The sequence below is a fragment of the Pseudoxanthomonas sacheonensis genome, assembly GCF_010093305.1.
Classification (GTDB): Bacteria; Pseudomonadota; Gammaproteobacteria; order Xanthomonadales; family Xanthomonadaceae; genus Pseudoxanthomonas_A; species Pseudoxanthomonas_A sacheonensis.
On sequence record NZ_PDWS01000008.1, the window covers coordinates 1 to 115,343 of the forward strand.

The window sequence follows — 115,343 nt, forward strand, 5'->3', positions numbered from 1 at the left end:
TGTTCCGATTGACCGGCGTTTCGGCGGGCGCCGTGGCTGCGGCCTGCGGATCTTCGGGCGGGGCGGCGGCCGCGGCGCCGGTGGCGTGGTTGTGGTTCCTGCGCCCGTACCAGAAGGACCGCATCCTGACCTTCCTCAATCCGGAGAACGACCCGCTGGGCACCGGCTGGAACATCATCCAGTCCAAGATCGCCATCGGCGGCGGCGGCATGACCGGCAAGGGCTGGGGCGAGGGCACCCAGTCGCACCTCAACTTCCTGCCCGAGCACACCACCGACTTCATCTTCGCGGTGCTGTCGGAGGAATTCGGCTGGCTCGGCGTGGCGCTGGTACTGGCGTTGTATCTGTTCGTGATCGGCCGCTGCCTATGGATCGCCATCGATGCGCGCGACACCTATTCGCGCCTGGTCGCCGGCACCATCGGGCTGTCGTTCTTCGTCTACGTGATCGTGAACGGCGGCATGATCTCCGGTCTGCTGCCGGTGGTGGGCGTGCCGATGCCGTTGCTGAGTTACGGAGGCACTTCCGCGGTATCGCTGTTGGCGGGATTGGGATTGGTGATGTCGGTGCGCGCGCATCGGCCGGTGCATGGATATTGATGTGAACAGGGAAGAAGCGCATTCGCTCTTGCTTTGCCCCCTTTGACAAAGGGGCTACGGGGGATTTGCTTTTGATCTTGCTTTCGTTGAGCAGAGCGAATGAGCGAGATCAAGAGCAAATCCCCCTCAATCCCCCTTTTGACCAGCCATTCGGCTGTTGAAAATCGCTTCAAAGGGGGAGGCCAAGCCGCTTTTTGCTGAAGGTAAGTTTGCTCCCGCACGATTCACTCTTCACTGCTTTACGCATGCTACCCTCGGCGCCGATGACCCGAACCGCTCTTTTCTGCTTGTTCACCCTTGGCCTGGTCGCATGCGCGACGCCAGTGAAGTCTCCGACTCCGGCGCAGCAAACGGCCGCCGAGCCGGCGACGCCGAAGTCCGCGAAAGGCCCCGCGGAGACTTCCGTCGAAGCCCTGCCGCCCGGTGCGCCGATCGACCTGGCGCCGGTTCCCTTCGAAGTCGCGCGCGCCAACTTCGTGCGCGACACCGCCGCCCGCTACGCCATCGCGCCGGCCACCATCGAAGCGGTGCTGTCGCGGGCCCAGTTCCTGGACAGCGTGGTCGCGTTGATGTCGCGTCCGGCCGAACGGACCAAGACTTGGGCCGAATACCGCCCCAACTTCATCACCGAATCGCGCATCGAAGGCGGGCGCGCCTTCCTGGCCACGCACCGCGACGAACTGCAGCGCGTGCAAGCGCGCACCGGGGTGCCGGCCGAGATCATCGTTTCCATCATCGGCGTGGAAACCAGCTACGGCGGGTTCACCGGCAAGACGCGGGTGATCGATGCGCTGTACACGCTGGCGTTCCGTTATCCGCGCAGCGGCAACCCCGAACGTGCGGCCTACGAATACAAGCGCGAGCAATTCTTCCGCGACGAACTGGCGCAATTGTTCGCGTTGGGTCGCGAGGAGAACCTGGATATCGCCAACCTGACCGGCAGCTACGCCGGCGCCATGGGCCTGGGCCAGTTCATGCCGTCCAGCTACCGCGAATTCGCGGTGGACGGCAACGGCGACGGACGCCGCGACCTGTTCAACAGCTACGACGACGTGTTTTCCTCCATCGCCAACTATTTCCTGAAGAAGGGCGGCGAACGCGGCGGCTGGGTGCGCGATGGGGCGATCGCGGCGCGCGCGGAACTGCAACCCGGCTTCGCCGAGTTCAATCCCGAAACCTGGACGCCCGACTACACGCTGGCCGACCTGGCCCAGCGCGGCTACCGCCCGCTGGATCCGGTCGCGCCCGATGCCACCGCTACTCTGGTCTCGCTGGAAGGCAGCGCCGGCAAGCAGTACTGGCTGGGTTTCCAGAACTACTACGCCATCACCCGCTACAACAACTCCAAGATGTACGCGATGGCCGTTTACCAGTTGTCGCAAGCCATCGCCGGCAAAGAGATCCCACCGGCATGAAGTGGCTGGCGCTGCCTTTATTGGCGCTAACGCTCGCTGCCTGCAGCAGCGCACCGAAGAAGTCTCCGCCTCCTCCCGCATCGGCCGAAACCGGCGGGCACGCGCAGCGTCCGGCGCCGACGCAAGCCGTCGCAGCCGGATGTTCGCAGAAGTATTCGCCGGCGCAGGAAGACCTGAGCAAGCGCGGCGACTACAAGGCAGGCGGGCTGTACGCGCCGCATGTTCCCGATACGACCCCCGACCACGTTCCCGACGTGGACTGCATCGCCGAGCCGCTGGTCACCAGCGAGCCGCGTTCGGCCGTCGGCAACCGCTCGCCCTACAGCGTGCTGGGCAAGAAGTACGAAGTGATGCAGCGCGTCGATGGCTACGTCGAACGGGGCACGGCCTCGTACTACGGCAACAAGTTCCATGGCCGCCGCACTTCCAATCAGGAGGTGTACGACATGTACGCCTTCACCGCCGCGCACAAGACCTTGCCGCTGCCCAGCTTCGCGCGCGTCACCAATCTGGACAACGGCAAGTCGGTGGTGGTGCGCGTCAACGACCGCGGCCCCTTCCATGAAGGCCGCATCATCGATCTCAGCTATGCCGCCGCGGTCAAGCTGGGCATCACCCAGCGCGGCACCGGGCGGGTGGAAGTGCGTGCGCTGACCGGCAACGACGACGGCGACACGACGCTCGCCGCCGCGCCGACAGTGAAGACCACCGTCGCCACCGGCATTCCGACCCGCATCGCCACCGGCAAGCCAACGCCGATGGATCAGCTGGTGGATCGTCTGCCCAAGCAGGCAACGACTGGCCAGACGCAGGCCACCGGTTCCGCGCCGGCTGCTTCGGACCCTGGCGACCCATGGCGCTACCACGTCAGCGCCGAGCCCAAGCAGAAAGCCAGCTCCGAGGCCTTCGACGCCTGGATGAGCTCGCGCGGCGTGCGCGTGGCCACGGGCAAGCCGGCCCCGGTGCGGAAGTCCGCCGATAGCCCGCGCAGTGTCGCGACGGCCGCGCCCGCGCCGCGCGCTGTCGCACCGGCTCCGGCGTCGGCACCGTCTTCCAATCCATCGCCGGTGTCCGGCAACGACGTGCAATTGCAGGTCGCAAGCTTCGCCAGCCGCGAAAATGCCGACCGCGCCCTGGCGCGGCTCAGCGCTGCCGGCATCGCCCGTGCCAGCCTCAGCGATGTGGCCAGCAACGGCCGCACGCTGTGGCGTTTGCGCGTGCAGGCTTCCGATTCGGACTCGGCGACGGAACTGGCCGGGCGTATCGCAGGTCTGGGATTCGGCCAGCCGCAGGTGGTCCGCGAGTAAACCCCGCGCCCGCCCCTTACAATTCGCCTCTTTTTTTCGTTTTTCCCCTTTCGAACGGGCCCTGGCCTTCCTGGAGTTAGCAGCAAATGAAGTTCCGTTTCGCAATCGCCGCGCTGGCCACCGTTTCGGTCGGCCTGGCTTTCGCCCAGACCCCCGCGCCGCAGCCGGCTACTCCGGCGCCGGCCGCCGCCGCGCCTGCGCCCGCTGCAGTGGCCATTCCGCCTGCGCCCAAGCCCGTGGGCACCGCCTGGGTGTTGATGGACTACACCACCGGCCAGGTGCTGGCGGGCGAGAACTACAACGAGCGCGTGGAGCCGGCCAGCATCACCAAGGTGATGACCTCCTACACGCTGGCCGCCGAACAGAAGAACGGCAAGATCAAACCCGACGACCCGGTGATGCTGAGCGAGCGCGCCTGGCGCGAAGGCGGCGCGGGCACCGACGGCAGCTACAGCGGTTTCGCCGTGAACCAGACCGCCAAACTCGTCGACATGGAAAAAGGCATGGCGGTGCAGTCCGGTAACGATGCCGCCATCGCACTGGCCGAACACGCCGCCGGCAGCGAGGAAGCCTTCGCTGCGCTGATGAACAATTACGCCGCCAAGATCGGTATGAAGGGCTCGCACTTCGTCAACGCGCACGGCCTGTCGGCGCCGGAGCACTACTCCACCGCCTATGATCTGGCGTTGCTGGGCCAGGCGCTGATCCGCGACTACCCGGACACCTACGCCTTCAACAAGATCAAGGAATTCACCGTAGGCACCATCACCCAGCCCAACCGCAACCTGCTGTTGTGGCGCGATCCGGCGGTGGACGGCATCAAGACCGGCCACCATTCCGGCGCCGGCTATTGCCTGATGAGCTCGGCCAAGCGCGGCGACCAGCGTCTGATCGCGGTGGTGATGGGTTCCACTTCGGAGAAACAGCGCGCCGACGACAGCATGGCGCTGTTGAACTGGGGTTTCCGCTTCTTCGAAACCCACCGCCTGTACGAAGCCGGCAAGCAGGTCGCGCAGCAGAAAGTATGGAAGGGCACCACCAAGGAAGTGCAGCTGGGCGTGGCCACGCCGCTGCTGGTGGGCGTGCCGCGCGGCCGCTATGCCGACCTGAAGCCGACCATGGACGTGCCCAAGGTATTGGTAGCACCGATCAAGAAGGGCCAGGCCATCGGTACGGTCAAGGTCAGCCTGGACGGCAAGCTGGTGGCCCAGTCCCCGCTGGTCGCGCTCAACGAAGTGGAAGAGGGCGGCTTCTTCCGCCGCCTGTGGGACAGCTTCTGGATGTGGTGGGAGTCGGAGTGATCCGATCCGGTTGACTGGTCCGGTCGACCGGACCGCCATGACCCACGAAAAGCCGGCGCAAGCCGGCTTTTTCGTTTCCGCCGCTGGCCGCCGGCCATCGGATTCGCCGTTTTCATGATGGATCCGACGCGGACTTCCGAATCTCGACAGCGGGAGTCGGCAACGTTTGATTTACCATGCCGGCTCGGGGTTTCGGAGAGGGGGATCCGCTCCAGGCCGCGAGTCAGCAAAGGAGAATGCCACGCGGCATTCATGCACGTTTATCTCAATAGGGAAAGTTCGATGAGCATCAGCATTATTTCGAAACACGCGGCCTTGGCCGCAGGCGTGTTCGGCTTGGCCGTGGCGGTCGCCTCGGCGCCGGCATCGGCCCAGCGCAAGAGCGCGCAGGAACAGCGCAAGGAACAGGTGGCCCAGATTCCGACCTGCGCCAAGCCGCTCGGCACCATTTCGGTGATCGAGCCCGAAGACGCCACCAACTGGTGGACGGGCCAGCAATTGCCGGCGCCTTCCAAGCTGATCAAGGTATTCGTCAACAAGTCGCGCTGCTTCACCCTGGTCGACCGCGGCGCCGGCCTGGACGCGGCCATGGGCGAACGCGCGCTGGCTTCCAGCGGCGAACTGCGCGGCCGCTCCAACATCGGCAAGGGCCAGATCAAGGCGGCCGACTACGTGCTGGTGCCCGATCTGATCGCCAACAACAACGACGCCGGCGGCAATGCCTTGGGCGGCCTGTTGGGCGGCCTGGTCGGCGGCAATGCCGGCGCCCTCATCGGCGGCCTCAACTTCAAGAAGAAGACCGCCGACGTGGTGCTCACCGTCACCGACGTGCGCTCCTCCGAGCAGGTGGCCATGGCCGAGGGCAACGCCAAGAAGACCGATATCGGCTGGGGCGCCAGCGGCGGCCTGTTCTCCGGCAGCGGTTTCGGCGCGGCCGGCGTTTCCGGCTACGCCAACACCGAGCTGGGCCAGGTCATCACCCTGGCCTATCTGCAGGCCTACACCGACATCATCGGCCAGCTGGGCGGCCTGCCGGGCAATGCCTCGGCCGCCAACGCCACCCAGGCGCTCTCGGTGACCAAGTCGGCGCGCCTGCTGGCCAATTCCAAGGGCACCGGCAAGGCCGTGCGCACCCTGGACCCGGGCATGATGCTGTACCCCACCGGCAACAAGGACGGCCTGATGTGGGAAGTGGAAGACGAGCTGGGCAACAAGGGCTGGGTCAATTCCACCATGACCGAGCTGGCGCGCTGATCCAGCTCAGTCAGCTCCAAGTTCCACCGAAGGGCCGCATGCGAATGCGGCCCTTTTCCTTGATATCCGTTGAGAATGGTCGTGGGAGCGGCGTCCCGCCGCGAGCTCTTGCTTCTGATTTGAAGCTGGATATGGCAACCGGTTAAAAGCTCGTGGCGGGACGCCGCTCCCACGCGACTTCCGCAAGGCTTGGGTTTCGGGGGCAACAGCCCAATAATCCCCGCATGAGCATCAAATCAGACAACCCCGACCACGGCTTCCAGTTCCCCGGCACCTTCGAGCTCAGCGCCATGGGCTCGGCCGACAGCGGGCTGGAAACCGAGCTGCCGCGCCTGCTGACCGTCGCCGGCATCGAAGTGCTGGAGGAAAGCATCAGCTGGAAGCATTCCTCCAACGGCAAGTACGTCTCGGTGCGCATCGGCTTCCGCGCCGAGGACCGCGCCCAGTACGATGCCGCCCACCACGCCCTGCGCACGCACCCGGAAGTGAAGTGGACGATCTGACCGTACTGCCGGGCCGCGTGCGCGAACTGGGCCGGCAGGCCTACGAGCCGGTGTGGCGGGCGATGCAACGCTTCACCGACCTGCGCGGCGAGCAGACCGAAGACGAAATCTGGATGGTCGAGCACGACCCCGTGTTCACCCTGGGCCAGGCCGGAAAACCCGAGCATGTGCTGGCAGCCGGCGATATTCCGGTAATCCACGTCGATCGCGGCGGCCAGGTGACCTACCACGGCCCCGGGCAGATCGTGGCTTACCCGTTGTTCGACCTGAAACGCATGAAGGTCGGCGTGCGCGAGTACGTCAACCGCATCGAACAGGCCGTCATCGATACGGCGGCCGAATGGAACATCCACGCCGAGCGCAAGGAAGGCGCGCCCGGCGTCTACGTCGCCGGCGCCAAGGTCGCCGCGCTGGGCATCCGCGTGCGCCGCGGTTGCACCTTCCATGGCCTGGCCTTCAACATCGGCATGGATCTGGAGCCGTTCCACCGCATCAATCCCTGCGGCTACCAGGGCCTGGAAGTCACCACGCTGTCCGACCTGGGCGGGCCGTCCGGCATGGACGCGGTGAAACCGGTGCTGTTGGAAAAGCTGGCCGAACAGTTCGGACTTCGACTGCGGACAGAAGCGCAATTGCCGGACCTGTCGCTGGCCGCGTAGCCGCCTGTTCATGTCTCCGGGTTGAGAAAAATCAAGCCGCGTGGATGCGCGCGCCGCTTGGGTTTCACTGCCAAATAACCGCGTCTTCTGTATCCAGTCGCTTATCCCCAGCGAAAGGTGAGCGTCATGTCCATCGTCAATGCACTGGCTGGAATCGCAGTCAAGGACATCGATACCGCCGTGGTCTGGTACGAGCAGATACTGGGGCCGGCCTCGCGCCCGATGGACGAAATGGCCGAATGGCAGCTTCCCAACGGCGGATGCGTGCAGGTGTTCGAGGACGGCAGCCGTGCGGGGCTGTCGTCGGTGACGCTGGTGGTGGAGGACCTGGACCGCGAAATCGCCGGCCTGGAATCCAAGGGCATACGCATCGGCGAGAAATCCAGATCCGATCTGGTGGACGTGGCGATCGTGCAGGACCAGGACGGCAACCAGGTCGTGTTCGCGCATGCCAAGAGCGACGTGCTGGTCAGCTAGCGAAAAATCTCCCTACGCGGTTTTCTTCATCGCTTGCAGTCGTCCTGCCCTGCGCCCGATCGACAAGGCCGGAGCCCGCAGGGCAGGGCGAGGGCTTCATTGGCTCGAGCCAATGTATTTTTCTCCGGCGCTTACGATTGCTTCGACTGGGGATTCGGCCGGTCGTCAGGGTTGCATCCGGTTGACGGCTGGGCCGGATCCGCGCACGGCTGGTCGAGACGAAACTGACTCCTCCCGACGAGTGTCCGCGCGCTCAAAGCACCGGTTCGCTGTGCCGGGAATGTGCCCGCACCTTCTTGAAGGATGGCCGGCATTCCAACGGGTTGGCCAGGACCGGCCATCGCCTGGTGCTTCAGCGTTGACCTGGATCAATACGGTTTGCCTCTATTGATCTAGTTTTGGACGCAGCCATGATTCGTGGACAACGCGATGCGAGCGCCCCAGCACTTTCTCGACACCCAGGATTTCACATCGGACCAGCTGCTGCACCTCCTCGATCTGATCGAGCTTCTGAAACGCGCTGATCGGGCGGGAGCGTGTCCAAAACTCCTGGCAGGCGCTTCGCTCGGCATGATTTTCGAAGAACCTTCGACCCGGACGAGGATTTCGTTCGAGGTGGCGATGACGAAGCTGGGCGGACACGCGCTCTATCTGCGTCCCGGCGAGATCCACATGGGCCAGCGCGAAAGCATCAGAGACACCGCGCGGGTTATCAGCCGCATGGTCGATGCCATAGAGGCGCGCACGCTGAAGCACCAGACCGTCCTTGATTTGGCCGCGGACTCGAAAGTCCCGGTCATCAACGGATTGACCGATTACAACCATCCCACCCAGGCATTGTGCGACGTCTTTACCATGAGGGAGCACAGCCAGTCCGGTACTCCGCTTTCCGATCTTCGCGTCGCCTTCATCGGCGACGCCACCAACGTCTGCTCCTCGCTGATGATGATCTGCACCCGCCTGGGCATGCACTTCGTCCATGCCGCTCCTGATCGCTATCAGGCACCGGCGTCCTGGCAGAAAGCCGCCGGCGCCAACGCCGACGCGTCGGGAGGATCGTTGACGGTCACCGACGATGTCCACTGGGCCGTTCGCGACGCGGATTTCGTCTACACCGATCTTTGGTGGTGGATAGGACAGGAAGAGGAAATTCCCGACCGCCGGCGCGCTTTCATGCCCGCGTACCAGATCAACCGGGAACTGTTGGACAGGGCGCCGGCGCGCGCGAAGTTCATGCACTGTTTGCCTGCCTCGCGAGGGGTCGAGGTCACGGACGAGGTCATCGATGGCCCGCGTTCCATCGTTTACCAGCAGTCGGAGAACCGGCTGCATACCGAAAAAGGACTGCTCGTCCACCTCCTCTATCCGCGCCTCAGACGGGCGTCCGCCGCACTGACCGCCTATCACGGCGGCCTGATAGAAGATTTCCTCAACCGCTGAATGCCGGAGACCGTCATGGCCAGTTCCGCACCCGCCGTCGCCGTTCCATCTTCTGCCCGCTTCCGCAGGGTTTTGCGTGGTCTGGACATGACGCTGTTCACCGTCTGCGCGATCCTCATCGTCGATCAACTGGCCGCTTCGGCTGCGATAGGCGTGCAATCGATCTTCTGGTGGGTGCTGACGCTGCTGCTGTTCTTCATTCCCTATGGCCTGATCACCGCCGAACTCGGCAGTACTTATCCGGAAGAAGGCGGCATCTATGCCTGGGTCCGTCGCGCGTTCGGGCCAAGCTGGGCCAGCCGGACGGCATGGCTATGGTGGGTGAACGTCGCCTTCTGGATGCCGTCGGTCTACATCTTGTTCGCGGGAATCCTGGCCGAATTGTTGGCCCCGGACATGGGCTTGACGGCCAAGATCGCCATTACGCTGGCGCTCACCTGGCTCACCGTTGGGATCAACATCTTGACCCTTAACGTGGGCAAATGGGTACCGAACATAGGTGCGGCGTTCAAGGTGATCATCATGCTGGCGATCGGGATAGGCGGAATCGTCTATGCCGCGCGCCATGGAGTGGCCAATCGATTCGACCTGGAATCGTTGCGCCCCAGCTGGGGAGCCAGCCTGGCCTTCCTGCCGGTGATCGTCTACAACTATCTCGGGTTCGAGCTGATGTCCGGCGCTGCCGAGGAAATGAAGGACCCGGGACGGGATGTGCCGCGGGCCATCATTCGCTCAGGCGCAATCATCGCCTTCTTCTACATCTTCGCCACCGTCGGCATCCTGTTGGCGCTGCCGATCCAGGACATAGGCTTGATCACCGGGCTTCCGGATACTTTCCATCGCCTGTTCGGCGCTGGGGAAACGGGAGACGCCGCGGTCTATCTCCTCGGCGGCATGGCGCTCTACACCCTGATCGCCAACATGGTCACTTGGACCCTGGGCGCCAATCGCTCCGCGGCCGAAGCCTCCAGCCGCGGCGACCTTCCCGCAATTTTCGGAAAATTGCATGCGAAGTACCGCACGCCCGCCAGTTCGGCGATTCTTGGCGGCCTGCTAGGCAGCGCCATGCTGCTGGTCTACGCGGCGATGGCGAGCAGCGCCGAGGACCTGTTCTGGACCACCTTCGCATTTTCGTCCGTGGTCTTCCTGCTTCCTTATTTCCTCTTGTTCCTGGCGTTCCTGAAACTAAGGCACAGCGATACCGCAACGCCACGGCCCTACCGGGTGCCGGGCGGTTATGGCGTGGCCGTACTGCTGGCGACTATATGCATGGTCTTCATCCTGCAAGCCATCGTGTTCTTCGTCTATAAGCCAGGGGACTACGATCCGGACTATGTGCGGGCGGTGATCGGCGGCGTGGTGGCGACCTTGATCGTTGGAGAACTCCTGCTCCGCCGCGCCGATGCCGCGCGCAAAGGCCAGCCCCATGCCTAGATTGCTCGCCACTACTCCGCGCCAGGATGGGTTTCGCATGCCGGCCGAATGGGAGCCCCACCTGGGTTGCTGGATGCTATGGCCGGAACGGTCGGACAATTGGCGCAACGGCGCAGTGCCGGCCAAGCACGCTTTCGCGGCGGTCGCTGCAGCGATCGCGCGGGGCGAACCGGTCAGCGTCTGCGCTTCGCCTTCGCAGTACGTGGCCGCCCGTGAATTGCTGGATCCGGAAATCCGCGTCATCGAGATGACCAGCAACGATAGCTGGATCCGGGACTGCGGACCCACGTTCGTAGTCGATGGACAAGGGCGTGTGCGCGGCATCGACTGGAAATTCAACGCCTGGGGCGGCCTGTCCGGCGGCTTGTATTTTCCTTGGGACCAGGACGACCTGGTCGGGGAGAAAGTCCTGGAGCTGGAGAACGACGATCGCTACGCGCCCGATTTCGTACTGGAAGGCGGGTCTATCGACGTGGATGGCCAGGGTACGGTCCTCACCACCGAACAATGCCTGCTCAATCCCAACCGCAATCCTGGCATGGACCGCGCGCAGGTCGAACAGTACCTGCGGGATTATCTTGGCGCCAGCACCGTGCTATGGCTGGAGCAAGGCGTTTATCGCGACGAGACCAGTGGGCACATCGACAATTTCTGCCGTTTCGTCGCCCCGGGGGAGGTGATGCTGACATGGACCGACGACCCTTCCGATCCGCAGCACGCCATTTCATGCGCAGCGCTCGAACGTTTGCGCGGGATGCGCGACGCGCGCGGGCGCGCGCTCACGGTGCACAAGCTGCACCAGCCGGCACCCGTGCTGATCAGCGCGGAGGAAGCGGCGGGTGTCGAGAAAGTGCATGGAACGTTGCCGCGCAGCGCGGGCGACCGGCTGGCCGCTTCGTACGTGAACTGCTATATCGCCAACGACGTAGTGGTGATGCCGTGCTTCGATGATGCGCAGGATGAATGTGCACGGCGAACGCTGGCGCGGCTGTTCCCGACGCGTCGCATCGTGATGGTGTCCGGCCGCGAAATCCTTCTGGGTGGCGGCAACATCCATTGCATCACCCAGCAGCAACCCTTGGGTAACCGCCGGCCGCCTATAGCGCGGGCGGCGTAGTCCGTGCGCCTGGTGATAGCGCTCGGCGGCAATGCGCTGCTCAAGCGTGGGGAGCCGCTGACAGCGGAAAACCAGAAGCGCAACATGCAGGCCGCCGCGCAGTCGTTGGCCCATGCCTGCGATGGGAACGAAGTCGCGCTGGTGCACGGTAACGGCCCGCAGGTCGGCCTGCTGGCCCTCGAAGCCGAGGCCTACCGGGGCGTTCCTCCCTATCCCCTCGACCTGCTGGGCGCCGAATCGCAGGGCATGATCGGCTACGTGATCGCGCAAGCGTTGCGCAATGAGCGCCCGCAGCGCGAGATCGCCGCTCTGCTTACCCGGATTCGGGTGGATCCCGGAGATTCCGCCTTCGAACATCCCACAAAGCCCATCGGACCGGTTTACGGCGCGCTCGAGGCCGAATCCTTGCGCGCGGCGCACGGTTGGTCTTTCGCTGCCGATGGCGACGGCATGCGCAGAGTGGTGGCTTCGCCGCGTCCTGTCGAAATTATCGAACTGCCGGTAATCGGACGCCTGATGGATGCAGGCGTGGTCACGGTCTGCGCCGGCGGTGGCGGCATTCCGGTTCGAGCGTTGCCGGGCGGCGCACACGATGGAATCGAAGCGGTCATCGACAAGGACTTGGCCGCGGCGCTGCTGGCACAGCGGCTCAGGGCAGAGCGCCTGGTGATCCTGACGGACGTGGATGCGGTCTATCTGGGTTGGCGGACGGCCAGACAACAGCCATTGCGCAGGATCCGCGCCGCAGATCTGCAGCTGCACTGTTTTGCAGAGGGTTCCATGGCGCCTAAAGTGGAAGCCGCCTGCCAGTTCGCCCTCGATACCGGTCGACCGGCGGTGATCGGCGCTTTGTCGCAAGCGTTTGCGGTTGTGGCGGGCGAAGCGGGGACGGAGGTGCTGCCATGACCGGCCAGCGCCGACAGTACGGGCAGTGCACGGGAGTCTGAAAATCGCCCGCGAACCCGATGCTGGACGAGCTGCAGTTCAGCGTCAGGATCAACGCGTCCGGATGGAGCGGAGGCACGCGATCACGGCGGATTGTCCCGGTAATGACGCGCAGCCAGTACCGCGATCGCGCAGGAAGCGATCCGCGATTGACTCGAATCGGCCCGGCTGACCAGCACGATCGGCACCTTGGCGCCGAGCGCGATGCCGGCGCTGCCCGCACCGCCAAGGTATTCGAGTTGCTTGGCCAGCAGGTTGCCGCTTTCCAGGTCCGGCACCACCAGCACATCGGCCTGGCCGGCGACCGGCGAATCGATGCCCTTGATCCTGGCCGCCGCAACGGAAACCGCGTTGTCGAACGCCAGCGGTCCGTCCAGCACGCCGCCGGTAATCTGGCCGCGGTCGGCCATCTTGCACAGCGCGGCGGCATCCAGCGTCGCCGGCATCCGTGGATTGACCGTCTCCACCGCCGCCAGGATCGCCACCCGCGGCACAGCCACGCCGATCATGTGCGCCAGGTCGATCGCGTTGCGGACGATATCGGCCTTCGCGTCCAGGTCCGGCGCGATGTTGATCGCGGCGTCGGTAATGATGAACGGGCGCGGATACGACGGCGTCTGCATCAGGAAACAATGGCTCACCCGGCGCTTGGTGCGCAGGCCGCTATCGGAAGCGACGACCGCCGCCATCAGTTCATCGGTATGCAGGCTTCCTTTCATCAGAGCCTCCACTCCGCCTGCTGCGGCGATCGCGACGGCACGGGCGGCCGCGGCGTGGCTGTGCGCGACATCCTCGATCGCGACGGCGGTCAGGTCGAGATGCGCCGCGGCTGCCACCGCTTCCAGTCTGGCTCGCGGCGCCACCAGCAGAGGCTCGATCAGTCCGGCGTCGTGTGCGTCCAGCGCGCCTTTCAGGCTGATCTCGTCGCAGGGATGCACGACGGCGACCTTGATCGCGCCCAGCGGGCGCACGTGATCCAGCAGCAGAGCCACACCGCCATGGCCGGGGCTGAGCCGCACGTCCGGCAGCACGCTGCGCGGGCGCTCGATACCTTCGACTGGCGCGATTACCTTCGCCTCGCCCTCGATGGCCGTTGCACCATCCTGGTTGATGCAGGCGCAGGCCAGGGTCAGGCGCTTGCTGGCTTCGTCGCGTTCGGTCACGGTCACGCTGATCGTCAGTGTGTCGCCGATCCGCACCGGCGCCAGGAACCTGAGCGTCTGCTCGAGATACAGCGTGCCGGGACCGGGCAGCCGCGTGCCCAGCACCGCTGAAATCAGTGCGCCGCCCCACATGCCGTGGGCGATCACGCCATGGAACCGGGTCGAAGCGGCGAACGCCGGGTCAAGATGCTGCGGATTGACATCGCCGGACAGCACTGCGAACAGTTGGATGTCCTCGGCGGTCAGCGTGCGCTCGATCGCCGCGGTGTCGCCGAGGCGGATCTCATCGAAGGTGCGGTTGCGGATGAGGCGCAGGCTGTCGCCGCCGCGGGGCATGGCTGCATTGGCCGGGTTTCGCATGGGTTTCTCCATCACTGGCAATCCTCGATCTTGCAGAACGATGCGCGGCCGCCTGATGCGGACCATCCCCCTCGGCGCTCTTGCGACGGCCGTACCGCGCGCAACCGCGACTGCTTCGCGGCTTCGCCCGGTTCGAGCGAAGGCATCGCATCGTTCAACAAGACACTCTTGCGGTTTCGGTTCGGCATGGTCATTCGTGGACTCGCTTCATGCCATCTGTCCGATGGTTCTGCGGAAGCGGGTCAGTGCGACGACGAAGAAGACGGCGCCGATAGCGGCGATGGCCAGGAATTGCGGCCATACCACTTCCATGCCGGCGCCACGATAGAGAATGGCCTGCGAGGCGGAAACGAAATGGGTGGTAGGTGCGGCCAGCATCAGATTCTGGACCAGCTCAGGCATGCTCTCGCGCGGGGTCGATCCGCCCGAAAGCATCTGCAGCGGCAGCATCGTCAGTATCAACAGCAGCGCGAACTGCGGCATCGAGCGCGCCAGCGTGGCCATGAAGATGCCCATGGACGTGGTGGCGAACAGGTGCAGCGCGGCACAGGCCAGAAACAGCGCGACCGAGCCGTCTATCACGACCTCCAACGCGCCCTGGACGATGAAGGCCAGCGACAAGGCTGCGGCCAGCAACACCACCAGACCCATCGACCAGGCCTTGGCCAGCATGATCTCGACCGGGGCGACCGGCATCACCAGCAAGTGCTCGATGGTGCCGTGCTCGCGTTCGCGGATCAGCGCCGCACCGGCCAACAGGATCGACAGCATGGTGACATTGTCGATGATCTCCACCAATGCGCCGAACCAACTGGGGTCCAGCGTGGGATTGAAGCGCGCGCGCAGAACCAGATCCACTTGCGCGCTGTCGGTGCCGCGATAGTGCCGCACGAACTCGTCGACCTCGCCCAGCACGATCTGCTGGACGTAGCCGCTGCCGGTGAACGCCTGGCTCATGCGGGTGGCGTCGACGTTGAGCTGGGCCGTCGGTGTGCGGCCGGCCAGCACGTCGCGCTGGAAATTCGGGGGGATATCCAGCACGAAGGTGAAATCGCCGGCATCCAACCCGGCGTCGACTTCGGCCAGCGAGACCATCGCCGGCGCGACGAAGTGCGGCGGATAGAAGCCGGATGCGATGCGCGCCGACAATGGCGAGCCGTCCTCGTCTACGATCGCGATCGGCGCCTTGTTCAGCGTCTCCGGTACCGCCGTGGCCGCGCTGTAGACCGAGGCGGTGAACAGGAACACCACCAGCGCCCCCAGCATCGGTTCGCGCCACAGCCCCCACAGTTCCTTGATGCCGAGGCGGTAGATGTTGGCGGCGCGACGCAGCATGCTCAGTCGCCCTGCTTCTTCAGCAGCGCTATCGCCAGCGCCAGTATCGCCGGTGCGGTCAACAGCAGCGGCCAGAACGAGGAGGCCAGATCGCCGAACTCCAACGCCTTGTTGAATACCCCGCGGCTGATGGTCATGAAGTGCGTGGCCGGATACACCCGGCCGATCAGCGCACCGACGCCCTCGAGCGAGGACACCGGATCGATCATGCCGGAGTACTGGACCACCGGAATCAGGGTGCCGATCATGGTCACGAAGATCGCTGCGACCTGGCTGCGGGTGAAGCTCGACGCCAGCAGGCCCAAACCGGTGGCGCAGACCGTATACGCCAGCGCGGCCGCCGCCAGCGTGGCGAAGCTGCCGGTGATCGGCACGCCGAACACCGTCACCGCCAACAGCGTCATCAGCAGGAAATTGAGCATCGCCAGCGCGATGTAGGGCATCTGTTTGCCGAGCAGGAATTCGCTGCGGGTGACCGGGGTGGCGTAGAGATTGACGATAGAGCCCAGCTCTTTTTCGCGCACCACCGATAGTGCGGCCAGCATCGCTGGAATCATCATCAGCAGCATCGGGATCACCGCCGGCACCATCGACGGCAGGCTTCTGACATCAGGGTTGTAGCGGAAGCGGGTCTCGACCGCGGCGGCGCCGACGGCCGCCTCCTGCCCGAGCCGGTGCCGGGCGACATCGATCAGCCAGGCCCGATGCATGCCCTGTACGTAACCCTGCACGGTTTCGGCGCGGCTCGGCATCGCGCCGTCGATCCAGGCACCGACCTGTACTTCGTTGCCGCGTTGCAAATCGCGCGCGAAGCCGGGCGGGATCTCCAGCGCCAGCGCCAGTTCGCCCTTGCGCATGCGCCGGTCCAGCTCTGCATAGTCGGCCAGCGGCGGACGTTCGATGAAATAGCGCGAGCCGGACAGGTTCAACGCATAGTTGCGGCTGAGCATGGTCTGGTCGCGATCGAGCACGGCGAAGTTCAGGTCCTCCACGTCCATGCTGATGCCGTAGGCCATGATGAACATCAGGATCAGGCTGCCGGCCAGCGCCAACGTCGCACGCACAGGGTCGCGACGCAGTTCCAGGGTTTCGCGCAGCGCATAGCTGCCGGCGCGGCGCGGATCGAAGCGCCGCCGCACCGCGCCGGCGGCGGTTTCTGCCCAGATGTTCGTGGCCGATTCTTCGCCGCGCGCGCCGGAATCCTCCAGATAGCCGATGAAGGCCTGTTCGAGGGTTGCCGCGCCGCGCCGGCGAGTCAGTTCGGCCGGGGTGCCGCTGGCCAGCACGCAGCCGGCATGCATCAGCGAGATGCGGTCGCAGCGCTCGGCCTCGTTCATGAAATGGGTGGAGACGAAGATGGTCACCCGATCGTTGCGCGCCAGTTCGATCATCAACCGCCAGAAGCCGTCGCGCGCGACCGGGTCCACGCCGGAGGTCGGCTCGTCCAGGATCAGCAGCTCCGGTTTGTGCACCATCGCCACCGCCAGCGACAATCGCTGGCGCATGCCCAGCGGCAGACTGTCCGGCAGCGCATCCAATACCGACTCCAGGCCGAAGCGCTGCGTCATCTCGCCAACCCGCGCGGGAATGGCCGCTTCCGGCACCTGGAACAAGCGCGCGTGCAGCACCAGGTTCTGATGCACGGTCAATTCGGTGTAGAGCGAGAACGCCTGCGACATGTAGCCGACACGGCGGCGCGTGGCGATGTCCCTCGGGTCGATCTGCTGGCCGAACAGCCATGCCTGGCCGGCGCTGGCCGGCAGCAGGCCGGTCAGCATCTTCATGGTGGTGGTCTTGCCGCAACCGTTGGAACCGAGGAAGCCGAAGATCTCGCCGCGCCGGATCCGCAGGTCCACGTCTTGCACGGCGACGAAATCGCCGAAGCGCATGGTCAGGCCCTTGGCTTCGATCGCCACGCTCTCGTCGCCATCCTGCAACGGTGGAATGGCGATCGCGTGGTGGCCGCGGCGCTTTTCCTCCGGCAACAGCGCGACGAACGCAGCCTCCAGCGATTGGCAGCCGGTCTGCGCCAGCAACTGCGCCGGAGAACCGCTGGCGAGTACCCGGCCCGCGTCCATCGCCACCAGCCAGTCGAAACGCTGCGCCTCATCCATGTAGGCGGTGGCGACGATCACCGACGTGGCCGGACGTGCGCGGCGGATGCGTGCGATAAGCTCCCAGAATTGCGCGCGAGCGAGCGGGTCGACACCGGTGGTCGGCTCATCCAGGATCAGCAGATCCGGGTCGTGGATCAGCGCGCAACACAAGCCCAGCTTCTGCTTCATGCCCCCGGACAACTTGCCGACCGGACGCTGCAGGAACGGATACAGGCCGGTGCTGCGGGTCAGCTCGTCGATGCGGCGGCGGCGTTCGCTGGCGGCATGGCCGAACAGGCGGCCGAAAAACTGCAGGTTCTCTTCCACCGACAGAGTCGGATACAGGTTTCTGCCCAAACCCTGCGGCATGTAGGCGATGCGCGGGCAGACCCGGTCACGGTGACGGCGGCTGGCCATGTCGCCGCCGAGTACGTGTACGTGGCCCTCGCGGATCCGACGCGCGCCTGCGACCAGCGCCAGCAAGCTGGATTTGCCCACCCCGTCGGGGCCGATCAACCCGGCCATGCACCCTCCGGGAATCTCCAGGTTGATTCCGCACAGCGCTGCCGTCTTGCCGTAACGCAGACCGACGCCCGCAAGACGCGCGACGGGTGCGGGCGTGGCGCCGCTCATTCCGGCAGTCTCACCGCCAGTTCCGCCGGCCATTGCGCGTCTTCGTCGAGTTTCAACCAGGCGACGCCAGGCACACCGGTCTTGACGTAGGCAATGTGTTTCTTCAGCAGCTCGCGGCCGATCTTCGCCTTGACCCGGAACATCAGCTTCTGCCGCTCGCTGGCCGTCTCCACCGTCTTCGGTGTGAATTGCGCGGTGCTGGCGACGAACGATACGGTCGCCGGGATCACGTAGTCGGGCGCCGCATCCAGCAGGATCCGCACTTCGCTGCCCAACGCCACCTTGCCGGCGACGGTTTCCGGTAGGAAGAAGGTCATGTAGACATCGGACAGATCCACCAGATTCAGCACCTTGCCGCCACTGCCGAGCACCTCGTCTGGCTGGGCGATGCGGTATTGCACGCGGCCATCGCGCGGCGAGCGCAGGGTGGCGTCGTCGATCTCGGCGTCGATACGCGCGATCGCGGCGGTGGCGGCGTCGGTTGCCGATTCGGCGCCTATCACCTGCGAGCCGGCGGTTTCTATCGCCGCGCTCGCAGCCGCGGTCTGCGCGCGCGCCGTCGCCAGCGCGGCGATGGCGCTGGCCTGCTCGGTCAGCGCATCGTCCATCGCCTGCTGCGACACCAACTTCTGCGCAGCCAGCAAGCGAGTGCGCTGCAGGCGCTGGCGGGCAGCGTCGAGTGCGGCCTGGTATTGCGCTACCGTCGCCACCGCCGCTTCGTGCTGGCTTTGCTGCTGCGCGACCTGGAAGCGCGCGGTAGCGACCGCAGTACGCGCCTGGGCCCGCTGCGCCACCGCTTCGTCGCGTTGCGCCTGCAGGGTCTGCGTGTCCATGCGCGCCAATATCTGGCCGGCGACCACGAATTCGCCCTCGTCGACCATCACCTCGCGCAGACGTCCGCCGGTCTTGGCAGCGACATCGATCTCGGTCGCCTCGATCCGGCCGTTTCCGCTGACGAAACCGGGCCCGGGTCCCTGCGGCTGCATTGCGCGCCAAGCCATCACGGCAGCTGCGGCGACCACGGCAACAGCGATGATGCGCAGGATCCAAGTGCGGTATTTTCTATTCATCGTGACCGTTGGATTCAGCCGGAAAGGGAGAAGCGGACGTCGGCCCGGCGACCTGACCGTAGATTCGCCGACGGATCATGCTTCGCCTCGTCCGACCAGTGCGGCGGCAACGATTGGTGCATCGGGTTGAACGGACATGGTTGTCGCTCCTGGGCTGCGAAGCGGCGGCCGGTGGCGGACGGCCCGGTGCGGGTATGTACGCGCCCGGGCCTCAGACATGCGTACGGATACCGGCCAGGCCGTTCGGCCCGGGTCTGCCGGTCGGGCCAGATCCATGCGTTTGCCGGACGGTCTTGCCGGGTGCGCGGCGAGTTCGTTGAACGCCGGCAGCGAAGGCTCCAGAGGAGCGGCGAACTTGGCCGTGCCTGCAAGGCGTGGATATGGGGATCCAGCGAAGCCGCAGCAGCGATCGGAGCCATATCCACGGAGTTCCTTCGGAAGATGTCGTCATCGTCGAAAAGTATCTTCGAGCGATTGCCGGCATGACATGATCTGGATCAATATTGATCGCGAAAGGCGAACGGGACCCATCATGGGCGTCGTGATATCCACGAACCGTGGTGACGGTCTGGTGTTCGGCCTTGTCGCATCGTTGAACGGAATCCGTTGGCGAGTCGAACAGGAACGCGCCGCATCGCGTCTTTGTCGGGGAAAAGGTGCCAGGAATACGCAGATGTCATTCGGAACTTCGATCGTCTGGTTGTTGATGGGGCTGGCGGCGGTAGCGGGTGGAGGCTGCGCGAGCGGGAATAAGACGATAGCCGTCGGGGCGCCGCAAATCGCCGGACGGGGAAGCGTTCCGCACATGCTGTCGCAGCAGCGTGCGCGCACCAGGACGGTCGCGCCCGGCAAGGAGGGAAAGCCCGCCGGCCTGGCGTTCGAGTACGAATATATGGCGCCGGAATCGCCCGACCTGCAGCGGATCTACGCACGTGTGCGCGAGGCCGATTTGCTGCACCACTTGCCGGAGGTCCAGGCGATCGACGGGATGTTCCGGCTGCCTCGTCGGTTGCGCTACGTCACAGCGGAGTGCGGAGAGTTCGGTGCCTTCTACGTGCCTGAGGCCGCCGAAATCGTGCTTTGCTACGAGACCTTGCGCACATTGTACGAGCGCGGCCAGGAGCAGCAGCAGGCGGACCGTCTCGAGCAGGATTATCCTCTGCGCTACACCCGCGCCAATGTACGTTTCATCGTGCTGCACGAGACCGGCCACGCGCTGGTCGACCTGCTCGATCTGCCAGTCACGGGCCGACAGGAGGATGCGGTCGATCAACTCGCGGCGATGCTGATGCTCCATTTCGCCAGCCTCGACGAGAAGCCTGCACAGGTCATAGAAAACCTTCGCATGGCGGCCAACTGGATGCTCGCACGCAGCACCGGCGCGTACGACCTGGATGCCTACGCCGACGAACACGCGCTCGGCGAGCAGCGCTACTTCAATCTGCAATGCTTGATCTACGGCACCGACCCCACCGAGTACGACGGTATCGTCGGGGCCGGCGACCTGACTCCGGCGCGCGCCAAGGCCTGCCCGCGGGAAACGCAGACCGCCGGCCGCGCCTGGCTGCGCCTGCTCCTGCCGCATCTGTCACCGAAGTACGAGACGACAGAGGCCGAAGCGATACGTTACTTCGAACGGCAGAAGTGAATGTTCCCCCGGCTCCCAGATGCCGGAGTCGGACAGACGCTCGAGTTCGATGATGACGGGCCGTCGATCATGCTGTCGGGACTTGCCGATCGGACCCGAGCGTTTGAGCGCGGCGCGCGCCAGATCCACGGGTCTTCATATCGACGCCGTGCATGGCTGCGGCATGCGCGAGCTTGGGATGGCCGAAATCCGCGCCGGGGGCGGCCGGCGCGGATGAAGTCCTTGAGCGAGCTTGCCCGACTGTACCTTCAGGGCACTGAAGGTAAACTGCCGGGAACGCCATGGTGCTTTGCCCACGTCGTGCAGCTCGACCAGGTGAGCGAACAGGGTGGGACACAGGCCACGGGCGCACGTGCGCCTCCCCGGTTCGACCCTGCATTTCGGTCACGATGGTCCATTTGCGGGCGTCTTCATGGCTTAGAAAGGTCTTGCTGGCATAGGATTGCCTGCGCCTGGTCCATACGCGCCAGAAGTCGCGGCAGGGCGAAATCAGGCGAGTTGGATGCATACGCACGGGCACATGGTCTGCTCATGCTTTTTACAGGTTAAATAATTGAATTATAAAGAAAATGTTTTGTCGGTAGCTCCAATGATGGACTGGACCGACAGCCATTGCCGCGTATTCCACCGGTTGCTGGCGCCGCGCGCGCGTCTGTACACGGAGATGGTGCATGCCAATGCGGTGCTGCAGGGCGATCGCGCGCGCTTGCTGGCGCGCGATCCGGTCGAGAATCCGGTGGCCCTGCAACTGGGCGGCAGCGACCCCGCATTGCTGGCGGGCGCCGCGCGGGTAGGGCAGGAGCACGGATTCGATGAGATCAACCTCAACGTAGGTTGTCCTTCCGACCGCGTGCAGGCCGGCCGTTTCGGCGCCTGCCTGATGAAGGAGCCGGCGCTGGTGGCGGACAGCGTCGCGGCGATGATCGCTGCGGTGGATATTCCGGTCACCGTGAAGTGCCGCCTGGGCGTGGATGAGGAAAACGACTACGACCGTTTCGCGGCCTTCATCGACACCGTCGCCGCCGCCGGCTGCCGCGTCTTCTTCGTGCATGCGCGCAACGCCTGGCTGAAAGGCCTTTCGCCCAAGGAAAACCGCGAAGTGCCGCCGCTGCGCTACGACTGGGCCTACCGGATCAAGCGCGAACGCCCGCAACTGACCATCGCGGTCAATGGCGGCATCGCCACCCTCGAGGATTCGCTGGCGCACCTGCAGCATACCGACGGCGTGATGCTGGGCCGCGCGGCTTATCACGACCCTTATCTGCTGCATCGGTTGGATGCGGCGTTGTCCGGCGGGGAAATCCTGCCGCGCGCGCAACTGCTGCGCGCATTGCGGCCTTATGTGGAGAGCCAACTGGCCCAGGGTATGGCGCTGAAGCACATCGCACGGCATGTGCTGGGCCTGTTCCATGGACAGCCGGGCGGCCGCGCCTTCCGCCAAGTGCTGAGCGAGGGAGCGCACCGCCCCGGCGCGGACTGGACGCTGGTGGAGCAGGCGATCGCGGCGACCCGATCGCCGCTGCGATCGGCGGCCTGATGGTTCCGCGCAGTTTCCTCCGCTAACAAGGACTTCAATTTGGCAGGCGGTACGTACTATGATCGGCGCACAAGCCAGGAGGCCGGGTCATGACGGAATACAGCCATACGATGCTCGTCAGGGGGCGCTATCTGATCGTGGCCCTCAGCGATGAAGCGCAGTTCGATCCGGCGGAGGTGACTGGCTACGCCGTGCTCTCGCCAACGGGCGAGAGACTGCGGCACGACCCCAGCCTGGAAGGCGCGCGTAATTGGGCGGACAGGCTGATCGAAGAAGAAAACGCGCAACGCGGCGATCCGCCCGCGCCGGCAAGAGCGGTCAAGACGGCAAAGCCTCGGCGCTGAAGCGACGAGCCTCAAGGAAGAATGGATACGGCAAGGAGTTGCAGGTGAACCCGAAAAAGCTCGTCTTCGCATCGATCGTTTTGCTGGCAATGTTGCTGGCGGGGCTGTACCTGTCCGGCTACCTGGCGCTGCTGCTGCTCAAGCTCGATACGGGCCTGTTGAAGTGGAACACCTACCTCGAATACTGGAACGCGTTGGACCTGCCCCAGGTGCGGCGTTACGTCGGCAAGATCAAGGTGGCCGGCTATCTGGGTTTCGGTATTCCCCTGCTGGTGTGGCTGGCGCTGCTGGTGCTGATGTTCCGTCCGTCCAAGCAATCGATGCACGGCGATGCGCGCTTCGCCGGTGCGGGCGATCTGGCCAAGCATGGCCTGTTCAAGCAGTCCGACAACGGCATCGTGGTCGGCAAGTTCAACGGCAAGCTGGTGCGCCTGAGCGGGCAGCAGTTCGTGATCCTGGCCGCGCCCACGCGCTCGGGCAAGGGCGTGGGCATCGTCATCCCCAACCTGCTGGATTACCAGGAATCGATGGTGGTGCTGGACATCAAGCAGGAGAACTTCGACCTGACCAGCGGCTGGCGCGCCAGCCAGGGCCAGGAAATCTATCTGTTCAATCCCTTCGCCGAAGATCGCCGCACGCACCGCTGGAACCCGCTGAGCTACGTGTCGCAGGATCCGGCCTTCCGCATTTCCGATCTGCAGAGCATCGCGGCCATGCTGTATCCCGATGGCGCGGACGACCAGAAATTCTGGGTCAGCCAGGCGCGCAATGCGTTCACCGCCTTCGCCCTGTACCTGTTCGAGAATTTCGACGAGCAGCACCGGCAGGGATATCCCAAGGAATTCCTGTCCTTCCCGACCCTGGGCGGCATCTACCGGTTGTCCTCCGGCGATGGCAGCGAGTTGAAGGCCTACCTGCAGAACCTCTCCAAGCAGCCGTTCCTCAGCAACCACGCCAGGACCGCCTTCGCCAACCTGCTGTCGCAGGCGGAGGAGACCTTCGCTTCCATCCTGGGCACCTTCAAGGAACCGCTCAACGCCTTCATCAACCCGGTGCTGGACGCGGCCACCAGCGCCAACGATTTCCTGCTCACCGACGTGCGCAAGAAGAAGATGACCATCTACATCGGCATCCAGCCCAACAAGCTGGCCGAGAGCCGGCTCATCGTGAACCTGTTCTTCAACCAGATCATCAACCTCAACACCAAGGAGCTGCCGCAGAGCAATCCGGCGCTCAAGCACCAGTGCCTGCTGCTGATGGACGAGTTCACGGCCATCGGCAAGGTGGAGATCATCTCTTCGGCGGTGTCCTACATGGCCGGCTACAACATCCGCCTGCTGCCCATCATCCAGAGCATGTCGCAGCTCGACGCCACCTATGGCAAGGACGTCTCGCGCACCATCATCACCAACCACGCGCTGCAGATCATCTACGCCCCGCGCGAGCAGCAGGACGCCAACGACTATTCCGACATGCTGGGCTACACCACGGTGCGCAAGCGCAACCGTTCGCAGTCGCACGGCGCGCAAGGCAGCGTGTCGTTCAGCGAATCGGAAGAGAAGCGCGCGCTGATGCTGCCGCAGGAACTCAAGGCGATGGGGTTCGACAAGGAAGTGTTCCTGTACGAAGGCATCCCGCATCCGGTGAAGTGCGACAAGATCAAGTACTACCAGGACAGGTACTTCACCCAGCGCCTGATGCCCAAGGTGGCGGTTCCCACGCTCACGCTTTGAAGGATCGCGCGTGGGACGCGCATGTCCTGGCCCGCAACAGGTTTGCGTTTGCATCAAGGTAATGCTTCCGATATGCAAACTCCCATGAAAACCAGCGCCGTGATCCGCCCGGCCCGCCCGGCCGATGCCGCAGCCTTGTCGGCGTTGATGCGCCGGACCTTCCTGGCTGCCAACGGCCATTGCAGCAGCCCGGAGAACGTGGCGCGTTTCCTGGACAGCGCGTACACGCCGGAATTGCAGGCGAGCGAGATTCGCGACCCCGACACGCTCACCGTGATCGTGGAGCAGGACGGGCAATGGGCCGGCTTCGCGCAACTGCGCTGGGGTTCGACGCCGCCGCCGGAAGTGAGCTTGCTGCCCACGGTGGAGCTGGGCCGCATCTATCTGGATCCGGCTTTCCATGGCCGCGGCCTGGCTGCGCAGCTGGTCGCCAATCTGCTGGCCGCCGCCAGTCTGCGCGGTTCGCGCTCGGTCTGGCTCAACGTGTGGCAGGAAGCGGCGCAGGCGATCCGTTTCTACCAGAAGCACGGTTTCCAGATCGTCGGGAGTTCACTTTTCAGAGTCGGCGACGACGTCAAGGACGACTGGGTGATGATGCAGGCGCTGCCCACCGGGTAGAAGACGATTGTTGGCGCGGCGCCATGATGGCATCGCGCAGCTGCCTGGCTTTCGCGTTGCCGGAAAACGCGAGCCCATCGCCGTTTCTGCTGATACCGAGTTGCGCATAGGCGTCGGCCAGAGAAGGGAATCCGCGCATGGCCGCGTAGCGGCGATACAGGGCCGAGAAAGTGTCGTCGCCCGCAAGATTATCCAGCGCCGCGGCGAAATCCTGCGGCATCACCGAATCCGTGCCGCGCAGGCAGCACTCGGCATAACGGTCGAGGATCGTATCGAGAGTGGTGCCGGAGTCGCGGCGCAGCGCCAGATCCACTTCCAGCCAGTACGCAGCGCCGGCCCAGTACACGCGCATGGTGCCGCCGCGCCCGCGGCCCATCGCATCCAGCCGCGCGCCGGTGGAAGCGGCTTGGCCACGGCGGAATCCGGCATCCAGGCGCCGCCACGCCTCTTCCTCGCCCAGCATGCCGGCGCGGGCGCGCGCGACGTTCTGGTAGTAGCTGGCCAACCCTTCCGCCAGCCAGCGTCCGTTGTCGCCCAGGTAGGGATGGAACAGGTGCGACAGTTCGTGCACCGCCGTCCAGTCCGCACGCAGTTGCTCGTAGCTGGCGTCGCGCCGCACATAAAGCAGCACGCCGGCTTCGCCGCGACGGCGCGTCTGCCCCCAGGGCACCGGGCTGTCGTCGTCGCTGTCGGTCTGCTGTATGCGCACGTAAGCGTTGCGCAATGGAAAACGGCCCGATCGGGTCTTGGCGGCATCGGCGGCCTCTTCTATCCAGCGCTGCAACATCCGCAAGCGCGCAGGATCGCCCACATCGACTATTTCCACTCTGAGGCGCGTGTCGCCCGCCTGCAGCACGCGCGTATGCGTGGCCGCCAGGCACGCGGCCGGCAGCAGCAACAGAGACAGGAGCCAGATACGCATGCGGCATTGGACGCGCAGGGGCCGGCAAGGTTCCGTGAAATCCCGATGGCGCGGGATGCACTCTCCCGCAATTCCGGGCTAATCCACCGCCGCGACGGTGCGTAGACTCGCCGTTCTCACTTCTTCAGGCGAAAGCACCATGAGCGATACCCTTTCCATGTACCAGGCCACCGTACCGGTCGGCCAGCGCGCGCTGCGCAATCTGCGCCAGTTGCTGGCCAAGGGCGAGGCCCATGCGCAAGCGCAGGGCTATGACGCCGGCGTGCTGCTGCAGACGCGGCTGTACCCGAACATGTTTCCGCTGTTGCGCCAGGTGCAGATCGCCACCGACGGCGCCAAGAACGCCGCCGCGCGGTTGGCGGGCGTGGAAGCCTTGCGTTTCGAAGACGACGAAACCACGTTCGCCCAGCTTTACGATCGCCTGGATCGCGCCATCGAATACCTGGGTACCTTCACCCCGGAGCAGTTCGTGGGGAGCGAGGCCCGCCCGATCTCGGTGCCGCGCCGCGACAAGGAGCCGCTCAGCTTCGATGGCCGCACTTATCTGCTGAGTTTCGTCACTCCCAATCTGTATTTCCATGTCGCCACCGCGTACGCGATCCTGCGCCACGCCGGCGTGCCGCTGGGCAAGGCGGCCTATCTCGGCGGCAGCTGAGGATTCCTAGAACGCCGCTGTCGCCCACAGCGGCGCCGGATCGGTCCAGTTCTTGCGCGCGTCCAGGAACCCGAGTTCCAACAGTACGGCCGCGCCGACGACTTCGGCGCCCTGTTGCCGGGTCAAGGCCAGCGCCGCTTTCAACGTGCCCCCGGTGGCCAATACGTCGTCGACTACTATCACGCGCGCGCCGGGCGGCAACGCATCGGCGTGGATCTGCAGGCGGTCGCTGCCGTATTCCAGCGCGTAGTCCAGCGACAGCGTGCGCGCCGGCAGTTTGCCGGGTTTGCGCACCGGTACGAAGCCGGTGCCCAGCTCGCGGGCCAACGCAGCGCCGAGAATGAAGCCACGCGATTCGATGCCGACGACGGCATCCAGGTTTATTCCACGCCATGGCGCAGCCATTTCCTCGATCGCGGCGGCGAAGGCGTCGGCATCGGCCAGCACCGGAGTGATGTCCTTGAACAGGATGCCGGGATTGGGAAAGTCGGGGACATCGCGGAGCAGCGTTTGCCAGGAAGACATCGAAGGTTCCGTTTGGGGCGACGGAGAATGCTAAACCGTCGCCGTGCCGCGTGCCTGTCTGCGTTGCTGCCGTTGCCGCCCGTCCGCGCCGCCGGTCAGGCGAACGGCCCCAGATAATCCAGCTTTCCGATCTGCACGCCCTGATGGCGCAGGATGCCGTGCGCGGTGGCGAGGTAGAAATAGAAGTTGGGCAGCACGAAAGTCAGCAGGTATTCCTCGCCGGTGAGCGTGGCCTGCATCTTGCCGAATTTCAGGACGACCTCGCGCGCCGCGCTGTCTTCCAGTTGGGCGGGCTCCACGCTGGCGAAGAAATCGAGCGTGTCGCCGATGCGCTGCCGCAACTCGGCGAAGGTGGTTTCGGTATCGGGAAAGCTGGGCGCGGGTATGCCGGCCAGGCGCACGATCGCATTCTTGGAAGTATCGCTGGCGCGCTGCACCTGGCCGGCCAGCGGCAACATGTCGGGCGACAGCCGCGCCTGCACCAGTATCTCCGGTTCCAGGCCGTTGGCCTGCGCATGCGCGTCAGCTTTGTCCAAATAAGCGGAGAGCACGCCGAAGCCGCGCACGAAGGCGGGGATGGACAGGCGATACATGGAAAGGGACATGGCATTCTCCGGGCCGGAAAACAGGAATACGCGACCTGCAGGCCGCGCGCTTTCCCGCCAAGATACTAGGGCCCGTGCCGACAGCGTTAGCAAGCCTTGCGACGAAGGCGTCCGCGCCGCCGATCAGGCATGCGCCACGTTGCGGACCTTGCGCGCTTCCATGGCGCGCAGCGGCGGTAGTGCAGCCGCTACTTTGCGTGTTCCCAGGCAAGGCTCCCCGGACTGTATCCGTTGCCACACCGCTTTGACGATTCTTTCCACCGAGCGCCATTCGATACGCTGCGGTAGTGGAAATTGCCGCAGGTAGCGTTCCTTCAGGGCGGGGAACAGCAATTTCAATTCGTCGCGGTGGTGGTACAGATAACAGTCGTAGGCGAACTTGATCGCCGGCACATAGACTTCGTACGCAAGCCCTTGGCGATGGAACGGCATCCTGCGGTAGCAGCGCCGCCAGTATTCGAGCTCTACTTCGATGTCCAGGGCTACCTGCTGCGGAGCCGCGTGCGTATCGAGGAACGGACCCATGGTCTCTCCTTCACATGCGCACTCGTGTCCTTCGCTTTTCAAGGATTTCGCGTGGCATCGTGATGTTCACGATCCCCCCTGTACTCAATCAAAACGGGAATAGCACATACACCGGCCAAGTTCCGCTGCCAGCCGACGAACGGGCGGACATGCCGCTGCAACAACTGCGCGCGAACATGCCGACGCAAGCCGCGACGCCTGCGCTTGCATGTTCGTTGCGGGAGAAAAGACATGCAGAGAGTACTGTTCACCATCACCGCCAGCTACAACGGCTGGCAGGTGCGCGATGAGCTCAGAAACCGTGACTGGTTCGAGCAATTGGAAGATGCGGTGGCTTCCGCCAACACCCTCGCCCATACCCGGTACGTGCTGACCGGTCATTCGACCGGCGTATTGGTCGAGGTGGGGCAGGGCGATACCGTCATGCGCGTGCGGCACGGCTGAATTCTGGGTGCGTTACGTAAAGGTGAAGGAATTTTCACTTGGCGATGAAGCTTGCGCGGGTAGGGTTGGACGCCCCGGTGCCCCGACACAGGAGCATGAGATGAACAGCGAATATTTCTTCGCGCAGGATCAGGCCGGCAGCCTGCAGCGGGTCCATGTGGTCCGTCATTCCGGCACGCCCCACGAGGGCGGAGCCAACGCGAAACGGAGCGCCGCTTACGCGCTGGACGACGGCAGGCCGCTGCGGCGTATCGACAACGACACTTTCCAGATTCTGGATACCGGCGCGCTGGTCACCCTGGTGCGCGACTGAGGCGCAGGTGCGCGCCACGGACAGGCAGGCGACACCTGCACGTGTCCCCTGCGAAGCCGGCATTCATCGTTTCATTCGTGTCCTCCTGCCCGCCGGTGACCTTCGGGCAGCGGCATGCGAAGCTATGCGCATCGCCTCGGAACGAAGGAATGCGTATGCAATTTGGAATGGTGGGCCTGGGCCGCATGGGCGCCAACATGGCCGAACGGCTGGTGCGGGGCGGACATGCTGCGGTGGGGTTCGACCCCAGCCCCGAGGCGCGCGCGCTGGCCGCCGGCAAAGGCATTTCACCAGCGGCATCGCTGGCCGAACTGGTGGGCCGACTTGCTGCGCCGCGTGTGCTCTGGCTGATGGTGCCGGCCGGAAAGATCGTAGACGACACCCTGGCGGAGCTGTTGCCATTGCTTTCGCGCGATGACGTGGTGGTCGATGGCGGCAATTCTTTCTACAAAGACACCATGCGCCGCGGCGAGATGCTGGCGGCGCAGGGCGTGCATTACGTCGATTGCGGCACCAGCGGCGGGGTGTGGGGGCTGGCCGAGGGCTACAGCCTGATGATCGGCGGAGAAACCGCCGCGGTGGAACGGTTGCGGCCCATCTTCGCCGCCCTGGCGCCGGCACCCGACCGCGGCTGGGGCAGGGTGGGGCCCGGCGGCTCCGGGCACTTCACCAAGATGGTCCACAACGGCATCGAATACGGGCTGATGCAGGCTTACGCCGAGGGCTTCGCGATCATGCAGCACAAGGCCGATTTCGCGCTGGACCTGCACCAGATCGCCGAGATCTGGCGCGAGGGCAGCGTGGTGCGCTCCTGGCTGCTCGACCTGACCGCCGATGCCCTGGGCAAGAACCCGCAGCTGGCCGGCATAGCGCCCTACGTGGAAGATTCTGGCGAGGGCCGCTGGACCGCGGCCGAAGCCATCGATCTCAACGTCTCCGCACCCGTCATCACCCTGTCGCTGCTGGAGCGCTTGCGCTCGCGCGACAGCGATTCCTTCGCCGACAAGCTGCTGGCGGCCATGCGCAACGAATTCGGCGGCCACAAGATCAAGGCGGGGTAAAGGGCCCCGCCCGGGGGCGTCGCCAGCCCGTCAGCGGCCGCCTGCGGGCCTCGCAACGGCCCTGATTGGCGGGTTTCATCGCCGCATCCCGGGTTTCGTCGCAGTGGACAATACAGGCGCGCGGTGCAGGATTACTCTCCACCGCACTCCAGAACGTCGGGACCTTCCGTGAAAACCAGCTTCTTCTTCGTCTTCCGCATCGCCGCCGCTTGGACGTTCGCGTACATCCTGTTGCTGATGGTCTGGAACGGCGTCTTCAACGGCAATTCGCCGGACGGTCTGTTCTTTCTCCTGTTCGTCGTGACGCTGGGGTTCGTGATCGCCGGAGCGGTCTCCCACATCCGCCGCATCCGTCTGATCGCAGGCCGCATCGATCCGGGCACGTTGGCCAATCGCCATTCCCGTCAGGTGGAGATTCCGCTCGAGGCCGGCGAGGCTTTCGACCTGGTCGATGCCGCCGTCCGCGAACTGCCGCGTTCGGAAGAGATCGAGAGCGCACGCGACAGTCTGCAGGTGCGCTCCAAAGTCACGCGTCTCAATCCCTACAGCACCAAGAGCCCGGGCCGCTTCAATCCGCTGTACTGGATCCACATCAAACGCAACCAGATCCTGGCCACGGTGACGCCACGCGACGGCACCAGCAGCGTAAGCCTGGTGTGCGAACCGGAAAGCGGCGCGTGGAGCGACTGGTTCAAAGTGGACGACGGCACCAACCTTGAGAACGCAGAGGCCATCACCCGCGCCATTACCCGCCGCGTGGCCGAGCACCGCCGCAACGAACAGGCCGCCGCGCAGCAGACCGTCACCGAGAAGGAACTGACCGTCGCCAAGCTGAGCCTGCTGCACGCGCAGGTGGAACCGCATTTCCTTTACAACACCCTGGCCAGCGCGCAGTACCTGACCCGCAGCGATCCGGCGCGCGCCGACGAGATGCTGGGCAATCTGATCACTTACCTGCGCCATTCGTTGCCGCGCACGGAAGATTCGCTGTCCACGCTGGGAGAGGAACTGGAACGCGCGCGCGCCTATCTGGAAATCCTCAAGATCCGCATGGGCACGCGTCTCAACCTGCAGATCGAAGTGCCCGATGCGCTGAAATCCATTCCGTTCCCCGCGATGATGCTGCAGACGCTGGTGGAGAATGCGATCAAGCATGGCCTGGAGCCTAAATCCGGCGGCGGCACCGTATGGATCATCGCCCGCACTATCGACGGCATGTTGGCGGTCACGGTGGCCGACGACGGACAAGGTTTCAATGCGGGAAGCAGCGGTACCGGCATCGGTTTGAAGAACGTGCGCGAGCGTTTGCGCCTGGCCTACGGCGGAGCCGCTTCGTTCTCCATCGTCGCCAATTTCCCCAGCGGCGTGGCCGCGACCATCAACATTCCCAGCGAAGCTGCGCAGGAAGTCGACCATGTTTAAGTGCGTCATCGCCGAAGACGAAGAGCTGCTTCGGAACGAGTTGTCGAAACTGGTTTCAGAAGCCTGGCCGGGGTTGCGCATAGTCGCCGAATGCGAGGACGGCGGCGCAGCGCTGGAGGCCATCGCCGAGCACCAGCCGGAGGTGGCTTTCCTAGACATCCGCATGCCCGGCCTGACCGGCCTCGAAGTCGCCGCCGCCGCGGCCGAGGCCAGCCCGAAGACGCAGATCGTATTCGTGACCGCTTACGACCAGTACGCGATCGACGCCTTCGACAAGGGCGCGGTGGACTACCTGCTCAAGCCCATCGCGCCCGAACGCCTGGCCGCGACCGTGCAACGCCTGCAGGCGCGCATCGCGCAGGGCAATCCCGATGCCGATGCGCTGGCCGCGCTGGTCAGGCAATTGGGGGCGCGCCTGCAGCCTGCGGCGGCCGAGCCGCTGGTCTGGATCACCGCCAGCGCTGGCAAGGACACGCGGCTGATCATGGTCGACGATGTCGCCTACTTCCAGGCCGACCACAAGTACACCGTGGTGATGACCGCCGAAGGCGAGTCGTTGTTGCGCAAACCCATCCGCGAACTGCTGGAAGTGCTGGACCCGGCGATCTTCAAGCAGATCCACCGCTCCACCATCGTCAATCTGAAAGCGATCGCTTCCATCGCGCGCGACGATACCGGCAAAGGCACGGTGAGGCTGAAGTCCAGGCCGGAAACGCTCACGGTGAGCCAGCCGTTCATGACTCTGTTCCGGAATATGTAGGTCAGCGGAAATATCGTCGCGTCGATGAGCGCGCGCCTTCACGGCCCGCTACGCGCCGGCGGTTACGTTGCCACCTCCGAGCGGACAGGAGGAAGCGACATGACCAGGATCGCCGAACGCGTTCACCAGGACCAGGCCGAGATCGCGGCCATCGAAGCACGCATCGCCGAGCTGGACGATGAGGCCATCGTCGAAGTCACGCTGACCGACGGCGCGCGCTACAAAGGTACCGTCACCGCGCGGCCCTCCGTGCAGACGTTCCGCGACGCGCAGGGCAACGAAGGCGCCAATTCGTTGTTGCGGCTTGACGATCTGGACCATCCCGGGCAATCGCATTATCTGTGGCTGGACAGGATTGCCGAGGTGCGGCATTTGGGCAGCGCATGACTCGTGTCCGGTCCTAAGGCCAACTGTCCGATGTAGAGCCGAGCTTGCTCGGCTGCCTTTGCCTTCAGACGAAGAGCAGCCGAGCGAGGGCTGTAGGCTGGGTTGGCTCCACTAACCCAGCGCCTTTGCGTGCCCCAAGCGGTGCTGGGTTGATGAGGCCAACCCAGCCTACGGATTTTCTTGGGGTGCTTGGGATTTGCCGGCTGGGCAGGTGTAGCAGATCCCTCACTGCGTTCGGGATGACAAGGTTCTATTCTTCCGGCGTCACCCAGTCGGTGCTGCTAGGCCTGCACGCATGCAAGCTCGCGACCCGTGCCTGCGCTTTCCTTCGCCAATTGCAGCAACGCCATCACCTGCAACGCTTCGTCGGTGGTCACAGGCGGCGGCAGGCCTTCGACGATGGCCGCGTGCATGGCTTGGTAGTAGCGCCGGTAGTCACCGGCGAGGCCCGGCACGGGATTGGTGCGGATGCCATCGGTGGCGGCCTGATGCAGTTCGCCCGGACGCCTGTCGCGTCCCCAGTCGCCGCTGCCGGGCACGGCGCCGTCGCGCAATGCGGCTTCCTGCCCATCCATGCCGTACTTGAGATAGCTGCCGCGCGTGCCGTGCACGGCGAAGCGCAGTCCGTTCGCCGGGACCAGCGACCCCGCATGCAGCAGCGCGCGCCGCTGGGGATAGCGCAGCAACACGTGGAAGTAATCGTCGGCCTGCGCGGCCTCGCGCTGACGACCGATGTCGGCGAACACCGCCACCGGCATGCCGAACAGCTGCAGCGCCTGGTCCAGCAGATGCGGGCCCAGGTCGTACCACAGGCCGGAGCCCGGCAGGTCGCGCTCGCGCCAGCGGTCGGCGACTTGCGGACGGTAGCGGTCGAAGTGCGAATGCAGTTCGCTGACTTCGCCCAGCGCGCCGTTGTCGACCAGCGAGCGCAAGGTCAGGAAGTCCGCGTCCCAGCGCCGGTTCTGGAATACGCTGACGATGCGTTCCGCGCGGGCGGCATGGGCGATGACCTGTTGCGCTTCGGCCAGGTCCAGCGCGAACGGCTTGTCCACCACCACGTGCTTGCCGCGCGCCAGCGCCGCGATGGCGAGCGGGGCGTGCGTCTGGTTCGGTGTCGCTATCACCACCAGATCGATGTCCGCGTCGGCGAACGCGGCTCCGGCCTCGGCGACCACGCGCATGTCCGACCAATCGGCCAGCACCTTGGCCGCGTCGCTGGACACTATCGTATGCAGGCGCAACCCGGGGGTGTTGGCGATCAAAGGCGCATGGAAGACCTTGCCGACGAAGCCGTAACCCACCAGCGCCACATTGAGTATCCGTTCCAGCTGCCAGCCCTCTCGCACCACGGCAAATGCCGCGCGCCTAGTCTAATCCTCGTGCCCTGGCCCAGCCGTGAGTATCGTCGCCTTCGGAAGAGCCGCCCCACCGCCGAACTGGCATGATGTCGCACGCCCCAAGCTGGAGCCGTGCCGCATGAAAGCTCTGTCCGTCGCGGTGTTGTTGTTGGCCGCCGCTTTTCCGCCTGCCGACCGGGTCGCCGCGGCGGAACCCTCGTCCTCCGCGCCGGTGGTCGCCACCCGCAGCGGCAGGGTCGAGGGCCGCGCAGAAAAAGGCCTGGAGGTCTTCCGTGGCGTGCCCTTCGCCGCGCCGCCGGTGGGGGCCTTGCGCTGGCGCGAGCCGCAGCCGGTTGCGGCATGGAACGGAACGCGCAAGGCCGACGCCTATGCGGCCTCATGCATGCAGAAAGCGGGAATCCCGGTATCGGCCGGCGGCACCGACGGTCCGTTGAGCGAGGATTGCCTTTACCTCAACGTGTGGACGCCGGCCGCCGCAACCACGGGCAGACGGCCGGTGATGGTGTGGATACACGGCGGCGCGCTGGTCTATGGCTCGGGCAACGTCGCGCTGTTCGACGGCAGCGCACTGGCGCAGCGCGGCGCGGTGGTGGTGGTCATCAACTACCGCATGGGTGCATTGGGTTTCTTCTCGCACCCGGCGATCGATGGCAACGGTCCCTCCAGTCCGGTCAACTATGGCCTGCTCGACCAGATCGCCGCCCTGCGCTGGGTGCGCGACAATATCGCGGCCTTCGGCGGCGATCCCGGCAACGTGACGATCTTCGGCGAATCGGCCGGCGCCCAGAGCGTGCTCGCGCTGTATGCGTCGCCGCTGGCGCAGGGGCTGTTCCACAAGGGGATCGCGCAGAGTCCCTACGGCATCCCCAGCCATACCCGCACGAAAGCGCGTGAAGTCAGCGAACAGGTGGCGACCGCCGTGGGCCTGGCGGGCGCAAGCGCCACGGCAGCGCAACTGCGCGCGGTTCCGGCCGCGCGGTTTTTCCAGCTGGGCGATAAAGGTCCGACGCTCGCGCCGGGTTTCATCGTCGGCGACCAGGCGATGCCGCGGCCGATCCTGGAGGTTTTCCAGCAAGGCAAGCAGGCGCGCATGCCGCTGATCATCGGCAGCAACAGCGACGAAGCCACCGTGGCGACGGCGTTCGGCGTGGATCCGGCCAAGGTGGTGGAGAAGTTGCGCGCGGCCAAATTCCTGCTGAGGAAGTTCTATCCCGGCGTTACCGACGACGCGCAGCTGGGCCGCGAAGCCGTGCGCGACCTGGTGTTCACCGCTTTCGTGCGTCGCATCGCCTATTTGCATTCGCAGTCCACGCCCACCTGGCGCTATTACTTCAGCCATGTGCAGCAGGGATTGCAAGGCAAGGTGCCGGGCGTGGGCCACGGCAACGAGATTCCGTTCGTGATGGGCACAGGTGGGAACTGCGATTGCATGCTGGTTCCGTTCACCGCGGCCGATCGCCGGTTCTCGCGCCAGATAGGCGACTATTGGTTCGCGTTCGCGCGTTCGGGCAGACCCGACGCGGCCAATGCGCCGGTTTGGGCCCAGGACGGCGTGCGCGAAGCCAGGACGCTGGAGTTCGGAGATGAGGTTGCGCTGAGGAAGGATTTCATGAAGGCGCGGCTGAACGCTTTCATCGCCATCCTGAAAATGACGGGCGCGCTGACCGCGCGGTAGCCGGCAGGGCGATCAGCGTTTTTGGCGCTTGATCGCGCTCGTGCGCTTGATCTGCGCTTCGATGCGCGCGCGCGCCAGGTCCAGATAGTGGGCATGCGACCCATCGTCCGATCCGTGGATCTCTCCAAGGTAAACGGCGCCGCTCCATAGCCTGGCCACCCATTCGGCGCCTTCGTCGGACAAGGTCAGATTGACGGTGTAGCGGATGTCCTGGCCGTCTTCGTCCAGGCAGCGATAGACCATGGGGAACTGGCCGGCGAAGGTCGGATCGGCGCAGCGGCGCTTCAGGTGCAGGCGCGCTTCTTCGGCCAGCTGCTGCTTCTCGCTCTCGTGGATCATCGGCATCTGCGAACGGACGAAATCCGACTCGCCGAAAAAAGGATCGATGCCGTCGGCGGGGTTGTATCCCTGCGCGCGCAGCCATTCGATGAAGGCGTTCTCCAGCTCCATGGAACCTGCTTTGAGCTTGACGCCCATGAACGCCCCCTTGTGCGTGATATTCCTGCCCCGGCGGGGAGCTTAGCAGGCCTGGCATTCTACGGCGGGTGCCGATGCTTCGGGCGGTTCCGGCAACCTGCGACCGCTCCTTGCGTGGACCGGGGAATCACGGCATCCGCGCTACTATCCTGGCGCCGGGCATGCCCGGCCAATGCGCTCAGGCGCCATGCTGGCGAGCGCTGCCATCCGCTCCGCATGAAAGAACCGCGGCATTCCACTATCGAGGTGTCCAATGAATAAGCTTCTTCTCGGCGTTGTGCTGGCTTCTTTTCTGCTTGGCGGCTGCAACAAGCCTGCCGATACCCCCGACCCTGTGGCCTCGGGCCCTGAAGCGTCGGCCCCCGAAGCATCCGCTGCGCCGGCGGGCGATACGGCAACCGCTTCCGCATCTGCCGATGCGCCCGCGCCGGCATCGCCGGCTCCGGAGCCGAGCGTTGCGTCCGCCGATACCGGCGACAAGGCCATCGACGACGCCATCGATACGTTGCTGGGCGACCACGCCAAGTACCGGGCCGCGATCGACGCCTACCAGAAAGCCGTTGCCGAGGGAGACAAGGAAGCGGTCGCCGCGCTGATCGACTATCCCTTCTCCACGACCATCGATGGAAAGCGGACCTCGCTCAAGAACGCGTCGGGCTTCGTTAGCAATTACGACAAGATCGTCACCCCGGCCATCGCGGGCGTAATCAAGGCGCAGAAATATTCCGGGCTGATGGTCAACAGCAAGGGCGTGATGTTCGGCAGCGGCGAGACCTGGATCAACGGCGTCTGCAAGAAGGGCAGTGCGGATTGCAGCGAGTTCGAGGTCAAGGTGGTAGCCATCCAGCCGGGCGCTTCCAGCTGACGGGCGCCGGATAGGCCGTGCTGTGCTCCGGGGAGGGGCCGCGGGGCCGCCCGCCGGTTATGCGCCGGTTAGCCCGCCAGCGTTTACGATCCGCGCATGTTTTCGCTCCGTCCCCGCCTGGCCGTCTTGCTGATCGGCCTTCTGGCATTGGCGCCGCTCCTGTCCGCGCAGGCGCGCACGGTGTACCGCTGCGTGCGCAACGGTACCGTCAGCCTGTCGACCGCGCCGGAACCGGGTTCCAAATGCGAAGCCAGGCAGATCGAGGACTATACGGCCAAGGTTCCCAACCTGTGGGGATCGATGGGCGTGTTCAGCGGCACCTTGTACCAGCGCGAACAGGACGGGCAACTGGTCTACGGTACGCGCAAGTTGCCGGGCTCCACCGTGTACCTGAAATTCACCGTGGAAACGCCGCCCGGCGAACCCGCGCATCCGGGGTTGGGCAAAGTGGGCAAGCCGCGCCTGGACATGTACGCCAAGCAATTCAAGGCCGCAGCCAAATCCACCGGCGTGGAGGATGCGTGGCTGCGTTCGATCGCCCATGCCGAAAGCGGCTTCGACGCCAATGCGCTTTCGCCCAAGGGTGCGCAGGGGGTGATGCAGTTGATGCCTGATGTGTCGAAGCAGTACGGGGTGGTGGATCCGTACTCGTCCGTCGAATCCATTAATGCCGGGGCCAGGCACCTGAAGTCGTTGCTCAAGCGCTACAAGAACGACCTGACCCTGGTCGCGGCCGCCTACAACGCCGGCATCGGGGCGGTCACGCGCTACAAAGGCGTGCCGCCGTACGCGGAAACGCAGGCCTATGTGGAAAAAGTGCAGGCGCTGCATCAGCGTTACCGGCAGGCGTTGGGGCCCGCGCCGTTGAAGCCGGCCGATGCGATCCAGCAGAAGCTAAAGTCCTCGCCGTAAGAACATCGTAGGAGCGACGCGAGTCGCGATGCTCTGAAAACATCCGATCTTCGCGACTCGCGTCGCTCCTACGACGCTCCTACGGACTGAGCTTTAGCAGCCTGCCGCCCGAGCCGGGCTTCTCGTCCTCGAGCAACCACAGGTTGCCGTCGGGGCCCTGCTCGACTTCGCGGATGCGCTGGCCCATGTCGTAGCGCGCCGCCTCGTGCGCCTGGATGCCGTCGAATTCGATGCGCACCAGCGACTTGGACGAAAGTCCGCCGATGAAGGCATCCCCCTTCCAATCCGGGAACGCAGTGCCGGAATAGATCAGCAGGCCCGCCGGCGAAATCACCGGGTTCCAGCTGATCTTCGGCGCTTCGAATTCCGGACGGGTGGCGTGGTCGGGAATGTCGCGGCCATCGTAATGGTCGCCGTTGGAAACGATGGGGTAACCGTAGTTCTTGCCGCGCTCGATCAGGTTCAGCTCGTCGCCGCCCTCGGGGCCCATCTCCTGTTCCCACAGCCGTCCTTGCGCGTCGAAGGCGATGCCCAGCGCGTTGCGATGCCCCAGCGACCACACCTGCGCCGCCACGCCGCCCTGTTTGGCGAAAGGATTGTCGGCCGGCACGCTGCCGTCGTCGTTGAGGCGGACGATCTTGCCCAGATTGGATTTCATGTCCTGGGCGGGAGTGAATTTCTGCCGCTCGCTCGAAGTGATCCATAACTTGCCGTCGGGACCGAAGGCGATGCGATGGCCGTAATGCCCGTTGCCGGAAACCTTCGGCACCTGACGCCAGATCACCGTCAGGCCGGACAGCGCGCCGCCGCCGTTCCCATCCAGCACCAGCTTGGCGCGAGCGACCGCGCCGCCGCGCGCATCGCCTTCGCCGGCCTCGGCATAGCTCAGGTAGACCAAGCCGTTGCTGGCGAATTGCGGATGCAGTACGACATCGCCGAAACCGCCCTGGCCGCCATAGGCCACTGCCGGCACTCCGCTGATGTCGCCGATTCTGTTTTCGGCGGGCGTGGCGCCCAGCGCGACCAGTTTCAGCGCGCCTTTCTTCTCGCTGACCAGCAGGCGCCCGTCGGGCAGGAAGGTCATCGCCCACGGCTCATCGAATTGGCCCATCGGAGTCGACTTGAATGGCAACGGCGTTTTTTCCTGTGCGGCGCAGCCGGTCGAAAAGAGGGCGAACATCGCGGTCGCGCAGGCGACGGCCAGCAGATTGCGGGGCATGCGGATTCTCCTGAAGGATTGACGGGTTATTGCATGGGGACCGTAAAGGGCGCGTTTCGGTGCTGTATCCCGGCGCAACAAGTGACCTCTGGCACCTAGATTACCGTGGCGGCGGGCATACTCTGGAGAGAGTCAACGCGAGATCCAGCCATGTCCGCTGCAGTCCTTCCCGCCCTCACTCCCTATCTCGCCACCGCCGGCATCGGCTGGCTTTACTACCGCCGCATCCGGCGCAGCTTCGGCCGTCAGCTTTGGCAGCCCAAGCGCACCATCGCCCGGCTGGTGCTGGTGTCGCTGGTGGCGGCCAGCCTGGTCTGCGCGGCTGTCTTCCTGCCGCATGTAGGCGCAGGCATCGCGGTCGGCGCGGTATTGGGAGCCGCGTTGGGCGTATTGGCACTGAAGCACACCCACGCCCAACTGGTCGATGGGAAGCGTTACTACACGCCCAATCCCTGGATCGGCGGCGGTCTGACCTTGCTGCTGCTGGGGCGCTTGGCCTGGCGTTGGAGCCAAGGCGCCCCAACCGGAAGTTCAGCCCAGGTCGGGCAACAAGTCAGCCCGCTGACGTTGGGCATTGCGGCGACGCTGATCGCTTATTCGCTGGTCTACAGCAGCGGCCTGCTGCTGCGCATGCGTCGGCTGGAGCCACCGCGAACCAATGGCGGGTAGGCTTCGACCGCCAAGGAACGTGGTCAGGGTGTGCGCTGCGGATTTCCAGGCGCAGGCCTGGCCTATCCTTCTGCGATCCGCTGCATTCAGCTGGATGGGCTGAAAATAGTCCGATGCCGGTCTTCCGTACCCTGCTTGCGCTGCTGCTCGTGACGATCTCGCCGATCCGACCGGCTCAGGCGCTCCATGCCACCGCCAGGCCCGCGCCGTCGCCGGGCCCGGTGCCGCCTACGCTTCCCCCAGGGCTTGCTCCGCAGGTCATGCGTATGGCCCTGTCGGCCATGCAGTGCGCGCAGGCCAGCGGCATCGGCACCGATGCGCGCACGCTGGCGGTGATCGACTACAGCAAATCCTCCCTGCAACAGCGGCTCTGGGTGTTCGACATACAGCGCGACAGACTGCTGTATCAGGAGGTCGTGGCCCATGGCCAAGGCTCCGGCGACGATCTGCCGACCCGCTTTTCCAACAGCGACGGCACGCACGCCTCCAGCCTCGGGTTGTTCCTGACCGCCGACACCTACCAGGGCCGCAACGGGTATTCGCTGCGGATGCAGGGCCTGGAACCTGGGATCAACGACCGCGCCATGGAGCGCGCCATCGTCATGCACGGCGCGGCTTACGTGAATCCGGTGGCGGGCAAAGGCATGGGCAGGCTGGGACGCAGCTGGGGCTGTCCGGCGGTACGTACCGAAGTGGCGCGGCCGCTGATCGACAGCCTGAAGCAGGGGCAGTTCGTATTCGCCTACTACCCGGACCCGCAGTGGCTGCGGCAATCGCGCTACCTCCATTGCGCCGCGGCGCAGCGACCGGTCTGATCGCAATACGTCGCAAGCCCCATTTGGCGGCTACTCCACGCTATACCCGTGGCCGCGACTGGTCCTACACTTGGCCGGTCCCCCGGGAGAGTCCGTCATGTCGCGGATGTGGATACTGGCGTTGATGTTCTCGTTGCCGCTGGCGGCGGCCGCAGCGGCGGTGCGCTTCTGGGGCGCTGCCGAATCCAGCCCGGTGCAGACTCCCGTCGCGCAGCTGAAACCGGGCCAATGGATATGGAAGGGCGAAACCGCGCCTGCCGGCCCGATGGCCGCAGTGGTCAGCCTGACCGAACAACGCGTGTATGCCTATCGCAACGGACTGCTGATCGGCGCCAGCACGGTCAGCACCGGCCGTGCCGGCTACGAAACACCGACCGGTGTGTTCACCATCCTGCAGAAGGACAGGGACCACCACTCCTCGATCTACAACAACGCCTCGATGCCGTTCACGCAGCGCCTGACCTGGGGCGGCATCGCTCTGCATGCGGGCGGGCTGCCGGGCTATCCGTCCTCGCATGGCTGCGTGCACCTGCCTTCGGGATTCGCCGAGAAACTCTTCGATGCCTCGCCCATGGGCATGACCGTGGTGGTGGCCGAACAGGGCAAGTCGCCGGCCGATGTCGCCCATCCCACCGAGTTCACCCCCATCGACAGCAAGACCGGCAAGGTGGACGTGCAGCCGCGCCTGGCCAGCCAGGAAACCTATCGCTGGCAGCCGCAGCTCGCTCCGCAGGGTCCTTTGTCGGTACTGCTCAGCGGCGCGGACAAGCGTGTGATCGTATTCCGCAATGGCGTGGAGATCGGCCGCGCGCAGATAGAGGTCCGCAACCCCGAAAAACCGCTGGGCACGCACGTCTACATCATCAAGGACGGCGTGGTGCCCGGATTCAATCCGCAGTTGCCCGGCCTGCCGCTGCCGAAGTGGACCGCCATCGGCGTGCCCGGCAATGCTTCCGAATCCGGAGCGGTGCTGGACGCGGCCGCGGTGGACCGCATCGTATTGCCCGACGCCTTCGCGCGCGAGATATACCCTTTGCTGCAGCCGGGGACCACCCTGCTGGTCACCGATGCGGCGGTGCTGCCGGCGACTTCGGGCGTGCGCCAGCAAGTGCTGGATTCCAATCCGCCAGAATCGTGAAGCCGGCAGGCGCTCGCCTGCCAACAACAATCCATCGTCCACCGAACGCCCCAATTTCCACCCGCCGCCATAGCCAAAGGACTCTCTATGCGAATCGCTGCCCGCGTACTACCCGCCGCCCTTGCCGTTGCCTTGATGGCACCCGTCGCCGCTTTCGCCCAGGACCTGGCTCCGCTGGATCGGTACTGGCTCGGGCTGGGCGGCTACGGTTCCGATAACGACCTCGACATCCGTATCGATGGCGAAGACGGAGTCGCCGGCAGCAACGTCGATTTCCAGCGCGACCTCGGCTTCGACGAACGCGAAACCGCATTCACCTACGACCTTGGCTTCACCCTGGCCGACAAGCACCAGTTCGCCGTCACCGGGCACCGCTACAGCAGCGAAGCCGGCAGGACCCTGAGCCGCGAGCTGGACATAGACGATGAAATCTATGCAGTGGACGCCGCGTTCGCGGGAAAGATGGACATAGACGTGACCAGCGCCTCCTACACCTGGTTCTTCCATCGCAATGAGCGCAACGCTTTCGGCGTAGGCCTGGGCGGGGTGCATTACGCGCTGGATGCCGAGCTGGCCGCTTCCGCCGTTGCCGACGATGGCGAAGGCGGCGAAGTGGTGACCACCGTGGACAAGCGCATCGACGAATCCGCCTGGGCTCCGATGATCCGCGCGCAGTATTCGCAGGTGATCAACGACCAGTGGCGTTTCAATGTGGAGTTGGCCGGCGTGCGCAAGTCCGGCGGCAGCGTTTCGGGCGATGCGGTCGACGCCAGCGCCTCGATCGACTATTTCCCGTGGAAGCACTTCGGCTTCAGTCTGAAATACAACTACAACGACGTCAGCTTGAAGTACAAGAAGACCAGCTACCGCGGCAAGCTCGATCTGGTCAACCAGGGTCCGCAGCTGCTGGCTGTCGTCAAGTTCTAGGATCCGCTGTCGGATCCGGACGGACGGGCGGACTGGCCTTGCGTAGCCGATGTGCGGTTGGTCGGCGCGTGCCGGGCCCAGAGCCCGACTTGCGCGCAACCGGTCGCCGCGAGCGGATTTTCTGCGCGGGTTCCACCGGCCCGCGCTCAGGTCAGCGCGGTGGTCCCTTCATAGGGCAGCCGCGTCGCTCCTAGCCCGAGCAGGGCCGCTTCGGCGGCCGGCAATTGCGGATCCTCGGCATCCAGCACCACCAGGATGCGGCCTGCTTTTATTTCCTGCTCGAACTTGCGCCTGACCGGATCGTCCACCGTCGATCCCAACAACGCCGACACCCATGTACCGACCGCCGCGCCGCCTACGGTCAGCAGCGCCGCCCCGGCTATGCTCACTCCCAACAGCGGGAACGCCATGGCCACCAGCCCGGCCACCATGCCGATGGCGGCTCCGGTGGCTGCGCCGCGCAAGGCGGCCGGCATGAAATCGGTGGCCGCGTCCTTGAGCAGATCCGGGATCGAGTCCAGTTCTATGTCGGCACGCGCGATCAGGGACAGGTTGTCGTCGGTAAGTCCGGCCTCGCGCGCGACGCGGAGGGCATCCTGGGCGGCAGCCAGGTCGGGAACGCTGAATACATGACGGGTTTGCATGATTTCGCCCTCCTTCCAACGACCGTTCCTATTACCCTCCCAACAAGGTTAGCCATGCGTGACGGGTCGGAAGCGCAATGGTAGAACTGTGCCCCGCAACGGCAGACCATGGACAGCCATGCTTCCTTTCCAAACCATCCTGTGCCCTTATTGCGGCGAATCCATCGATCTGTTCGTCGACGATTCGGTGGACCATCAGCAGTACGTAGAGGACTGCCAGGTCTGTTGCCGTCCCATCCATGTATCGGCGACCACGAACGAGGATGGTGTCGCGCTGGTGGTGCGTGCGGAAAACGACGCGTGAGCACGCTTGCACAAGCAGGCCTGCACAAGCAGGTCCGCAGCTGCGTTAGAGTGGGACTTCCTCTTTGGGCTTAGCGTGCGCACGGCCATGGCCAATGCTTCTTCGAACCTTGTGCGCCGCCGCCCATGAACCTGCCGCTGCATCTCGGATTCCTGGGCGCGTTGGAGGCGGGTCTGATCGCTTTTCTGGTCGGAATACTCTCCTATGGCCTGTGGCGTTGGCTGATGCTGCGAGCGGGCGCGAGCATAGGCCACGCGATCGGCTGGGCCTGCGTGACCGCGGCGGTAGTGGCGGGAGGCATCGACGCGTGGAATCTCTTCTATCTGGGCATGATGAAGCTGGAGTCGCCTCTGTACGCGCGCCTGGCGCTGCAAGGTATCCACGATGCCGAGTCGTTGGGCGCACGCGTGATCTGCGAAGTGGCTGGCGTGCTGGCTGGCGTGGCGGTCGGTTGGCAATTGTTCAGCGGCGGATTTCGTGAAAAAAACGTTTCAAAACAAGACGAAAGTCGCGATAAGCCGGATTGAAATCACAGTGTCGTCACAAACAGAACGCCGGACTTACTCCCCATTCACGGTTCGCTAACGAAGTGGGTAATCGCTTCTGCGGCCCTTGTGGTTAACGCAGTGTGCAGCGGCGAATCAGCCTGCCTATTCGATTCAGCAGCGCATGTGCATGGTGTGGCCGTGCGACGAATACGCACCCATACCTACGGAGTAACGACGATGAAAAACACCAACCGCAAGCCCATGCTTGGTTTGATCGCTCTTTCCGCCGCTCTGGCGATGCCGATGGCCTATGCGCAGTCGCAGGCGGAAGAAGCCGCGCAGCCGCAGACCGAGCAGCCGACTCCCACCGAATCGGCAACCCCGACCGACAGCGCGCAGGGCGCGGCCACCCAGCCGACCGAGCAGGCTACCGGTGCCGCATCGAGCGGCAAGCAAGGCTGGAACGACGTGGACGCCGACAAAGATGGCGCCATCAGCAAGCAGGAGGCCTCTTCCAATGCCGGTCTTTCGCAGATCTTCGATAAAGCCGACGCCGATACCGACGGCAAGCTGACGCCGGACGAGTACAAGGCGTTCGTGAGCAAGAACTACGGCGAGCCGAAGGCCGACAAGTAATCGATTAATCGATCAACAATCAGCAGTCGCTTGAACCGGTGCCCCTGCACCGGACTCTGGGAGGGGGCGGCGCGAGCCGCCCCTTCTCGTTTTGAATTCGCTCGTTTTTGGATCTGGGAAAGCGGCTGCCTCCGCACCGTCTCCCGCAAATAATGAGGAAAAAGCCATGAGTACCGAAAATCCCAAGACCGCCGGCCTCCCGCTGCGTACCGCATTGCTGCTGGCGCTGGCATTGCCGGGCGCCCTGCTGGTTTCCGGCTGCAACAAGCCCGCCGAGCCGGCGCCCGGCGAAACCGCGACGCCGGCGCCCGCCGAAACGCCGCCACCGGCCACTGATACGCCGCCGCCTACGGATACGGCGCCCGCACCGGCTACGGATCCTGCCAGCACGCCGCCGGCGGATCCGAACGCGCCTCCTGCAGCGGAACCGTCGACCCCGCCCGCGCCGGCCGACAGCGACAGCGCGCCGAAGTCCGGCAACTGACCGTGGCAACTGACCGGCGATCAGCCTGTGCGTGCGCAGGCAACAGCCAGAGGAGGGCGGCCGATCGGCCGCCCTCCGTTTTATGGGCACTGGTATCCTTCGCCACGGACGATGGAGTAGCCGATGGCGCAGGCAATCGAGTGGGTGGGATTCGACGGCGACGACACGCTGTGGAAGAGCGAGGACTACTACCGTGCCGCGGAATTGGCCTTCGAGGAAATCATAGGCCAGTACATCGATCTCACCGATGCGCGCAGCCTGCATCATCTGCTGGAAGTGGAGCGCCGCAACCTGCGCATATTCGGCTACGGCGTAAAGGGCATGACCCTGTCGATGATCGAGTCGGCCGTGCAACTGACCGGCGAGCGCATCAGTGCGCGCGACATCCACCGCGTGATCGAGATCGGCCGCGCCACCCTGCAGCATCCGGTTGAACTCATCGACGGTATCCGCGAGGCGGTGGAATCCATCGCCTCGCGGTACGAGATCGTACTGATCACCAAGGGCGACCTGTTCCACCAGGAGGCCAAGATCGAAGAGTCGGGCCTGGCTGATTTGTTCCACCGCATCGAAGTGGTGTCCGAAAAGGACGCCAAGACTTACGCGCGCGTGCTCCGCGAGCTAGACGTGCCCGCCGCCGGGTTCGCGATGATCGGAAATTCCCTCCGTTCCGATATCGAACCCGTGGTCGCGCTCGGGGGCTGGGGCATCCACGTGCCGTACCACATCACCTGGGCGCATGAGGCCGAGCATGCGATCGCCGAAGACGAGCCGCGCATGCTACGGGTCGAAACCGCGCGCGACCTGCCCGATGCGTTGTCGCGCCTGTCGGCTGCGGCAGTCCGGGCCTGATCCGGCCATGCCGACGTTTTCCGGGCCGCTGCGGCACAATCGATCCATGGCCCGCTTCCTGTCCCGCCTGCTGCTGACCGCTGCGCTGCTTCTGGGCCACAGCGCGCAGACACTGGCGCAGTCCGACGAACCCGCTTACCAGCCCCGCACCGGCGATGCATGGATAGACCGGCATCTGGCCGACATCAACCGCTACGCCGCACGTTATCCGCGGAGTTTCGCCGATGAGGTCGCGCGGTATTACTCGGTGCCGCGCGACTACGTGGAAGCCATGCAGCAGCAGCCGGCATGGACGCCCGGGGACATCTTCATGGCCTGCGCGCTGGCGCAGCGTATTGCGCAGCCTTGCCGTTCGGTGGTGCGCGAATGGTCCCGCGATCACACCGAAGGGTGGTCAGGCGTGGCGACGCGGCTGCAGGCCAAACCGGGCAGCGCCCCTTACCGCGAACTGCGCAAGGACATCGAACGGACCTACGCGCGCTGGGCGCGCCCGCTGGCGAAGTAACCGCACGCCGCATCCGGCGCTATCGGGCGCCTTTCTTGCGATAGGTGATCAGCAACACCAGGTCCTCATCGCCGGTCTGGCGAATGGTGTGGGTGCTGCCGGGCCGGGTCAGCATGGCGTTGCCGGGACCTACGGTGTGTTCCTTGCCGTCCAGCGTGTAGACGCCGGTTCCGCTGACCACGTAGTAGATCTCGTCATGGTCGTGCTGGTGCAGGCCGATACCGGCGCCGCGGTGCAGGGCACGCTTGCGGAACTCGAACGACATCTCCGGCGCGTCCTTGAAGAAGGGATACGCCGTGGTTTCGCCGGAGCCGCCATGCGGCCCGGGTTGTACGACCGCGATATCGCGGTCGTGCGCGACCAGGGAGGGATGCGCTTGCGAGGCGCGGTCGGCCAGCGCGGTCGGGCGCGCGCCGCAGTCGGTGTCGCGCACCAGGTGCGGCTTCAAGGAAGGATCGAGTTTTTCCCAGCTCCCTGCCACCAGGCACGCCACGGCGAAGGCGCCCCGGCGTTGGAAGTGGGTATCGTCGGTCTGGCCTTGTTCCGGCACATGCATGTAGAAGGCCTTGGAGGGTTCGTCGCCCAGGGCGCGCAGCCAGTCCATGCTGGCGGCGTGCAGGTCGATCAAGCCGATCCGCTCGCGCGCGGCCAGATCGCGCATGGCCTGCGGATAGAGCCCGTGCGTGTCCAGCAACTGGCCGTGATCGAACTTCCGCCGCGCCACCGGAGTGATGAGGATCGGCGTGGCGCCGCGTTCGCGGGCCAGCGCCACATAACGCATCAGCCATTGCGGGTAGGCCTGCAACGGCTCGTTGTAGCGCGCGGGATCTTCGATCTTCTCGTCGTTGTGGCCGAACTGGATCAGCAGCACATCGCCCTTGCGCAGATCCTTGGCGATGCCGTCCAGCCAGCCCTGGTCGATGAAACTGCGCGAACTGCGTCCGCTCTGCGCGTGGTTGCGTACTTCCCAGGTTTCGTCCAGATACGTTTGCAGTACCTGTCCCCAGCCGGTGCGCGGCGCGCGCTCCGGGCCGTATTCGCTGGCGGTGGAGTCGCCGGCGATGAAGACGCGGTGGATCGGCGAGCCTGCGGAAGCGGAAATCGCCGCCGTCATGCAGGCCAGGAACAATAGCCACCTCGACATATCGATTCGCCTCCAGATTTGAATCAGGATGTGAGCCGGGCGTGGGAGCGGCCTCCGGCCGCGAGCTCTTCCGGTGGCGGATCCAAAAAGCTCGCGGCCGGAGGCCGCTCCCACGAGTTCGCTAGCGGGCCAGCCAGCCGCCATCGACGGGAATCACCGCGCCGTTGACGTAATCCGAAGCGCGCGAAGCCAGGAACACGGCGGTGCCGCCCAGATCCGCCGGCTCGCCCCAGCGGCTGGCCGGAATGCGGTCCAATATCGCCTTGCTGCGCTCGGCATCGGCACGCAGCTGCGCGGTGTTGTCGGTGGCCATGTAGCCGGGCGCGATGGCGTTGATGTTGACGCCTTTGGCGGCCCATTCGTTGGCCAGCAAGCGGGTGATGCCGGCGATGCCGGATTTGCTGGCGGTATACGAGGGCACGCGGATGCCGCCCTGGAACGACAGCATGGAAGCGATGTTGATGATCTTGCCGCTGCCCTGGGCGATGAAATGCTTGCCCGCGGCCTGCGACATGAAGAAGGCGCCCTTGATGTTGACGTTCATCACGTCGTCCCAATCCTTTTCGCTGAACTCCACCGCGTCGGCGCGGCGGATCAGGCCGGCGTTGTTGACCAGGATGTGCAGGCCGCCAAGGCCGTTTATGGTTTCGGCGACGATACGTTCGACCGGCTCGATGCTGCTGAGGTTGGCTTCGATGTTGAGGAAGCGGCGGCCCAGCGCCTTCACTTTTTCCTCGGTCTCGGTGGCGGCCACGATACCGGCGCCGGCGATGTCGGCGCCCGCTTCGGCCAGAGCCAGCGCGATGCCTTGACCGAGGCCCGTGTTGGCACCGGTGACCAGCGCGACCTTTCCTTCCAGACTGAATGCGTTGCTTGCCATGTGCTTCCCTCGTTGAGTGCTTGTCGGCGTGGTGACGGCGTTACTTGAGCTGGCAGATGTCGAGTACGTTCATGTCGGTGTAGTCCAGGTTTTCGCCGCCCATCGCCCAGATGAAGCAGTAGTTGCTGGTGCCCGAACCCATATGGATGGACCACGGCGGCGATACCACCGCTTCGCCGTCGGCGACCACGATGTGGCGCTGCGCGTCCGGTTCGCCCATGAAGTGGTAGACGCGGTCGTTGTCGCCCAGGTCGAAGTAGAAATAAACCTCGCTGCGACGGTCGTGCAGATGCGGAGGCATGGTGTTCCAGACACTGCCGGTCTTGAGCACGGTCAGGCCCAGCAGCAACTGCGAGGACTGGCAGGTGGCCGGCACGATGTACTGGTAGATGGTGCGTTCGTTGCTGGTTTCCAGCGAGCCGCGTTCCAGCGAAACCGCGTTGGCGATGGCCAGCGGCTTGGTCTCGAAGCGCGCGTGCGCCGGCGTGGAAGTAAGGTAATAACGTGCGGGGTTGGCGGCGTCGTCGGAAGCGAAGGACACGTCCGCGCTGCCCATGGCCACGTACAGGCCGTCTTTCGGTCCCAGCGTGTATGCCGTGCCGTCCACGGTGACCTTGCCCGTGCCCGCGCCGACATTGATCACGCCCAGTTCGCGGCGCTCCAGGAACGGTTTGCCTGCGGCCGAAGCCGGTTCGGTCTGCCGAGGCAGATCGACGGCTTTGGAAACGGGCGCGGCGCCGCCGATCACGAAGCGCTCGTTGTGCGAGTAGTTGAGCTGCACCGTGTCGGCCACGAACAGGCCGCTGATCAGGTAGCGGTCGCGCAGCTGGTCGTTGCTGGCGCCGTCCATCATGTCGGGGTGGGTGGCGTGGTAGGTCTTGCAGTACATGGTCGGCTCCGGGCGTGAGGGCGGCAGGAGCTGCGCGCCGGCAGGGAAGGCTGGATTCTAATAGGTTTGGTAACCGGTGTCATTTCGCATTGCGGCAGAGGTTTTGCGGGCGGAAGTCGGCATGGCTGTTGCTCTTGTTTTGCCCTTTTGGAAAGCGCTACGGGGGATTTGTTCTTGGTGCGAAGAGCAAATCCCCCTCGATCCCCCTTTTTCAAAGGGGGAGGTAGAAGGCGCCGCTAACGCTACTGCTTGGATTCACTCCGGCGGTTGGCAGGAATCGCGGATCACAAGGTGCGGGCGCACGCTGGCGGCGGACAGGGTGGAGGTGGCGTCCGGCTGCACCAGCATGGAAGCGGCCAGGCGCCCCGTATCGCGCGTAGGGCGGCGCACGGAGGTCAGCGAGGGCCACAGGCGCGAGGCCAGCGGGCTGTCGTCGAAGCCCACCACCGACAGCTGCTGCGGGATATTGATGCCCGAGCGCATGGCGACCTTGTACACGCCGGCGGCCATTTCGTCGTTGCCGGTGAAGATCGCGGTGGGGCGCTGCTTGCCGGCCAGCAGTTTTTCGGCGGCCGAGACGCCCGATTCGAAGGTGTAGCCGGCCTCCACTACCCGCGCTTTCGGCAGTTCCATGCCGTAACGGCCCAATCCTTCCACGAAGCCGGCGGTGCGCTCCAGCGCGGAGCGGTAGTTGCTGGGACCGGTGATCAGCGCGATATCGCGATGGCCCAGCATATGAAGGTAATCGGCCGCTTCGGCGGCGCCGTCGCGGTCGTGGGTCACCACCATACGCGACATCTCGTCCATCGCCACCGGCGCGATGCGCACGTAACGGCAGCCTATTTCCAGCAGCATGTCGGCCAGCGCCTGGTCTTCGGAAACGCGCGGCACCAGCATGACCCCATGCAGTTTCTGCTGCTGGACGAAGCGGCGCACGCCATCGATGTAGTTGGGATTGCGGCTGTCGCAGGGGTGCACCACCAGTTCGAAACCCGAATCGCGAATGGCGTCCAGCGCGCCGTACTGCATGTTGACGATGTACTGCGCGGTCGGATTGTCGTAGACCATGCCGATCAGGAACGACTTGCGGAAGGCGAGTCCGCGCGCCATCGGGTCGGGCGAATAGCCCACTTCGCGCATCAGCGCTTCCACCTTCTCGCGCGTGTCCTTACGCACCAGCGGCGAGTGGTTGATGATGCGCGAGACGGTTTTCTTGGATACCCCCGACAGCCGCGCGATGTCGTTGATCGTCGATGCTTTGCCGGAGCCGGCTGGCTTGGCGGACGTTTCGGGCTTCTTGCGCGCAGGCATGGACGTCGCTGTCTGGGGAAAGGTTCGGGAGGATTCTAGCCCGCGCGCCGTCAGTCCAGCGCGCGGTAGCGGAAATGGCGGAAACTCACCGTACCCTCGCCCGCGGCGTACAGCGACGGCTTCAGGGCCAGGAAGCCGCCGGCGACGTTGTGGTGGTAGCCGGAGACTTCCATCTGCACCGGGTACTTGGTCCAGGCGACGCCGTCGGGGCTGCTGTGGATGGTCAGGACATGGCGGTCGTTGGTGACCCGCAGCCATAGCCGGCCGCCTTTCGCGCTGGCTGGAAGCGTCGCCGGACGTTCGGGTCCGTAGCGGTGCATGATGAAATTCTCGCCATTACTGCCCACGCCCGCGTACAGCTTGTCGTTGTAGAACAGCAGGGCGCCGCCCTGCGCGCCGGGCTCGATCTCCATTTCGACTTCGAACTGGTAAGCCAGGTCGCCGGCGATGAAGCCCAGCGGCGAACTGTCGCGCGGCGAGCTGCCTTTCCCGCGCATCTTCATGGCCCCGTCGCCGAAGGCCAGGCGTGCGTATTCGTCGGGCGCCGGTTTGAAGAACGCCCATTGCGGACCCAGCTTGCCGCTGGAGAAGTCGTCCGACAGCGGCATGCCGTGCGGACCCGATGCGGCGCCCGCGGGCTTGCGGATCGGTCGGCTCAGGTCGCCGCCCTTGGCGACGAACCAGCCGTCATCGGTCCATTCGATAGGCTCCAGCAACGCCTGTCTGCCCAGCGTCCAGAAATCGTGTTCGTAGCCGTGGTAGATCATCCACCACTGGCCTGCCACATCCTCCACCAGGGTGGCGTGGCCGCGCGACCACCAGTATTCGTCCCTGGATCTGGTACGCACTACCGGATTGTTGGGCGCGTTCTGCCACGGGCCGTGGATCGAACGCGAGCGCGCGACGATGACCATGTGCCCGGTCGGCGGACCCGCGGTGCCGCCGACCGCGGTGATCATGTAGTACCAGCCATTGTGGCGGGTGATCTTGGGGCCTTCCTGCGCGTAGCCTTCCACATCCCATGATTCGGGGTACTTCCATCCATCGTAGACGTGCTTGATTTCGCCGACGGTGCTCAGGCCGTCGTCGGCCAGCCGCACATAATCGCCGCCGCTGAGGAACAGATAGCGCTTGCCGTCTTCGCCCACGGCATGGCCGGGATCGATATGGCCGGACAGGCCGATGTCGATGGGCTCGCTCCAGGGCCCGCGGATGTCGTCGGCCCAGACCACGAAGTTGCTCCGCGTGCTGCCTTCGGTGCCGCCGCGGCGCGCGGGAAAATAGATGTAGTAGCGTCCTTCGTGCTTGACCAGGTCGGGCGCCCAGATGGATCCGACATTGGTCTTGATGCCATGCCCGATCGGCTGCCAGTTGACCAGGTCGCGCGAATGCCAGATGGGCAGGCCGGGATAGGCTTCGAAAGAGGACAGAGTGAGGTAATAGTCCTCGCCGTCGCGCAGTACCGACGGATCCGGGTGGTCGCCTGACAGCACGGGGTTGAGGAAACTGCCATTGCCCAGGTCCGCTTGGCGCTGGTTTTCGATGCCGCGCTTCCATTGCGGCTCGTTCGCTGCGGATGCCAGCGTCGGCAGGGCCAGCAGCAACAGCGCGGCCAGCAGCGCACGTAGTCTTCCCCGATTCACGACTTCAGCACCGACGGCAGCCACAGCGACAACTCCGGCACGAACGCCACCACCATCAACACGGCCAGCGCCGATAGCCAGAACGGCCAGATGGTGCGCAGGCATTCGCCGATGCTGATCTTGCCGATGGCGGTGCCGACGAAAAGCACCGAGCCCAGCGGCGGAGTGATCAGGCTGATGCCGCCCTTCAGAATCAGGATCACGCCGAAGTGGATGGGGTCGATGCCGATGGCCTTGGCCAGCGGCAGGAAGATCGGCGTGCAGATGATGATCATCGGCGCCAGATCCATGAACGTGCCCAGCACCAGCAGGATCAGGATCATCAGCAGCAGCATGAGGTTCTTGTCGGTGGTCAGGCCGGTAAGCAATTCCACCGCTGCCGAAGGCACCTGCAGGTAGGCCAGCAGCCAGCCGAAGGCGGCGGCCGAGGCGATCACCAGCAGGATCATGCCGGTGGTGCGTGCGGCATGAGCCATGGTGCCGATGAAGTCCTGCCAAGTCAGATTGCGGTAGATCACAGCCGTGACGAACAACGCATAGACCACCGCGATAGCCGCGCTTTCCACCGCAGTGAAGATGCCGGCCTTGATGCCGACGAAGATCAGCGCCACCAGCAACAAGCCGGGCAGGGCGGAAACGAAGCGGCGCAGGACCACGCCGAAGCCCGGGAAAAGCTCGACCACGTAGCCGCGGCGTTTGGCGATGACGTAGGTGGCGCCCATCAGGGTGATGGTCATCAGCAGCGCCGGGAAGATGCCCGCCGCGAACAGGTCGGCGATGGAGATGCTGCCGCCGGCCGAAGCCGAATACAGGATCAGGTTGTGCGAGGGCGGCACCAGCAACGCGACCAGCGCCGCGGTCATGGTCACATTGACCGCGAAATCGCGGTCGAAACCACGTTTGACCATCTGCGGGATCATCGCCCCGCCCACTGCCGATACGTCGGCGATGGCCGAACCGGAAACGCCGCCGAAGAACAGCGAAGACAGTACGCTGACCTGCCCCAGGCCGCCGCGCACATGGCCGACCAGGGAAGAGGCCAGTCCTATCAAGCGTTCCGATATGCCGCCGCGCAGCATGATTTCGCCGGCGAATATGAAAAGCGGTATCGCCAGCAGCGATGCGGAGGCCGCGCCAGTAGCGGTCTGTTGCGCCACCACTATCGCCGGCAGTCCAAGGTAGACGAGCGTCGCCAGCGAAGCGGTGAACAGGGAGAACGCCACCGGCACTCCCATGATCAGCAGTCCCAGGAAAACGAAGAAAAGGATTGCGATAGCCATTATTCGCTCCGTTCCGCGATGGTCGTGCTCGCGAACAGCGTGCCCGCGAACAGATGGTGGAGGGAGAACACTGCGATCAACACGCCGCCCAGGCACAGCGGCAGATAGAACGTACCTTCGGGAATGCGCGCACCGGCCATGGGTACTTCCCAACTGTCGGCGGTGAGTACCGCCCCCCACCAGGCCAGCAGCGCGCCTACGGTCGCGATCACCAGGTGGCTGAAGCCGCGCATCGCACGCGCCACGCGCGGCGGCGCGGCATCGCGCGCGATGAAGAAGCCGAAATGCGATTCCGCACGCACGCCGACCGCCGCGCCGAACATCATCGCGGTGTTGAGCAGCAGCAGCGCCACCGGCTCGGTCCAGTCCGGGGAGGCATTCAGTACGTAACGCGCGAATACCTGCCACGCCTGTACCGCCGCCATGCTGACCAGCGCCAACCCGGCTATCCAGGTGGTTATGCGCGCAAGCTTGTCCAGCCAGCCCGAAAGGGAATTCGTTTTTGTGTCGTTCATCGGCTCTCCCGGCGATGCAGGCGGTGTTTCGAAAGTTTTCTACGCAGTCACGCCGAGGCGCGCACGTATTCGTAGAGGCGCGCCAGCTGGGGTTCGCGCAAGTATTCGCGGGTGATGCCGTCAGTGGCGGCGCGCATGGCTTCGCGGTCCACGGCATTGACCTTGACGCCGCCGGCGATGATCGCTTCGCGCGCCTTGTTCTCCGAACTGTCCCACAAGCCGCGCGCGTACGGCACCGAAGCCGCCGCCGCTTCGCGGATCAGGTCGCGGTCCTTGGGCGCCATCCGCTCGTAGGCGGTGCGCGACATCAGCAGTACGTCGGGCGTGAAGGTGTGCTGGGACTCGGACCAGTAATGCGCCGCTTCGAACTGCCGACTCGAATGGAAGCTCTTGATGTTGTTCTCGGCGCCATCGATCAGATGCGTCTGCAGTGCAGAGAAAACTTCGCCATACGGCAATGGAGTCGCATTGGCGCCCAGTGCGTGGATAAGACGCACGAATATCTCCGACACCGGTACGCGCAGCTTGAGGCCGCGCAGATCGTCGGGGGTATGGATCGGCCGCTTGGTGTTGTAGATGCTGCGCGAGCCCGAATCGTAGAAGGCCAGCCCCACCAGATCGCGGCGCTCGAAACTGCCCAGCAACGATTTTCCCAGCGCGCCGTCCAGCGTGCGCCGCAGGTGCGGCGTCGAGTCGATCAGGAACGGCAGCGACAGGATGCGGGTGGCGGGCACGGAGTCGTTCATCGTGGCCAGGTACACGCGCGTCAGCGCCAGCGCGTTGAAGCGCACCAGGTCGACGGTGACCGTTTCCCGGCCCAGTTGTCCGGAATGGTAGACCAGCGTATTCAAGCGTCCATCGGTCCGCTCGCTCAGGTAGCGGCCGATCCAGCGCACCGCTTCCACGGTCGGATAGCCGTCCACATGGACGTCCGCCGCGCGCAGCAACTGCTGCGAAGCGCTGGCGGCGCTGGCCGGCTTGCTGCCCGCCGTCAACGCGGCGATACCGGCGCCAATGCCGGTGGCCAGGAACCTGCGGCGATCGATCATGCCTGCCGGCCCCTGGTCTCATTCGCATCGGCAGGCCCGGCTGCGTGCGCGCGACAGGCGATATCGCCGAAGCCGGCGAAGCTGATGCGCGCCGACTGTCCCACGGCGATGTCGTGGATGCCGGTCGCATTGCCGGTGGCGATAAGGTCGCCGGCTTTGAGCGGGCGGCCGCGTTTGGCCGAACGCGACAACGCGAACGCGTACGCCGCCCGCAATCCGCCGGGCAGAGTGGTTGCGCCGCCGCTACCCACCAGACGCTCTTCGATGAAGGTATGGCAAGTGAGTTCGGCTTCGGGTATCGCCAGCCATCCAGGAATCTCCCGCCCCAGGATCAGTCCATTGTTGTTGCCGAAATCGGAAACGACCACACGCGGCCCCAGAATATTGATGGTCGCCAGAGGACTGCTGGCGATTTCGACGCCGATATGCAGCGTGGCGGGCAGGGCAGCGGCTTCCGCAGGCGTCCAGTCGGTTTTGTCGCCCGGCGCATCCGCCTGCAGACGCAATACGTACTCTGCCTCGACCGCTGCAAAGCCGCCAGCGAACACCGGAAACCCTACATTGCCACCGGTAGCATCCAGAAGTCCCGCCGAGAAGATGGGACCCAGCAGGCGGTCGTCGCCGGAGCTGTCGCGCCGTTCGGCGGCGATGAAGCCGACTTTCCAGCCGACCACACGGTCCGGCCAGAGCGCAATCGCCAGATCCTGCACTTGATAGGCAGTAACCAGGTCGGCAGGGATGCTGCCGGGGAAATCGGGCAATGACGCCCCCCGTGCCCGCGCTTCGACGAAGCTGCCGGCGATTTTCGCCAGATCCTGAGATCCGGGTGTCTCCATAACGCTGTCGCCGGTAGTCAAGCGGCCTCTCCCAATGGTCTTGTTTTGTTGCACTGCCGATGGACAGCAGGGTCGGTGGCTTGTATATGGTAAACCGGTGTCATTTACAATACGCACCGCCGCAAAGCCGAACGGCGCGCGATAACCTGTCCACTCCTGGGAGGGAGCCGAATGAAGTCCACCCGCGCCATCCGCTTGGCTTTGTGCCGCCCCTTGGCCGTCGCCGCGATCGCCATTTCCCTGCTTACGCCGCTCGCCGCCGCCGCCGATGCGCCGCTGGCCTTCCCTGGCGCCCAGGGTTGGGCGGCGCAAGCCACCGGCGGCCGGGGCGGCAAGATCCTCCGCGTCACCACGCTGTCCGGCGACGGCCCCGGCTCGTTCGCAGAAGCGGTCAACAGCAAAGGGCCGCGCATCGTGGTGTTCGAAGTGGGCGGCGTCATCGACCTGGGCGCCAAGACCCTGCGCATCGTCGAACCGGACCTGACCATTGCCGGCCAGACCGCGCCTTCGCCCGGCATCACCTTGATCCGCGGCGGCATCGACATAGCCGCCAGCAACGTCATCGTGCGCCACATCCGCGTGCGTCCCGGCTCCACCGGCGCGGCGCGCATGGCCGGCCTGGATTTCGACGCCATCTCCACGGTGGGCGCGCACGACGTGATCGTCGACCATTGCACGCTGACCTGGGCCACCGACGAAAACCTGTCTGCCTCAGGCAAGCGCTTCGCCGGCAACGATCCGGAAGAAAACGCCGCGGCGACTTCGCATCGCATCACCTTCAGCAACAACATCATCGCCGAAGGCCTGGCCCATTCCACCCACGCCAAAGGCGAGCACTCCAAGGGTTCGCTGATCCACGACCATGTGCGCGACATCCTCATCGTCGGCAACCTGTACGCGCACAACTACGAACGCAATCCGCTGTTCAAGGGCGGCGTGCGCGGGCAGGTGATCAACAACCTGATCTACAACCCCGGCCAGCGCGCGGCGCATTACAACCTGATCGCCGAAGAATGGCAGGGGCACGATTACGAAACCGGGCAGATGGTGCTGCGCGGAAACGTGATGCGCGCCGGGCCTTCCACCCAGGATCTGGCGTTCTTCATGATCGGCGGTTCAGGCGATATCGATCTGTTCGCCCAGGACAACCTGCTGGTCGACCGTGTGGGCCGGCACAGGATCGACGCCGAGGGCAGTTACACCAGCGCACCGGTCAAGGTGAATGCGCTCAAGCGCGCGCCGGAGCTGCCGTTCGGCGTGAACGTGCTGGCTTCGGCGCAGGTGCAGGACGCGGTGATCGCCAACGCGGGCGCGCGGCCCTGGGATCGCGACGATGTCGATCGTCGCATCGTGGCCGACACCATCGAAGGACGCGGCGCCATCATCGACAACGAAAGCGAAGTGGGCGGCTATCCCAAGCAGAAAGAAACCCGCCAGGCCTTCGTCGAAGCCGATTGGGATCTGGGCACGATGGAACCGCTGAAACCGCTGCAACGGCGCGAACCGCTGAAGTAAACCGTATGGACGCGGATCGAAGGGCCTTTCTGCAGCAGGCCGCGTTGATCGGCGCAGCGGCAAGCGTGCCGCTGTCGCTGGCCGTGGCAGGGGAAGCGGCAACGCTGGCCAGAACGCGCGGCGGTCGTATCGCCGGCTATCGCGATCATGGCGTGCATGTATTCAAGGGCATTCCCTACGGCGCGGATACCGCGCCGCGACGGTTCAGGCCCGCGTTGCAGGAATCCGCCTGGCGCGGACCGCGCGATGCTACGCAGCATGGCGCGAGCGCGCCGCAGAACGGCAGTGACGGCCCCGGCAGCGAGGATTGCCTGTTCCTCAACATCTGCACGCCGGGCCTGCGCGATGGCGGCGGGCGGCCGATCCTGTTCTACATCCATGGCGGCGGCTACAACAACGGTTCGGGCAGCAGTCCGCTGTATGACGGCGTGAATCTGTGCCGTCGCGGCGATGTGGTGGTGGTCACGGTCAATCATCGCCTCAATGCCTTCGGGTATCTGTATCTGGCCGAACTCGCAGGGCCGGAGTACGCGCATTCCGGCAACGTCGGCCAGCTGGATCTGGTGCAGGCATTGCAGTGGGTGCGACGACACGCGGCCGAATTCGGCGGCGATGCCGGCAATGTCACCGTGTTCGGCCAGTCCGGCGGCGGCGCCAAGATCGCCACGCTGATGGCGATGCCGGCGGCGCAGGGGCTGTTCCATCGCGCCATGACCATGAGCGGTCAGCAGGTCACGGCCGCCGGCCCGCGTGCGGCTACGCAGCGGGCGCGCTTGCTGCTGGATGCGCTTGGAATCGGTGCCGATGTCGCCAGCATTGCGACCCTGCCCACGCAACGCATATTGGAAGCGAGCAAGCTGCGCGATCCTTCGCGCGTCGAGGACTCCAGCCTGTACCTGGGACCGGTGCTCGATTCGCGCACTCTGCGACGCCATCCGTTCTATCCCGACGCGCCCGCGCAATCGGCGCGCATCCCGATGATCATCGGCAACACCCATGACGAGACGCGCGCCTTCCTGGGCGGCGATGCGGACAATTTCTCGCTGACCTGGGGGCGATTGCCGAAGAAGCTGCAGGAACAGCAGTACGTCGATCTGTCGCCCGAAGTGGTCATCGCCGAATATCGGCGTCTGTATCCGGATTATTCGCCTTCGGACGTGTTCTTCGCTGCGACCACGGCCGGCCGTTCCTGGCGCGGTGCCATCATCGAAGCCGAAGCGCGCGCCAGGCAGGGCGCACCGACCTGGGCCTACCAGCTCGATTGGGGTTCGCCGTTGGACGGCGGCAAGTACGGGGCCATGCATACGCTGGATATTCCGCTGGTGTTCGACAACGTCGCCCAGCCCGGGTCGCGTACCGGCACGGGCGCCGATGCGCAGCGAGTGGCCGATCAGATGAGCGACGCGCTATTGGCGCTCGCGCGCCATGGCGACCCCAACCATGTCGGCATTCCGCATTGGGCGCCCTATTCCCTGCAGCGGCGCCAGACCCTGCTGTTCGATCTGCCGTCGCGCCTTGAAAACGATCCGCGCGGCGGCGAGCGCAGGCTCTACGAACGCGTGCCCTTCGTTCAGCGCGGAACGATGTAGCGTCAGCCATGGAGCTTTCATGAAATTCAGGTTCGTACTTGCCGCCGCCATTGCGCTGATGCCCGTGTTGTCCGCATCGGCGCAGGAAACGGTATCGCGCCCACCGGCCAAGCCCATCCGGGCCAGCAAGATCGTGCTGGTCGGCGATTCCACCACCGCCGTGCAGGGCGGCTGGGGACCCAGTTTTTGCGCGCAGCACGCGACCTCGTTCCTGGCCTGCGTCAATCTGGCGCGCGGCGGACGCAGCAGCTACAACTACCGAGCCGAGGGCTCCTGGGAGATTGCGCTGCACGAGATGCGGAAGGGGCCCTACGAGTCCATCTACGTGCTGGTGCAGTTCGGCCACAACGATCAGCCCGGCAAGCCCGGGCGCTCCACCGACCTGGCGACGGAGTTTCCCGAAAACCTGCGCCGCTACGTGCGCGAGATCCGTGCGGCGGGCGCACAGCCCGTGCTGGTGACGCCGCTGACGCGGCGCCAGTTCGCGGGCGGGAAACTGTTGCACGACCTTGAGCCATGGGCGGAAGCCACGCGCAAGGTCGCCGTCGAACTCGATGTGCCGCTGGTGGATTTGTACGCGCGCAGCCAAGCCTTGGTGCAGGGCATGGGGCCGGTGTTGGCGATGCGCACCGCGCAGCGGCCGCCTGCGCCGGAGCAGGTCAGCGCGGCGCGGAATGGCACCACGATCGGCATGCCGGCACAGCAAGGTGCGCAGCCGGGCGCGACCGCACAGGCATCTGTGCAGTCCAATGCCGCGGTCGAACCGATGGGGCAGGCCAAGCTCGCGTTCGATTACACCCATGTCGGCCCGGAAGGCGCCGATCTGTTCGCCGCCATCGTCGCCGACGAGCTCGCGCGCGCCGTGCCGTCGCTGCGTGGACAGCTGATTCCCTGAGCCCTCCGCCGCATGCCAGGAATGGGACGGACGCGTCGGTGCGGGCGGCCCTCTGCTCGGTACGTCAGGGCGCGTCGTGCGCCGGCGACGGCGCAATGGATTTCCGCCAGCGCGGCAAATCCTGGCTCAGCAGTTTCTCCGGCCAGACGCCATACCAGGCATAGCCGACCCGGCGTTCGTTGGGTATGTCGGCGAAGCGGGCGACCTGTTGCCCCTGGCGATTGACGAACATCGGCTGCTGCCTGCGCAGGTCGTAGAAACGGGCCCAAAGTGAAGCGCCGGGCTGCGCCTGGATCAGCACATCCCTGCCGGTTTCCTCGCCGGGAGCCTCTACTTTGCGCATGGCGGCGTCGGGCAGGCGATGCAGGTCCAGCCATTGCGCGGCGGCGTCGACAGCGTGGATCAGCGCCGGCGTGGGCCGTGGCTGGCGCATCAGGTAGCGCATCACTCCCACCGATTCGGCTACCGCCAGCGATGGCAATTCGTAGGTACGCGCCTTCGCGGGTTGCAGGGTCGTCTCGTCGTACTGCGCGGCCCAGATCGTCGGCTTGCCGTCGATCCGTACCTGCGTGGCCAGAATGCAGTCGATGCCGCGAGCGATCGCCTGTTGCGCGCGCAGGCCGAACTCGGACATCAGCACGGAAAGCGCGCCACGTCCTTCGGCCACGTCCTGCAGCAGATCCAGCACCCGCACCATGGCATCGTCGTTGAAAGTGATCTGGTGGCGGTATAGCGAGCGATCCGGGTAGTACTGGGGCCAGCCGCCATTGGCGTACTGGGCGGCCAGCAGGTACGTCACGCCACGCCGACTGGCTTCCAGGTAAGCGGAGTTGCCTGTCTTCCGGTACGCATCAGCCAGATATCGGATCTCGCGGGTGGTCGCTTTGTTGTCGATGGTGGCACCGTCGTGCCGGTCGGCCGATTTCAGGGCGTCGATTTCGGCAGGCGGGTAGCTGCGTTCGTAGTCCACCGCCTTGCCGTCGAAATGCTTGGACCAGCCTCCCGAGGCGGTCTGTAGCAACAGCATGTTCTCGGCCACTGGATCGGTGCGTATTTCGTCCGCTACTGCCGGGGACGACAGCCAGAACAGAACCAGCAACAGGCTTGACCAAGGTTTCATTCGAAGGGTTCCCAAGCGCCCAGGATGCGTGTGCGGTCGAATGCGTCCACCGGAACTTGTTGCAGCTGGCGCGACCACGGCACGCGCCGCGCGTTGGCCGCACCAGAGCCGGTGTTGCCTGCCTCGATATAGATCGCGGTGTTCTGGCGTTCCGGCTTACCCCAGTCGTGCCACCCTTCGGGGGCGATATGCGTGCCCAGCTGGCTGTCGAGGATGGCCACTTGTGCATGCTCGCGCCAGGGACGGCCCAGATAGACCCGCTTCACGCCGGGTGCGGCGGTCAGGCGGCAGCTCCGGAATACGTAACCGTAAGCCGCGCCCTCCGGTGTCGCCGCCGCAGTCACATAGCCATCGCCCACCGAATGCAGTTCGCAGTTCTCGAACAGTGCGGTGCCGGCGCCGAACACGAAATCCACGGTGTCTTCGATGTAGCAGTCGCGGAAGTAGGAAAGACCGCTCTTGCCCTGCGTGTACAGCGTGTCCTGGCGGCCCAGGAAACGCACGTCGCGGAAGGCGACGCGCGTGCCGATCACCGCTACGGCGACGGCCTGTCCCACCGGGCCGGCATCGTTGGCGAAGGTGAGCCGCTCGGCGATGAAATCATCCGCACGTACGAACACGGTGGCCGAGCCGGAGGTGCCGAAGGGCTGTCCGGTCTGCGGATTGCGGCGCGAGGCATGGTTGTCGAAGACGATGAGGGTATTGCGCACGTCGTCGCCGAGCAGGTGCAACGGTGGTGCGCCCGCGGGAATGTCGACGACTTCGCGGTAGTTGCCGGCCCGGATGCGGATGGTGGCCGCCGCGCCGCTGGCGACCGCGGCGTCCACGGCCGCCTGCACCGAACGGTAATCGCCGTGGCCGTCGGTCGAGACAGTGATGGGCGCGCGACCGATGGCTGCCGGTGCGGCTGCCAGCAACGCAAGCAGCATCCACGCCGTGCGGCGGCCGGAAAGCCACGCTTCCCCACCGCTACGCACGGCGCGGCCATGCTCAGAAGCGATAGCGCGCACCAAGATAGTACTGCTGGCCGGTGACGGTGTAGCGGTCCGCCAGTTTCAACTCGGAATCCACGTAGCGCTCGTCGGGCGTATCCAGAAGATTGATCGCCTCGAAGGTCAGGCTCAGGTTCTTGTTGACCTGGTAGGACATGTTGAAGTCCACGTTCCTGACGCTGTGCTTGCCGGTTACATCGGCGGTGATCAGCTCGTTGTCGTCCAGGTCCCAGACGTTCTCGCGGGTAAGGACTTCGCTTATGTAGCCGTCGCGGTAGCTGGTGGAGACGCGCGCACTGAATTTTCCGTCGTCGTAATAAAGCGTGGCGTTGTAGGAATTGGGCGAAAGGTTGACCAGGTCGTTCTCGGCGAAGCTGGTGACCACCGTGGCGTTGCTGTTGGCGGCGGTGCTGAACAGGTATTTGATCTCGGATTCGACGTGCGTGTAGTTGAACTGCACGCCGAAGTTGCGCCAGAAGCCGGGCAGGAAGGCGAACGGCTGCTGGTAGGTGAGCTCATAACCCTTCAGTGGGCCGCCCGGCGTATTGAAATAGCTCTGCACGTTGAACAGCGTGTCGGCGGTGAAGCCGGCCGGCAGCAGGTCCAGCGAGTAGCCCATGTCGCCCCAGGTGGTCAGCAGGCGGGTGCGCTGGATGTAGCTCTCGATGTCCTTGTAGAACACCGCCGCCGACAGCAGGCCGCCTTCCTGGAAATACCACTCCGCGCTCAGGTCGTAGTTGGTCGAGCGGAAAGGCTCCAGCTTGGGGTTGCCCAGGTTGATCGAGAACACGCGGCCATCGTCGAAGTAGCCGGTCGGACCGCCGCTCACGCCGGGCGACAGATAAGTCAGTGCGGGGCGCGCCATGGTCTTGGCCGCGCCAAAGCGCAGCACCAGATTCTCGGCCACATCCCAGGCCAGGTTGAGCGAAGGCAATACGTCCGTATAGCTGTGGTCGACTTCGCTGCGCACCAGCAAGCGGTTGCCGGCGGCGCTGGTGGCGCTGGCCACGCCGAAGAACGTTTCGCAGGCGTCCGAATTGTTAGCCCCGTTGCTGGCCGCGCAGGGCGCATAACCCGACGCTTCGATCTGCGTGCTGACGTAACGCACGCCCAGGTTGCCGCGGAACGCGCGGTCGAACAGGTCGGTGTTGAAATCCAGCTGGAAGTAAGTGCCGAAGCTTTTTTCATTGACCTCGAAATTGTTGTTGGAAGCGCCGAAATGGCCGACGCTGGACAGGCGGTAGTCGCCGCCGGCCAGCCCCGTATCGCAATTGCAGTTGATGCCCAGCAGATCCGCGATGCTGTCGAAGTCGGGAATCAACCAGCCGCTGGGCACGTCGCCGTCCAGTCCGCTGCCGAATCCGGACAGCGTGGTGCTCAGGTCGGCTACGGTTACTCCCGCCGGCAACGCCTGCGCCAGGCGTCCGTAGCTGATGTGGCGGTATTCTTCCGAGGACATGTCGTAGTCCTTGTACGCCAGGCCGGTGCTGAAGGTGAAAGTGGGATTGATGACGAATTCAAGATCCACCTTGGCGGTGTCGAATGCGTTGTCGACGTACTGCGGGTTGAGGCGCACTTCGCTGATGTTGGAGCCGCGCGCGGTACCGTTGCTGTTGACCGGCACGGCGCCGTAACCCAGCCACGACCATGCGTTCGGGTCGTTCAGCGCGAACGGGAAGGTCATGCTGGGCATGCTCGAACTGTTGCGCATATCCAGCACGAAGCCGTCCTGGTTCTGGTTGTCGAAACTGACCAGGGAGAAAACCGGACGGGAGTAATCGGAAGACGAATGCCCGACGGTGGCGTCCACCCGCACGTCTTCGCCGTTGTAGGCGAGATTGAGGCTGTACTGCTGGAACTCGGTCGATTCTTCGATCTGGGTGGATTCGGTGCGGAAGTCGACATTGTCGAACACTCCATAGACCAGCCGGTTCATGTCGTCGACCTGCGCCTCGCGCACGACGATCTGGGTCTTGCCGCCCAGATTGGCTGCGCGGTGCAGGTTGGCGCCCACCGAATCCTCGCGCTGGTCCTTGTCCAGCTTGGAGTACATGCCGTCGAAGCTGAGCACGGTGTTGTCCGATACCTTGAATTGCAGCGCCGTCGTCACGCCCAGCCGCTCGATCTCGTGCGCGGTGCGGATGTAGCGCGGATAGCGCGGAATCCAGGCATTGGTCGCGGTTTCGTACGCTTGGATGTTCTCCGGCGTATTGGCCGGGCGCGGCAGGCCGGTGCCGCAGTTGTTGGCGTCGATGCCGTAGCTGCCCCAGCCGTTGTTGCGGTCCTGGTTGGCCTGGCTGCCGGTGCCCGCGGGGGTTTCGTTGGGCAGCCGGTTGCGCGGCGTCTGCGGGTTGTAGCCCACGGGACTGCAGAAGCCATAGGTGCCGTTGTTGGCGGCGGTGCTCTGATGGGAGTTGCGGTGGTTGCCGTGCTCCCAGCGCACCGGGTTGTAGCCTTCCTCGGACACGTTGCGCTTGCTGTAGGCGACGGAGAGCAATGCGCCGAAGCGCCCGTCGGCCCAGGTGTCGCTGATCAGGCCGGAGACGCGCGGGTCGGATTGCTCCGATTGCTCGCTGTAGCCCATCTGGCCGCTGACCGAAGCCTGGAAGCCATCGAAGTCGAAGGGCCGCGAACCGCGCAAATCGACCGTGGAGCCCAGCGAACCCTCGTCCATCTGCGCGGACTGGGTTTTGTTGACCTTGACCTGGCTGAAAAGCTCCGAAGCGAAAGTATTGAAATCGAATCCGCGGCTGCGATTGACGCCTGCGCTGCCGGTGCCGGCCGTGGAGAGCGCTTCCAGGCCATTGAGCCGCACGCGCGTGAAGTCCGAACCCAGGCCGCGGATGGAGATGCGCTGGCCTTCGCCGCCTTCGCGGTCTATGGATACGCCGGCTACGCGCTGCAACGACTCGGCCAGATTCTGGTCGGGGAACTTGCCGATGTCCTCGGCGAAGATGGCGTCCACCTGCTCGACGCTGTAGCGCTTTTCGTCCAGCGATTTCTTGAGGCTTTCGCGATAGCCGGTGACGGTGACCTTGTCCAGCTCGGTAAGGCGTCCGGTGTCGGCGCTGCCTGCCTGTTGCGCGAAGGCGGGTGCCGTCAGCGCCATGGCGACGGATGCGGCCAGGATGGTAACCGGTGTCTTTCGGATTGCATGCTTGTGGCGCATTGCGTTCCCCCTCGAGGATCACAGTACATTTACGGGATTGGCGAGTTGCGGAGCGATATCCGCCGGACAAGCGGTCCCGGGCGCGATGCGCGCCCGGGACCGAGGTTTCCGCGATCAGAACTTGTAGCGCAGGCCCAGCAGGTACTGGCGGCCGGTTTCGCTGTAGTCCAGCGGAAGCGTGACGGCGGGGTTGGACACCCAGGACTCCTGTGCCTCGTTGGTCAGGTTGATGCCTTCCAGGCTCAGCTCCAACTTGTCGTTGATCTTCCAGCGCACCGAGGCGTCCACCGTCGTGGTGCCGGTCTGGCCATGCACGCCGTCCAGGTTGAATCCGGCTTCGGTACCCGGCGCCTGCAACAGGTAATCATCGCGGTTGGTGGCCGAGATGCGGCCGGACAAGCGCTTGCCTTCATAGAACAGCGTGGCGTTCCAGGAGTGCTTGGACAGGTTGAGCAGATCGGTTTTCAGCACATTGGCGCCAGCGGCGTTGATGTACTGGATCTTCGAATCCACATAGGTGTAGTTCAACTGCACGCCAAGATTGGCCCACTTGCCCGGCAGGAAAGAGAACGGCTGGGTGTAGTTGGCTTCCAGGCCCTGCAGTTCGCCGCCTGGCGTGTTGAGCGGTACGGTGAAGGTGAAGTCGTCGGTGACCGATGCGCCGGTGCCGTCCAGCAGGCTGGCCGGCAGTCCGCTGGCCGAGTAGGGCTGCACCACGCGCGTGGTCTGGATGTAGCTGTCGACGTCCTTGTAGAACAGGCCCAGGCCAAGCATGGCGCCTTCATCGAAGTACCACTCGAAGCCCAGGTCCACGGTCGTGGCGCGGAACGGGTCCAGGTTCGGATTGCCGCCGCTGACCGTGCGCGCGCCGCCGCTGACGTTGACGGTGACGCCCGGGGTCAGGAAGCCGAGATCGGGGCGCGCCATCACCTTGGCCGCACCCAGACGGATCAGGAAGTCCGGCGCGACCTCCGCCACCAGATTCATCGACGGCAGCGTGTCGCTGTATTCGCGCGACACCGTGGTGGCCACAGGCGCACCGCTGGCGGTGGCGATGCCGGTGGAGCTTTGCTTGGTGCGCACGTAGCGCACGCCGAAGTTGCCCGACAGCGGAATGGAGCCCAGATCGGCGGAGAACTCGCCCATCAGGTAAACGCCGCGGTCTTCCTCATCCACGCTGCGGGTGTTGACCGCACGCTGGGTGAGCGCGAAGGTGCCGCTGTTGCTGTAGATGTCGAAGAAATCGGCGACGCCCTGGTAGTCGGGAATCACCCAGGTGCCGGGCGAGCCGTTGATGCCGCTCAGGCTGGCCTGTTCGGTCAGGTCGGAAGGCACGATGCGGGTGCCATCGGTGAAGTTCGGCACCGACACCTCGGAGGCGCGGCGCAGTTCGCGGGTGGAGAACGAATAATCCTTGGCCTGCACGCCGCCCTTCAGGCGGAAGCCCGAGCTGATGTTCCAGTTGAAATCCAACTGGGCGACATCGAAATCGTTCTCCACGTATTGCGGACGGATGCGGATTTCGGCCAGCGTCCAGCCGGTGCCGCTGGTGGGGTCGATGCCGTAGTTGATGACCGGTTTGAACGGGTCGTTGCGGTAGTCGTAGCTGTAGTTGTCTACGTTCAGCTTGTCCATGATGATCGTCGTCTGGATCGGATTCTCGTGGTCCGACGTCGAGGTGCCGACCTTGCCGCTGATCTTGAAGTTGTCGGTGAAACTGTGTTCGCCCTCCAGGCCGATCTGCTTGAACACGGTGTTCCATTCGTCGTGGCGGCTTTCCGAGCGCACGTCGACGTCGTCGAACAGGCCGTAGACCAGCGCGCCGTTCTCTATCACGCCGTCGCGCACGAGAGTCTGCGGCTTGCCGCCCTGCGAGGCGCCGCGGCTGAAGGAGATGGCTTCGATGTACTTCTCGTCGCGGGTAGCGTCGATCTTCGAATACAGCGCATCCAGCGAGAATTGGGTGCGGTCGGTCGGCTTGAACTGCAGCGATGCCGTAAGACCTGTGCGTTTCTGGTCGTGCTCCATCAGCGTGTAGCGCGGGAAGCGGGGATGGTAGACGTCGGCGGCGCATGCGGCCGGGAACAGCGGGGCCGGGTTGGCGCCGGCGGCGCAGCGGGCGAAGCCGTTGTTGCTCGGGCCGTTCGCCCAGCGGCCGCTGCCGCTGCCTTCCTCCAGCAACTGGCGTTCGGAATAGGCCACCGACAACAGCGCGCCGAACTTGCCGTCCGCCCAGGTGTTGGCGATCAGTGCGGCCATGCGCGGATCGGTCTCGCCGGCCATGTCGTTATGGCTGGCCTGGCCGCTGGCGGCGAAGGTGAAGCCCTCGTAGTCGAACGGGCGCGCGGTGCGCAGATCGACCGTGGCGCCCAGCGAGCCTTCGTCGGTGTCGGCCTGTGCGGTCTTGCGCACGATGAGCTGCGAGAACAGGTCCGAAGCGAACACGTTGAAATCGAAGTTGCGATTGCGGTTGGAGCCGCCGGACTGGTCGGTGGCGCCCACCGTGGTCAGGGCTTCCATGCCATTGATGCGCACGCGGGTGAACTGCGGGCCCAGGCCACGGACGGAGATGTTGCGTCCTTCGCCGGCATCGCGGGTGATGACCACGCCGGGAATGCGCTGCAGAGATTCGGCCAGATTGAGGTCGGGGAACTTGCCGATGTCCTCGGCGACGATGGCATCCACCACGCCGGCTTCGCCGCGTTTGATGTCCAGGGCCTTTTCAAGGCTGGCCCTGTAACCTGTGACGGTGATGGTGCCCAGCGTGTCCACATCCTCGGATTCGGATGTGGTGGGTGCGGCGGTGGTATCGGCCGGGCTGGCTTCTTGTGCGATTGCGGACAGGGCATTGGCCTGCAGCGCGAATGCGATCGACAGCGCGAGCACGGTAACCGGTGTCTTCCGGCGGTTGTTGCGAGTTTGCATGGGTTCCCCTCCTCAAGGGCACATGTATCGCTCTATGGCGGCTTTTAGCGATGAAACTAATCGGGTTTTGTCACCTCGAGATGCTTTCCAGAAGTAAAATGACACCGCTGGTCAAAAAAACCGTAACAGAGTGTGCGGTGCAACAACAACTATTGGTTTCCGGGGGTTATGGTGTGTCCCGGGGACAATCCTTGCCGCAGTCCAGTCAGGGCGCGGATCACTAGGTCATGGGAGCGTTTACATGCGGGGACACGTGGTCTGTTTCGGAGAGCTGCTATTGCGCCTGGGTGCGCCGGCACGGCAGTTGCTGCTGCAATCCCCTTGCCTGGAAGTGCACACCGGCGGGGCGGAAGCCAACGTCGCCGTTTCGCTGGCCAGGATGGGCCACCGTGCGCGCATGGTCGGACTGGTTGCGGACAACGCCCTGGGCGAGTCGGCGACAGGCGAACTGCGCCGCCACGGAGTGGATACGCGCGCGGTCGGCAAGGCCGAGGGACGCATGGGACTGTATTTCCTGACACCGGGAGCCATCCAGCGCCCGAGCGAGGTGCTCTACGACCGCGCCGACTCCGCTTTCGCACGGCACGGTGGCGGCGAGCACGACTGGAAGGCGCTACTGCAGGGGGCCGACTGGCTGCACGTGTCGGGCGTCAGTCCGGCATTGGGGCAACTGGCTGCCGACCGCACCTTGCAGGCGGTGCGGGCCGCGCGCGCAGCCGGGGTGAAGGTGTCCTTCGACGGCAACTTCCGTCCCAAGCTGTGGGAGGCCTGGCAGGGCGATGCCGCCGGGATCCTGCGTGCGATCATGGCCGAGGCCGACCTCATGTTCGCCAGCCATCGCGATATCCAGGTAGTGCTGGGGCGGGCGTTTCCGCAGGAGACTTCCCATGCGAGGTTCCTGGCGGGAGCAGAAGCTGCTTTCTCCGCATTTCCGCATTTGCAGCGCATGGCCGCCACCCAGCGCGTGCAGCACAGTGTCGACCACCATTCTCTGTCGGCCATCGACGCCCGCCGCGACGGCAGCAGCCACATTACGCCGGTGTACGAGCTGGCCTCGATCGTGGACCGCATCGGCACCGGCGACGCATTCGCGGCCGGTGTGCTGCATGGCGAGATCGCCGGCATGGACGATGCGCAGGGTTTGCATTTTGGCCTGGCGGCGGCTTGCCTGAAGCACTCGCTGCCGGGGGATTTCAACTTGGTCGGCGTTGCGGAGATCGAGGCGCTGCTGGAGGAGGGCGGGTTCGACGTGAGGCGTTGAGGGAGCGTGGAAGCCTTCGCGGCCGCAGAATGCCGAACGTCCTCAGTCGTCATCCCAGCGCAAGCTGGGATCCATCTTGATCTTGCCGTTCGACGCGGCCCGACCCTCGTCCGCAAACATCAAAGTCAAAATGGATCCCAGCTTGCGCTGGGACGACGTCATCGTTTCTATCTGATGCATCAGAGTTACCGGGTCGCAGCAAAATTGCTGGGTCCCGGCCTATGCCGGGACAACGGTGGGTATTGCGACTCGGTTCCAGGCGACGTCCCCCAATCCAATGGAGGCCGCCAAGCAATGAAATGTTTCTTCTGAATATGCCGCCGAAGACTTTTCTTTGCTTCCGTTTCCCGCACACTGCGCGCCATGAAGAGCATGGTCGATGCGTAGCAAGCTGTTCGTCCCTGGGGTGCGTCCGGAGTTGTTCGCCAAGGCGCTGGCGGGCGATGCCGATGCGTTGAGCTTCGACCTGGAGGATTCGGTACCCGAAGCGCGCAAAGGCGAAGCCCGCGAGTCGGTGTCCGCCTTGCTGCAGTCGGCCCCGCTGCTGGCCACGGCGAAGATCGTCGTGGTGCGGGTCAACGCCGTGGATACGGTGCACCTGGCAGCCGACCTGGCCGCGGTCGCGCGCACGGGCGTGGACCTGATCAACCTGCCCAAGGTCGAATCGGCGCAGGACGTGCTGGCTGCCGTCGCCCTGCTGGAGAAGGCCGAAGCGGCCAATGGCGTTGCCCAACCGATCGGGCTGCTGGCCAATATCGAAACCCCGCGCGGTCTGCGCCTTGCCGCCGAAATCGCATCCGCCCATCCACGCGTGGCCGGGTTGCAGCTGGGCCTGGCCGATCTGTTCCAGCCTTTGGGCATCGATCGCCGCGATCCGGCCAACGTCCACGCCGCGCTGTATGCGATGCGCATGGCGGCCGCCGAAGCCGGTGTGTTCGCCTGGGACGCCGCCTTCGCCGACATCGGCGATGCCGATGGCTTCCGCGCCGAAGCCGGCATGGCGCGCCGTCTGGGCTACGTGGGCAAGAGCTGCATCCATCCCAGTCAGGTGGCCTTGGCCAACCAGGCGTTCCAGCCGGATGCCGAAGAAATCGCAGCGGCGCGGCGCATCGTCGCTGCGGCGCGCGAGGCCGGGCACGGCGCGTTCCTCGTCGATGGCCGCATGATCGATCTTCCTTTCCTTAAGCGGGCCGAAGCGATCCTGGCTTCGGCCGACGCCAATACGGGCGCGTCTTGATGAGCCATTCCCCTTTGCCGATGCGCGCCTTGCTGGCGGTACTGCTGTTGCTGGCCACGGCGTGGTCGCCGCTGACCCATGCCGAAAGCCTGTCCAAGGTAAAGACCACTGCACTGCCCACGCTCGCCACAGACCAGCCTCTGATTGGTCTGGTGGCGGTGGAGGGCAGGCCGCTGGCGATCGGCGCGGACCAGGCCTGGATGCTGGACAGCCGCGGCGGAAGCTGGACGGCGTTGAACTGGAAGCCTGCGGCGGCAAGCGGCGAACTGAAAAGCGTGGTCGGCAACGGACAGCTCGCTTTCCTGTTGCGCGGGCCCGCGCAATCCAGCGCGGTCGCTTCCGTCGAACGCCTCGGCTTGATCAACGGCCAGCCGACCGTCACGCCGTTGCCGCCGTTGCCGCCGTTGCCCGTCGTTGTGGAAGGCGCGCGCGCGGCGGCCAACGCCGACAACGTGTATGTCGCCGGCATCGATGCGAATGGGCAGGCGGTGCTGCTGTCGCTGGTGTCGACCGCGACGAAACCGGAATGGAAAAAGAGTGCCGGCTGGCCCGGCAATGCATCGCCGACTTCGCTGGTCGCGCAGACCTCGGCGGTGTTCGTCACCGTGCCTGCGGCTGGCGGCGAGCGCATCCTGCGCTGGGCGGCCGATAGCGGCTGGCAGGACAAGGGCAGGGTTCCCGGCAAGATCGTGCCCGGATCGGCGCGCGCCATCGGCCAGGCGCATGTGATCTATCTGGTCGCCGATGGCAGCGGCCCGGCGCAGATGCGGACCTTCCAGACCATCACCGGATCGTGGGCGACGCTGCCCGATTCCGATGCGGCTGGCGTCTTCGCGACCGCGGCATTGGACAACGGGGTGCTGTGGGCGCGACCCGCAGCGGACGGCAAGGGTATCGCTTTCGAGTCCACCCAGATCCAGTCCGGCAAGCTGCTGTTGCGCTGGCTGGACTGGATAGTGATCGTGGTCTACCTGGGCGCGATGCTCGGCATGGGCTTCTATTTCTACATCCGCGAAAAGCGCAACTCGACTTCGGACTTCTTCGTCGGCGGCCGCACCATTCCGTTCTGGGCGGCCGGCGTCAGCCTGTACGCGGCCAACACCAGTTCGATCAGTTTCATCGCCATTCCGGCCAAGGCCTTCGAAACCAACTGGCAGTATCTCACCAACAACCTGGTCGCGGTGCTGGGGCTGATGTTCGTGGCGGTCTGGATCGTGCCGTTGCTGCGCCGCCTCAATCTGATGTCGGTGTTCTCGTACCTGGAAACCCGCTTCCACCCCACCATCCGCATGCTGGCCAGCGCGCTGTGCATCATCATGCAGATCGGCAGCCGCATGAGCGTGGTGCTGTTCCTGCCGGCGCTGGCCATCGCCACCATCACCGGCATCCGGGTGGAGTGGAGCATCCTGATGATGGGCGGCTTCACCATCATCTACACCGCCATGGGCGGCATGAAGGCGGTGATCTGGACCGACTTCGTGCAGGTCATCGTCAAGATGGGCGGCGCGATCTTCGCCATCCTCTTCATCGTCTGGACCTTGAAGGGCGGTTTCGGCGAATTCCACGACATCGCCCAGGCCGCCGACAAGACCAAGCTGCTGGATTTCAGCTTCGACCTGACCAAGGCCACGGTGTGGGGCTTCATCTTCCTGGTGCTGTTCGACGTGGTGCTGACTTTCCCCAAGGATCAGGTGCTGATGCAGCGCACGCTGTCGACCAAGTCCGACAAGGAAGCCGGCCGTTCCATCTGGGCGTTCGCCCTGATCATGATCCCAGGCGGCTTCATCTTCTATTCCATCGGCACCGCGCTGTTCGTCTACTACAAGAACAATCCGGAACGCATGAACCCGCTGCTGCCGATCGATGCGACGTTTCCGTTGTTCATCGCCGCAGAGCTGCCGATGGGCGTGACCGGGCTGATCATCGCCGGCATCTTCGCGGCGGCCATGGCCACGCTCTCCAGCATCATGAACAGCGTGGCCACCCTGGCTTCGGTCGATTTCTACGAGAAGCTTTCCAAGAACCCCACGCCCAAGAAGAGCGTGCTGTTCGCCGAGATCGCCACTGTGGCTACCGGCTTGCTCGGCATCGGTGTGGCGCTGCTGCTGTCGCGCTTCGATATCCATTCGCTGTTCGACGTTTCGATCGAGCTGGCCGGCTTGCTGGGCGGCGGTTTCGCCGGCGCCTACACGCTGGGCATGTTCACGCGCCGCGCCAATTCGGCCGGCGTGGCCATCGGCGTGGCTTCCAGCATCGGGTTGACCCTGTTGGCCTGGTCGATGGACCTGGTGCATCCGTACTTCTATCTGGCCATCTCGATCATGCTGTGCATCGTGATCGGTTACCTGGCCAGCCTGCTGTTTCCGGCGCCGACCCGCGACCTGGACGGGCTGACGATCTGGGTGAAGTCGGACAGCAACTACGTAAAGCCGGAACCTGTCCGCCAATAGCGCTTGTTGCAGGGGCTATGGATGCTCCGTTCGTGGCGAGCCTGTCAAGATCCCGTTCGTGGTGAGCCTGTCGAACCACGCTCTTGGCGCAGAAGCAAAGTCCCCTGGATCCCGCCTCCGCAGAGATGACGACCATCGATGAACTCGTCCAGCCACGCCTTTAACGCGGAATCCGGGTTATCGTAAACGCCCGGCATGACGCCATCGGTGTGGTTCGACAGCCCGCCGCGAACGGATTCTTGTTCAAGCCTGCTGCAGAGACCAGACGTGGATACCCAATTCCTCAAGACCTTCGTGGCAGTGGTAGACCGCGGTTCGATGGCCGCGGCCGCGCGCCTGCTCAACATCACTCCGGCGGCGGTGGCGCAGCAGATCCGCACGCTGGAGCGCGAAATCGGCGCGCCGCTGATCGCACGGGTTGGGCGCACGGTCAGCGTGACCGAGGAAGGCTCGCGCATCCTGCAGCGCAGCCGCGATCTGTTGCGCGACGTGGCCGACCTGCGCAGCCTGGCCAACGACAACGCGGTCTCCGGCGAACTGCGCCTGGGCGCCTGTCCCACCGCGCTGGCCGGCATGCTGCCCGACATCCTGGCGCGGATGGTGGAGAAATTTCCCGAAATCAACGTATTCATCAAGCCGGGCTACTCGGCCGATCTCTACCGCGCGGTGGAAGGCGGCGAACTGGATGCGGCGATCGTGCTGCACGCGCCCTACACCCTGCCCAAGACCTGTAATTGGCAGTTGCTGCGCGAGGAACCGCTGGTGGTGTTGGCGCCGGAAAGCATGGCCGGCCGCGATCCGCACGAGCTGCTGGCCACGCAGCCGCTGATCCGCTACGACCGCAACCACTGGGGCGGACGCCAGGCCGAGGAGTACCTGCAGCGTGTCGGCATCACTCCGCACGAGCGCTTCGAATTGAACGCTCTCAACGCGATCGCGGTGATGGTGGACCGCGGCCTTGGAGTTTCGCTCGTGCCGGACTGGGCCAAGCCGTGGCCGGAAGGATTGAAGCTGGTGCGCCTGCCGCTGCCGGAAGAAAGCGTACCGCGGCAGATCGGCATCGTGTGGTCGCGCTCGACCATCCGCATCCGCCTGGTGACCGTGTTCCTGGAAGAGAGCAGGGCGGCGATGAAGGCCGTCAACGGCTGACCCCCAGGGGATTACTCCCGTCGCCAGGTCGCCATCCCAGCGAAAGCTGGGATCCATTTTGATCTGGCTCTGCGCTTTGATCGGCTTCACGCGAACATCAAAATCAAGATGGATCCCAGCTTGACCAGCTGCGCTGTTGGAAACCGCTGGGATGACGTCGGTGCGCATGCGAATTGCCGGTAAATAAATGCTGCAATGCGTCATGAGCCGCGTATTCGGTAAGCAACAAAAACTAGACTCTGAACATAGTTCGCCCCGGTTCTATTCCCTTTCGCCAGCGCCTAGTCTCCCGTCCATTGTCGGGGCTGTACGTAAGCGTCTTGGAGGGGATGCTTGGCACGCAGTTCGCATCCGCGCGAACTGCCGACGCGCATACGCAAACGGGGGAGCCGCGCATTCGCCGCGTCTCTTGATAAGTACAAAAACCTAGAGACCAAACACCATGAAGCACGTACCGGCCACATTCGGCGTTTTCCTGCTGGCGGCTGCCGTCAGCGCCAGCGTCCATGCGCAACAGGCGGCCGCGGCGGCCGAACCGGCTCCCGCGGCCGATAGCCAGCCAGCCGACGCGACCGATCTGGATGCGGTGATCGTCACCGGCTCTCGCAGCCCCAAGGCGATCGACAAGATACCGGGCGCGATCACGCTGGTCTCGAAAGAGGAAATCAAGAACACCCTGGCGGTGACCGAGGACGCCACCGCCGTGCTGGCGCGCACCGTGCCCGGCTACGCCGAATCCTCGCAGGCCATGAGCAACTCGGGCGAAACCCTGCGCGGCCGCATCGCGCTGCGCCTGTTCGACGGCGTTCCGCAGGGCTCGCCGCTGCGCGAGGGCAACCGCAACGCGACTTTCACCGACATGGGCATCGTCGACCGCATCGAGGTAATCAATGGTCCTTCCGCGTCGGAAGGCATCGGCGCAGCGGGCGGCATCATCAACTACATCTCCAGCGTGCCGCAGAAGGAAGGCAACGAGTTCCGCATCCTTACCCGCTATTCGACCCAGTTCGGCAACGACAGCAGCGGTTGGAAGGTGGGCGCCAACTGGCTGCACAAGCAGGACAACTATGATTTTGTAGTCGGACTGTCCGCCATCGATCGCGGCATCTCCTACGATGCCGACGGCCGCCGCGTGGGCATGAACACCAGCGGCTCGGTCTCCGACTCCATGGCCAACAACCTGTTCCTGAAAGGCGGCATCAACTTCGGCGAAGACGGGATGCAGCGGCTGCAGGCCAGCTACAGCCATTTCAAGATCGAGGGCAACGGCGACTACATCCAGGTCGAGGGCTGCCGTCCGGGCACCTGCGAGAATCCGGTCACCAACACTTCCGAGCGCGGGCACATCTTCGGCAGCAAGGCCGAGTTCAACGACTTCGAGCAGTTGAACGTCCTCTATTCGCATGGGGATTTCCTCGGCGGCACGCTGATGATGAACGCGTACTGGGCCGATCAGGCGATGCGCTACCTGCCGGAGAACGGCGACGACAAGCAACTGGTGAAGGTGGACGACGACTTCGACGAAGCCGACCGCATCTACGACCAGTCCGAGATCGACAGCAAGAAGTACGGGTTCCGTCCGTCGTGGACGCGCGGTTCATTGTTCGGCGTGGAAGGCCTCGAGCTGCGTGCCGGTGTGGATTTCGTCAAGGACGAGGCGCAACAGCGCCTGGCGCTCACCAACCGCGTGTGGGTGCCGCCCATGAAATACACCAGCACCGCGCCCTACGCGCAGTTGAGCTACGACCTGGGTCCGGTCACGTTCAGCGGCGGTTTCCGGCGCGAGGACGGCGAGCTCAAGGTCGACAGCTACACCACCACGGCGTTCCGCAACAGCGTGTTCGTCCAGGGCGGCGGTGTGGAATACACGGAGAATCTGGTCAATTTCGGCAGTATCTGGCGCATCACCGACGAGTGGTCGGTATTCGCTTCCTATGGCGAAGGCTTCAGCCTGCCCAACATCGGCATCCCGCTGCGCAACATCAACGTGCCGGGCCAGTCGGTGGACCGCATCCGCGATATCCAGCCCATCATCGTCGACAACCGCGAGTACGGTTTCAACTGGCGCGGCGACCGCGGTTCGTTCGGCGGTTCGTATTACGACTCCAGATCGCCCTTCGGCACGTCCCTGTCGGTGGACCCGGAGACCAACGACTACGTCCTCAATCGCGCGCCGACCCGCATCAAGGGCGTCGAGCTGAGCGGCGAATGGAGGTTCAACGATCAATGGAAGGCGAGCGCGCTGTACTCGCGCATCCGCGGCAAGACCGCATTCTGGAATGCGGACCTGGAAGGTCGCTACCCCGCCGGCGGGTTGAACAAGCCGATCGGCGTGTCGGACATCAATCCGGACAAGATAGGCGCTTCGGTCACCTGGAAATTCAACCCCAACGGCGATGTCACACTGAATGCGACAAAATTGATGTCGCGCGACTTGTCCGGTGAGGACGTGCGCGAATTCGACGGCGCTACGTATTCGTTCGAAGAGCATACCGACGGCTACACCCTGTTCGACCTGAGCGTGAACTACAGGATCGAGAACGTCGGGCGCTTCACCGTGGGCATCGAAAACCTGACCGACAAGCAGTACATCCTGAGCTGGTCGCAGGTGGACTTCTTCAAGAACTACTTCGCCGGCCGTGGCCGCATGGTCTCGCTGACCTATGAGTACACTTTCTGAATGTCCTCATTCGCGCACCACATCAAGTTTTGATTGCTGAGTTTTCGATGGCGTACGTCTGCCTGCATGTCGGGTTCGAGCTGGCCTGCCTGGCGGCAGGCGGCCGCCATCGACGATGGATTTCCATGCGTCGGGGTCCCGCGTGCTGACGCGCTTTTTCCCATTGCTGTGCGGCATCGTGCTCGGCCTGGCCTCGGCGGCCGTTGCCGCTTTCTCTTCGCCAGCCAACGCTGCAGGTGCGGGCGCCGACTCTCCTCGGATCCCGGCAGAACGCCTGCAGCGGTTGGATGGCTTTCTCGAACATGCGACCGACGCGCAGGGTTACCAGGGCGCGGTCAGCCTGGTCTGGAAAGACGGCGTGATAGTCCAGTCGCAGGCCTACGGCTATCGCGACCTGGCCCGCAGCTCGCCCATGCGCAAGGACTCCATTTTCCGCATCTACTCCATGACCAAGACGGTGACCACGGTCGCTGCGCTGATGTTGATGGAGGAGGGAAAACTGGGCCTGGATGATCCGGTCGAGAAGTATCTGCCGGAATTCTCCGGCATGCGGATCTTCACCGGCGGCAGCGCCGATCTGCTGCAGCTGCGGCCTGCGAACCGCAAGATCACCCTGCGTCAACTGCTGACCCACACCGCCGGTTTCGCGACCGCAGGAAATGAGGAAGCGACCAAGCTGCTGGAGCGCGCCGACCTGCATGGTTCGGCCGATCTGGCCGAATTCTCCGAACGCCTGTCCAAAGTACCCCTGGCGGTTGAGCCGGGCACGCGATTCCGTTACGACGGCACCCAGATGGAAGTAGTCGCACGCATCGTGGAAGTCGTGAGCGGACAGCGCTTCGATGATTTCGTGCAACAACGAATCCTCGCTCCGCTGCGCATGGAAGACACCGGCTTCAGCATTCCGCCAGCCAAGCGCGACCGCATCGTCGACATCACGACCATGGGCGCGGACGGGAAATTGCGCTTGGACCAAGGCCCGAGCGCGCTGCATCCGGGCGAAATGCTCAATCCTTACCCCAGCGGCGCGGGCGGTCTGTACTCCACCGCACCGGATTTCATGCGCCTGTGCCGGATGCTGCTCGACGGCGGCACGCTGGAAGGCGCAACCCTCCTCGACCGCAAGACGGTCGAGCAGATGATGATCAACCAGCTGACCTTCCTGGACCGGCCAGTGACCCAGTTCAGCGATGCGGAAGGCTTCGGGCTGGGTGGCTCCGTGCTGCTTGATCCCGCGGGCAAGGGCCGTCTGGGTTCGGCCGGACAATTCGGCTGGTCCGGTGCGGCTTCCACCTATTTCTCCATCGATCCCAAGGAACGGATGATCTCGATCCTGTTGTTGCAGCACCTTCCCAACGGCGCGGCCAACGATCTGCCGCGGATCGGCACGCCCTTCTACAACCTGGTCCATCAGGCGCTGACGCCATGAACGCGCGCAAGACCTTGCTGGTGGCCGGTTCGGCCAACCTGGATTTCGTGGTGCGCGCCTCGCACGTGCCGGCGCCCGGGGAAACCGTGCTCGGGCGCGAATTCGCGACGTTCCCCGGCGGCAAGGGCGCCAATCAGGCGGTGGCCTGCGCGCGGGCGGGCGGCGTCGATACGGGCATGCTGCTGGCGTTGGGCAACGACCCGTTCGCCAAGACCATCGAAGACTCCCTGGCCGATGCGGGCGTAGCCGTGCAGGTGGTGCGCAGCGCGCAGCCGACCGGCACCGCTTTCATCTGCCTGTCCGACGATGCCGAGAACGCGATCACCGTCGCCCCGGGCGCCAATGGCGCATTGTGCGGCGACGAGCTTCCGTCGCTGCAAGCGGTGAGCCATCTGCTGCTGCAGCTGGAGACGCCCATGGAAGCGGTGACCGCTTTCGCGCTGGCGGCGCGCGCGGCGGGCGTGCAGGTGGTGCTGAATGCAGCGCCCGCACAGGCGCTGCCCACCGAGTTGTTGCTGTCGGTCGACGTGCTGATCGTCAATGAGGGCGAACTGGCCGCCGTCACCGGGCATCGTGGCAGCGTGGCCGAATGCCTGGCGCTGCTGGACGTGCCCTGCGTGGTGGTGACCCTGGGCGCGCGCGGTTGCTGCGCGCGGCAGGGCGCGGAATTTTTCCTGCAGTCCGGTTTCAAGGTCCAGGCGGTCGATACCACCGCCGCCGGCGACACTTTCTGCGGCGCTCTGGTCGCCGCGCTGAACCTGGGCGATCCGCTGCCCGCGGCGCTGCGCTACGCATGCGCCGCGTCGGCGTTGGCCTGCACGCGATTGGGTGCACAATCCAGCATCCCGCAACGCATCGAAGTGGAAGCGATGCTGCGTTCGAACGACCGCCACGCGCCACGTGCCGACCGCAGCCTCGCCGCTTATTGCGGCCTTGTGTGACACTCGCTTCCAATCGATCCGGAACCCCCCAAAGACCATGACCGCAAGCCCGGAAAACACAGCGCCTCCGACCGACTCCCGCGACGACGGGGAGCGGCCGGAGATCAGGACCGAATACAAGTTCTCCCACGTCACCACCCAGCGGTACCTGCCCACGCCGGGCAAGGCGCCGGGCTGGCCCTTCGCCGAGATCGGCCATTGGAAGATGGACGTCAACGGCACCGCCGGCGACTGGCTGCGCGAACTGCGCGACTGGCGCCGCGAGCACCTGACCCGCATCGGCTACGACGACGCCAACTACAAGCGTCCGGAACTGCAGTGGGCGCAGCGCAACTTCGTGCATGCGCAGATGATGATCGAGGACCGCTATTTCTACGATGCGGCGGTGGGCAAGTACACCGTCGACCGTTATCTGGACGATCTGGAGGAACGCTTCGGCGGACTGGACAGCGTGCTGCTCTGGTACATCTATCCCAACATCGGCATAGACGACCGCAACCAGTTCGATCTCATCCACGACCTGCCGGGCGGCGTGGAAGGCATCCGCGGCGTGGTCGCCGATTTCCACCGGCGTGGAGTGAAGGTGTTCCTGCCGACCATGCCGTGGGACAACGGCACCCGCGAGCAGGGCGAAGCCGATTGGCTGGCGATCGCGCGGCTGGTCAAGGAAACCGGCGCCGACGGCATCAACGGCGACACCTACAACGGCGTGCCGCGCGCCTTTTTCGACGCCTGCGACGCGCTGGGCCGTCCGGTGGTGGTGCAGCCGGAGTCCACGATCAGCGCCGAGGAACACCTGATCTGGAACGTACAGAGCTGGGGCAAGAAAGTGCCGGCGGACGTGATTCCCTCGGTGGCCAAGTTCAAGTGGCTGGAACCGCGCCACATGATCAATTACGAAAACCGCTGGGGCCGCGACCGCAGCAACGATCTGCAATACATCTTCTTCAACGGCGTGGGCTACAACGCGTGGGAGAACATCTGGGGCATCTGGAACCAGTTCACCCCGCGCGATGCGGCCACCCTGCGCCGCATCGCCGCGGTCGAGCGCAAGTTCGCGCCGTTGATGGTCAGCATGGACTGGCAGCCGTATGCGGCCACGCTGCAGGCCGGGGTGTTCGCCAGCCGTTTCCCGGGCGACGGCATGACCTTGTGGAATATCGTCAACCGCAACGAGTACGAGGTGGACGGCGAGCAGATCGCCGTGGATCACATCGAGGGCACGCGCTACTTCGATGCCTGGAACGGCGTCGCTTTGCAGCCGCGCCTGGCCGACGGCAAGGCAACGCTGACAACGACCCTGGAAGGGAAGGGTTACGGCGCCGTGCTGGCATTGGAAGCGGGCACGCAGGATCCGGACCTGGAAGCGTTCCTCGAACTGATGAAGGGCTTCGCCAGGACGCCGTTGCAATCGCTGTCGAACCAGTGGAAATCGATTCCGCAGACCCTGGTCGAGATCGCCCGTACAGCGCCGGTGGCCAAGGCCCCTGAAAGCATGGTCGCCATCCCTGCCGGCGAATTCGATTTCGTGGTCGGCGGTATCGAGATCGAAGGCCAGACCTGGGAAGGCGTTGACTTCCAGTACCCCTGGGAAAACAGCGCGCGCCGCGGACATCGCAGGCGCATGCAGATGCGCGCCTTCCATATCGACCGCACTCCGGTCACCAACGAGCAGTTCAAGCGCTTCATCGACCAGAGCGGTTACCGGCCGCGCGACAGCCACAATTTTCTGCGCCACTGGGTGGAGGGCGCACCCGCGGCAGGTTGGGAGAACAAGCCGGTGACCTGGGTGTCGATCGAGGACGCGCGCGCCTACGCGCGATGGGCCGGCAAGCGTCTGCCGCACGAATGGGAGTGGCAGTACGCCGCGCAAGGCAACGACGGACGCGCCTATCCGTGGGGCAATGCCTGGAATGCCGCGGCCGTGCCGGCGCCGAACCGCGGGCGCCGGCTGCTGCCGCCGGCCGATGTGGACGCGCATCCCGCCGGCGCCAGCACGTTCGGCGTCCTGGATCTGGTCGGCAACGTCTGGCAATGGACCGACGAATACTTCGACAGCCATACCCGCGCCGCGGTGCTGCGCGGCGGCAGCGCCTATCGTCCGCAGACCTCGCACTGGTATTTCCCGCAGGCTTACCGCTTGGACCAGCACGGCAAATATCTGCTGATGGCGCCTTGCAAGGATCGCTCGGGCAGCGTGGGCTTCCGCTGCGTCGTGGATGCGGAATGAAACCGGACATGGACAACGCGATGGCATCGCCGTCTCCGGTGGAAGTACGGCTCGGCGGTTTGCTGGGCGAAGCGCTCGCCGCGAACCGGTCGGGCCGTCTGTCGCATTTCATCGTCGATGAAACCAGCCCGGCCATTGCGATCTTCGATCCGGAGCTCGCCGCGAAGAACCAGGAAGGCGACTGGTACGGCGAACACGCGGGCAAATGGCTGTACGCCACCGCCAAAGCCGCCGCACGTAGCCAGGACCCTGCGCTGATCGCCAACTTGCAGCGCGTGGCCGACTATCTGGTAAGCGTGCAGGAAGCCGATGGCTACCTGGGCACGTACGCGCCGGACCACCGCTTCATGCGCAAACAGCCGCCCAAGCCGGGCACCTGGGACGGCGCGCCCAGCGTGCGCACCTGGGACATCTGGACGCACAGTTATCTGATCCTGGGCCTGCTGGAAACGCACAGGCATTTCCCCAAGCCGGAATACCTGCAGGCCGCGCGCAAGATCGGCGACCTGTGCTGGCATACGCTCACCGAGGGCGGCATCGACATCACCGAACTCGGAAACCATCACGGCATGTCCGCCACCGTGCTGATGGACCCGGCGACGGAGCTGTATTTCGCCACCGGGGAAGCGCGTTATCTCGAGCTGGCGCAACTGGTACTGCGGCAAGCCGACGACAACACGGATCTGGCGCTGCTGAAGCGCGCATTGGCCGGCGCCGATGCATCGGAGATCGCCACCGGCAAGGCCTATCAGCTGGCCTGGAATCTGGTGGGGCTGGCGAAGCTGCACAAGGCCACCGGCATTGCCGCGTATCGCGAAGCGGTCGATCAGGTGTGGGAAAGCATCCGCAGCCAACACCTCACGCTCGGCGGCGGGCCCTGGGGCGGTGTGGCGCACCGCTCGCGCGAGGTGTTCAATCCGGCAGGTGTGTTCAGTCCGCACGGTTACGTGGAAACCTGTTCCATCCTGGCCTGGGTGCAGCTCAACCGCGAACTGCTGGCGCTCAGCGGCGAGGCGAAATACGCCGAAGAGATAGAACGTACCGCTTACAACGATCTGCTCGGCGCCATGGCGCCCGACGGCAACGACTGGTGCTACTACTCCTTCGCCAACGGCCGCCGCGTGCATACGACCTACTGGCGTTGCTGCAAGTCCAGCGGAGCGATGGCGATCGAAGAACTGCCCGCGCTGGCCTACACGCAATCGCAGGCCGGCGACCTCATGGTCAATCTGTTGGGCCCCGGCGAAGCGGCCTTCGACCATCCGCGGGCCGGCAAGGTGATATTGAAGCAGGCCACCGCCTATCCGTTCGACGGCGGCATCGAACTGCAAGTGTCCTGCGAGCATTCCGCACGCTTCGCCATTAGCATACGCATTCCGCAATGGGCCGAAGAAGCGACCGTCGCCCTCAACGACGGCGGCGAACCGATGCAGGCGAATCCCGGCGCCTATGCCGTCATCGAGCGCGAATGGCGATCCGGCGACGTAGTAAGCCTGGAGTTGCCGATGCCGCCGGTAGCGCATCGCCAGGTGCAGCAGAACACCCAGGAATCGCGCGCGCCGGACGGTTCGCCGGTACGCCAGCAGGTGATGCGTTACGAATACCTGGCGGTGACGCGCGGCCCGCTGGTGTATGCCAGCGACTTGATCGACGGCTTCAAGACCGAAGAAACGCTGCGTCTTGCCGATGCGCCGATCGACGACTGGCTGCATCCGGCGCCGGGCGAAAGCGGCGAGGGCGCCGCCCTGCATCTGCACAGCCTGGGCCGCCCGCCGTTGACGCTGGTGCCGTATTACCGGGCCGGAGGCCGCAACCATGGGGCATGGCGGCTCACCTGGTTCTCGCTGGCGCCCGGGCCGGCGCCGCCTCCACCGGAATGAGAGCCGGCCCTCAAGCAAGAAATTGTGCCGTCAGAAGCTAGCAAGCCAACCTGTTAAAGCGGACGATCATGCAGCAGACTTTTCGTCAGCGTTATTGGATGAAGTAGAGGGAAAGGACCGTATGGCGACTGATTCACCGTTCGCGTTCGCAGGCCGTACCGGCGCACCCGGTCCGTTGAGCGGCGTGCGCGTGCTGGACCTCAGCGCCTACATCGCAGGGCCCTACGGCTGCACGCTGCTGGCCGACCAGGGCGCCGACGTGCTCAAGATCGAGCCGCCTGACGGCGACAACCTGCGCAAGTATCCGTCCACGCTGCAGGCCGAGAGCCGCGCTTTCCTGGGCGTCAACCGCAGCAAGCAGGGCATGACCCTGGACCTGAAGAAGCCGCACGGTTTCGCCACGCTGCTGAAACTGGTGCGCGAAGCGGACGTGCTGGTGCACAACTTCCGTCCCAGCGTGCCCAAGCGCCTGGGCATAAGCTACGAGCAACTGAGCTTCGTCAATCCGCGCCTGATCTACTGCGCCGTCACCGGCTACGGCGAGACCGGACCGATGAAAGACAAGGCCGGCTACGACCAGGTGCTGCAGACCATGACCGGCATGTGCGCGCTGCAAGGCAAACGCGGCGGCGCCCCGGAAATCATCTACGGCTCGGTGGTGGACTATTACGCGGCAGCGCTGCTCGCCGCGGGCGTGTCTTCGGCGCTGTACGAACGCGAACGCAGCGGGCTGGGCCAGTTCGTCGGCGTGTCGCTGCTGCGCAGCGCGCTGACCATGCAGTCGGCGCGCATGATCTGGGCCGAAGGCGAATCGCTGGATATCGGACGCGACATGCGTTCGGGCGGCGTTACCGGCATCCACCCCACGCGCGAAGGCCATATCTACATCTCCGCCAACACGCCGCGCTTCTGGAAGGCGTTGTGCGACAAGACCGGCCTGCACATGCTGGAGCAGAACGAACGCTACGACACCGTGCGCAAGCGCGCCGATCACGCCAACGAGATCGTTCCGCACCTGCACGCCGCCTTGACCCGGCACAGCGCGCTGGAATGGGAAGAAATTTTCGGCGATGAAGTGCCGTGCGCGGCGGCGCGCCGGGTCGAGGATATGTTCGACCATCCGCAAGTGCTGGCGGAGGAGATAGTGGGGGACATCGAACATCCCGTCATCGGCCGCTACCGCGGCGTGACCCGGCCGATCAAGTTCGGCCGTACGCCGGGGCCGGATCCGTTCGCGGCACCGGTGTTCCAGGAAGCCGAGCCGTCGCAGGAAGCTCGCAAGGCCTGAAGTATCCGGGGCGATTGCGCCTCACTTGACCAGGCGCGTCGGATCCCCAAGCGTTTTATTGAGCGTCACCGCTTCCCTGGTCAGGCGGCGCGCGATGGCGGAATCCACGTTCGCCCCTTCGCGCAGTTCCAGTGTAGCCATCTCGTACTTTCCGCCGGGCTTGAGGCCCGGCTCGATCGCGCGCAGCCGCTGTCCCCGCCAGAACCCGAACAGCACCCGTTGCTCCTCGGCGCGGATCAGCAGCACCGGGCCGTTGGACAGGTAGACCAGGTGGCCCCACTTCACGACTTCCTCCAGCGTTGCCGCCGAACGCACCGCCGCGCGCAGATCTTCCACGCATGCGTGCCGCCAGCCGTCCAGGCTCGCCACATAGGCGTCGGGATTGGCGGCGGGCACCGATTTCTTCATGGCCATTGGCTTGAGGTACTCCTGACAGAGATCGCCCAGCACGCACGCGGGCACGGAACGGGGTCGACTTTACGCTGAACATGGGTCGAATTTACGCCGAATTTACGGCGCCGCCCCGTGCGCGAATGGAGCTTTTACGCGTCCCGGGCCGACACTGCGCTCCTCGAAATATCTGAGGAATGCCCAAATGCCTGGCTGGTTGTCCTTGTTGTGCGGAATCGTAGTGATCGTCGCGGCGGCTTATCTGCTGCTGGTGGTCCTGCGCCCGGAAAAGTTCTGAGCGGACTACGGACATGACCGAAATACTGCTCGTTTTCGCGCTCGCCATCGGCCTGGCCTGGCCCCTGGGCCACTATCTTGCCAAGGTCATGCGCGGCGCCTCCATGCGTGGCGACCGCCTGTTCGGCTGGCTCGAGAAGCCGGTCTACCGGTTGCTCGGCACCGACCCTCGGCGCGGCATGAGCTGGCGCGGGTATGCCAAGGCATTCCTGCTCAGCAACCTCGTGGTCGGCGTGCTGGTGTGGGTGCTGTTCATGACCCAGGCCTGGCTGCCGCTCAATCCCGATGCCATCCCCAACATGCGCTGGGACCTGGCGCTGCATACCATGGTGTCGTTCCTCACCAACACCAACCAGCAGCACTATTCCGGCCAGGCGCAGCTGTCCTATCTGTCGCAGATGGTCGGCATCGTCGGCCTGCAGGTGGTCACGCCGATGATGGGCCTGGCGCTGGTGGTGGCCACCTTGCGCGCCTTGTTCGGCGGCAAGGAAAAGAACGCCCATGAAACCGGCGAGGCCGATGTCGGCAACTACTGGGCCGATGTCACCCGCGCCACCGTGCGCTTCATGCTGCCGCTGTGCCTGTTGTGGTCGGCGCTGCTGACCTCGCAGGGCGTGCCTTCGACGCTGGCCGCAGGACCGACGGTAACGCCGGTGGATGCAAGCGCGCAGATGGCGGAACAGAAAATACCGCTGGGCCCGGTCGCGGCGATGGTCGCCGCGAAACAGCTGGGTACCAATGGCGGCGGCTGGTACGGCCCCAACAGCGCGGTGCCGCTGGAGAACCCGACTCCGTTCTCCAACTTCCTGGAAGTCGTCGGCATCATTCTCATCCCGCTGGCCGTGGTCTTCATGGTCGGCCCGCTGGTCGGCCGCAGGAAACTCACCGCGATGATCTTCGGCAGCATGCTGCTGATGTCGGCCGCTTCCACCGGCTTCGCAGTGTGGTCGGAAGCGTATTCGCCCACCGCCTCCGATGCCGCGCTGATGGAAGGCAAGGAAGTGCGCTTCGGCGCCGATGCTTCCGCCCTGTGGGCATCGGTGACCACGCAGACCTCCAACGGTTCGGTGAACGCGATGCACGACTCGCTGGCGCCGCTGACCGGGCTGGACACGCTGGTCAACATGCTGGTCAACGCCATCTGGGGCGGCATCGGCTGCGGCATGCAGCAGTTCCTGGTGTACCTGCTGTTGAGCGTGTTCCTGGCCGGACTGATGACGGGCCGCACTCCGGAATTGTTCGGCCGCAAGATCGAGGCGCCGGAAGTGAAGCTGCTGGCGCTGCTGATCCTGCTGCAGCCGCTGGTGGTGCTGGGATTCACCGCGCTGACCTTGGCGATCCCGTCGATCACCGCCAATTCGAATCCGGGCTTCCACGGCATCAGCCAGGTGTTCTACGAGTACACCTCGGCCTACGCCAACAACGGTTCCGGATTCGAAGGCCTGGGCGACGCCACGTACTGGTGGAACCTGAGCTGCTCGCTGGTGCTGGCGCTGGGGCGTTACCCGGCCCTGATCGTACCGCTGGCCGTGGCCGCGCTGATGGCGCGCAAGCGTCCGGCGCCGGAAAGCGCGGGCAGCCTGCATATCGAAACGCCGACCTTCGCCCTGACCCTGATCGCGGTAGTGGTCATCATCACCGTGCTGCAGTTCATGCCCGCGCTGGTGCTGGGACCGATCGCCGATCACCTGTCGCTGACCGCGACGGCGCACTGAGAACAATGAAATGAGCGGACAAACTAGCAAGTTCACTTCCCACGACCAGCATCCGCGCAAGCCCGCCCTGGTCGACGCCGCGGCGATGCGCAGCGCACTGCGCGATTCCTTCCTCAAGCTGTCGCCGCAACATCTGGTCAAAAGCCCGGTGATGGCCATCGTGATGATGGGCACGCTGTTGTCGGCCGTCATCACGATGGCCGGCGTGGCCACGCCCGGCTTCGGCTGGTCGGTCACCGTCATCCTGCTGGTGACCGTGCTGTTCGGCAACTTCGCCGAAGCCATCGCCGAAGCGCGCGGCCGCGGACAGGCCGCGTCGCTGCGCCGCGCACGCAAGGACCTGGTGGCGCGAAAGGTCAATACCGACCTGGGCGGCGCCGAGAAGCTTCTGCCCGCGGCCGAGCTGCGGCCCGGCGACTACGTCATCGTCAGCGCCGGAGAACAGATCCCGGCCGATGGCGAAATCGTCCGCGGCCTGGCCACCATCAACGAATCGGCCGTCACCGGCGAATCGGCGCCGGTGCTGCGCGAAGCCGGCACCGACCGCTCCGGCGTGATCGGCGGCACCAAGGTGCTGTCCGACGAGATCATCGTCCGCATCACCGCCGAACCCGGCCACAGCTTCCTGGACCGCATGATCGCGCTGGTCGAAGGCGCCAACCGCCAGAAGACGCCCAACGAGATCGCATTGACCATGTTGCTGGCGGCGATGACGCTCACGTTCCTGATCGTGGTCGCCACGCTGCCGGCCATCGGCGCCTTCGTCGGCGTGCAGGTCGCGCCGTTGCTGCTGATCGCGCTGCTGGTGTGCCTGATTCCCACCACCATCGGCGGTCTGCTGCCGGCCATCGGCATCGCCGGCATGAACCGCGCGCTGTCGGCCAACGTGCTGGCCAAATCGGGAAAGGCCGTCGAAGTGGCGGGCGATGTGGACGTATTGCTGCTCGACAAGACCGGCACCATCACCCACGGTGACCGCCAGGCCACCGTGTTCCATCCCCTGGCCGGAGTCGATGCCTCGCTGCTGCGCGAAGCGGCGCTGCTGGCATCGCTGGCCGACCCGACGCCGGAAGGCAAGTCGATCGTGAAACTGGCGCGGGAGCAAGGCTGCACGACGCCGGAACCCGATCGCGCCAGCTACCTGCAGTTCACCGCGCAGACGCGCATGTCCGGCGTGGACCTGGAGGACGGCCGCTCGATCCGCAAGGGCGCCGGCGATGCCATCAAGCGCCATGTGGAAGCGCAGGGCAGTCTGGTGCCGAACGAACTCACCGCGCGCGTCGAACAGGTCGCCCGCGGCGGCGCCACGCCGCTGGTGGTCAGCGCCGGCAAGCACGTGCTCGGCGTGGTCGAACTCTCCGACGTGGTCAAGCACGGGGTGAAGGACAAGTTCGCCCGTCTGCGCGCGATGGGCGTGCGCACGGTGATGATCACCGGCGACAACCCGCTCACCGCCGCCGCCATCGCCGCCGAGGCGGGCGTGGACGACTACATCGCCGAAGCCACGCCGGAAGACAAGCTGGCGCGCATCCGCAGCGAACAGGCCAAAGGCAGCCTGGTAGCGATGGTCGGCGACGGCACCAACGATGCTCCCGCCCTGGCGCAGGCCGATGTGGGCCTGGCCATGAACTCGGGCACGCAGGCGGCCAAGGAAGCCGGCAACATGGTCGATCTGGATTCGGATCCGGCCAAGTTGCTGGCCGTGGTGGAAGTGGGCAAGCAGCAGCTGATCACCCGAGGCGCGCTGACCACCTTCTCGCTGGCCAACGACGTGTCGAAGTACTTCGCCATCCTGCCGGCGTTGTTCGCCGCCGCGATTCCTTCGATGGCGGTCTTGAACGTGATGCACCTGTCCAGCCCGACCAATGCGGTGCTTGCGGCGCTGATCTTCAATGCGCTGATCATCCCGGCATTGATTCCGCTGGCATTGCGCGGTGTGCGCTTCAAACCCGCCAGCGCCACCGCATTGCTGCGCCGGAACATGCTGATCTACGGCTTGGGCGGCGTGCTGCTGCCGTTTATCGCGATCAAGTTGATCGACCTGGCGCTGGCGGCAACGATCGGCGCATGACCTGGCAGCTCCCATGCGGAACATGGGAGCTGCAAGGAATACGCAAAGGAAAAGATGCCATTTCGTAATGAGTCTGAAGAAAGCCCGTTCGTGGTGAGCCTGTCGAACCACGCCGTTGGCGAAATGCTTCAGCTATCTGGATTTTGATTTTCTCGCGAAAAGCATGGTTCGACAGGCTCACCACGAACGGTTTCATCAAATACAAGCTTCAACCGGAGATTCATTCAATGAGCAACCAGATCACCCTCGATGACAAGGGCAGCCTAAGGGCTTCGCTAACCTTCGCCCTCGTCATCCTCCTGGGCATGGGCCTGCTGTATTCGCTGGCAGGCACCGGCATCGGCCGCAGCCTGTTCCCGCAACAGGCCACCGGCAGCCTGGTGACGCACGACGGCAAGCAGGTCGGCTCCGCGCTCGTCGCGCAACCGTTCGCCGATCCGCGCTATTTCCAGCCGCGTCCTTCCGCCGCCGGCTACAACCCCATGTCCGCCGCCGGCAGCAACCAGGCCCGCACCAATCCGGACCTGCGCAAGCGCATCGACGAGACCACCGCAGCAGTGGCCGCACGCGACGGCATCGCCGCGCGGGACGTGCCCGGCGAACTCGTTACCCAGTCCGGCGGCGGTCTGGATCCGGATCTCAGCCCGGCCGGCGCGCAGGTGCAGATCGCGCGCGTGGCGTCGGCTCGGAACCTGGCTCCTGAAAAGGTCGCCGAGTTGGTGGCTGCGCAGACGCAGGGTCCGCAGTTCGGCCTGCTCGGCGAGCCGCGCGTGAACGTGCTGCGACTCAATCTCGCGCTTGATGCCTTGCGCTGACGCGCGCCGCCCCCTCCCCTGCGAAGGCAGGGGAGCTCGAAGCCGCTTCAAGCGGCTGAGTGGGAGGGGTTGTGTGACCAAGCGATGCTCCAACAGCACCCCCTCCCAACCTCCCCCTGCCTTCGCAGGAGGAGGGGCCAAGAGCACAATGACCGCATGACCGACCCCCGTACCCACCAGGCCGATGCCCTGATCGGCGAACTCCGCCGCGAAGGCAGCGGTCGGCTGACCATCTTCCTGGGCGCCGCCCCGGGCGTAGGCAAGACCTACACCATGCTGCTGCGCGCGCGCGAACTGCGCAAACAGAATGTGGACGTGGTGGTGGGCATCGTCGAAACCCACGGCCGCAGCGAAACCGCCGCGCTCATCGACGGTCTGGAACTGATGCCGCGCGCGCGCCTGGAATACCGCGACCGCATCTTCGAGGAAATGGATCTGGACGCCATCCTCGCGCGCAAACCGGCCATCGTGCTGGTCGACGAACTGGCGCACCGCAACGCCGCCGGCAGCCGCCACGAACGCCGCTGGCAGGACGTGGTGGAACTGCTGGACGCCGGCATCGACGTCTACACCACCATCAACATCCAGCACCTGGAAAGCCTCAACGATGTCGTCCATCGCATCACCGGCGTGCGCGTCACCGAGACCGTGCCGGACATCGTCTTCGACCGTCTGCGCGACATCGTGCTGGTCGACCTGCCGCCGCGCGAACTGATCGAGCGCCTGCGCCAGGGCAAGGTCTACGTACCGGACCAGGCCGCGCAGGCGCTGCAGACCTTCTTCTCGCCTTCCAACCTGATCGCGCTGCGCGAACTGGCCATGCAGACCGCCGCCGACCGCGTCGACAGCGATCTGCGCGAGACCCAGGCCGCGCGCGGCATTTCCGGCATGAACGTGCGCCGCCGCGTGCTGGTGGCCATCGACGGCCTTGGCCAGTCCGAATACCTGGTGCGGGTGGCGCGGCGCCTGGCCGAGCGGCGCGATGCGCCCTGGACCGTGGTCACCGTGCAGACCGGCGTCGCCGATGAAGCGCGCCAGCGGGAACTCGACCAGGCCTTCGCCCTGGCGCGCAAGCTGGGCGCCGACACCGAAGTGCTGCGCGGCACCAGCATCGCCGATGCCTTGCTGGATCACGCGGGCCGCAGCGGCGTATCGGCCATCGTGCTGGGACGCACGCGCGAACGGCCCGTGGCGCGCATGTTCAACCGCACGCTCACCCAGCAGCTGCTGCAGCGCGGCGCGCACTTCGAGCTGACCATCGTCAACACGCCGGAGGCGCGCTCGCGCTCGCGCCGCGAATCGCACGCGTCGCGCCTCTCGTTCACGCGTTACGATTCGGCGCTGGTGCTCGTCGCCACCGTACTGGCCGTGGTGGTCGCATGGCTGGCAGAAAGTTGGGTGGGACTGGACGACTTGTCGATGGTGTTCATCGTCGCTGTCGTAGTCGTTGCTGCGCGTACGCGCATGACCGCCGCAGTGGCCACCGCCGTGTTGTGTTTCCTGGCCTACAACTTCTTCTTCATCGAACCGCGTTTCACTTTCATAATCGGCGCGCGCCAAGGCGTGACGACGGTGTTCCTGTTCCTGGTCGCTGCATTGGTCGCCGGCCGGCTCGCCTCCAGGCTGCGCATGCAGGTAGTGGCGTTGAGGGCGGCCAACACGCATGCCACCGCCCTGCAGGAACTGGGACGGCAACTGGCCAGCGCTGCCGATCTCGGACAGGTTCTGGCCGCCGGACGTTCCGCCTTGCAGGCAGCGTTCGGCGCCCCGGCCTGGATCCGCATTGGCGACGATATCGCCGCATCCGAAGGCGCGAAGCTCGCCGACACCGATCTGGGTGCGGCCGAATGGGCGCAGCGCCACGGACAGGCCGCCGGGCGCTACACCGACACGCTGGCCGGTTCGCCTTGGTGGTTCCTGCCATTGCGCAACGATCGGGGCACGCTGGGCGCGGTGGGTCTGCGATTCGCCGCGGACAACACGCGCCTGGCCTTCGAACAACGCCGCCTGGCCGAAGCCATGGCCGACGATATCGGCCAGGCCGCATTGCGCACGCGGCTGGTGTCGGACCTGGAAAGCGCGCGCGTCAGCGGCGAAACCGAGCGCCTGCGTTCGGCACTGCTTTCGTCCGTCTCGCACGATCTGCGTTCGCCGCTGTCCTCGATGATCGGATCGGCCAGCAGCCTGGCCAACTATTCCGAAGCGATGAGCGCCGAAGACCGCAAGGGCCTGCTGGAAACCATCCAGCTGGAAGGCGAGCGCCTGGACCGCTACATCCAGAACCTGCTCGACATGACCCGGCTCGGCCACACCGGCCTGACCTTGAACCGCGACTGGATCGGCGTGGACGAACTGATCGGTTCGGCGACCAGCCGACTCATTCGCTACCAACCGCACGTGAAGCTGGAGATACGCATCGAGCCGGGCATGAAGCCCATCTGGGTGCATCCGGCGCTGGTGGAGCAGGCGTTCTTCAACGTGCTGGAGAACGCGGCCAAGTTCTCGCCGCCCGAACAACCCGTGGAAGTCGACGCGCGCCTGGTCGAAGGCAAACTGCGCATCGATGTGCGCGACCACGGACCGGGCATACCGGAAGAGGAGCGCGCGCGCATCTTCGACATGTTCTACAGCGTGGAACGCGGCGACCGCGGACGGCACGGCACCGGACTCGGCCTGACCATCAGCCAGGGCATGATCGGCGCGCACGGAGGCAGCGTGGAGGCCCTGCCGGGCGAGAATGGCCGCGGTACCATCATCCGGATTACCCTGCCGCTCATAGAACCGCTGCCGCAGAAGAGCGATGCCCGATCCGACTGACCAGACCGACCCGATTTCCCGGATTTCCACGCCTCCGGCGCGGGTGCTGGTGATCGACGACGAACCGCAGATCCGCAAGTTCCTGGACATCAGCCTGCGCGCCCAGGGCTACCAGGTAGGGTTGGCCGCGAACGGCGAAGAAGGCCTGGTCTCGCTGGCCACGCAGGGTGCCGATCTGGTCATCCTGGACATAGGCCTGCCGGACAAGGATGGGCACGAGGTGCTCGGCGAACTGCGCCAATGGTCGCAGGTGCCGGTGATCATGCTGACGGTGCGCGCAGGCGAAGCGGAGAAAGTCGCCGCGCTCGATGCCGGCGCCAACGATTACGTCACCAAGCCTTTCGGCGTGCAGGAACTGATGGCCCGCGTGCGCGCGCTGCTGCGCCAGCATGCGGCGGAAGGCAATGAAACGCTGCCGGTTTTCGACGACGGAAACCTGCGCATCGACCTGTCGCGCCGCGAAGTCCATCTTGCCGGCGAACCGGTGTCGCTGACCCGCAAGGAATACACGCTGCTCGCCTTGCTGCTGCACCACGCCGGCCGCGTGGTCACGCAGCCGCAATTGCTGAAGGAAGTGTGGGGGCCCACCCACCAGCACGACACGCATTACCTGCGCATCCTGGTCGGCAAGCTGCGGCAGAAGCTGGGCGATGAAGCCGCGACGCCGAAATATATCGCCACCGAGCCCGGAGTGGGCCTGCGATTCCTGTCGGCCGGGCACTAGGATTTGCCGGCAAATTTCGTAGGTCGGGGCTACGCCCCCGACGGGCGCGGCGTTGAACCCTCTCCGCTGTGCACGCGAAGCGTTTTTCCTCTCCTTTGAAAAGGAGAGAGGCAATCGCAATGCGCAGACAGGTCATGATCGTGAGCATGTAGACCCTGCCCGCTCTGACTGTGATTGCCGCCAGGGCCTCGCTTTCACGCGATTTTCACTCCAGCAGCAACTGCTTGCACGACAACGGATGGGCCGGGTCATGCGCGGCGTGCACGTCCTTTGGCCGGGAGGTATGCCGATACCCGTTGTTTGCACTATTGGGGTCTGCGCGCGACTTGCGCCTGCTGGAGACCGAATGATCATCGACTACCTTGACAGGTCTAGTCCGGAAGACTTTATCGTCGATGTTTGCATCATCGGTGCAGGACCGGCGGGAATATCGATCGCGCGCAGTTTCATTGGCACCTCGCGCAGCGTTTGCCTGGTCGAAAGCGGTGGGCTCGCCGGCGAGGACAGAAACCAGGAGCTTTACGAAGGGACTTCCATCGGCTCGCCCGAACTGGATCCGGCCACGTCGCGGATGCGTGCGTTCGGAGGAAGCTGCAACGTCTGGGGCGGCGGCTGCATTCCGCTGAGCAGCCTTGACCTGGGGCCGCGCGATTGGGTCCCGCATAGCGGATGGCCATTGAACTACGAAGACCTGGAGCCGTACTACCGGCGCGCCCGCGAAGTCTTCGGTATCGAGACGCACGATTTCGTGGAGGGAAGTTTTCTGACCCCGCCGGCGCGCCCACCGGTCTCCTTCGACGCCGACAAGCTCATCAACCAGAATTTCGTGCTCAGTCCGGTCTTCTTCGGCGACGCCTACCGGTCCGAACTCGAGCGTGCGAAGAACGTCACGGTGTTGTTGCACGCCAACCTGCTGGAGTTCGAGGCGGTGGCGTCGGGAACTTGCGTCCGCCACGCGCGCATCGGCGCGCTGGACGGCCGCAGGGGCACGATCCGCGCACGAAGCTATGTACTGGCATGCGGCGGCATCGAGAACGCGCGCCTGTTGCTGTTGTCGGGCTCGGCGGCGCCGAATGGATTGGGCAACGACCGCGGTCTGGTCGGGCGTTATTTCATGGATCACCCCAGCGGCAAGCTGGGCACGCTGTTCACCGACGCGCCCGATCCGCTTACCCGTCCCTACGACCGCAGCGGCGGCAAGGGTCCGGCGCCTGCGTTCCCGGAACTCTGCCTTTCCGGACAGGCCATGCAGGAGCACCAGCTGCTGAGCGGACGCGTGCGCCCGGTGGCGGTGGAAGCGCCCGTGCCCAAGGGCGTGCAGGCGTTGCGCGATCTCAAGAAGATAATCCGCCCGGCGCAAGACGAAACACGCGCCCTGGAAGGAATAGCGCATGTCGCGATAACCGGCGACGCTTGCGACGGCCAGCGGGGAGCCCCGCGCAAGCAGAACCTGGGCAAGCTGGGGCTGCGTGTCGGTCTGGGCAGCTGGGACATCGCTCATGCGGCCTGGCGCAAGTGGGCGGACAAACCCACGGTCAAGAGCGATTACGTGGACGTGATCGGCTACTTCGAACAGGCGCCCAATCCGGACAGCCGGGTCACGCTGGGCGATGAAGTCGATGCGCTGGGGCAACGCAAGATCTGCATCGACTGGCGGCTGACCGAACTGGACTGGCACACCTACCGCACCGCGGCGAATCTGTTCGGGGCCGAACTGGCCAATTCGTGCGCTGGCAAATTCCGGATCGAGCCCTGGTTGCAGGAAGGCGACGGCGCCGCACCGCAGCTTCGCGGCACCGCCCATCACCTGGGGACCACGCGCATGTCGGACGATCCGCAACAGGGCGTGGTGGATCGCCAGTGCCGCGTGCATGGCGTGGACAATCTCTATGTCGTCGGCAGTTCGGTGTTTCCGACCGGGGGTTGGGCTTTCCCCACCTTCACCATCGTCGCCCTGAGCATGCGCCTTGCAGAGCACCTGCGTACGCTGGCCGATGTGGCGATCATGCTCTGAGCATCCGGCACTCGACGCAAGGCGCCATTCTTAAAGGTCGTCATCACGGCGAACGCCGGGATCAAAGTTTCAGCGGAGGCCCTATTCGGTTCTAGACCATGCCGCCGTTGGCGCGCAGCACCTGGCCGTTGATCCAGCCGCCATCCGGACCGACCAGGAACGCGACGGCGGCGGCGATGTCCTCCGGCGTGCCCAGGCGTTCCAGCGGGCTCATCTTCGCCAAGCGCTGCACCAGTTCGTCGGACTTTCCGTCCAGGAACAGGTCGGTCGCGGTCGGGCCGGGCGCCACCGCATTGACGGTGATGTTGCGGCCGCGCAGTTCCTTGGACTGGATTGCGGTCAGCGTTTCCACCGCGGCCTTGGTGGCGGCGTACACCCCGTAGTTCTCCATCCTGGTGCCGACCACGCTGGTGGAGAAATTGACGATGCGTCCGCCGTCGCGCATGCGCCTGGAAGCTTCGCGCAGGGTGTTGAAGGTGCCTTTCAGGTTGACGGCGATCTGGCGGTCGAACAGTGCGTCGTCGCTGGCGCCAATGGCGCCCAGCTTGAGGATGCCGGCATTGTTGACCAGCACGTCGATGCCGCCGAAAGCCGCTTCTGCCGAATCGAACATCCGCGCCACGGCCGTGGCGTCGGCCACGTCGGCCTGCGCGGCCAGGGCTTTGCCGCCGGCTGCTTCGATGCTGCGGACCACCTGTTCGGCCGCCGCGGCGTTGCCGGAGTAGTTGACGATGACGGAGTGGCCGTCGCGGGCCAGGCGTTGGGCGATAGCTGCGCCGATGCCGCGGGAAGCGCCGGTGACCAGGGCGATGCGGGGAGTAGCGGGAGTGCTCATGACGATGTCCTTGGGAGGGGTGTTGGGAGCCGGCAGCAGCCGGTGAGGGAACGATGCGCCTTTCGCTCAGCCGGATAATCCACCAATATCCGGAATAATCTGGCGGATAAAGCGAACAATCCATGGACCGATTCGACGCGATGCGGGTCTTCATCCGGGTAGTGGAGCAACGCAGCTTCACCCAGGCCGCGCAGGATCTGGGCCTGCCGCGCTCCACCGCCACCGACGCCATCAAACAGCTGGAAACCCGCCTTGGCGTGCGCCTGCTGCAGCGGACCACACGCACGGTCAGCCCGACCCTGGACGGCGAGGCCTACTACCGGCGCTGCCTGGCGATCCTGGGCGACATCGAGGATGCCGAAGCCGCCTTCGCGGGAGCCAAGCCGCGCGGACTTCTGCGCGTCGATGTGCAAGGCACGCTGGCGCGCCGTTTCGTGCTGCCGGGTTTGCCCGCGTTTCTGGCCCGCTATCCGGATCTCGAGTTGTTCATGGGCGAAGGCGACCGCTGGGTGGACCTGGTGCGCGAAGGCGTCGATTGCGTACTGCGCGTCGGCGAACCCCGCGACACCGACATGGTGGCGCGGCGGGTGGCGACGCTGGCGGAAGTGACTTGCGCCTCGCCGGCTTATCTCGCCGAGTTCGGCATGCCGGCCAGCATCGAGGCGTTGGCGGGGCACCGCATGGTCGGCTTCCGTTCCTCGGCCACCGGCGCGTTGCTGCCGCTGGAATTCGTCAAGGACGGCATCGCGCGCAACGTGACCTTGCCGGCCACGCTTTCGGTAACGGGGGCCGAGAGCTACTCCGCCGCAGCGCGATTGGGGCTGGGGTTGATCCAGGCGCCGCGCTACAACCTGGAAGCGGACCTGCAGCGCGGCACGCTGGTGGAAGTGTTGCCCGGGTATCCGCCCGCGCCTTCGCCGGTATCGCTGCTATATCCGCGCAACCGCCAGCTGTCGCCGCGCGTGCGGGTGTTCATCGACTGGCTGGTGGAAACGTTCGCCGAAGCCGGACGCGGCGCGTGACACAATCGCCGGCCATGGGAAACGATGCTATGCAGACAACGGACTCGATCGCCGCGCTGGTCGGGCGCGGCTTGGCGAGCCTGCGCGCGCGTTCGGCCGATACGGCCGCTTTGCTGGACGACAGCGGGTTCGCCGGACGCGTGGGCAAGGTGATCGCCGCCAGCGATTTCGCATTGGAGACGCTGCGCAAGCAGCCCGGATTGCTGGCCACGCTGAAGCGCGACGACGGCGCCGGGACGCTCGCTCCACCGCTGCTGTCGGCAGACGATCCGGCAACCTGGCCGGAGCAACTGCGCCTTTATCGCGCCGCCGAATCCACCCGCCTGGTCTGGCGCGACGCGCTGGAGCTCGACGAGGTGGACGCGATCCTCGCCGGCAGCACGCGGCTGGCGGAGAACTGCATGCGCACGGCGCTGGAGGCGCTGGAAACCGAATTCGCCCAGCGGCACGGCGTGGTGCGCGCCGCCGACGGCAGCGCGCAACGGCTGGTCGTGTTCGGCTTGGGCAAGCTGGGCGGCGGAGAACTCAATTTCTCTTCCGATATCGATCTGGTCTACGCCTATCCGCAAGGCGGCGAATCCGATGGCGCGCGTCCGCTGGCGGCCGAAGACTACTTCGCGCGATTGGGCCAACGCCTGGCCAAACTTCTGGACGAACCGACCGTCGACGGCTTCAGCCATCGCGTCGATCTGCGCCTGCGGCCGTTCGGCAACGCGGGCAGGGTGGCGCTTTCCTTCGCCGGCATGGACCAGTACTTCCAGCGCGAAGGCCGCGACTGGGAACGCTATGCGTGGTTGAAGGCGCGTGCGGTGGCCGGAGATACCGAAGCGGGCGAACAATGGCTGCAGACGCTGCGCCCGTTCGTGTACCGCCGCTATCTGGACTTCACCGCACTCGATGGCCTGCGCGACATGAAGGCCGCCATTGCCGCCGAAGTCGCGCGCCGCGAACTGGCCGACGACATCAAGCGCGGCCCGGGCGGCATTCGCGAGATCGAATTCCTGGCCCAGGCGCTGCAGCTGATCCACGGCGGGCGGGAAGCGGCATTGCGTGAGCGCCGCCTGCTTCCGGCACTGTGCGCGCTGATGGAAGCGCGGCAGATATCGCAGGAAGACGGAGACGCGCTGATCCATGCTTACCGTTTTCTGCGCAAACTGGAGAACCGGCTGCAGATGCTGCGCGATGCGCAGACCCATGCCTTGCCGGAAAACGCGTTGGATCGCGCGCGCATCGCACGGGGCCTTGGCTATCCGGATTGGAACGCATTGAACGCAGCGCTTGCGGTGCAACGCGAGCGGGTCGCTGCGGAATTCAGCCAATTGCTGGCACCGCGCCAGCGCGATGCGGCGCCGGGCGTGCTGACCGCTTATTGGCGCGCGCTGCCGGGCGCGGGCGATGCGGAGGCATTGGCGGCGGCGGGATTCGTCGATCCGGCCAGCGCCGATGCGGCCCTGCGCGACTTCGCCAATTCCAGTGGGGTGCTAGGTCTTTCCGATGGCGCACGCGCACGCCTGGATCGTGTGCTGCCTGCGCTGCTTGAAGGCGCGGCGCGATCCTCGCAACCCGATGCGGCGGTCAAGCGCTTGCTGGTCCTGTTGCGCGCGATCCTACGTCGCGCCAGTTACCTGGCCCTGCTGGACGAACAGCCCAGCGCCCTGAACCGGTTGGTGGACGTAGTAGCGCGCAGCGCGCTGCTGGCCGAACGCCTGGCGCTGTATCCGTTGCTGCTGGACGAACTGCTGGATACGCGCGTCGGCGGACCCATGCCGGACCGCGCAGTCATGCGCCGTCAATGCGAACCCGCGCTGCAGGAAGAAGATCCCGAAACCGCTTTGCGCGCGCTCAACGAGCAGCGGCTTGCGCTGAGCTTCCGCATCGCGCTGGCGGCGTTGGACGGCCGCCAAAATGCGCGCGACAGCACCCGGCAGCTGGCGTGGCTGGCCGAGGAAGTGGTGCGCGTGGTGTTGCGCATGGCGCATGCCGAAGTGGTGGCGGCGCATGGCGAAGTCGCCGGCGGGCGTTTCGCGGTGATCGGTTACGGCAGTCTGGGCGGCGAAGAGCTCGGCTTCGGTTCCGATCTGGATCTGGTGTTCCTGTTCGACGCAGATACTGCCGCCGTTTCCAGCGGCGCCCGTTCCTTGGAAGCCGGACGCTGGTATGCGCGCCTGGCCCAGAAGCTGGTGGCCTTGCTGGGCGCGGCCACCGGCGCCGGACGCCTGTACGAGGTGGATGTGCGCTTGCGGCCGGACGGCGCGAAAGGGTTGTTGGTCTCTTCGCTGTCCAGTTACCGCGACTATCAACGCGAACGCGCCTGGACCTGGGAGCACCAGGCGCTGGTGCGCGCGCGCGGCGTCGCCGGCGACGCATCGTTGCTGGAGGAATTCGAGGCGATCCGCGCGCAGACTCTGTCGCAAGCGCGCGATGTCGGCAAGCTTCGGGAAGAAGTAGGCGGCATGCGCTTGAAGATGCGCGCCGAACTGGACCGCAGCGACGCGGCGCGCTTCGATCTCAAGCAGGGTGCGGGGGGATTGGTCGATCTGGAATTCCTGCTGCAGTTCCTGGTGCTGCGGGATTCCTCCTCGCATGCCGCCTTGCTGGGTCCGCGCGATACGCAAGGGTTGATCGACGCGCTGCGAAAAACCGGAACGTTGGACGAAACGCAGTCGCAAACGTTGCTGCGCATCCATGACTATTTTGTGTCCGAAGGCCTGAATTGTACGCTGGACCGGCGTCCGCGCTTGTTGCCGGAAAGCGAGTCGGTAACAGTCGCGCGACTGGTGGTGAGTGCCGCAGCGCGCGCGCAAGGTCTGGTCTTCGATAATGGAGCGCCCCCGGCGTTGTAGGAGCTGCGTAAGCTGCGACCCGAAACTTTCAGTTAGCAACGCGCTTCCCGCATGCGTCGATGCCACGGTCGCAGCTTACGCAGCTCCTACAAAGAAAGGCGCTCGCGCACCAGCGCCGCCACGCGCGCGGTTTCGCGCAGCGGTTCGGCTTCGAACGGCGCCAGCTGCGTATCCATCGTGCGGATGCGGCCATGGGCCAGCAGCGAATCCAGGAACCTGCGCGGCCTGCCGCTGACGCGCATGGGATCGAATACGAACACCGGCGCCTCCGTCGCACAGGCTTCTGAAACCATGTTCACCGAATCCGGCGAGCACACGATGCGGTCGGCCCAGGCCAGCAGACCCTCGTAGGGATTGGCGCCATCATCTTCCCCGCACCAGACCACGCCGGGCGTTTCCACGTAACGGTGGCGCAGGGCGGCGATCAGATCGGCAGGCGTACGCCGCGACACGGTGATCATCACGCTGCCGCCTTCGCGCGCCAGGGCGACTTCAAGTTTCGAGGCCAGCACCTCGAATGCGCTGCGATCGAACCGGGCGTGCGTGCTCGAGCCACCCAGCAACACCGCAGTACGCGGTTGCGGAAATTCCGCGAACCAGGCGAATGCGGCGCGCGCCCGCGCCAGCCATGCGTCATCGACCGGATTCAGGCTGCCCAGCAGGGTGATGACGTTGTCGCCTTGCAAGAGGTCGTGCTCGGGAGCGACGACCAGGTCCCAGTATTTGGTGTCGATGCGCGGATCGAGAATCTGCACCGCCTTGCTGCCGCGTTCGCGCAGCAGCCGCGTGGCCAGCGCCGCCTGGCGGCCGCAGCCGATGGCCAGCCGCGGCGGCTGCGACAGGGCCTGCGCGAAGCCGGGTCCGAAGGCATGCTCGGCGCCGGCGAAGCTGCGCGGCGCCGACACGCTCCAGGGCAGGCGCGGTTGCAGCCGCCAGTCCTGGGCAGGCCCGCAATCCAGGGCCACGGCCAGTGCGTCGGCCTGGCGGCGGTTTCCTGCATGACCGTCGGTGAGGGTCCAGAGCTGTGTCGAATCCATGGGTCTGCGGGACTTTGTTCCAGAAACTAAAACAATCCGTTCCGAACTGGCCGGATGTTGCCATTACCGGGACACTCTACACTGCGCGCCTCGATTTGCGCTGCCCGCGAATCCTTTGAACTACTTGTACCCTCCAAGGATGTGACATGTCAGACGTCTTGAACGACAACGCGCTGGACCAGCTGTTCCGTACCGCGCGCACCCAGAATGCCTTCCAGGACCGCCCGGTCGAGGATGCGCAGCTGCATGCGCTGTACGACCTGCTGAAATGGGGCCCGACCTCGGCCAACATGTCGCCGGGACGCTTCGTGTTCGTGAAGTCGCCCGAGGCCAAGGAAAAGCTCAGGCCCGCGCTGTCCGAAGGCAACCTGGCCAAGACCATGATCGCGCCGGTGACCGTGATCGTGGCCTACGACGAAGACTTCCACGAGAAGCTGCCGTATTTGTTCCCGCATACCGATGCCAAGGCCTGGTTCGACGGTCCGCGCGAGAATCGCCACGAGGCCGCCTTCCGCAATGGCAGCCTGCAGGGCGCCTATCTGATCCTGGCCGCCCGTTCGCTGGGCCTGGGTGCCGGTCCGATGTCCGGTTTCGACAATGCCAAGGTCGACGCGGCTTTCTTTGCCGGTACCGCCATCAAATCCAACTTCCTCGTGAACCTGGGTTATGGCGATCCTGCGGGCGTGTTCGTGCGTTCGCCCCGCTTGTCGTTCGACGAAGCCGCGCGCATCGAATAGTTCACTCCGTTCCAACCCGTTTTCTGTTCCCATCCCACCCAAACACCCAAGGAGATCCGCCATGCGCAAGACCCTGCTGGTTGCCGCCCTGTTCGCTTTCGCCGGTTCGGCTTTCGCCGCGCCGGTCACTTACAAGATCGACCCGAACCACACCAATGTCCTGGCGAGCTGGAGCCACTTCGGGTTCTCCAATCCCAGCCTCAACTTCGGCCAGGCCGACGGCACGATCGTTTACGACGCCGACAAGGTTTCCGCTTCCAGCGTGCAGGTCACGCTGCCGCTGACCGGCTTGAGCGCGCTGGCCGACCAGTTCTACGACCATCTGACCAGCGCCGACTGGTTCGATGCGGCCAAGTATCCGTCGGCCACCTTCAAGAGCACCAAGGTGGAAGCCGCGGGCGAAGGCAAGCTGAAGGTCACCGGCGATCTGACCGTGAAGGGCGTGACCAAGCCGGTGGTGCTGGAGGTCAAATTGAACAAGGCGGGCGTGCAGCCGCTGGCCAAGCGCGCGGCGGTCGGTTTCGACGCCACTGCGACGGTCAAGCGCAGCGAGTTCGGGCTGGGCAACTACGTGCCGAACGTGAGCGACGAAGTGTCGCTGCGCATCACCACCGAGGCGATCGTGCCGAAGGCCGAGTAAGCCTCGCAAGCGATGGGCTTCTGGGACGCTGGCTGCGGATTCGCAGCCGGCGTTTTTTTGTTCTTTCTTTTCTGCTTTTGTCCTTCATCCCGCGAATGGGAACGAGCGACCTACATACAACCCCAAGAAAAATTCGATCGTCATCCCAGCGTAAGCTGGGATCCATCTTGATCTTGCTTTTGCTCCTGCATTTGCTTCTGCTTCTGCCTCCTCCCTTGCGCGCAGCGCAGCGCAGGGGAGGATTGGGGAGGGGCGCTCTTGATCTTGCTCTAGCTTTTAATTTTTCTCCGAAGCAAAAAGCATTTCGCGCTACGCGCGAGTCACTTTTCTTTGAACGGCAAAGAAAAGTAACCAAAAGAAAGCCGCCCTAGCGACGCGCCCAACGATGGAGCCGTTGGGTCCGCAAGCGGGCCGGGAATTTTTGGAAGCAGCATCCTGCTGCTCCAAAAACGGCGCACATCCCTGTGCGCCGCCCCTTCGGGGTTTATCCCGGCCCGCTTGCCGCGCCTCACGGGTATTGAAAGAGCAAAAGCCGAAGGCGCAAGCAAGATCAAGATCAAGATGGATGACCAGCCATTCGGCTGTTGAAAAGCGCTTCCAGCGTTCGCTGGGATGACGATTGGAGGGTTGATGGGCAGAGAGGTTGCAGCAGGAGGCTGAGCAGCAGAGGGCTCGCGATGAAGCGGTCCCGCGTGCATTGGTCTGCCGACCTGACCTGTCGCACCCCTCACAATCCCTCCATTCCAGCCCCCACAGCCGCCTGCTAGACTGCAAACCCCCGAAACACCGACCAAACCCCCATGACCCAGACCGCCACCGCGCCCGCCAATGCCGAGAAGCGCTACACCGTGCATCGCAGCGACCTGCCGCTGAGCTGTCCGTTGCCGTCGATGGCGTTGTGGAACTCGCATCCGCGCGTGTACCTGGCCATCGAGGATGCGCCGGACAAGGAAGTGCAATGCCCATACTGCGGCTCGCATTTCGTCCTTGCCGATTGACCATGCGCGCACGGGCACCGCGCCGATGCGCCGCCTGACGGTAGTCCAACTGCTCCCCGCGCTCGAATCAGGCGGCGTCGAGCGTTCCACACTCGAGATCTCGCAGGCGCTGGTCGGGGCCGGCCACCGGGCCATCGTCGTTTCCGCGGGCGGCCGCCTGTTGCCTGCCTTGCAGAAGACCGGCGCCGAACATATCGCGCTGGATATCGGGCGCAAGTCGTTGCTGACCCTTCGCCACATACCCACGCTGCGGAAACTGTTCGTCGGCGCGCGCGCCGACATCGTGCATGCGCGTTCGCGTCTGCCCGCCTGGTTGGGCTGGAAGGCAGTACAAGGCATCAAGCAGGCGCAACAGCCGCACTTCGTCACCACCATGCATGGGCTCAATTCGCCCGGCCGCTACAGCGCGGTCATGACTTATGGCGAACGCGTGATCTGCGTTTCCGACACCGTGCGCGGTTATCTGCTGCGGCACTATCCGAAAACGGATGCGGGCAAGTTGCGGGTGATACCGCGCGGGATAGACACGGCTCAGTTTCCGCGCGCGGCGTATCCCGCTCCGGCACTGCGTTCCGAGTTCGCAAGCCAACACCCGCAGCTCGCGGGCGAAGGCCCCCTGTTGCTGCTGCCCGGTCGCGGTACCCGCTTGAAGGGCCACATCGATGCGTTGCGCCTGCTCGCCGGCCTGCGCCGCAGCGGCAGCGATGCGCGCCTATGGCTGCCCGGCGCGCGCGAAACCGGGCGCGAGGATTACATCGCCGAGATGGAAGCCGAGGCCGCCAAGCTGGGCATCGCGGAGGCGACGGCTTTCGCCGCCGCCACTGCCCGCATCGCCGATGCCTATGCCGCGTCCGACCTGGTGCTCCAGCTTTCGCGCAAGCCGGAATCCTTCGGACGCACCGTGATCGAAGCGCTGTCGGTCGGCCGCCCCGTGCTGGGCTGGGCGCATGGCGGGGTGGGCGAATTGCTGGCGGAACTGCAGCCGCAAGGCGCGGCCCCGCCTTTCGACGAAGCCGCGTTGCTCGCGCAGGCCGAAGCGCTGCTGGCCCATCCGCCGTCGCCTTTGGCTAGGATGCCCTATACCCTGCGTGCGATGCAGAACGCCACGCTGGATCTTTACCAAGAACTCGTTGCTCAAGAGCTCGTTGCTCAAGAGCTCGCCGGATGAACTCGCCGATGAATCAGAACGCGCTTCCCGCCGACAACATCGCCTCCGCTGCCGGCCATGGCTGGCGCTGGGCGCCCGCCTGGGTGCTCGCCTTCGTCGCCCTGTGGCCCACGCCCGGCATAGCCGAAGGGGTGATGGTGCTGGGCGCGCTGGCGGCGATCGCGCGGCTGCTGCTGGTGCGTTTCCGCGGCGGCATGCGCTTGCTCAGCGGACCGGCCTGGGCGCTGACCAGCGCCTTGTTCCTGGCTTATTGGACGCCGCAACTGATCTCCGCATTCGATGCGGCCGACATTTCGCGCGCGTTCTACAAAGTCGGCACCGGCCTGCGCTACCTGCCGTTCCTGTGGCTGGTGGCGGCCGCGGTGGCCAATGAAAAAGGCCGGCGCACCACCTTCGGCGGGCTGGCGATCATCGTGACGGTGTGGACGGTCGACGCCTTGCTGCAGGTGGTGTTCGGCACCAGCCCGGTGTTCTGGGGGCTGGACCAGCTGAAGCAGCTCGTCAGCGGTCACGGCATGTGCAGCGCCGAAGACACCCTGGCGCTGGACCGCCTCAGCGGCTTCCTGGGTCCATGCAATCTGAAACTGGGCGTGGTGCTGGCCAGCCTGTCGCCGTTCGCGTTGTTCGCGTTCGGCAAGCGTTTCGGCATGCTCGGCTGGGTGCTGGCGTCGGCGGCGATCGGTCTGGTGATCCTGCTGGCCGGCGCGCGCGCCGCGTGGCTGACCTACGGGTTGGTGCTGGTGTTTTCAGGCTGGCGCTTGCTGGGTTGGAAGAAGCTGCTGGCCGTGTTCGCGTTCGGCGCGTTGTCGCTGGTCGTGTTGAACCTGGTGTCGCCGCAGTTCCGCGAGCGCATCGAGCGCACCACGCAGGCGCTGGCCGCGGACGAAAGCGGCGTGGACGTGGCCCTGTCCGGACGCGCGCAGATCTGGCGCGCGGCCACCTGCATGATCGGCAAGCATCCCATCAACGGCGTGGGCACGCGCAATTTCCGCCAGGAATATCCCGCCTGCGATCCATCGCCCGGCACGCAGCCGGCCTGGGGCGCGGGGCCTGCGCATCACGCCCACCAGATCGTGCTGGAAATCCTGGCCGAAACCGGCGCGATCGGCCTGTTGCTGTGGCTGGCCGGCGCGGCGCTGGCCTGGCGCGCCTGGAGATACGCCACGCCGGAAGCCCGCGAACGCGCGCGCCCTGCCATGTTGGCGCTGGGCGTCACCGTGTTTCCTTTCAATACCCACCTGGCGTTCTATTCCACCTTCTGGGGCGGACTGGCGTTGATGCTGGCGGCGTTGTATTCGGGCAGTTTGCTGGCCAGGGACAATGACTGAAGCAAGCAAGGCGCGTTGCTGGTTCATCGTGCCGCTGGAATTGCTGGCCAAGTCCATCGCCCGGCTGCCGCAACCGATGCTGGTGCGGCTGGGCAGCGTGCTGGCCGTGCTGATGCGACCGCTGCTGGGCAAGCGCCGACGCTACGCGCGCATCAACCTGGACCTGTGTTTTCCTGCGTTGGATATAGCGCAGCGTGAGCGCCTGCTGACCGACAATCTGCGCGCCACGGCCACCGGCGCGCTGGAACTGCTGCGCGCCTGGTACGCACCAGCGTCGGCGCTGGAAGGCCTGGCCGAGGTCGAAGGGCTCGAACATCTTCGCGCTGCCACCGCGTCGGGACGCGGCGTGCTGTTGTTCGGCGGCCATTTCACCCATTCCGAACTGGCCGCGCGCCTGCTGCAGCAAGCCTCCGGGCAACCGGTGCACGTAGTGGTACGTCGCAACAACAACCGCTGCCTGGAAGCGATGTTCGATAGCGCACGCCGTCGCGCGTTCGCCGGCACCATCGCCAAGAAAGATGTGCGCGGCTTGCTGCGCACGCTGTCGCAGGGAGGCGTGGTGGCGTATTCGGCCGATCAGAATTTCACTTATCAAAATGCCTTCGTACCGTTCTTCGGCATTGCCGCGGCCACGCTGACCGCCACGCCGGACCTGGCCCGCCGCGGCAAGGCGGTGGTGCTGCCGTTCTGGTTCCACCGTGGCGGCGACGGTCGCTACCGCCTGCGCATAGAGCCGCAATGGAGCGGTTGGCCCAGCAACGATCCGGCGGCCGACGCAGCGCGTTACATGAGCGAACTGGAACAGGTCGTACGCCAGCATCCCGAGCAATACCTGTGGGTGCACCGGCGTTTCAAGACCCGGCCGCCGGGCGAAGCCAGCGTCTACCGATAGGATGGGCCCCGGCCCACCATTGCCATCTTCCAGGCACCGACGGCAATGAGCGAAACAATGCTCGACTCTCCGCCGTGCCCAAACCTCACGTTGGCGCATGGCGAAACAACTTTCGAATCAACCGATGAATCTCGAAGCGATGCTCCCATTGCCATCGTTGTCCGACGGATGGCAATGGCGGGCCGGGGCCCGCCCTATGTCATTGGTAAAGCTTCCCGCGCCCGTCCGGCTGGCGTTTGAAACGGCGATGGATCCACAGATATTGCGCCGGCGCCTTGCGCACCATCGCTTCGATCGCCGCCATCACCCGCGCGGTATCGGCGGTGGCGTCCTGGGAAGGGAATTCCTCGAAGGCAGGCGACAGCCGCAGGGTGTAGCCGCCATCGGCGCGGCGCTCGTGCGCGAAGGCGATCACGCTGGCGCCCGATAGCCGCGACAACTGGTGGGTGGAGGTGAGGCTGTAGGCCGGCAGGCCGAAGAACGGCACGAATACGCTTTCGCCGCGGCGCGTGTCCTGGTCCGGCGCGAACCACAGCAGCCCGCCCTGCTTCAGATGCTTCAACGCCGGCCGCAGCTCCTCGCGGGTGAACATGTGCGCCGCATAGCGCAAGCGCCCGCGTTTGACCGCCCATTCCATCGCGCCCTGGTCGTGCGGGCGGTACATGCCGGCCAGCGGCGCGTAATCGCACATCAGCCGCGCGGCGATCTCCAGGGTGGTGAAGTGGCCGGAAATCACGATCACGCCACGCCCGCCCGCGCGCGCCGCTTCAAGATGCTCCAGCCCCTCCACCTGCAGCCCGCGCCGCATCGGCTGCACGCTGCCCCACCAGGCGCGGGCGAATTCGAACAGGCCGATGCCCAGTTCGGAAAAACTCCGGTACACCAGCGACGCCTGCTGCGCGGCATCCAGCTCCGGGAAGCACAGAGCGATGTTGCGTTCGGCCACGCGGCGGCGGTCGCGCAGCACCATATGCAGGAATCTGCCCACCAGTCTTCCCAGGCCGCGCTGCAGGGGCCATGGCAGGCGCGCCAGCAAGGCGGCCAGGCCGATGCCCAGCCATGCCGGCCATTGGCGCAAACCCTTCGGCGCCGGATCGTTGTCGCTGCGGAGACTTTCAACGCGGTCGAGTTTGGCCATACAGCGATTCTAACGGTTCAGTTGGTTATCCTTCCGCGATGCGGATGGACCTGACCGAGCGTTTCCTGCGTGGCCTGTATTCAGCCACGCTCTATGTACTGACGCCGGTCACGGTCTACCACCTGATCTGGCGCGGTTTCCGTTTCCGCGAATATTTCCAGCGCTGGAACGAGCGTTACGCCTCCTACGGGCAGCAGCCGGAAGCGCGCATCGACGTCTGGCTGCACGCGGTGTCGGTGGGCGAAGTCAACGCCGCGGTGCCGGTGGTCGACGCGCTGCGCCGCACGCATCCGCAACTGCGCTGGCTGGTGACCACCATCACTCCGACCGGCTCCGAGCGCGTGCGTGCGCTGTGGGGCGAAGGCGTCCAGCACGTCTACGTGCCCTACGATCTGCCGGGAGCGATCTCGCGTTTCCTCGGCCACTACCGCCCGCGGCTGGCGCTGGTGATGGAAACCGAGCTGTGGCCCAATCTGCTGCTCGGCTGCCGCGACCAGGGCATTCCCACCTATCTGCTCAACGCGCGGCTCTCGGCGCGTTCGCTGCGCGGCTACCGCGTGCTGGCGCCGTTGATTTCGCGGGTGGTGCGCACGCTCAAGCGCATCGGCGCGCAATCCGCGCCGGACGGCAAGCGTTTCATCGCCCTGGGCGCCACCCCGGGCGGGGTGATGGACACGGGCAACCTCAAGTTCGACATCGCCGCGCCGGAAGGCCTGGCCGCTTTCGTGCAGGCCTTCGGTGACCATGCGGGCCGGCGGCCGGTGTGGATCGCGGCCAGCACCCATGAGGACGAGGAAGCGGCTGTCATCACGCTGCACCGCAATCTGCGGCGGCGCTGGCCGAACCTGTTGCTGCTATGGGCGCCCCGGCATCCGGAACGCTTCCCGCGCGTCGCCGAGCAGGCGCAGTCGGCCGGCTGGAAAGTCGCCACCCGCCGCAAATCGACCTGGCCCGCTGCCGATGACGAGGTGTTCGTGATCGATACGCTGGGCGAGCTGATGCCGTTCTACGCCTGCGCCGAAGTCGCCTTCGTCGGCGGCAGCCTGCAACCGATCGGCGGGCACAACCTGCTGGAGCCGGCGGCGGTAGGCACGGCCATGGTGACAGGGCCCCATCTGCACAACTTCGCCGAGATCTCCAAACGCCTGAAGGAAGCCGGCGCCTTGCTGATCGCCCAGGATGCGCAGGGTATCGAGGCGGCGATCGGTCAATTGCTGGAGGATGCGGCGAAGCGGCAGGCGATGGTGGATGCCGGTCGCGCGCTGGTGGAACAGGGGCGTGGCGCACTCGCCAAGACCCTGCAGATGATCGATGCCGATCTCCCGGTAGGCCGGGGCTACGCCCCCGACGCATGAAACCCGACGGTACACGATGACCCGTAGGTCGGGGCTACGTCCCCGACGTATGGGATGTTGAGGGTGCGCGTGGTGTCGGGGGCGTAGCCCCGACCTACAAACAATTACGGCGGACCGAAGTCCGCCGTAATCGATATTGCTTTCGGAGACGATGCTTCGTTACTGGCCGTCCGGGGCCAGCTGCGCCTGGGCGTCGGCGGTCAGCAAGCGGTTCACGTCCTGCACGTCGTCGGCGTCCAAGGTGCCCGCCGCCTGGTCCAGCAACAGCCGGTTCTGCAGATAGTTGTACTTGGCCAGCGCGTAAGCCTGCTGCGCCTGGAACAGGTTCTGCTGGTTGATCAGCACGTCCAGCACGGTGCGCGTGCCCACTTCCAGTCCGACCTGCGAGGCTTCGTAGGCGGCCTTGGCCGACACCAGAGCCAGACGGCGCGCCTCGATTTCGCTGATGCCCGCTTCCAGGGTCTGGTAGGCGTTGCGCGTATTGCGTACGGTGGCGCGCTTCTGCCGCTCGTAGCTGTCCTGCGCCGCATCGCGATTGGCCAGCGCCTCGCGCACCCGCGACTGAGTGGCGCCGCCGGAGAAGATCGGTACGCTCAAGGTCAGGCCGATGGTGGTGCCGGTGCCGTTGCCGTTGGCGCCGGTGGTATCGCCCCACGCCGCGTCCTTGCCCCAGCTGCCGCCCAGCGACAGGGTGGGCAGGTGGCCGGCGCGTGCGGTGGAAACCCCGGCTTCGGCCGATTGCACCTGGTATTCGAGCGACTTCAGCGCCGGGTTGGTGCTTACCGCAGTGTTGACCCAGCCTTCGGCGTCGTAGTCGGTGGGCAGCACGGGGCGGAAATCGTCCGGCAGCGCCTTCAGGTTGTTGATCGGCTGGCCGGTGATCTCCGCCAGCGCTTCGTAGTTGTCTTTCAACGCATTGCGGCTGGTGATCACGCTGGCGCGCGCGCTGTCGTATTGCGCGCGGGCTTCGTGCACGTCGGTGATCGGGGCCAGGCCCACGTCCAGGCGCTTCTGCGCGTAGTCGAACTGCTTCTGCAGCGCGGTCTGCTGCGCTTCGGCCGCGGCCAGCGTTTCGATCGCCACCAGCACGTTGAAGTAGGCCGCCGAGGTGCGGGTGATCAGCGAGTCGTTGGCCGCTTCCAGATCGTAGTCGGCGGCCTGGCTGAGCGCGCGCTGCCCGCGCAGGGTGGAGTAGCGGCTGAAGTCGAGCACCGACTGGTTGACGCTGACGCCGTAGCTGCGGCTGGTGTTGGTGGTGGAACCGGGCACGGCATCCAGCTCGTTGCGGCTGCGGCTGAGCGATGCGGTGCCGTTGACCTGGGGCAACAGTGCGGCACGCGCCTGCACGGCGCCTTCCTTCTGCGCCAGACGGCCGGATTCGGCGGCCGCCAACTGCGGATCGCCGGTACGTGCGAGTTCATAGGTCTGCATCAGATCCGTGGCGTTCGCACTGGCAACCAGGGCGGATGCAGGCAGGGCCAGGGCGAGCGCGAGGACGAGGGGGCGACGACTCATGCGGTTTCCTTTCTCAAATCAGAAGACGAATTGCGGCACCGGGGCGGCGCCGACAAGATAGGGGAGGTCGGTCTCAAACAACGATTCTATGCGCGGGCCGTTGACGTCGTTGTGCACCAGCACCGCTTCCATCACCGGCGAATGGCCGCGCACCACGAACAGGCGGCCTTCCGGACGCAGCCACTGGAGGAATTGCGACGGCACTTCCACGTCCATCGCCGCAGTCACGCAGATCGCATCGAAGCGGCGTTCGGTGGCGTAGTGCAGAGCGTCGGCGGTTTCGATGCGGACGTTGTTGCCGTAGCCGCTGGCATCCAGCTGCCGGCGCGCGCGATCGGCCAGTTCCGGATGGATCTCCAGGCTGACTACTTCGCGGGCCAGGGCGCCCATGCAAGCGGCCAGGTAGCCGCCGCCGGTGCCGATCTCCAGCACCTCGTCGCCTTCCTGCAGCAGCAATGCCTGCAGGGCGCGGCCTTCGACCACCGGCTTCATCATCTTCTGGCCGTGGCCCAGCGGAATCTCCACGTCGGCATAAGCCAGCGCGCGGTGGATCTCGGGCACGAACTTCTCCCGCGGCAAGGTGGCCAGTACGCCCAGCACGCGCGCATCCAGCACCTCCCAGGGGCGCACTTGCTGCTCGACCATCATTTCGCGGGCTTGGTTGTAATCGATCGTCATGGGGGGTCATCCGGCGCGGGGACGCGCAGTTTAGCGGGTCGCGGCGCGTTTCGAAGGTCGTGCGGCGAGGAGCAGCATGGCCGTACTACCACACCGATACGCAGTGCCGGAAGTCACCGCGACCTCCGTCATGACCGGACGCCCCGGTTTTTCAAGGTTTGCCATAGGCGCGCAGGAACATGTCCACGCTGGCGTCCAGGTGGGCGTTGACGTCGCTCCGCGCGGGACGGGCGCACAGGCCGCACATCATCCGGCCGTGCAGCTCGCCCTTGATCAGGGAAAAGAACTGTTCCGACGCCCGCTGCACATCGGCGATCTCCAGTTCGCCCGCCTCCACCCGCGACTGCAGGAAAGCCCCGAAGGCCTGGTGGGTGCGCTGCGGACCGGCTTCCCAGAACAGCTTGCGCAAAGGGTCGTCGGCGTTGCCCGGGGTGATCATCATGCGGTGCGTGCTGATGGCCTCGTCGCTGCTGATCAGGGCGAAAAAGCCGCTGGCGATCGCCTTGAGCTGGGCACGCAATGGACCTTTGAGCTCCTGGGCGAACAGGTCGTCCGGCAGCATCTGCTCGCACTTGGCGCGCACGGCGGCAGCGAACAGCGCTTCCTTGTCGCCGAAATGGCTATAGACGGTGAGCTTGGAGACGCCGGCTTCGGCCGCGATCTGGTCCATGCTGACGCCGGTATAGCCATCGCCCGCGACCAGGCGTTTGGCCGCTTCCAGGATGGCATCGCGCTTGGCCAGATCCTTGGGCCGGCCGGGGCCGGAAAGCCTGGGCGCCGATTTGGGGCGGCTGACGGGGGAGGGGTTGCTGACCATGTTCCAATACTAGACTAATCGGTTCGATATTTATACTATACCGCCAAGTCCATTTATTGATGAACAAGACGGAGTGTTTTATATGTGCAGCGTGTCGAAGGCCAATGCGCGCAACTATGGGATTCCGCTCCTTCTGATCCTGGGATTGGCGGGTTGCGGCGGCCAGGCCGAACCCACCGAAACTGCGCGGCCCGTGCTGGTGGTGCACCCCGGCGGCGGCGCGCAGGCCGCGTTGTCGGCCTATGCCGGCGAAATACGCGCCCGCGAAGAAAGCCCCCTCTCGTTCCGGGTCGGCGGCAACCTGATCCGCCGCGATGTCGACGCCGGCGCGCAGGTGAAGCAGGGCCAGGTGCTGGCGGTGCTGGACGCCGACGACCTCAGCCTGCAGGCGCAGGCTTCCCAGGCACAGCTCGCCGCCGCCGAAGCCGATTTGATCCGCGCCCGCGGCGACCGCGACCGCTACGCCAAGCTGGTGGGCGAGAAGCTGGTCAGCCAGTCCACTTACGACGCGCAGAACGCCGCCTATAAAGCGGCCGAAGGCCAGGCCCGTGCGGCCCGCGCGCAACTGGACGTGGCCCGCAACCAGGCCGCCTATTCGCAGCTGCGTGCGCCGCACGACGGTGTCATCGCCACCCGCCAGGCCGAGGCCGGGCAGGTGGTCGCCGCCGGCCAGACCATCTTCACCCTGGCCGCCGACGATGGCCGCGAAGTAGCCATCGCGCTGCCGGAAAGCCGCATCCGCGATTTCAGCGTCGGCCAGCCGGTGCTGGTCGAACTGTGGAACGCGCCGGGCGAGCGCCTGCCGGGCCAGATCCGTGAAATTTCCCCCGCCGCCGATGCGCAGACCCGCACCTACGCCGCCCGCGTGAACCTGGTCGGCGCTGCGGCCAAGGCCGTCGAACTGGGCCAGAGCGCCCGCGTCTACGTGCAGGAAACCGGGCCCGTCGCCGCCCTCAGCGTGCCGCTTTCGGCCATCCAGCGCGGCGCCAAGGGCGCCACCGCGGTGTGGGTGGTCGATACGCAGAGCGGCAAGGTCAGATCGCAGCCCGTGCGATTGGGCCGCTATGGCGAAACTGTGGTTCCGGTGCTTGGCGGTTTGAAGCCCGGCGATTGGGTGGTCGGCGCCGGCGGGCATCTGCTGCGCGAAGGCCAGCCGGTGACGCCCGTGGATCGCGACAACCGGCCAGTGCTTTCTAAGAAGGTCGCCGCCGCTCCTGCGAAGGCGGACTGAGCCATGAAGCGCTTCAACCTTTCCGAATGGGCGCTGACCCATCGCGCGCTGGTGCTGTACGCGATGATCGTGCTGGCTTTGATCGGCGCGTGGTCGTACCGGCACCTGGGTCAGTCGGAAGATCCGCCCTTCACCTTCAAGGTGATGGTGGTGCGCACCGTGTGGCCCGGCGCGCCGGCCGAAGAAGTCGCCAAACAGGTCACCGAGCGCATCGAGAAGGCGCTGATGACCACCGGCAACTACGAGTACATCCGTTCGTACTCGCGCCCCGGCGAGTCGCAGGTGATGTTCGTCGCGCGCGACTCCATGCATTCCGACGAAATGCCTGAGCTCTGGTACCAGGTGCGCAAGAAGGTCGGCGACATCAGGGCCACGCTGCCCGAAGGGGTGGTCGGTCCGTTCTTCAACGACGAATTCGGCGATACCTTCGGCAATATCTACGCGCTCACCGGTCCGGGCTTCGACTACGCGGTGATGAAGGACTACGCCGAGCGCATCCAGCTGGAGCTGCAGCGCGTGCCCGATGTGGGCAAGGTGGAATTGATCGGCCTGCAGGACGAGAAGGTGTGGATAGAACTGTCCAACACCAAGCTGGCCACGCTGGGCATACCGCTCAGCCAGGTGCAGCAGGCGCTGGACCAGCAGAACGCGGTGACCTCGGCCGGCTTCTTCGAGACCACTACCGACCGCGTGCAGCTGCGCGTCAGCGGCGCCTTCGATTCGGTCGAGGAAATCCGCGATTTCCCCATCCAGGCCGGCGGCCGCACGCTGCGCTTGGGCGACATCGCCGACGTGCACCGCGGCTTCGCCGACCCCTCTGCGCCGAAGATGCGCTTCATGGGCCAGGACGCCATCGGCCTGGCGGTGGCGATGAAGAACGGCGGCGACATCATCCGCCTGGGCAAGACGCTGGATTCGGAATTCGAACGGCTGCAGAAGACCACGCCCACCGGCATGGAACTGCGCAAGGTCTCCGACCAGCCGCACGCGGTGCAGGATTCGGTGGGCGAATTCGTGCGCGTGCTGACCGAAGCGGTGGTCATCGTATTGCTGGTCAGTTTCTTCTCGCTGGGCCTGCGCACCGGCCTGGTGGTGGCGGTGACCATTCCGCTGGTGCTGGCGATGACCTTCGCGGTCATGCACTACTTCAACATCGGCCTGCACAAGATCTCGCTGGGCGCGCTGGTGCTGGCGCTGGGCCTGCTGGTGGACGACGCGATCATCGCGGTGGAGATGATGGCCATCAAGATGGAGCAGGGTTTCGACCGCATGCGCGCGGCCAGCTTCGCCTACACCTCCACCGCCTTTCCCATGCTCACCGGCACGCTGGTCACCGCGGCCGGCTTCCTGCCCATCGCTACCGCCGCTTCGGGCACCGGCGAATACACCCGCTC

The 115,343-nt window shown here is 65.2% G+C and carries 100 protein-coding genes (1 of these 100 running past the window's edge); 68 read left to right on the forward strand and 32 right to left on the reverse strand.

Going from position 1 to position 115,343, the window contains the following annotated elements; genetic code table 11:
• The 12 genes from CSC73_RS08575 to CSC73_RS08630 form a co-directional block, all read left to right on the forward strand.
• The coding region (locus tag CSC73_RS08575) for an FtsW/RodA/SpoVE family cell cycle protein (protein ID WP_163840032.1) at positions 1-599 on the forward strand (599 nt) is incomplete at its 5' end.
• 263 nt (positions 600-862) lie between these two features.
• The gene (mltB, locus tag CSC73_RS08580; RefSeq protein WP_163840033.1) at positions 863-2,014 is read left to right on the forward strand and encodes a lytic murein transglycosylase B; all 1,152 of its coding nucleotides are present in this window, start codon (positions 863-865) and stop codon (positions 2,012-2,014) included.
• The gene (locus CSC73_RS08585) at positions 2,011-3,321 is read left to right on the forward strand and encodes a septal ring lytic transglycosylase RlpA family protein (protein WP_163840034.1); all 1,311 of its coding nucleotides are present in this window, start codon (positions 2,011-2,013) and stop codon (positions 3,319-3,321) included. The genes mltB and CSC73_RS08585 overlap by 4 nt, the downstream gene beginning before the upstream one ends.
• Before the next feature lie 86 nt (positions 3,322-3,407).
• Positions 3,408-4,622, forward strand: a complete 1,215-nt coding sequence (locus CSC73_RS08590; protein ID WP_163840035.1) for a D-alanyl-D-alanine carboxypeptidase family protein — start codon at positions 3,408-3,410, stop codon at positions 4,620-4,622.
• Between the two features lie 282 nt (positions 4,623-4,904).
• Positions 4,905-5,876 (forward strand): CsgG/HfaB family protein, encoded by a 972-nt coding sequence (locus CSC73_RS08595; RefSeq protein WP_163840036.1) that lies wholly within the window; start codon positions 4,905-4,907, stop codon positions 5,874-5,876.
• A gap of 224 nt (positions 5,877-6,100) precedes the next feature.
• Positions 6,101-6,379 (forward strand): DUF493 family protein, encoded by a 279-nt coding sequence (locus CSC73_RS08600; protein WP_163840037.1) that lies wholly within the window; start codon positions 6,101-6,103, stop codon positions 6,377-6,379.
• Complete coding sequence (gene lipB / locus CSC73_RS08605) at positions 6,367-7,038, forward strand: lipoyl(octanoyl) transferase LipB (protein WP_425502294.1); 672 nt, start codon at positions 6,367-6,369, stop codon at positions 7,036-7,038. Before CSC73_RS08600 ends, lipB begins: the two co-directional genes overlap by 13 nt.
• A 126-nt stretch (positions 7,039-7,164) precedes the next feature.
• Positions 7,165-7,515 carry a VOC family protein gene (locus CSC73_RS08610; protein WP_093283780.1) on the forward strand — a complete coding sequence of 117 codons (351 nt, stop codon included), beginning with the start codon at positions 7,165-7,167 and terminating at the stop codon, positions 7,513-7,515.
• A gap of 417 nt (positions 7,516-7,932) precedes the next feature.
• Positions 7,933-8,955 carry a putrescine carbamoyltransferase gene (ptcA, locus tag CSC73_RS08615; protein ID WP_211840851.1) on the forward strand — a complete coding sequence of 341 codons (1,023 nt, stop codon included), beginning with the start codon at positions 7,933-7,935 and terminating at the stop codon, positions 8,953-8,955.
• Positions 8,956-8,970: 15 nt separating this feature from the next.
• Positions 8,971-10,389 (forward strand): APC family permease, encoded by a 1,419-nt coding sequence (locus CSC73_RS08620; RefSeq protein ID WP_163840038.1) that lies wholly within the window; start codon positions 8,971-8,973, stop codon positions 10,387-10,389.
• A complete protein-coding gene (gene aguA / locus CSC73_RS08625) occupies positions 10,382-11,506 on the forward strand; it encodes an agmatine deiminase (protein WP_163840039.1) in 1,125 nt (374 codons plus the stop codon). The genes CSC73_RS08620 and aguA overlap by 8 nt, the downstream gene beginning before the upstream one ends.
• Before the next feature lie 3 nt (positions 11,507-11,509).
• Positions 11,510-12,412, forward strand: a complete 903-nt coding sequence (locus CSC73_RS08630) for a carbamate kinase (RefSeq protein ID WP_163840040.1) — start codon at positions 11,510-11,512, stop codon at positions 12,410-12,412.
• Between the two features lie 122 nt (positions 12,413-12,534).
• On the opposite strand, the gene CSC73_RS08635 is transcribed toward CSC73_RS08630, so the two are convergent.
• From CSC73_RS08635 to CSC73_RS08650, 4 genes are all read right to left on the reverse strand, one after another.
• Positions 12,535-13,974: a bifunctional enoyl-CoA hydratase/phosphate acetyltransferase gene (locus tag CSC73_RS08635; RefSeq protein ID WP_163840041.1), complete on the reverse strand. Its 1,440-nt coding sequence runs from the start codon at positions 13,972-13,974 to the stop codon at positions 12,535-12,537.
• Positions 13,975-14,181: 207 nt separating this feature from the next.
• Positions 14,182-15,309: an ABC transporter permease gene (locus tag CSC73_RS08640; protein WP_163840042.1), complete on the reverse strand. Its 1,128-nt coding sequence runs from the start codon at positions 15,307-15,309 to the stop codon at positions 14,182-14,184.
• A 2-nt stretch (positions 15,310-15,311) separates the two neighbouring features.
• Positions 15,312-18,038: a ribosome-associated ATPase/putative transporter RbbA gene (gene rbbA / locus CSC73_RS08645; protein WP_163840043.1), complete on the reverse strand. Its 2,727-nt coding sequence runs from the start codon at positions 18,036-18,038 to the stop codon at positions 15,312-15,314.
• Entirely contained in the window at positions 18,035-19,108 is a 1,074-nt protein-coding gene (locus tag CSC73_RS08650) for an HlyD family secretion protein (RefSeq protein ID WP_163840044.1), read from the reverse strand. Before CSC73_RS08650 ends, rbbA begins: the two co-directional genes overlap by 4 nt.
• A gap of 487 nt (positions 19,109-19,595) precedes the next feature.
• On the opposite strand from CSC73_RS08650, the gene CSC73_RS08655 reads away from it, so the two are divergent.
• The 5 genes from CSC73_RS08655 to CSC73_RS08675 all read left to right on the forward strand — a co-directional run bounded on the left by CSC73_RS08655 (position 19,596) and on the right by CSC73_RS08675 (position 24,988).
• The gene (locus CSC73_RS08655; protein WP_246197446.1) at positions 19,596-20,756 is read left to right on the forward strand and encodes a DUF4344 domain-containing metallopeptidase; all 1,161 of its coding nucleotides are present in this window, start codon (positions 19,596-19,598) and stop codon (positions 20,754-20,756) included.
• A gap of 553 nt (positions 20,757-21,309) precedes the next feature.
• The gene (gene dusA / locus CSC73_RS08660) at positions 21,310-22,293 is read left to right on the forward strand and encodes a tRNA dihydrouridine(20/20a) synthase DusA (RefSeq protein WP_281352889.1); all 984 of its coding nucleotides are present in this window, start codon (positions 21,310-21,312) and stop codon (positions 22,291-22,293) included.
• Between the two features lie 89 nt (positions 22,294-22,382).
• Positions 22,383-22,637 carry a hypothetical protein gene (locus CSC73_RS08665; protein WP_163840046.1) on the forward strand — a complete coding sequence of 85 codons (255 nt, stop codon included), beginning with the start codon at positions 22,383-22,385 and terminating at the stop codon, positions 22,635-22,637.
• Positions 22,638-22,726: 89 nt separating this feature from the next.
• The gene (locus tag CSC73_RS08670; protein ID WP_163840149.1) at positions 22,727-24,370 is read left to right on the forward strand and encodes a type IV secretory system conjugative DNA transfer family protein; all 1,644 of its coding nucleotides are present in this window, start codon (positions 22,727-22,729) and stop codon (positions 24,368-24,370) included.
• 84 nt (positions 24,371-24,454) lie between these two features.
• Positions 24,455-24,988, forward strand: coding sequence for a GNAT family N-acetyltransferase (locus CSC73_RS08675; RefSeq protein ID WP_163840047.1), 534 nt, complete (start codon positions 24,455-24,457; stop codon positions 24,986-24,988).
• Here CSC73_RS08675 and CSC73_RS08680 read toward each other — a convergent pair.
• A complete protein-coding gene (locus tag CSC73_RS08680; RefSeq protein ID WP_163840048.1) occupies positions 24,945-25,910 on the reverse strand; it encodes a M61 metallopeptidase family protein in 966 nt (321 codons plus the stop codon). The genes CSC73_RS08675 and CSC73_RS08680 overlap by 44 nt on opposite strands.
• A 139-nt stretch (positions 25,911-26,049) precedes the next feature.
• Between CSC73_RS08680 and CSC73_RS08685 the strand changes: the two genes are divergently transcribed.
• Complete coding sequence (locus tag CSC73_RS08685) at positions 26,050-26,565, forward strand: DUF1993 domain-containing protein (protein WP_163840049.1); 516 nt, start codon at positions 26,050-26,052, stop codon at positions 26,563-26,565.
• 6 nt (positions 26,566-26,571) lie between these two features.
• Here the strand turns inward: CSC73_RS08685 and CSC73_RS08690 are convergent, their stop codons facing one another.
• The 3 genes from CSC73_RS08690 to CSC73_RS08700 form a co-directional block, all read right to left on the reverse strand.
• Entirely contained in the window at positions 26,572-27,090 is a 519-nt protein-coding gene (locus tag CSC73_RS08690; RefSeq protein ID WP_163840050.1) for an adenine phosphoribosyltransferase, read from the reverse strand.
• 95 nt (positions 27,091-27,185) lie between these two features.
• A complete protein-coding gene (locus CSC73_RS08695) occupies positions 27,186-27,695 on the reverse strand; it encodes a DUF1993 domain-containing protein (RefSeq protein ID WP_163840051.1) in 510 nt (169 codons plus the stop codon).
• Positions 27,696-27,818: 123 nt separating this feature from the next.
• Complete coding sequence (locus CSC73_RS08700; protein WP_163840052.1) at positions 27,819-28,220, reverse strand: hypothetical protein; 402 nt, start codon at positions 28,218-28,220, stop codon at positions 27,819-27,821.
• Positions 28,221-28,451: 231 nt separating this feature from the next.
• Here CSC73_RS08700 and CSC73_RS08705 point away from each other — a divergent pair, with 231 nt between their 5' ends.
• From CSC73_RS08705 to CSC73_RS08730, 6 genes are all read left to right on the forward strand, one after another.
• Entirely contained in the window at positions 28,452-28,664 is a 213-nt protein-coding gene (locus tag CSC73_RS08705) for a hypothetical protein (protein WP_163840053.1), read from the forward strand.
• Positions 28,665-28,764: 100 nt separating this feature from the next.
• Complete coding sequence (locus CSC73_RS08710) at positions 28,765-28,977, forward strand: hypothetical protein (RefSeq protein WP_163840054.1); 213 nt, start codon at positions 28,765-28,767, stop codon at positions 28,975-28,977.
• A gap of 155 nt (positions 28,978-29,132) precedes the next feature.
• Complete coding sequence (gnd, locus tag CSC73_RS08715; protein WP_163840150.1) at positions 29,133-30,038, forward strand: phosphogluconate dehydrogenase (NAD(+)-dependent, decarboxylating); 906 nt, start codon at positions 29,133-29,135, stop codon at positions 30,036-30,038.
• A gap of 168 nt (positions 30,039-30,206) precedes the next feature.
• Positions 30,207-31,460 (forward strand): sensor histidine kinase, encoded by a 1,254-nt coding sequence (locus tag CSC73_RS08720; protein ID WP_246197447.1) that lies wholly within the window; start codon positions 30,207-30,209, stop codon positions 31,458-31,460.
• On the forward strand, positions 31,453-32,220 hold the full coding sequence (locus CSC73_RS08725) for a LytR/AlgR family response regulator transcription factor (protein ID WP_163840055.1): 768 nt from the start codon (positions 31,453-31,455) through the stop codon (positions 32,218-32,220). Before CSC73_RS08720 ends, CSC73_RS08725 begins: the two co-directional genes overlap by 8 nt.
• 99 nt (positions 32,221-32,319) lie before the next feature.
• Positions 32,320-32,607, forward strand: a complete 288-nt coding sequence (locus CSC73_RS08730; RefSeq protein ID WP_163840056.1) for a DUF3247 family protein — start codon at positions 32,320-32,322, stop codon at positions 32,605-32,607.
• A 281-nt stretch (positions 32,608-32,888) separates the two neighbouring features.
• Here the strand turns inward: CSC73_RS08730 and CSC73_RS08735 are convergent, their stop codons facing one another.
• Positions 32,889-33,935: an oxidoreductase gene (locus CSC73_RS08735; RefSeq protein WP_163840152.1), complete on the reverse strand. Its 1,047-nt coding sequence runs from the start codon at positions 33,933-33,935 to the stop codon at positions 32,889-32,891.
• A gap of 148 nt (positions 33,936-34,083) precedes the next feature.
• Between CSC73_RS08735 and CSC73_RS08740 the strand changes: the two genes are divergently transcribed.
• Positions 34,084-35,640, forward strand: coding sequence for a carboxylesterase/lipase family protein (locus CSC73_RS08740; protein WP_163840057.1), 1,557 nt, complete (start codon positions 34,084-34,086; stop codon positions 35,638-35,640).
• 12 nt (positions 35,641-35,652) lie between these two features.
• Here the strand turns inward: CSC73_RS08740 and CSC73_RS08745 are convergent, their stop codons facing one another.
• Positions 35,653-36,117 carry a hypothetical protein gene (locus CSC73_RS08745; RefSeq protein ID WP_163840058.1) on the reverse strand — a complete coding sequence of 155 codons (465 nt, stop codon included), beginning with the start codon at positions 36,115-36,117 and terminating at the stop codon, positions 35,653-35,655.
• 253 nt (positions 36,118-36,370) lie between these two features.
• Between CSC73_RS08745 and CSC73_RS08750 the strand changes: the two genes are divergently transcribed.
• Both CSC73_RS08750 and CSC73_RS08755 read left to right on the forward strand, forming a co-directional pair.
• Positions 36,371-36,982, forward strand: coding sequence for a hypothetical protein (locus CSC73_RS08750; protein WP_163840059.1), 612 nt, complete (start codon positions 36,371-36,373; stop codon positions 36,980-36,982).
• Positions 36,983-37,078: 96 nt separating this feature from the next.
• On the forward strand, positions 37,079-37,894 hold the full coding sequence (locus CSC73_RS08755; protein WP_163840060.1) for a lytic transglycosylase domain-containing protein: 816 nt from the start codon (positions 37,079-37,081) through the stop codon (positions 37,892-37,894).
• A 79-nt stretch (positions 37,895-37,973) separates the two neighbouring features.
• Here CSC73_RS08755 and CSC73_RS08760 read toward each other — a convergent pair whose 3' ends face one another.
• A complete protein-coding gene (locus tag CSC73_RS08760) occupies positions 37,974-39,113 on the reverse strand; it encodes a PQQ-dependent sugar dehydrogenase (RefSeq protein ID WP_163840061.1) in 1,140 nt (379 codons plus the stop codon).
• A 150-nt stretch (positions 39,114-39,263) separates the two neighbouring features.
• Here CSC73_RS08760 and CSC73_RS08765 point away from each other — a divergent pair, with 150 nt between their 5' ends.
• The 4 genes from CSC73_RS08765 to CSC73_RS08780 all read left to right on the forward strand — a co-directional run bounded on the left by CSC73_RS08765 (position 39,264) and on the right by CSC73_RS08780 (position 42,662).
• Positions 39,264-39,782, forward strand: coding sequence for a CcdC protein domain-containing protein (locus CSC73_RS08765; protein ID WP_163840062.1), 519 nt, complete (start codon positions 39,264-39,266; stop codon positions 39,780-39,782).
• Between the two features lie 113 nt (positions 39,783-39,895).
• Positions 39,896-40,597, forward strand: coding sequence for a murein L,D-transpeptidase catalytic domain family protein (locus CSC73_RS08770; protein WP_163840063.1), 702 nt, complete (start codon positions 39,896-39,898; stop codon positions 40,595-40,597).
• 97 nt (positions 40,598-40,694) lie between these two features.
• Positions 40,695-41,735 (forward strand): L,D-transpeptidase, encoded by a 1,041-nt coding sequence (locus CSC73_RS08775; protein ID WP_163840064.1) that lies wholly within the window; start codon positions 40,695-40,697, stop codon positions 41,733-41,735.
• 87 nt (positions 41,736-41,822) lie between these two features.
• Positions 41,823-42,662, forward strand: coding sequence for a hypothetical protein (locus tag CSC73_RS08780; RefSeq protein ID WP_163840065.1), 840 nt, complete (start codon positions 41,823-41,825; stop codon positions 42,660-42,662).
• 146 nt (positions 42,663-42,808) lie between these two features.
• Here the strand turns inward: CSC73_RS08780 and CSC73_RS08785 are convergent, their stop codons facing one another.
• On the reverse strand, positions 42,809-43,306 hold the full coding sequence (locus tag CSC73_RS08785; protein ID WP_163840066.1) for a hypothetical protein: 498 nt from the start codon (positions 43,304-43,306) through the stop codon (positions 42,809-42,811).
• Positions 43,307-43,424: 118 nt separating this feature from the next.
• On the opposite strand from CSC73_RS08785, the gene CSC73_RS08790 reads away from it, so the two are divergent.
• From CSC73_RS08790 to CSC73_RS08815, 6 genes are all read left to right on the forward strand, one after another.
• Positions 43,425-43,610 (forward strand): CPXCG motif-containing cysteine-rich protein, encoded by a 186-nt coding sequence (locus tag CSC73_RS08790; protein WP_163840067.1) that lies wholly within the window; start codon positions 43,425-43,427, stop codon positions 43,608-43,610.
• Between the two features lie 125 nt (positions 43,611-43,735).
• The gene (locus CSC73_RS08795; protein ID WP_163840068.1) at positions 43,736-44,137 is read left to right on the forward strand and encodes a hypothetical protein; all 402 of its coding nucleotides are present in this window, start codon (positions 43,736-43,738) and stop codon (positions 44,135-44,137) included.
• A 198-nt stretch (positions 44,138-44,335) separates the two neighbouring features.
• Positions 44,336-44,734: an EF-hand domain-containing protein gene (locus CSC73_RS08800; protein WP_163840069.1), complete on the forward strand. Its 399-nt coding sequence runs from the start codon at positions 44,336-44,338 to the stop codon at positions 44,732-44,734.
• A 166-nt stretch (positions 44,735-44,900) separates the two neighbouring features.
• Entirely contained in the window at positions 44,901-45,218 is a 318-nt protein-coding gene (locus tag CSC73_RS08805) for a hypothetical protein (RefSeq protein WP_163840070.1), read from the forward strand.
• Between the two features lie 123 nt (positions 45,219-45,341).
• A complete protein-coding gene (locus CSC73_RS08810; protein ID WP_163840071.1) occupies positions 45,342-46,070 on the forward strand; it encodes an HAD family hydrolase in 729 nt (242 codons plus the stop codon).
• A 46-nt stretch (positions 46,071-46,116) separates the two neighbouring features.
• Positions 46,117-46,575: a hypothetical protein gene (locus CSC73_RS08815; protein ID WP_246197449.1), complete on the forward strand. Its 459-nt coding sequence runs from the start codon at positions 46,117-46,119 to the stop codon at positions 46,573-46,575.
• Positions 46,576-46,594: 19 nt separating this feature from the next.
• On the opposite strand, the gene CSC73_RS08820 is transcribed toward CSC73_RS08815, so the two are convergent.
• From CSC73_RS08820 to CSC73_RS08860, 9 genes are all read right to left on the reverse strand, one after another.
• Positions 46,595-47,719, reverse strand: coding sequence for a cupin domain-containing protein (locus CSC73_RS08820; RefSeq protein ID WP_163840072.1), 1,125 nt, complete (start codon positions 47,717-47,719; stop codon positions 46,595-46,597).
• 121 nt (positions 47,720-47,840) lie between these two features.
• Positions 47,841-48,599: a 2-dehydro-3-deoxy-D-gluconate 5-dehydrogenase KduD gene (kduD, locus tag CSC73_RS08825; RefSeq protein WP_163840073.1), complete on the reverse strand. Its 759-nt coding sequence runs from the start codon at positions 48,597-48,599 to the stop codon at positions 47,841-47,843.
• Between the two features lie 40 nt (positions 48,600-48,639).
• Positions 48,640-49,488: a 5-dehydro-4-deoxy-D-glucuronate isomerase gene (gene kduI, locus CSC73_RS08830; protein ID WP_163840074.1), complete on the reverse strand. Its 849-nt coding sequence runs from the start codon at positions 49,486-49,488 to the stop codon at positions 48,640-48,642.
• A gap of 255 nt (positions 49,489-49,743) precedes the next feature.
• Positions 49,744-50,799 carry a LacI family DNA-binding transcriptional regulator gene (locus CSC73_RS08835; RefSeq protein ID WP_163840075.1) on the reverse strand — a complete coding sequence of 352 codons (1,056 nt, stop codon included), beginning with the start codon at positions 50,797-50,799 and terminating at the stop codon, positions 49,744-49,746.
• 50 nt (positions 50,800-50,849) lie between these two features.
• Entirely contained in the window at positions 50,850-52,466 is a 1,617-nt protein-coding gene (locus tag CSC73_RS08840) for a family 43 glycosylhydrolase (protein WP_425502298.1), read from the reverse strand.
• Positions 52,439-53,722 carry a TRAP transporter large permease gene (locus CSC73_RS08845; RefSeq protein WP_163840077.1) on the reverse strand — a complete coding sequence of 428 codons (1,284 nt, stop codon included), beginning with the start codon at positions 53,720-53,722 and terminating at the stop codon, positions 52,439-52,441. The genes CSC73_RS08840 and CSC73_RS08845 overlap by 28 nt, the downstream gene beginning before the upstream one ends.
• Entirely contained in the window at positions 53,722-54,237 is a 516-nt protein-coding gene (locus tag CSC73_RS08850) for a TRAP transporter small permease (RefSeq protein ID WP_163840078.1), read from the reverse strand. Before CSC73_RS08850 ends, CSC73_RS08845 begins: the two co-directional genes overlap by 1 nt.
• A 47-nt stretch (positions 54,238-54,284) precedes the next feature.
• The gene (locus CSC73_RS08855) at positions 54,285-55,286 is read right to left on the reverse strand and encodes a TRAP transporter substrate-binding protein (protein WP_163840079.1); all 1,002 of its coding nucleotides are present in this window, start codon (positions 55,284-55,286) and stop codon (positions 54,285-54,287) included.
• On the reverse strand, positions 55,283-56,122 hold the full coding sequence (locus CSC73_RS08860; RefSeq protein ID WP_163840154.1) for a 2-keto-4-pentenoate hydratase: 840 nt from the start codon (positions 56,120-56,122) through the stop codon (positions 55,283-55,285). The genes CSC73_RS08855 and CSC73_RS08860 overlap by 4 nt, the downstream gene beginning before the upstream one ends.
• Positions 56,123-56,293: 171 nt before the next feature.
• Between CSC73_RS08860 and CSC73_RS08865 the strand changes: the two genes are divergently transcribed.
• The 3 genes from CSC73_RS08865 to CSC73_RS08875 are packed head-to-tail and all read left to right on the forward strand — an operon-like array spanning position 56,294 to position 60,121.
• The gene (locus CSC73_RS08865; RefSeq protein ID WP_163840080.1) at positions 56,294-57,637 is read left to right on the forward strand and encodes a pectate lyase family protein; all 1,344 of its coding nucleotides are present in this window, start codon (positions 56,294-56,296) and stop codon (positions 57,635-57,637) included.
• A gap of 5 nt (positions 57,638-57,642) precedes the next feature.
• Positions 57,643-59,226 carry a carboxylesterase/lipase family protein gene (locus CSC73_RS08870; protein ID WP_163840081.1) on the forward strand — a complete coding sequence of 528 codons (1,584 nt, stop codon included), beginning with the start codon at positions 57,643-57,645 and terminating at the stop codon, positions 59,224-59,226.
• Positions 59,227-59,245: 19 nt separating this feature from the next.
• The gene (locus CSC73_RS08875; protein WP_163840082.1) at positions 59,246-60,121 is read left to right on the forward strand and encodes a rhamnogalacturonan acetylesterase; all 876 of its coding nucleotides are present in this window, start codon (positions 59,246-59,248) and stop codon (positions 60,119-60,121) included.
• Between the two features lie 64 nt (positions 60,122-60,185).
• Here CSC73_RS08875 and pelA read toward each other — a convergent pair whose 3' ends face one another.
• The 4 genes from pelA to CSC73_RS08895 form a co-directional block, all read right to left on the reverse strand.
• Entirely contained in the window at positions 60,186-61,241 is a 1,056-nt protein-coding gene (gene pelA / locus CSC73_RS08880; RefSeq protein ID WP_163840083.1) for a pectate lyase, read from the reverse strand.
• Entirely contained in the window at positions 61,238-62,251 is a 1,014-nt protein-coding gene (locus CSC73_RS08885) for a pectinesterase family protein (RefSeq protein ID WP_246197470.1), read from the reverse strand. Before CSC73_RS08885 ends, pelA begins: the two co-directional genes overlap by 4 nt.
• Positions 62,232-65,342, reverse strand: a complete 3,111-nt coding sequence (locus tag CSC73_RS08890; protein WP_246197451.1) for a TonB-dependent receptor — start codon at positions 65,340-65,342, stop codon at positions 62,232-62,234. Before CSC73_RS08890 ends, CSC73_RS08885 begins: the two co-directional genes overlap by 20 nt.
• A gap of 174 nt (positions 65,343-65,516) precedes the next feature.
• Positions 65,517-68,327: a TonB-dependent receptor gene (locus tag CSC73_RS08895; RefSeq protein ID WP_163840085.1), complete on the reverse strand. Its 2,811-nt coding sequence runs from the start codon at positions 68,325-68,327 to the stop codon at positions 65,517-65,519.
• A gap of 241 nt (positions 68,328-68,568) precedes the next feature.
• On the opposite strand from CSC73_RS08895, the gene CSC73_RS08900 reads away from it, so the two are divergent.
• From CSC73_RS08900 to CSC73_RS08945, 10 genes are all read left to right on the forward strand, one after another.
• Entirely contained in the window at positions 68,569-69,588 is a 1,020-nt protein-coding gene (locus tag CSC73_RS08900; protein ID WP_163840086.1) for a sugar kinase, read from the forward strand.
• Between the two features lie 379 nt (positions 69,589-69,967).
• Positions 69,968-70,825 (forward strand): HpcH/HpaI aldolase/citrate lyase family protein, encoded by an 858-nt coding sequence (locus tag CSC73_RS08905; RefSeq protein WP_163840087.1) that lies wholly within the window; start codon positions 69,968-69,970, stop codon positions 70,823-70,825.
• Positions 70,825-73,275, forward strand: a complete 2,451-nt coding sequence (locus CSC73_RS08910) for a sodium:solute symporter family protein (RefSeq protein WP_163840088.1) — start codon at positions 70,825-70,827, stop codon at positions 73,273-73,275. Before CSC73_RS08905 ends, CSC73_RS08910 begins: the two co-directional genes overlap by 1 nt.
• Positions 73,276-73,542: 267 nt before the next feature.
• Positions 73,543-74,424, forward strand: a complete 882-nt coding sequence (locus CSC73_RS08915; RefSeq protein ID WP_163840089.1) for a LysR family transcriptional regulator — start codon at positions 73,543-73,545, stop codon at positions 74,422-74,424.
• Between the two features lie 442 nt (positions 74,425-74,866).
• Positions 74,867-77,104, forward strand: a complete 2,238-nt coding sequence (locus CSC73_RS08920) for a TonB-dependent receptor (RefSeq protein ID WP_163840090.1) — start codon at positions 74,867-74,869, stop codon at positions 77,102-77,104.
• A 142-nt stretch (positions 77,105-77,246) separates the two neighbouring features.
• Complete coding sequence (locus tag CSC73_RS08925) at positions 77,247-78,533, forward strand: serine hydrolase domain-containing protein (RefSeq protein WP_163840091.1); 1,287 nt, start codon at positions 77,247-77,249, stop codon at positions 78,531-78,533.
• Positions 78,530-79,474: a ribokinase gene (locus CSC73_RS08930; protein WP_163840092.1), complete on the forward strand. Its 945-nt coding sequence runs from the start codon at positions 78,530-78,532 to the stop codon at positions 79,472-79,474. Before CSC73_RS08925 ends, CSC73_RS08930 begins: the two co-directional genes overlap by 4 nt.
• Positions 79,475-79,511: 37 nt before the next feature.
• Positions 79,512-81,704, forward strand: a complete 2,193-nt coding sequence (locus tag CSC73_RS08935) for a formylglycine-generating enzyme family protein (RefSeq protein WP_163840093.1) — start codon at positions 79,512-79,514, stop codon at positions 81,702-81,704.
• The gene (locus CSC73_RS08940) at positions 81,701-83,584 is read left to right on the forward strand and encodes a glycoside hydrolase family 127 protein (RefSeq protein WP_246197453.1); all 1,884 of its coding nucleotides are present in this window, start codon (positions 81,701-81,703) and stop codon (positions 83,582-83,584) included. Before CSC73_RS08935 ends, CSC73_RS08940 begins: the two co-directional genes overlap by 4 nt.
• A gap of 121 nt (positions 83,585-83,705) precedes the next feature.
• Positions 83,706-84,872, forward strand: coding sequence for a CaiB/BaiF CoA transferase family protein (locus CSC73_RS08945; protein WP_163840094.1), 1,167 nt, complete (start codon positions 83,706-83,708; stop codon positions 84,870-84,872).
• A gap of 21 nt (positions 84,873-84,893) precedes the next feature.
• Here CSC73_RS08945 and CSC73_RS08950 read toward each other — a convergent pair whose 3' ends face one another.
• The gene (locus CSC73_RS08950; protein WP_211840852.1) at positions 84,894-85,286 is read right to left on the reverse strand and encodes a DUF1801 domain-containing protein; all 393 of its coding nucleotides are present in this window, start codon (positions 85,284-85,286) and stop codon (positions 84,894-84,896) included.
• Between the two features lie 181 nt (positions 85,287-85,467).
• On the opposite strand from CSC73_RS08950, the gene CSC73_RS08955 reads away from it, so the two are divergent.
• The 7 genes from CSC73_RS08955 (at position 85,468) to CSC73_RS08985 (ending at position 95,715) form a co-directional block, all read left to right on the forward strand.
• Positions 85,468-85,560: a potassium-transporting ATPase subunit F gene (locus CSC73_RS08955; RefSeq protein ID WP_093283544.1), complete on the forward strand. Its 93-nt coding sequence runs from the start codon at positions 85,468-85,470 to the stop codon at positions 85,558-85,560.
• A 13-nt stretch (positions 85,561-85,573) separates the two neighbouring features.
• A complete protein-coding gene (gene kdpA, locus CSC73_RS08960) occupies positions 85,574-87,274 on the forward strand; it encodes a potassium-transporting ATPase subunit KdpA (RefSeq protein ID WP_163840095.1) in 1,701 nt (566 codons plus the stop codon).
• 10 nt (positions 87,275-87,284) lie between these two features.
• Positions 87,285-89,345, forward strand: a complete 2,061-nt coding sequence (kdpB, locus tag CSC73_RS08965) for a potassium-transporting ATPase subunit KdpB (protein ID WP_163840096.1) — start codon at positions 87,285-87,287, stop codon at positions 89,343-89,345.
• Positions 89,346-89,572: 227 nt separating this feature from the next.
• Positions 89,573-90,160: a potassium-transporting ATPase subunit KdpC gene (kdpC, locus tag CSC73_RS08970; RefSeq protein WP_163840097.1), complete on the forward strand. Its 588-nt coding sequence runs from the start codon at positions 89,573-89,575 to the stop codon at positions 90,158-90,160.
• Positions 90,161-90,316: 156 nt separating this feature from the next.
• On the forward strand, positions 90,317-92,977 hold the full coding sequence (locus CSC73_RS08975; RefSeq protein WP_163840098.1) for a sensor histidine kinase: 2,661 nt from the start codon (positions 90,317-90,319) through the stop codon (positions 92,975-92,977).
• Complete coding sequence (locus CSC73_RS08980; protein WP_163840099.1) at positions 92,961-93,701, forward strand: response regulator; 741 nt, start codon at positions 92,961-92,963, stop codon at positions 93,699-93,701. The genes CSC73_RS08975 and CSC73_RS08980 overlap by 17 nt, the downstream gene beginning before the upstream one ends.
• Positions 93,702-94,047: 346 nt before the next feature.
• The gene (locus CSC73_RS08985) at positions 94,048-95,715 is read left to right on the forward strand and encodes a GMC oxidoreductase (protein WP_163840100.1); all 1,668 of its coding nucleotides are present in this window, start codon (positions 94,048-94,050) and stop codon (positions 95,713-95,715) included.
• A gap of 91 nt (positions 95,716-95,806) precedes the next feature.
• Here the strand turns inward: CSC73_RS08985 and CSC73_RS08990 are convergent, their stop codons facing one another.
• Positions 95,807-96,550 (reverse strand): SDR family oxidoreductase, encoded by a 744-nt coding sequence (locus CSC73_RS08990; protein WP_163840101.1) that lies wholly within the window; start codon positions 96,548-96,550, stop codon positions 95,807-95,809.
• Positions 96,551-96,672: 122 nt separating this feature from the next.
• Between CSC73_RS08990 and CSC73_RS08995 the strand changes: the two genes are divergently transcribed.
• Both CSC73_RS08995 and glnE read left to right on the forward strand, forming a co-directional pair.
• Positions 96,673-97,572, forward strand: a complete 900-nt coding sequence (locus CSC73_RS08995) for a LysR family transcriptional regulator (protein ID WP_163840102.1) — start codon at positions 96,673-96,675, stop codon at positions 97,570-97,572.
• A 14-nt stretch (positions 97,573-97,586) separates the two neighbouring features.
• Positions 97,587-100,415, forward strand: coding sequence for a bifunctional [glutamate--ammonia ligase]-adenylyl-L-tyrosine phosphorylase/[glutamate--ammonia-ligase] adenylyltransferase (gene glnE, locus CSC73_RS09000; RefSeq protein ID WP_484573219.1), 2,829 nt, complete (start codon positions 97,587-97,589; stop codon positions 100,413-100,415).
• A gap of 86 nt (positions 100,416-100,501) precedes the next feature.
• Here the strand turns inward: glnE and CSC73_RS09005 are convergent, their stop codons facing one another.
• Positions 100,502-101,452 (reverse strand): mitochondrial fission ELM1 family protein, encoded by a 951-nt coding sequence (locus CSC73_RS09005; protein ID WP_163840104.1) that lies wholly within the window; start codon positions 101,450-101,452, stop codon positions 100,502-100,504.
• A gap of 146 nt (positions 101,453-101,598) precedes the next feature.
• Between CSC73_RS09005 and CSC73_RS09010 the strand changes: the two genes are divergently transcribed.
• The 6 genes from CSC73_RS09010 (at position 101,599) to CSC73_RS09035 (ending at position 107,215) form a co-directional block, all read left to right on the forward strand.
• Complete coding sequence (locus CSC73_RS09010) at positions 101,599-102,189, forward strand: malonic semialdehyde reductase (RefSeq protein ID WP_163840105.1); 591 nt, start codon at positions 101,599-101,601, stop codon at positions 102,187-102,189.
• A gap of 61 nt (positions 102,190-102,250) precedes the next feature.
• Positions 102,251-102,829, forward strand: a complete 579-nt coding sequence (locus CSC73_RS09015) for a YceI family protein (protein WP_163840106.1) — start codon at positions 102,251-102,253, stop codon at positions 102,827-102,829.
• Between the two features lie 800 nt (positions 102,830-103,629).
• Entirely contained in the window at positions 103,630-103,827 is a 198-nt protein-coding gene (locus CSC73_RS09020) for a zinc-finger domain-containing protein (protein ID WP_093283483.1), read from the forward strand.
• Between the two features lie 25 nt (positions 103,828-103,852).
• A complete protein-coding gene (locus CSC73_RS09025; protein ID WP_163840158.1) occupies positions 103,853-104,995 on the forward strand; it encodes a glycosyltransferase in 1,143 nt (380 codons plus the stop codon).
• A gap of 8 nt (positions 104,996-105,003) precedes the next feature.
• Positions 105,004-106,323: an O-antigen ligase family protein gene (locus CSC73_RS09030; RefSeq protein WP_163840107.1), complete on the forward strand. Its 1,320-nt coding sequence runs from the start codon at positions 105,004-105,006 to the stop codon at positions 106,321-106,323.
• A complete protein-coding gene (locus CSC73_RS09035; protein ID WP_163840108.1) occupies positions 106,316-107,215 on the forward strand; it encodes a lysophospholipid acyltransferase family protein in 900 nt (299 codons plus the stop codon). Before CSC73_RS09030 ends, CSC73_RS09035 begins: the two co-directional genes overlap by 8 nt.
• A 199-nt stretch (positions 107,216-107,414) precedes the next feature.
• Here CSC73_RS09035 and lpxL read toward each other — a convergent pair whose 3' ends face one another.
• The gene (gene lpxL / locus CSC73_RS09040) at positions 107,415-108,353 is read right to left on the reverse strand and encodes an LpxL/LpxP family Kdo(2)-lipid IV(A) lauroyl/palmitoleoyl acyltransferase (protein ID WP_163840109.1); all 939 of its coding nucleotides are present in this window, start codon (positions 108,351-108,353) and stop codon (positions 107,415-107,417) included.
• Between the two features lie 38 nt (positions 108,354-108,391).
• Here lpxL and waaA point away from each other — a divergent pair, with 38 nt between their 5' ends.
• Entirely contained in the window at positions 108,392-109,708 is a 1,317-nt protein-coding gene (gene waaA / locus CSC73_RS09045; protein ID WP_163840110.1) for a lipid IV(A) 3-deoxy-D-manno-octulosonic acid transferase, read from the forward strand.
• A gap of 159 nt (positions 109,709-109,867) precedes the next feature.
• On the opposite strand, the gene CSC73_RS09050 is transcribed toward waaA, so the two are convergent.
• The 3 genes from CSC73_RS09050 to CSC73_RS09060 all read right to left on the reverse strand — a co-directional run bounded on the left by CSC73_RS09050 (position 109,868) and on the right by CSC73_RS09060 (position 112,718).
• Complete coding sequence (locus tag CSC73_RS09050; protein ID WP_163840111.1) at positions 109,868-111,223, reverse strand: TolC family outer membrane protein; 1,356 nt, start codon at positions 111,221-111,223, stop codon at positions 109,868-109,870.
• 18 nt (positions 111,224-111,241) lie between these two features.
• Entirely contained in the window at positions 111,242-111,901 is a 660-nt protein-coding gene (locus CSC73_RS09055) for a protein-L-isoaspartate O-methyltransferase family protein (RefSeq protein ID WP_163840112.1), read from the reverse strand.
• Between the two features lie 151 nt (positions 111,902-112,052).
• A complete protein-coding gene (locus CSC73_RS09060; protein WP_163840113.1) occupies positions 112,053-112,718 on the reverse strand; it encodes a TetR/AcrR family transcriptional regulator in 666 nt (221 codons plus the stop codon).
• A gap of 82 nt (positions 112,719-112,800) precedes the next feature.
• Between CSC73_RS09060 and CSC73_RS09065 the strand changes: the two genes are divergently transcribed.
• Both CSC73_RS09065 and CSC73_RS09070 read left to right on the forward strand, forming a co-directional pair.
• Positions 112,801-113,949, forward strand: a complete 1,149-nt coding sequence (locus CSC73_RS09065; protein WP_163840114.1) for an efflux RND transporter periplasmic adaptor subunit — start codon at positions 112,801-112,803, stop codon at positions 113,947-113,949.
• 3 nt (positions 113,950-113,952) lie between these two features.
• Positions 113,953-115,343, forward strand: the 5' end (the start) of a protein-coding gene (locus tag CSC73_RS09070; RefSeq protein WP_163840115.1) for an efflux RND transporter permease subunit. The gene runs 1,789 nt beyond the window's last position; 1,391 of the gene's 3,180 nt are visible here — the first part of the coding sequence; the start codon lies at positions 113,953-113,955; its stop codon lies off the right edge, out of view.

Excerpts from the sequence above, each read along its gene's own strand:
- CSC73_RS09065 (WP_163840114.1), top strand. The coding sequence starts at position 112,801 with ATGTGCAGCGTGTCGAAGGCCAATGCGCGCAACTATGGGATTCCGCTC.
- CSC73_RS08695 (WP_163840051.1), bottom strand. The coding sequence starts at position 27,695 with ATGTCCCTTTCCATGTATCGCCTGTCCATCCCCGCCTTCGTGCGCGGC.
- CSC73_RS08700 (WP_163840052.1), bottom strand. The coding sequence starts at position 28,220 with ATGGGTCCGTTCCTCGATACGCACGCGGCTCCGCAGCAGGTAGCCCTG.
- CSC73_RS09055 (WP_163840112.1), bottom strand. The coding sequence starts at position 111,901 with ATGACGATCGATTACAACCAAGCCCGCGAAATGATGGTCGAGCAGCAA.
- CSC73_RS08940 (WP_246197453.1), top strand. The coding sequence starts at position 81,701 with ATGAAACCGGACATGGACAACGCGATGGCATCGCCGTCTCCGGTGGAA.
- CSC73_RS08980 (WP_163840099.1), top strand. The coding sequence starts at position 92,961 with ATGCCCGATCCGACTGACCAGACCGACCCGATTTCCCGGATTTCCACG.
- mltB (WP_163840033.1), top strand. The coding sequence starts at position 863 with ATGACCCGAACCGCTCTTTTCTGCTTGTTCACCCTTGGCCTGGTCGCA.
- CSC73_RS08640 (WP_163840042.1), bottom strand. The coding sequence starts at position 15,309 with ATGCTGCGTCGCGCCGCCAACATCTACCGCCTCGGCATCAAGGAACTG.
- CSC73_RS08705 (WP_163840053.1), top strand. The coding sequence starts at position 28,452 with ATGCAGAGAGTACTGTTCACCATCACCGCCAGCTACAACGGCTGGCAG.
- CSC73_RS09005 (WP_163840104.1), bottom strand. The coding sequence starts at position 101,452 with ATGGATTCGACACAGCTCTGGACCCTCACCGACGGTCATGCAGGAAAC.
- kdpC (WP_163840097.1), top strand. The coding sequence starts at position 89,573 with ATGAGCAACCAGATCACCCTCGATGACAAGGGCAGCCTAAGGGCTTCG.
- CSC73_RS08725 (WP_163840055.1), top strand. The coding sequence starts at position 31,453 with ATGTTTAAGTGCGTCATCGCCGAAGACGAAGAGCTGCTTCGGAACGAG.
- CSC73_RS09060 (WP_163840113.1), bottom strand. The coding sequence starts at position 112,718 with ATGGTCAGCAACCCCTCCCCCGTCAGCCGCCCCAAATCGGCGCCCAGG.
- aguA (WP_163840039.1), top strand. The coding sequence starts at position 10,382 with ATGCCTAGATTGCTCGCCACTACTCCGCGCCAGGATGGGTTTCGCATG.
- glnE (WP_484573219.1), top strand. The coding sequence starts at position 97,587 with ATGGGAAACGATGCTATGCAGACAACGGACTCGATCGCCGCGCTGGTC.
- CSC73_RS08865 (WP_163840080.1), top strand. The coding sequence starts at position 56,294 with ATGAAGTCCACCCGCGCCATCCGCTTGGCTTTGTGCCGCCCCTTGGCC.
- CSC73_RS08845 (WP_163840077.1), bottom strand. The coding sequence starts at position 53,722 with ATGGCTATCGCAATCCTTTTCTTCGTTTTCCTGGGACTGCTGATCATG.
- CSC73_RS08595 (WP_163840036.1), top strand. The coding sequence starts at position 4,905 with ATGAGCATCAGCATTATTTCGAAACACGCGGCCTTGGCCGCAGGCGTG.
- CSC73_RS08795 (WP_163840068.1), top strand. The coding sequence starts at position 43,736 with ATGAACCTGCCGCTGCATCTCGGATTCCTGGGCGCGTTGGAGGCGGGT.
- CSC73_RS08590 (WP_163840035.1), top strand. The coding sequence starts at position 3,408 with ATGAAGTTCCGTTTCGCAATCGCCGCGCTGGCCACCGTTTCGGTCGGC.
- CSC73_RS08875 (WP_163840082.1), top strand. The coding sequence starts at position 59,246 with ATGAAATTCAGGTTCGTACTTGCCGCCGCCATTGCGCTGATGCCCGTG.
- kduI (WP_163840074.1), bottom strand. The coding sequence starts at position 49,488 with ATGTACTGCAAGACCTACCACGCCACCCACCCCGACATGATGGACGGC.
- CSC73_RS08995 (WP_163840102.1), top strand. The coding sequence starts at position 96,673 with ATGGACCGATTCGACGCGATGCGGGTCTTCATCCGGGTAGTGGAGCAA.
- CSC73_RS08730 (WP_163840056.1), top strand. The coding sequence starts at position 32,320 with ATGACCAGGATCGCCGAACGCGTTCACCAGGACCAGGCCGAGATCGCG.
- CSC73_RS08740 (WP_163840057.1), top strand. The coding sequence starts at position 34,084 with ATGAAAGCTCTGTCCGTCGCGGTGTTGTTGTTGGCCGCCGCTTTTCCG.
- kduD (WP_163840073.1), bottom strand. The coding sequence starts at position 48,599 with ATGGCAAGCAACGCATTCAGTCTGGAAGGAAAGGTCGCGCTGGTCACC.
- CSC73_RS08650 (WP_163840044.1), bottom strand. The coding sequence starts at position 19,108 with ATGAATAGAAAATACCGCACTTGGATCCTGCGCATCATCGCTGTTGCC.
- CSC73_RS08620 (WP_163840038.1), top strand. The coding sequence starts at position 8,971 with ATGGCCAGTTCCGCACCCGCCGTCGCCGTTCCATCTTCTGCCCGCTTC.
- CSC73_RS08685 (WP_163840049.1), top strand. The coding sequence starts at position 26,050 with ATGAGCGATACCCTTTCCATGTACCAGGCCACCGTACCGGTCGGCCAG.
- CSC73_RS08785 (WP_163840066.1), bottom strand. The coding sequence starts at position 43,306 with ATGCAAACCCGTCATGTATTCAGCGTTCCCGACCTGGCTGCCGCCCAG.
- gnd (WP_163840150.1), top strand. The coding sequence starts at position 29,133 with ATGCAATTTGGAATGGTGGGCCTGGGCCGCATGGGCGCCAACATGGCC.
- CSC73_RS08655 (WP_246197446.1), top strand. The coding sequence starts at position 19,596 with ATGATCTGGATCAATATTGATCGCGAAAGGCGAACGGGACCCATCATG.
- CSC73_RS08955 (WP_093283544.1), top strand. The coding sequence starts at position 85,468 with ATGCCTGGCTGGTTGTCCTTGTTGTGCGGAATCGTAGTGATCGTCGCG.
- CSC73_RS08690 (WP_163840050.1), bottom strand. The coding sequence starts at position 27,090 with ATGTCTTCCTGGCAAACGCTGCTCCGCGATGTCCCCGACTTTCCCAAT.
- CSC73_RS08755 (WP_163840060.1), top strand. The coding sequence starts at position 37,079 with ATGTTTTCGCTCCGTCCCCGCCTGGCCGTCTTGCTGATCGGCCTTCTG.
- CSC73_RS08635 (WP_163840041.1), bottom strand. The coding sequence starts at position 13,974 with ATGCGAAACCCGGCCAATGCAGCCATGCCCCGCGGCGGCGACAGCCTG.
- CSC73_RS08665 (WP_163840046.1), top strand. The coding sequence starts at position 22,383 with ATGACGGAATACAGCCATACGATGCTCGTCAGGGGGCGCTATCTGATC.
- CSC73_RS08870 (WP_163840081.1), top strand. The coding sequence starts at position 57,643 with ATGGACGCGGATCGAAGGGCCTTTCTGCAGCAGGCCGCGTTGATCGGC.
- CSC73_RS09020 (WP_093283483.1), top strand. The coding sequence starts at position 103,630 with ATGACCCAGACCGCCACCGCGCCCGCCAATGCCGAGAAGCGCTACACC.
- kdpA (WP_163840095.1), top strand. The coding sequence starts at position 85,574 with ATGACCGAAATACTGCTCGTTTTCGCGCTCGCCATCGGCCTGGCCTGG.
- CSC73_RS08810 (WP_163840071.1), top strand. The coding sequence starts at position 45,342 with ATGGCGCAGGCAATCGAGTGGGTGGGATTCGACGGCGACGACACGCTG.
- CSC73_RS08670 (WP_163840149.1), top strand. The coding sequence starts at position 22,727 with ATGTTGCTGGCGGGGCTGTACCTGTCCGGCTACCTGGCGCTGCTGCTG.
- kdpB (WP_163840096.1), top strand. The coding sequence starts at position 87,285 with ATGAGCGGACAAACTAGCAAGTTCACTTCCCACGACCAGCATCCGCGC.
- CSC73_RS08900 (WP_163840086.1), top strand. The coding sequence starts at position 68,569 with ATGCGGGGACACGTGGTCTGTTTCGGAGAGCTGCTATTGCGCCTGGGT.
- CSC73_RS08985 (WP_163840100.1), top strand. The coding sequence starts at position 94,048 with ATGATCATCGACTACCTTGACAGGTCTAGTCCGGAAGACTTTATCGTC.
- CSC73_RS08775 (WP_163840064.1), top strand. The coding sequence starts at position 40,695 with ATGTCGCGGATGTGGATACTGGCGTTGATGTTCTCGTTGCCGCTGGCG.
- CSC73_RS08835 (WP_163840075.1), bottom strand. The coding sequence starts at position 50,799 with ATGCCTGCGCGCAAGAAGCCCGAAACGTCCGCCAAGCCAGCCGGCTCC.
- CSC73_RS08675 (WP_163840047.1), top strand. The coding sequence starts at position 24,455 with ATGAAAACCAGCGCCGTGATCCGCCCGGCCCGCCCGGCCGATGCCGCA.
- CSC73_RS08680 (WP_163840048.1), bottom strand. The coding sequence starts at position 25,910 with ATGCGTATCTGGCTCCTGTCTCTGTTGCTGCTGCCGGCCGCGTGCCTG.
- CSC73_RS09010 (WP_163840105.1), top strand. The coding sequence starts at position 101,599 with ATGTCAGACGTCTTGAACGACAACGCGCTGGACCAGCTGTTCCGTACC.
- CSC73_RS08910 (WP_163840088.1), top strand. The coding sequence starts at position 70,825 with ATGAGCCATTCCCCTTTGCCGATGCGCGCCTTGCTGGCGGTACTGCTG.
- CSC73_RS08820 (WP_163840072.1), bottom strand. The coding sequence starts at position 47,719 with ATGTCGAGGTGGCTATTGTTCCTGGCCTGCATGACGGCGGCGATTTCC.
- CSC73_RS08850 (WP_163840078.1), bottom strand. The coding sequence starts at position 54,237 with ATGAACGACACAAAAACGAATTCCCTTTCGGGCTGGCTGGACAAGCTT.
- CSC73_RS08990 (WP_163840101.1), bottom strand. The coding sequence starts at position 96,550 with ATGAGCACTCCCGCTACTCCCCGCATCGCCCTGGTCACCGGCGCTTCC.
- CSC73_RS08815 (WP_246197449.1), top strand. The coding sequence starts at position 46,117 with ATGGCCCGCTTCCTGTCCCGCCTGCTGCTGACCGCTGCGCTGCTTCTG.
- CSC73_RS08905 (WP_163840087.1), top strand. The coding sequence starts at position 69,968 with ATGCGTAGCAAGCTGTTCGTCCCTGGGGTGCGTCCGGAGTTGTTCGCC.
- CSC73_RS09030 (WP_163840107.1), top strand. The coding sequence starts at position 105,004 with ATGAATCAGAACGCGCTTCCCGCCGACAACATCGCCTCCGCTGCCGGC.
- CSC73_RS08860 (WP_163840154.1), bottom strand. The coding sequence starts at position 56,122 with ATGGAGACACCCGGATCTCAGGATCTGGCGAAAATCGCCGGCAGCTTC.
- CSC73_RS08765 (WP_163840062.1), top strand. The coding sequence starts at position 39,264 with ATGTCCGCTGCAGTCCTTCCCGCCCTCACTCCCTATCTCGCCACCGCC.
- lpxL (WP_163840109.1), bottom strand. The coding sequence starts at position 108,353 with ATGGCCAAACTCGACCGCGTTGAAAGTCTCCGCAGCGACAACGATCCG.
- CSC73_RS08855 (WP_163840079.1), bottom strand. The coding sequence starts at position 55,286 with ATGATCGATCGCCGCAGGTTCCTGGCCACCGGCATTGGCGCCGGTATC.
- CSC73_RS08770 (WP_163840063.1), top strand. The coding sequence starts at position 39,896 with ATGCCGGTCTTCCGTACCCTGCTTGCGCTGCTGCTCGTGACGATCTCG.
- CSC73_RS09035 (WP_163840108.1), top strand. The coding sequence starts at position 106,316 with ATGACTGAAGCAAGCAAGGCGCGTTGCTGGTTCATCGTGCCGCTGGAA.
- CSC73_RS08945 (WP_163840094.1), top strand. The coding sequence starts at position 83,706 with ATGGCGACTGATTCACCGTTCGCGTTCGCAGGCCGTACCGGCGCACCC.
- CSC73_RS09015 (WP_163840106.1), top strand. The coding sequence starts at position 102,251 with ATGCGCAAGACCCTGCTGGTTGCCGCCCTGTTCGCTTTCGCCGGTTCG.
- CSC73_RS08800 (WP_163840069.1), top strand. The coding sequence starts at position 44,336 with ATGAAAAACACCAACCGCAAGCCCATGCTTGGTTTGATCGCTCTTTCC.
- CSC73_RS08895 (WP_163840085.1), bottom strand. The coding sequence starts at position 68,327 with ATGCAAACTCGCAACAACCGCCGGAAGACACCGGTTACCGTGCTCGCG.
- waaA (WP_163840110.1), top strand. The coding sequence starts at position 108,392 with ATGCGGATGGACCTGACCGAGCGTTTCCTGCGTGGCCTGTATTCAGCC.
- CSC73_RS08890 (WP_246197451.1), bottom strand. The coding sequence starts at position 65,342 with ATGGCGCTGACGGCACCCGCCTTCGCGCAACAGGCAGGCAGCGCCGAC.
- CSC73_RS08710 (WP_163840054.1), top strand. The coding sequence starts at position 28,765 with ATGAACAGCGAATATTTCTTCGCGCAGGATCAGGCCGGCAGCCTGCAG.
- CSC73_RS08750 (WP_163840059.1), top strand. The coding sequence starts at position 36,371 with ATGAATAAGCTTCTTCTCGGCGTTGTGCTGGCTTCTTTTCTGCTTGGC.
- CSC73_RS09050 (WP_163840111.1), bottom strand. The coding sequence starts at position 111,223 with ATGAGTCGTCGCCCCCTCGTCCTCGCGCTCGCCCTGGCCCTGCCTGCA.
- CSC73_RS08920 (WP_163840090.1), top strand. The coding sequence starts at position 74,867 with ATGAAGCACGTACCGGCCACATTCGGCGTTTTCCTGCTGGCGGCTGCC.
- CSC73_RS08950 (WP_211840852.1), bottom strand. The coding sequence starts at position 85,286 with ATGGCCATGAAGAAATCGGTGCCCGCCGCCAATCCCGACGCCTATGTG.
- CSC73_RS09025 (WP_163840158.1), top strand. The coding sequence starts at position 103,853 with ATGCGCCGCCTGACGGTAGTCCAACTGCTCCCCGCGCTCGAATCAGGC.
- CSC73_RS08930 (WP_163840092.1), top strand. The coding sequence starts at position 78,530 with ATGAACGCGCGCAAGACCTTGCTGGTGGCCGGTTCGGCCAACCTGGAT.
- CSC73_RS08600 (WP_163840037.1), top strand. The coding sequence starts at position 6,101 with ATGAGCATCAAATCAGACAACCCCGACCACGGCTTCCAGTTCCCCGGC.
- CSC73_RS08780 (WP_163840065.1), top strand. The coding sequence starts at position 41,823 with ATGCGAATCGCTGCCCGCGTACTACCCGCCGCCCTTGCCGTTGCCTTG.
- CSC73_RS08975 (WP_163840098.1), top strand. The coding sequence starts at position 90,317 with ATGACCGACCCCCGTACCCACCAGGCCGATGCCCTGATCGGCGAACTC.
- CSC73_RS08935 (WP_163840093.1), top strand. The coding sequence starts at position 79,512 with ATGACCGCAAGCCCGGAAAACACAGCGCCTCCGACCGACTCCCGCGAC.
- rbbA (WP_163840043.1), bottom strand. The coding sequence starts at position 18,038 with ATGAGCGGCGCCACGCCCGCACCCGTCGCGCGTCTTGCGGGCGTCGGT.
- CSC73_RS08805 (WP_163840070.1), top strand. The coding sequence starts at position 44,901 with ATGAGTACCGAAAATCCCAAGACCGCCGGCCTCCCGCTGCGTACCGCA.
- CSC73_RS08745 (WP_163840058.1), bottom strand. The coding sequence starts at position 36,117 with ATGGGCGTCAAGCTCAAAGCAGGTTCCATGGAGCTGGAGAACGCCTTC.
- pelA (WP_163840083.1), bottom strand. The coding sequence starts at position 61,241 with ATGAAACCTTGGTCAAGCCTGTTGCTGGTTCTGTTCTGGCTGTCGTCC.
- CSC73_RS08790 (WP_163840067.1), top strand. The coding sequence starts at position 43,425 with ATGCTTCCTTTCCAAACCATCCTGTGCCCTTATTGCGGCGAATCCATC.
- CSC73_RS08585 (WP_163840034.1), top strand. The coding sequence starts at position 2,011 with ATGAAGTGGCTGGCGCTGCCTTTATTGGCGCTAACGCTCGCTGCCTGC.
- CSC73_RS08610 (WP_093283780.1), top strand. The coding sequence starts at position 7,165 with ATGTCCATCGTCAATGCACTGGCTGGAATCGCAGTCAAGGACATCGAT.
- CSC73_RS08760 (WP_163840061.1), bottom strand. The coding sequence starts at position 39,113 with ATGCCCCGCAATCTGCTGGCCGTCGCCTGCGCGACCGCGATGTTCGCC.